Here is a 114,461-nt window from a genome sequence, read left to right on the forward strand (position 1 = left end):
ACGGGTAGACGAACCCCGTCACGCCGCTGACACTCATATAAGTCGGAATTACGTGACGGACACCCCTGGGGAATTACGTGACGGTCGACAGTGAGAACTGGCCAAGGTTCTCGAGACCCTGCAGCAGCGGAATTCGCTCTCGTTCGGTGGTACCGGATGCGGTCGCGCTGCGTCCAGCCGTCATATGGATCCGGTACGGCCGGGACCATTGACGTCGGCGCCCAAGCCGGGCAAGGTGGGTTGGGATTTCAAACTTACCGAGGGTTCGACGAGGAGAACACACGATGACCGATCTGACCCGCGAGGCGGCGAGCGCCTTCGTCGTCGCAGCCGGACTGGAACTCGACGAAGTGTCGGGAACGAAGGTGGTCGGCCACATCGACCTGTCCGCCGACCATCACACGCCGTGGGGAGTCGTGCACGGCGGCGTCTACACGACGGCGGTCGAATCGGCCGCGAGCATCGGCGCGAGCACGGCCGTCGCCGACCGCGGTCAGTTCGCGGTGGGCGTGCACAACGGCACCGACTTCCTGCGGGCCCGCACCGAGGGGCGGGTCGACGTGGTCGCGGTGCCCATCCAGCAGGGCCGCGTGCAGCAGTTGTGGTCGGTGGTGATCACGGCGTCCGACACCGGCAAGGAGGTGGCTCGCGGTCAGGTCCGCCTGCAGAACGTGCCGATGCCGGGATCGGAACAGCCCGGTTCTCAGGCAGATTCGCGCCGGGTGTTGAACAGCACGCCGACCAGTCCGAGGCCGTAGAACGCCCCACCCGCCAGCACCAGTGCGAGTGATCGGCCGTCGGGGGTGATCACGAGGGACGCGGCGGCGATCGACCCGATGAACGCGACGTTGAACACGGTGTCCTGAAGTGCGAACACCTGTCCCCTGCGGTCGTCCTCGATCTCGATCTGCATCGCCGCGTCACCGCTGAGTTTGATGGACTGCCCGGCGAATCCGAGCAGCAGTGCGCCGCACAGCAGCGACGCCTGCGTGAGGGTCGCGACGAACGTGCACTGCACGACGAGCGCGAGGATCAGGCCGCCGACGATGGTGCGGGACCGTCCGATGCGCGGAATGAGGAATGGTGTCGAGATCGCTGCCAGCAGCATGCCCGTGGCGGTGGCGCCGAGCGCGACACCGAAACCGGCGAGGCCGCCTGGCAGGGCGCTGACGGTGGCGGTGTCGCGCAGCACCAGAACCATGATCAACGTGTTGACGCCGAACACGATCCGGTGCGTGCCGATCCCGATCATGGCGGTCGTGACGCCCGGAGAATGCCACACGGCGAGTGCCCCGTTGCGCAGTCCGGCGGCGACGGCGCGGACCGCCCCGTATTCGGGCTTCTCGTCGGCGTGCGGACCGAGAAGTCGATGGTGGAAGCGCGACGCCGCGAACGCGGCCACCGCGGAACCGCAGGCGGCGGCCGCCACGGCGATTCCGGAGCCGCGGTCACCGGCGCCCACGAACGAGATGATGGCGACGGACGTCGCGGCCCCCAGCGCGGCGACGACGGAACCGGTGGTGGTGAGCACCGAATTGGTGGCCACGAGCCAGGAACGGTGCACCACGCGCGGCAGCGCCGCCGAGACTCCCGCGAGAACGAACCGGCTCACACCGATGGCGGCGAGGGCGAGCACGAGGAGCGCGGATTCGCCGGTCCCGGTCTCCAGCAGCGCGGCGGTCACCAGAATCAGCAGTCCGCGCAGCACATTCGCCCACAGCAGCACGCTGCGGCGGTCCCAGCGGTCCAGGAGTGCGCCCGCGTACGGTCCGATCACCGAGTACGGCAGCAGCAGCACCGCGAAGCCGGCGGCGATCGCGACGGGATCCGTCTCTCGCTCGGGGTTGAACAAAATCGCGCCACCGAGAGCGGCCTGGAACATGCCGTCGCCGAGTTGGCTGGCGAATCGCACGGTGGCGAGACGGGCCAGTCCGGGCGACCGCCGGAGCGTGTACGCCGTTCTGCGCCACGCCTCGCGCCGGTCTCCGAGCTGTTTCGCCATTCACAGGACCCTATCCGGCGGCCGCGACCGACCTGTCCTGCCACCACCGGACGGTCTCCTCGGCAGCCCGGTCGAGTGGTGTCGGGGCCAGTCCGAGGCGGGCCTCGCTCTCGGACGAGTCCATCACGAACGGCTCCTCGAACTGGTACAGCATCTCCGCGAGTTCGCGGGTCCCCTGGTGGACGAGCCCGCCGCCGCGGATCACCCAGCCGGGCAGGGTGCCCACCTTCGGGGCGGGAACCCCGGCGGCCTTCGCATAGGCCTCGACCATCTGCCGCTGGGTGACGGCCGGCGCGGTCGGTGCGTGCAGCACCGAGTTCCACAGCGCCGGGTCGTGGGCGGCGGCGATCATCGCGGCCGCGAAGTCGTGGATGTACGTGAACGAGTGGGGCAGGTCGGCGGAACCGAGGACGCGCATCGTCTTGCCCGCGAGGACGACGGGCACCATGCGCTCGCCGGCGTGCGCGTTCAGCACCCGCGGTCCGAAGAAGTCGGACGCGACGACGCTGACGGTGGGCGTCGAGGACTCGGCGCGGGCCTTCAGCAACCGGGTCCGGATGCCGCGCTTACCGGAGTCGGCCGACCGCGGCGTGTGCTCGGTCATCGGCTGCCGAGACGCGTCGTAGGAGTAGAGGCTCTCGGGAAAGACGACGACCGCGCCGACGCGTCCGGCGGCCTCGAGGACCGTCTGCTCGGCGGCGGGGAGTTCGCGCTCCCAGGCGTCGGCGTTGTAGGCGGCGTGGATGCAGTGGTAGACGGCGGTCGCTCCGTCGAATGCCTCCTGCAGCGCGGCGGCGTCGGAGACGTCGACCTTCCGCCGCTCGATCAGGGGATGATCCGGGCCGCTGCCCGAGCGGGTGAGGACCCGCACCCGTCGGCCCTGTTCGGCGAGCTGCCGGGCGACGGTCCAGCCGACGGGTCCTGCTCCGGTGACGATCTCGAGGTTCGACATTTCTGCTCCCGCTGGTTGAGTCGATTTCGGTGATTCGAGAGCACTGCTCTCTGTTATTCGAGAATGCTCCCTCCGGCCTGCAATGTCAAGAGCAGTGCTCTCTTTTGTTGACACTGCTCTCTGAAATTGCGACGCTGGTCCCATGGCAGGAACACCACGCGAACGCGCCCGCGAGCAGACGTTGCAGGACATCATGAGGATCGGTCGCGAACAGCTGGCCTCGGTCGGGGGTGCGGCCCTGTCGCTGCGGGCCGTCGCGAGGGACCTCGGCGTGGTGTCGTCTGCCGTCTACCGGTACGTCAAGAGCCGCGACGAACTGCTGACGCTGCTCGTCGTCGACGGATACAACGAACTCGGCGACGCCGTGGAGGCCGCGGTGGCGTCCGCGGCCGGACCGCGGGAGCAGTTCCTGGCGCTCGGACGTGCGGTGCGGGAGTGGGCGCTGCGCGAGCCCGCCCGCTACGGATTGCTGTTCGGCAGCCCGGTTCCCGGTTACGACGCGCCCGGGGAGCAGACGACGACTCCGGGAACGCGGGTGATCTACGCGCTCGTCGGGATCTTCGACAACGCGTTCCGGGCGGGCAAGCTCGAGGCGGACGCGGCGGCGCCCATCGACGACCGGCTCGCCGCCGACCTCGACCGCGTGCGCGCCGAACTCGGCCTCACTACACCCGACCATCTGCTCGCCCGCGGCGTGCTGGTGTGGTCGGCACTGTTCGGGGCCGTGAACTTCGAGGTGTTCGGGCAGTACGGCGCCGACACGTTCACCACACCGGGCGCACTGTTCGAGCACCACCTCGCTGTTCTTGCCGAGACGGCGGGGCTGCCCGCGGCGTAAAGCGGCGAACCGGACGCAGGTCGCGTCCTCCGTCACATCGCGTTCGCCGCGGTGGGATGATGTTCAGGTGGCGCACGCAGAAGAACCCGAAGATCGAACGGCGTCGACGGAACCGGTGGTCCGGCCCGGCAGCCTGTTGGTCTCGTCCACAGATCTCGTCGAACCCGCATTCCGTCGCACCGTGATCTATGTGATCGAGCACAACGAGGCCGGAAGCCTCGGTGTGGTCATCAACCGTCCCAGCGAAACCGCCGTCCACGACGTGCTGCCACAGTGGGCGCCGCTCACCGCGCGCCCGTCCGCGCTGTACGTCGGCGGTCCCGTCAAACGGGACGCCGCACTGTGCCTGGCGACGCTGCGCACCGGCGCGCAGGCCGACGGTGTCCCCGGTCTGCGCCGGGTCCACGGCCGTGTGGTGATGGTCGATCTCGACTCCGACCCCGAGGTCGTCGCCCCGCTGGTGGAGGGTGTCCGGATCTTCGCCGGCTACTCGGGCTGGACATACGGTCAGCTCGACTCGGAACTCCAGCGCGACGACTGGATCGTCATCTCGGCGCTCGCGTCGGACGTCGTCGTCCCCGCCCGGGTCGACGTGTGGGCGCAGGTGCTGCGCAGGCAGCCGCTCCCCCTCGCCCTGCTCGCCACCCACCCGATCGACGTCGAGCGGAACTAGCCGACACACCCGGCGCACGTCCCTGGGCTGTCGGGGACGGGTGGTATCAACGGAGGTGGGGAACGAGAAGTGAGGAGGACAGCACACGTGATCGACACCTGTCACGGCACATTGATCGTGCACACGCTCTGCGGAGCCGAATGCACCGACGAGTCGTGCGTCGAGTTGTCCGAGGTCCGGCACGCACTGATCATCGACTGCGACGAATTCGGTGACTGCGGGTGCTCGGCGGAGTTCGCCGAGCAGTTGCGTCACGCCTCCTGAGAATCCACCTCGAGCGTCACCCCGACCTCCGACAGTCGCCGGCTCAGCTTCGGGAGATGGCTGCCCGGCCAGTACAGCTGCGCACAGTCCCGGCACCGGCTGAACTGGTGTTCGTTGCGCGCGACCCCCGGCGGTGCCTCGGCGAGCGCGTCGTCGCGGGGAATCGGCGCGAGTAGCCCGTTGCATCGCGCGCACCGCGTGAACGGCGTGATCCGCGACCGAAGATCGAAGCGGTCCAACACTTCCCGCAGCTGCCGGCGTGGGTCCGTTTCGTGCAGGAACGCCCCGTGGGTGACCGCCGACCGCTTGAGCAGTCCCGTGTCCCGGGTCAGGACGATGCGATGCTCGGCGAGGGAGATGTCCACCAGTTCCGTGTCGTCGAAGTCGTTGCGGTAGCGGGTGTCGAAGCCGAGCAGGCGGAGGTAGCGGGCGAGGCGGCCGAGGTGCACGTCGAGCACGAATGTCGGGTCCCGCAACGGCCGCGGGCGCAGTGTCGTCACCCCGGTCAGGTCGAAACGCTCGAACACGGGATACACCGCGACGCGTTCGCCGCCGTGCAGGAGATGCGCGAAATCGACCGACACCTCGTCGACGAGGATCAGATCCACCTCGGTGTGCGGGACGCCCAGCGCCTCGATGCGGTCCTTCACCGACGGTGTGCCGTCGAATCGGTGCTCGAACGTGCGCTTGCGCTGCACCGGCGGCAGAAAGTCGTTCAGCTCCTCGTAGAAGCGGAACTCGCAGTGGCGAAGCGGTTCGGGCATCGGCGTTTCACGTCCTCAGGCCACAGTACTGGCCGCCTCGGCCCGGTCCCCACCCTTCGTGCGGACGCCCAGCACGGCGACGACGCCGCACAGGACGGCGCCGATGATCGCGAGTTCGAGGACGGCCACGTGCATGCCCTGGACGGTGATGGCGATGCCCGCGCAGATGGACGGCACCGCGAGACCGACGTAGCCGACGGTGAAGAACGCGGCGAGTGTGCCGCCCTGGGAGTCGGGGGCATGCTCGGCGGCCGCGGCGCCCACCGCGCGCATCGCACCGGCGAACGAGAGTCCGTGTCCCACACCGACGACGACCGTCACGGCGCACAGCAGGGCGAGGGACGGCGCGAAGTCGACGACGAGCAGACCCACCATGCCGACGCCGACGGCGCCGATGCCCAGAGTTCGGCAGAGCACCGTTCCGAGCCGGTTGGCGACGAGTTGCGCCGACACCGAGCACACCATGACCAGCGCGGCGGCACCGCCGGCGACCACCAGGTTGCTCACGTCGAGCAGGTCGATGATCCACGTCGGGACCACCGACTGGAACAGGCCGACGGCGCCCCACGCCAGCGCCACTCCGAGGGAGGACAGCCAGAACACCCGGCGGAGCGGCGCGGGGACGTGCGGCACCTGGAACAACTGCGTGGGGCGTGACTGTCCGCCGGTGGGTGCGGGGAGCAGCAGCACCAGGATCAGCGCGGGCAGGAGCGCCAGCGTGAACAGCACGTACGGCAAGACCAGGGCGTGCGGAAGGTACTGCGCGACGGCGCCGCCGAAGAGCGGTCCGAGCGCCGCACCGAGGGCGGTGGTGAGGGTGGCCGCGAGACCGGCGCGGCGCAGGTTCCGGGCGGGTTCGTGCTCGATCAGGGCGGCGGAACCGGCGGCCGAGCACGCGCCGACGGCGATCCCCTGGGAGATCCGGCCGAGGAACAGCCAGACGGTCGAGTCGGCGAAGGCGAGGAGCACGGCGCCCAGCACGCTGAAGAAGATCGCGGCCAGCAACACGAAGCGGCGTCCGAGCGCGTCCGACAGCGGGCCGAAGAACAGCAGCGAGGGAAGCAGACCGGCGACGTAGACGGCGAAGATCAGCGTCTGGATCAGCGGGGTGAAACCGAATTCGTGGCGGTACAGCGAGTACAGCGCCGTGGGCATGTTGGAGCCGAGGAGCAGGACGACGAGGAGATAGTTCAGACCGTGGAAGTGGCGGCCGGTGGTGCGGGCGGTGGCGGTCGGGAGGGTGTCGGCGCGAGCGGTTGACGTGGACGTGTGGGGTCGCCTCCTCGGGCTGTCCGAATATGTGAAGCTGTCCAAATACATGGGACGTCCTACGTAGTGTAGGCGGGCCGGTCGGGACGAGCGAGCCGGCGAGGTGTGAGGATGAGTACATGACGGTGGTTCGGCGCGAGTCCGCGTATCAGCAGTCCCTGGACTGGATGCGCGGCAGGATCGCCGACGGCGACTGGAAGGTGGGCGGGCGGATCCCCACCGAACCCGAGCTGATGACGCTGCTCGGGGTCGGGCGTAACACCGTGCGCGAGGCCATCAAGACCCTGACGTCCACGGGCATCCTCGAGATCCGGCGGGGATCGGGGACGTTCGTGCGGGCGCGCACCGACATCGGCGGGCTGCTCGGGCGGCAGGTCGCGGTCGCCGAGATGCTGAACGTCTTCGAGGTCCGGCGGGCCCTCGAGACGGAGGCCGTCCGGCTGGCGTGCGGGCGGCGCACCGACGACGACCTGCGGTCGCTGTCCGCTCTACTCGACGAACGTCAGCGCACCGCCGACGAGGCGTCCCGCTTCGCGGACGCCGACCTCGCGTTCCACCTCGGGGTGGTGGAGGCCGCGCACAATCCCGTGCTGTCCGACCTGTTCGCCGGGATCCTCGAACCCACCCGTGCCACGTACGACTTCACCGAGGGCGTCCACCCGCCGTCGCTGACCACCGACGACCACCACGCCGTCGTCGACGCGATCGCCGCCCGCGACGAGGACGCCGCCGTCCGGGCGGCCCTCGGCTACCTCGACCGCGTGCTCGACGCGGTGCACCAGGCCTCCCGCCCGTGAGTGGTTAGCGAGTCCCTGCACTCCCTACGCACTCACGGGCGGCGGAGCCGCCCGTCGGCGAACGCGTTGAGTGCGCCGGCCATCTCCTCGGCCCGCGCGCTGGTGACGGTCAGGCGGTCGCCGCACGCGGTCGTGACGATCACGGCGGGGCCGGTCCTCGTCACGACGCCGTAGTTGCGCCTGCCCTTCACCTTGAGCCCCCAGCCGCCGAAGTCGTCGAACGGCCTGATCACGTCGACGCGGGCGCCCTCGATCTCCTCGATCCTGTACTGCAGCGCGGTCATGCCCATGTTCACCACCCGGATGCCGGTCCGGTCGACGATCACCCGGAACCGGAGCAGGCTCACGATCAGCAGTCCCACCGGAACGAACACCGCGAGCGGCCACCATCCGTCGACGAGCAGGCAAACCGCGAGCGCGGGCGCGACCCCGAGAATCAGGAGCAGCACCAGCGACCCGACCGTGCCGAACCCGACCGTGTCCGCGACGGTCGCGGGGTCGTCGGCGCGCGGCAACCGTGGGTCGGGAGTCCCGGTCGCGGCGACCCGGGGCCGGTAGTCGCGGAGCAGGGCGGCGCCGATCAGACCGACGACGGCGCCGATCACGACACCGAGGCCGAGCGACCACAGCGGGAGTTCGGTGTCCGCGGGGTCGGTGACGTCGAGCTGGACGGAGAGCAGCACCACCTGCACCGTGAGGATCATGCCGACCACGGACAGTCCGACGACGAGCATCGTGCGGCGCATCATCAGCATCGCCTGGGCGAGGGCGGCGATCGCGGCGCATCCGCCGCCGAACAGGACCGTCACCAGGGCGAACGTCCAGGCGCTGGACATCGGGGTGGAGAAGCCGTCCGGCGAGGTGGTGGTCCAGTGCGTCGCGATCTGCGCCGGGAGCCGCGGTTCCCAGACCGTCGTGAGGATCACCCCGGACAGCGCGGCGATCACCGGGAGCAGCAGACCGAAGACTGCGCCTGCGGGGTCGACGACGCGCGAGGAGTTCACCGGACGGGCCGTCGCCTGCCGGTCAGGACGGCTGGCAGGCGCCCTTCAGGGTGCACGCGCCGCAGGAACTGCCGCATCCACCGGTGTCGGCGGCGGGTACCGACGCGGCGGCACGGGCACCGAGCGATCCGCCCGTCGCCGCGGTGAGCGCGGCGGCCACGACGCTGACGAGGACGGCGCCGATTCCGAAGACGCCGCCGATCAGGATTCCGGCGATTCCGCCGATGACGAGGAGCCCGGCCGCGGCGAGCAGGGTGGGCCCTGCGACCTTGTTGGCCAGCGCAAACGTCTGATCGTCCCGCATCGTCTCGGGGGTGCGGACACCCGCCCACCGGTTGCGCGGGAGGCGCTCGGCGAGGCCTGCAACGGCGACACCGGAGACGGCGACGGCGAGCACGAACAGCACGACGGAGGCAATCAACACGCGACCAGGATACGGCGGACCCGGACGCGCAGGTGAGCCCGGGTGGGGTGAGGCTCTACCCTGGTTGTCGGTATCCCCCTGATCCAGAATGTCAGCCAAGTAGATAGCGACCACAGTGACCGAGCACGTGCAGCCCGCCAACCCGTCCGACGCGACCCCGCAGCACCGCTACACCGCGGAGCTCGCCGGCCAGATCGAGCAGCGCTGGCAGGACCGGTGGAGCGAGGAGGGCACGTTCGACGCGCCCAACCCGGTCGGCCCCCTCGCCGGCGATGTGCCCGCGGACAAGTTGTTCGTGCAGGACATGTTCCCGTACCCGTCGGGGTCGGGTCTGCACGTGGGCCACCCGCTGGGCTACATCGCCACCGACGTGTTCGCCCGCTATCACCGCATGCAGGGCCACAACGTGCTGCACACCCTCGGCTACGACGCGTTCGGTCTGCCGGCCGAGCAGTACGCGGTGCAGACGGGCACGCACCCGCGGACCACCACCGAGGCCAACATCGGCAACATGAAGCGGCAGCTGCGCCGTCTGGGCCTCGGGCACGACGAGCGCCGCACGTTCGCGACCACCGACGTCGACTTCTACCACTGGACGCAGTGGATCTTCCTGCAGATCCACGACGCGTGGTTCGACAAGGAGGCCGGCAGGGCCCGCCGCATCTCCGAGCTCGAGGCCGAGTTCGTGTCGGGTGCGCGCGCCCTGGAGGACGGACGGGACTGGGCGTCGCTGTCCGTGACCGAGAAGGAGGCGGTCCTCGATTCCTACCGCCTCGTGTACCACTCCGATTCGATGGTCAACTGGTGCCCCGGTCTGGGCACCGTGCTGGCCAACGAGGAGGTCACCGCCGACGGTCGCAGCGACCGCGGCAACTTCCCCGTGTTCCGTAAGCACCTGCAGCAGTGGATGATGCGAATCACTGCGTACTCCGACCGTCTGGTGGACGACCTGGAGTACCTGGATTGGCCGGAGAAGGTCAAGACCATGCAGCGCAACTGGATCGGGCGCTCGCACGGTGCGCAGGTGAAGTTCCAGGCAGTGGTCGAGCGAAGCGAGGGTGAATCCTCTGCTCACGACATCGAGGTGTTTACGACGCGGCCGGACACGCTGTTCGGTGCGACGTACGTGACGCTGGCGCCGGAGCACGAACTGGTCGACGAGATCGTCGCGGCCGCGTGGCCCGAGGGTGTGGATTCGCGCTGGACCGGCGGTGCCGCAACGCCCGCCGAAGCGGTTGCGGCGTACCGGAAGTCGATTGCGGCCAAGTCGGACCTGGAGCGGCAGGAATACAAGGAGAAGACGGGCGTCTTCCTCGGCACATACGCGCTGAACCCCGTCAACGGGCACAAGTTGCCGGTGTTCATCGCCGACTACGTCCTCACCGGATACGGCACGGGCGCCATCATGGCCGTGCCGGGCCACGACCACCGCGACTACGAGTTCGCGACCGAGTTCGGTCTCGACATCGTCGAGGTGATCTCCGGCGGCGACCTCTCCAAGGACGCGTACACCGGCGACGGCACGATCGTGAACTCCGACTTCCTGAACGGCATGTCCGTCGCCGACGCGAAGAAGGCCATCACCGAGCGGCTCGAGGCGGACGGCACCGGCAAGGGCACCATCCAGTACAAGCTGCGCGACTGGCTGTTCGCGCGGCAGCGGTACTGGGGTGAGCCGTTCCCGATCGTGTACGACGCCGAAGGCAACGCCCACGCTCTTCCGGAATCGGCTCTGCCCGTGGAGCTCCCGGAGGTCGAGGACTACGCACCCGTGTCGTTCGATCCCGACGACGCGTCCTCGGAGCCCTCTCCCCCGCTGGCGAAGGCCGTCGACTGGGTCAACGTCGAACTCGACCTCGGCGACGGACTGCAGACGTACCGCCGCGACACCAACGTGATGCCGCAGTGGGCGGGCAGCTCGTGGTATCAGCTGCGCTACATCGATCCCACCAACCCGGACGTGTTCTGCGACAAGGAGAACGAGCGGTACTGGACGGGTCCGCGTCCGGAGATCCACGGGCCGAACGACCCCGGCGGCGTCGACCTGTACGTCGGTGGTGTCGAGCACGCGGTGCTGCACCTGCTGTACTCGCGGTTCTGGCACAAGGTGCTGTTCGACCTCGGGTACGTCAGCTCGAGCGAGCCGTACCGCCGCCTGTACAACCAGGGCTACATTCAGGCCTACGCGTACACCGATGCGCGCGGTGTGTACGTGCCCGCCGACGAGGTGGAGGAGAAGGACGGCACGTTCTTCCACCAGGGCATCGAGGTCAACCGCGAATACGGGAAGATGGGCAAGAGCCTCAAGAACTCCGTGTCGCCGGACGACATCTGCGAGGAGTACGGCGCCGACACGTTGCGCGTGTACGAGATGTCGATGGGGCCGCTGGACACGTCCCGTCCGTGGGCGACCAAGGACGTCGTCGGTGCGCAGCGTTTCCTGCAGCGTGCCTGGCGTGTGGTGGTCGACGAGGACTCCGGCGCCGTGCGTGTCACCGGCGACGCCCCGACCGAGGACACGTTGCGCGCGCTGAACAAGGCGATCGCCGGGGTCAGCGAGGACTACACCGCACTGCGCGACAACACGGCCGCGGCCAAGCTGATCGAGTACACCAACCACCTCACCAAGGCGTACCCGGCCGGTGCTCCCCGCTCGGCGGTGGAACCGCTGGTGCTCATGCTCGCGCCGCTGGCGCCGCACCTCGCGGAGGAACTGTGGTCGCGGCTCGGCCACGAGAAGTCGCTGGCGCACGGACCCTTCCCGGTCGCCGAGGAGAAGTGGCTTGTCGAAGACACCGTCGAGTACCCGATCCAGGTCAACGGCAAGGTCCGCAGCCGCGTGACCGTCGCCGCCGACGCGCCGCGTGAGGAGATCGAGAAGATCGCGCTCGCCGACGACAAGATCGTCGCCCTGCTCGACGGCAAGGATCCTCGCAAGGTCATCGTCGTGCCGGGGAAGATGGTCAACATCGTCCTCTGACGCGTACTGCGCTCAGAAGTCTTACAGTCGAAAGCCCATCGCCGTCACGGAAGGTCGTGACGGCGATGGGCTTTCGTGGCTGACGGCGCCGTGTTTGCGCCCCGCGGTGAGTCATTCGTTCCGCCCCGCCTCCTTCGCGGCGCGTGCGGCGGTAGCGAACTCCGCCATGGTGGGGAATTCGAGGGCGTAGGTGTAGTCGTCGGAGGGTTCTGGCGTGGCGCCCCAGCCCGGTCGGTCGTGGCGGCGGTTGATCCACACCGAAGGCAGACCGTGGCGTTTGGCGGGCACGTGGTCGTGAAAGAGGCTCTGCGCCACATGCAGAAGACGCTCGCGGGGAACTCCGAGTTCTTCGAGTGCGCCGTCGAGAGCCTCGAAGTGGTTCGGCGCAGGCTTGTAGGCCTTGACGTCCTCGGCGGTGATGATCTTGTCGAACACGACTCCCAGACGTGCGTTGCTGCCGGCGAAGCCCGCACGGTGGACGTTGGACAGGATGATCAGCTTGTAGTCCTGCGCCAGGGAGGCGAGTGCGTCGGCGGAGTCGGGGAACGCCGGCCAGTCGGGGACCGAAGCGCCGAGCCTGGCTGCCCATTCGTCGCTGACGTTCTTGCCGAGCGTCTCCCCGGTGCGGCGGAAGGCATCGGCGAGGATCGCCGAGTACAGCGCGTCGGGGGTCTCGCGTTCGGCCCGGGCCTCGTTGTCCGCATACGCGAGGAGCAGTTCCTCGTCGGTCGACGCCAACCCGACTTCCTTCGCCCAGGGCGCGAGAACCGCGGCGATGCCGGCTTCCCAGTCGATCAGGGTCCCGTAGCAGTCGAAGCTCAAGGCGTCGTAGTCGGCCAGATTCATGGTGGTTCTCCTTGCGGTGTCGTCGCAGTGCCCCGATCAGGCGATCAACTCGGTATTACTGTTATACAGTACAACAGAGAGCGCGGGAGTGGTAGGCGGTATAGCAGATATACTGCGCCCGGAGGAGGACGGTATGAGTCCAGTGCTGCAAACCCAGACCACCCGCGACGCGCTGGTGGCGGAGATCCGTGCCCAGATCCTCGGGGGTGCCCTCGCGCCCGGCACCCCGCTCACCGAGACGGGCCTGGCGGCCATGTTCGACGTCGCTCGCCCCACGGTGCGGTCGGCGCTGCAGGTGTTGACGAGTCGCCATCTCGCCCAGCAATCCCAGGGGCGGTCGCTCATCGTTCCGGTTCTCGATCACGAGGACGTCCGCGACTTGTACTTCGTGCGGATTCCACTCGAACTCGAAGGCGTCCGGGTCATCGTCGAGAACGACATCCCCCTCGGCGAGGCGGAGCGGCATCTCGACAAGATGGAGCAGATGCCGGCCGACGCCAGTTGGGCGGACCGAGTCGAAGTCCACTCGGCGTTCCACGTCGCCATCATCGACGCGGTCGGCAGCAACCGACTGAGCCGAATCTATTCGGCACTGCAAGACGAAATGCAATTGTGCCTGGCGCAGATCCAGAAGTCGTACCCGAATCCCCGAGATCTCGCGACGGAGCATCGAAAACTTTTGGACGAGTTACGATCCGGCGACCTCGATCGCGCACAGGCCGAGATGCGCAGGCACCTCGAGCAGGCGGTGGAGAACTACGAGAGCACCTGATCGTCACGCCTGTCTGTCGGCGAGGTGCTGGTGCAGTTTGAGTGCGATGTGCAGGGACGTGGCGCGCCAACCGTCGTCGAGGGCCTGATCGCCGAGTAGTTCGCGTATTCGGTTGAGCCGGTAGTACAGGGTGGCGCGGTGGATCGAGAGGGCTTCGCAGGTGGCGTCGACGCGACGCCCGGCATCGAGGTAGGCGACGACTGTTTTCCAATGCTCGATACTGCCGTTGCGAAGGAGGCGGTCGGCGTCGGCGCTGAGGTTTCGCACCGTGTCCTGTCGTAGCGGTCTGCCGTAGAGCAGGCGCCAGGATCCGAGGTCCTCCCACTGCTGGAAGTGCGTCGAGCCGGTGTGCGGGGAGGAGAGTTCGGCGGCGAACTGCGCTCGGTGAGTGGACTCTTCGAGGTCGTCGGCGGTGTCTGCGGCGGCGGTGCCGGTTCCGACTACCTCGTATCCGGCGGCGCGCACGGCGCGGGTCAGGGTCGATTCGACCTCTCGAATCTCCCCTTTGGTGGTGTTCATGGAGACGGTGACCAGTCGGTCGTCCGCATACCGGGCCAGGAAGGGTCGGGCGAGCCGGCGGCGGGCCAGCTCGTGTTCCAGGTCTCGGTTGTCCTGGTTCGCCGGTTTCCCTCGGCGGCGCCGGCGGACTTCGGCCACGTGCACGCACAGGTCTCCACGCGGCGGTAGGCGACCGCTCTCCAACGCCTCTCGGACCGCGGCGGATGCGGTCTGCCGTGTGGTCGCGGCCGTGAGAAGGCGGGCGAGTTCGTCTGCACGCTGACGGATTTCGATGTCGTCGGACGCGAGGAGCGGAGCCAGCGCGGAGACGGTGCTGCCGGCGTCGGACATCTCGTGTTCGGTGACCGGGGGTTCGTCGAACAACCACAGGTAGCCGAGCAGCGCCCCTTCCCGTCGGATGGGGAAGCAGACCCGCGGGAGCATGCCGTAATCCTCGTTCCGGGGGAGCCGCACCGGTTCGGTGGAGGTGGCGACCCCGAGGCTGAGCATCCAGGGCAACGGAGGTTTCGGGGGCGCGCGGTCGATGATCGCGGTGACCCGGATCTGGTCGATCGGCCCGGTCTGGGCGCTCGCGCACAGCAGCTCGAAGCGGGGATTGTCGACGGCAACCGAGCGGTGCAGCGAGTCGGCCAGGTCGTCGACGAGCGCCTGCATCTCGCTGAGGCGGCTCGGTCCGTTTCCGTCGACCTTAGACATATGTCGAAGGTACTCGAGATGGGTGGCTAGAGACAACGCACTGGTCAGAGCGCCACGATGGAACTCACTGGAACTGCGACCCGGGTCACATCGGGAGTAGCCGGGTAAACGTGGAAGACGAGGAGACACATCGTGGATCAGAGCATTTTCGCGCCACTGAAGGCCGCCGGCCTGACGTCGCTGAAGTTGCAGTACGACTGGAGGACCGATCGGCACCGCCTGTATGCGGCGAAGGAGTGGGATGCCGATCTGGACTTCGCGCAGTACAACCACAGCTTCCATGTGGAGAGTCTGCTGACCTCGGACGCGGTCTACCTGGGTCACGAGCAGGTCCTCGCCCTCTACGCCGAGCACGGCCTCGCCGACTACCTCGACGAGGTCCTCGAGCTGCTGCGCGGCGGCAAGCACTTCGGCATCGAGGTCTACTACCACCAGGGCCGCGACATCCGGTTCATGTGCCACCAGCACAGTCGCCGGCAGGGCCTGATGAACAAGCGCCACGCCACCCTGGCCGGCGGGATCCGCCGCCATCCGCTCGAAGAGCGCGAGTTGGACGTGATCATCGACGGCCTGAACCTCGGCCGTGCGATGAGCTTCAAGAACATCGCCGCAGACCTCGATTTCGGGGGCTGCAAGACCACCGTGCAGATGGACCCGCTGAACCTCGACGACCTCGAAGCGCTGGGCTTCCTGTCGTTCGCGCTCGATCACTGCCGCACCATGACCGGCCCGGACATGAACTTCCCCACCGCGATGTCCGACGTCATCAACGCGCACTTCTCGAAGTCGTTCACCAGCGGCCCCGCGTCACCGCTGGGCGAGACCGGCAAGCCCACCGCATACGGCACCTACCTCGCGCTGAAGGAAGCAATCCGGTTCGAGGAAGGCACCGACACGCTGACCGGCAAGACCGTGGCCGTCATGGGCCTCGGTGCGGTCGGCTGGTCGATGGCCGAATACCTGCTCGACGGCGGCGCCCGCGTCGTCGTATCCGACATCGACGAGGCCCGTGCCGCGGACTTCCTCGCCGGCCACCCCGGGCGGGCGGTCGAGTCGGTGCCCGTCGGGGCGATCATGGACATCGAAGCAGATGTGTTCTGCCCCTGTGCGATCGGCGGAATCCTCGACGAGGACACCATCCGGCGAATCCAGTTCCGCTACGTCTTCGGACCGGCGAACAACCAGCTGAAGGCCACCACCCAGGACGAGGAGATCCGGCTGGCCGACCTGTTGGCCGAACGCGGAATCCTCTTCCAGACCGAGTGGTGGCACAACACCGCCGGCGTGATGTGCGGCGCCGAGGAATACCTGCACGGAGCCGACGCGAACACCGCCGACCTGATGGCCAAGGTCGAACGCATCGTCCCCGCCAAGACCCGGGCCAACCTCACGCAGGCGAAGGAACTCGGCATCACGCCCACCGAGAACGCCTACCGCACCTGCGTCGACACCATCTACCAGCGATAAGAGCGAGCACACCATGGACGAACCGACAACGCCCGCCCCCGCGCAGATGCAGCGCGGACTCCAGAACCGTCACATCCGGATGATCGGCCTCGGGTCGGCGATCGGCACCGGGTTGTTTCTCGTCTCCGGGTCCACCATCCACACCGCCGGACCCGCCGTCCTACTGGCCTACGTGGTCGCCGGGGCGGTGATCTTCCTGATCATGCGGATGCTCGGCGAGATGGCCGTCGCCCGCCCGGTCTCCGGCTCCTTCAGCGAGTACGCCCGCGAGCACTGCGGCCCGATCGTCGGGTTCGTCGCGGGCTGGAACTGGTGGATGACGTGCATCGTCGTCAGCATGCTCGAGCTGACTGCGGTGGGCACGTTCATGAATTTCTGGTTCCCGGGCCTGCCGCACTGGATGACCGCCGCCGTCGCCCTCGTCCTGATCACCGGCGTCAACCTCATTCATGTCAGTGCCTTCGGGGAGTTCGAATTCTGGTTCACCCTGATCAAGGTCGCCGCCGTGGTCGCCATGATCGTCTTCGGTGTCGCCATCGTCTTCGGGGCGGGGCACTACGACTCCGCGGCGTTGAGCAACCTGTGGGACAGTGGCGGATTCGCCCCGCACGGGGTGACCGGGATTCTGCTGTCCCTGGTAGCGGTCACGTTCACCTTCGGTGGCATCGAGTCGCTCGGCACCACCGCCGGTGAGGCCAAGGATCCTGCCCGCAGCATCCCCAAAGCCGTCAACGGCGTCATCGTCCGCATCCTGGTGTTCTACGTCGGCGCGATCGGGGTCATGCTGATGATCTGGCCCTGGGCCCGGGTCGGGGTGGACGGCAGCCCGTTCGTACTGATGCTCGACGGGCTCGGCGTCGGTGGCGCTGCAACCCTGCTCAACATCGTGGTACTCGTGGCGGCCCTGTCGGTCTTCAACACCATGGTCTACAGCAACGCCCGGGTTCTGCACGGTATGGCCGCGAAGAAGCAGGCACCGGCCCTGCTCGCCCGAACCAATCACCGCGGAGTGCCGGTCACCGGCATCGTGATCAACTCCGCGATCACCGCGATCGTGGTGCTGCTCAACTACCTGTTCCCCGGCCAGCTTCTGATGATCCTGGTGGCGATCATCCTCTCCGCCGAAATCATCACGTGGAGCACCATCGCGATCAGCCACCTGCGATTCCGGCGCACCTCCGGTGCCGGCGCCTTCCGGTCGCCGCTGTTCCCCTACGCCAACTACCTGGTGCTGGCCTACCTCGCCGGCGTGGTCGCCCTGATGACTCAGCTACCGGATTTCCGCGCCGGCGCCATCGCCCTCCCACTCTGGCTCGCGGGCCTGCTGCTCGCTGCTCTCGTCTACCGAAAGATTCGCCGCAGCCGCGGGTACACCGACACCGAGTCAGCCGAGACCGGGCGGCCCCTGATCGACCACACCCCCATCTGACACCGGCACACGCAAAGACACTGCCGCCAAGAGTTTTTCACCCCGTACAGAATCGGAGAACACCCATGCCCCACAACACGCTCACCGCCCAGGAGACCGAGGCCGAGCTCGATCTCGAGCAGCTCCAGCAGCTCGTCGGCCTGGTCGACTACGACGCGAGCACCGACCCGTTCCCGGTCAGCGGCTGGGACGCCATCGTTTTCGTCGTCGGAAACGCCACGCAGACCGCGCACTACTACCAATCCGTTTGGGGCATGGAGCTCGTCGGCTACTCCGGACCGGAGAACGGCAACCGCGACCACAAGGCATTCGTCCTCAAATCCGGCTCGATCCGCTTCGTCGTCAAGGGCGCCGTCGCCCCCGACAGCCCCCTCGTCACCCACCATGCCACCCACGGCGACGGCGTCGTCGACATCGCCCTGGAAGTACCCGACGTCGACAAGTGCATCGCCCAGGCCGAGCGGGCAGGCGCCACCGTTCTCGACGAGCCCCACAACGTGGCCGACGAGCACGGGAAGGTCCGCATCGCCGCGATCGCCACGTACGGGCAGACCCGGCACACCCTCGTTCAGCGCGTGATCGACGGCCGCCGCTACGAAGGGGCGTATCTGCCCGGCTACACCGCGGCGCAGAGCACCTACGTCAAACGCGAAGGCGCACCCAAGCGACTGTTCCAGGCCCTCGACCACATCGTCGGGAACGTCGAACTCGGCAAGATGGACGAATGGGTCGGCTTCTACAACCGGGTCATGGGCTTTGTGAACATGGCCGAATTCATCGGCGACGACATCGCCACCGACTACTCCGCACTCATGTCGAAGGTCGTCGCCAACGGCAACCACCGCGTGAAGTTCCCGCTCAACGAGCCGGCGATCGCCAAGAAGCGCTCGCAGATCGACGAATACCTCGACTTCTACCAGGGGCCAGGTGCCCAGCATCTGGCCCTGGCCACGGGCGACATCCTCCGCACCGTCGACGAACTACGCAAGGAAGGGGTCGAGTTCCTCTCCACCCCCGACGCCTACTACGAGGACCCCGAGTTGCGCGCCCGCATCGGCCAGGTCCGCGTTCCCGTCGAGGAACTGCAGAAGCGGGGCATCCTCGTCGACCGCGACGAGGACGGCTATCTGCTGCAGATCTTCACTCGTCCCCTCGGCGACCGGCCGACGGTGTTCTTCGAGATCATCGAACGCCACGGCTCCCTCGGCTTCGGCAAGGGCAACTTCAAGGCCCTGTTCGAATCGATCGAGCGTGAGCAGGACAAACGCGGGAATCTCTGACACGCCTCCATTGGTTCCCGATCGGTCTCCACGCGCGGACGGTCGAGGGATCGTCGGCCGCCTTCTTCAATGCTGACGCTTGTCCGGTGGTTCGGAGAGAGAATCATCGGGCGTCGGCAGGCGCGGACCCGTTGGCGTGACGGCGATTCCGTAGGTCCGGATGGCGCGGTAGAGGGTGGTGCGGCTGATTTCCAGCTGCTTCGCGGCGGCCTTCTTGTTTCCGCCGGCGTCCTTGAGCGCCTTGACGATGGTGTCGCGCTCGGCCTGCTCGAGTGCGGTGAGCGGACGGGTCATCCGGCCGCGCCACTGCTCGGGGAGGTCGCCGACCGTGATGTCGCCCGCGCTGCGGGTGTCGCTGGCAGTCTTCACCGCGGTGTGCAGTTCGCGGAGGTTTCCGGGCCATTGCTGACCGGCGAGCGCTTCGAGCGCGGCCGGTGTGAACCGTACCTGGGAGGCCGCGCCGAGGTCGTCGAGCATCCTGTTCACCAACGCGGGGATGTCGGGGCGACGGTGCCGCAGCGCCGCGAGTTCGATCCGCTCGGTGCAATGCGCGACCAGCGTCGCGTGTTCCGGTCGCAGATCCTCGACCGGTGCACTGGTGAGGACGACCCGGGCGCGCGCCGTGCGGAGGTCGTCGGCTGTGCGACGCGCCAGGGCAGCCGGGAGCAGATCCACGGCTTCGATTACGACACAGCCAGGTTCGGCGAGCTTGCGCCGTACCTGTTCCGCCCACGTCCGCTCGCCCACCTCGACGACCTCGGCGGCGTCGAACCAGGTGCTCGGCTCGCCGGCCGCGGCGCGAGCCGCCGTCGTGCGGCCGGTACCCGCCTCACCGGTGACCAGGACGGACCCGGTCGCCGCGGCGGGACCGGGCGGCAGCACCATCGATCGCCTCGTGAGCTCTTCGTCGAACGTGAACAGAGCGGCGCCGCTTCCGGGGATCCGGAGCACCGATGCCGACAGGCACTGTCCCGTCGACAGACGGATGTCGCGGTTCGCCTCACGATCCATCGGCGCCTCGACCGCCAAGGCACGCAGCAGCGCGTGATCCGCCGGTTCGAGGATCTGCACCGCCGCGGTGTTCGCGAGCAGGATGTCGTCGCCGATGGCGATCACGGGGCGGGTGCGGGCACGGGCCGTCGCGTCCTGAAAGCTGCGGAAGATCCGTTGCTCGGCCTGACGTGATTCCTCGAGTAGCCGCTCCCCGATCTGCCGTGCCGAACGAATCACGAACGGCGCCAACAGGGGGCTGTCGTCCTCGCTCAGGCAAGTGATGTCGAGGACACCCTCGATCCGCCGGGTCACCGGGTTGAGGACGGGCTGGCCGTAGCAGCTGAATTTCTTCAGCGCCTCGATGTAGTGTTCCTCGCCGCGGACCGCCAGGCCCCGGCGCAACTCGAACGCCGTGGCGATGGAGTTCGTGCCCGTGGTCTCCTCGAGGAATCGGCGGCCCTCCACGGTGCCGACCCTCTCCAGTTTCGGTTGCAGCTGCCGCTCGCCGTAGCGGAGATCGACCAACCGTGCGTTGCGGTCGGCGAGGATGACGGCGAAACCGGTTCCGTCCAGCTCACCGGCCATCTCGTCGAGCACCGGCGCCGCGGCGACCATGAGCCGACTGCGGCGGTCGACTTCCTCGATCGCCGCGTCGTCGACGGATGCTTCCGGGTACAGCCCGCTCATCGCCACGCGCTGCCAGGACTGCGCGATGAGTGGTCGCGACGAATTGTCGAGTTCGGTCATGTCCCGACATTCCCTTCCACGGCTGATGCCCGTTTTTCGAGTCTACGTCCGGGCCGGTCCGGACCGATCCGGGTCGCCCCGGTGCGGTCCGACCCGGATGCGACGTCAGCCCAGGTAGACGGACTTGAGTTCCTGGTAATTGGCGAGTGCCTCGGGCCCGAGTTCCCGGCCGATGCCGCTGGCCTTGACGCCGCCGAACGGTGCCGTCGGTTCGGGCAGATAGGTGTTGACGCCGATGGTGCCGGTCTGCACCCGCTTCGCGACCGCGAGCCCGCGTTCGGGGTCGTTCGTCCACACGGTGCCGCCGAGTCCGTAGTCCGAATCGTTGGCGAGGCGGACGGCGTCGTCCTCGTCGGCGTAGGGGATCAGCGACAGCACCGGGCCGAAGATCTCTTCCTGGGCGATGGTGTGATTGTTGTCGACGTCGGCGAAGACGGTCGGTTCGACGAACCACCCACGGTCCCGGTCGGCGGGCCGCCCGCCACCGATCGTGACGCGCGCACCGTCGCCGCGACCCTTGGCGATGTACCGTTCCACCCGCTCCCGTTGCGCCGCCGTGGCCATCGGGCCTATCTGGGTGGTGTCGTCGAGTGCGTCGCCCACCTTCAGTGCGCCGGCGAAATCGGTGAACAGGTCCACGATTTCGGTGTAACGCGCCCGCGGTGCGAGTACGCGGGTGCCGAGGAAGCACGTCTGCCCGTTGTTGAGAAGCGTTGCGGTGAACAGCTTCTCCGCGACGTTCTGCAGGTCCAGGCTGGCGTCGTCGAGGATGATCGCGGCGGACTTGCCACCCAGTTCCAGCGTCACCGGGCGCAGCAGCCTGCCGCATACCTCGCCGATGGACCGGCCGGCGGCGGTGGAGCCGGTGAAGCTGATCTTGTCGACGTCCGGGTGGGCGACCAGGTGGGCACCGACCTCGCGGCCGCCCGGAACGATGTTGACCACACCCGCCGGGATGCCGGACTCGGCGACGGCCTCCGCGAAGGTGTAACTGTCGAGCACCGTTTCCGGGGACGGCTTGATCACCAGGGTGCAGCCCGCCGCCAGCGCGGGGGCGTATTTGAACGCCGCCAGGGTCTGCGGGAAGTTCCACGGCACGATCGCACCCACCACGCCGAGGGGTTCGCGGCGCACCAGGGTGTTGCCGCCGAACAGGCCCGGGCGGGTTTCTTCGGTGGCCGTCTCCCGGGCGAGGCCGGCGTAGTAGCGGAGCAGGACCACCGGGAACGCGCCCTCGAGCTGGCGGGCCACGGCCACGGGCATGCCGTTCTGCGCACTGACGCGCTGGACGACGTCTTCCGCACGGCGTTCGAGGACGTCGGCGAGGCGTTCCATGGCGGCGGCGCGGTCGGCCGGGGCCCACTGCGCCCACCCGGCCGGATCGTCGAATGCGCGGCGGGCGGCCGCCACCGCCGCGTCGACGTCGGCCTCCTGCGCCTCGGGCACCGAGCCGATCGGCTGTTCGGTGCTGGCCGAGACGACGGTGATCCGCTCACTCGACGTGGGCCGAACCCAGTCGCCGCCGATGAACAGAGAGTCGTAGTGCAGATCCATGAGAAGTCCCCTGGGAGTGTCGTCGAGAATGATCAGACGGTGCTGTCGGCGCCGAGATTGCGGCTGTGGCGCAAGCGCGTTGTGACGATCATGACAGCTCGGCAAGGGGCAGTCGTGTTCCATTTCTGGACACGCCGCGGAGCACGACACGAGCGGTGTTCTCGACGAGGAGTCAGCGCCCGGGGTCGCCGCCCGCCCGCGTCAGGGCCGTTTTCATGATGCTGCGGAACCATTCCGTTCCGGGGTCCGGGAGCACGCGTTTGTAGGTGTACAGCGAGATTTCCACGGCCGGCACCGGGAAGGGGAGTTCGAAGGTCTTCACGCCAGCCATGCGACAGAACTGCTCCGAGACGGAGGCCGGGATGATCGACAGGTAGGGGGTCGTCTCGAGCAGCGGGGGAAGGGCGGCGAAGTGGCTGATGCGCAGCGCAACGTCCCGGGTGTGGCCGAGCAGCGACAGTGACCGGTCGACGTCGGTGTGGCCGGCGGAGACGTCGACGGCGATGTGGCGTTCGCCCAGAAATTCCTCGAGCGTGGGTGTGGGGCCGATCCGTGGATGTGCGTCGCTACAGATCCCGCAGTAGTGGTCCTCGAAGAGCACGTCGCGTTCGAAGTCGTCGGCAGCGATCCGTGGGGTGCAGATCACGGCATCGGTCTGGCCCTGCCGGAGTTCGGTTTCGACGACGGAGAAGTTGAGCGGCGTGATGTGCAGATCGACGCCCGGTGCGGCCTCCGCGATGCGTGCGAGCACGGGCGGTAGCAGATTCACCTCCCCGAGGTCGGTCGCGTGCAGGCGAAAGGTCCGATGCGACGTCGCCGGATCGAATTGCCCGACGCCGCTGACCGTGCTGTCGATGACCTCGATCGCCTGACGGAGGGTCGGATACATCGCTGTAGCCAGTTCGGTGGGTTGGAGGCCCCCCGTGGATCGGCTGAAAAGGCTGTCGTTGAACTGTTTTCGCATCCGGCCGAGCGCGTGACTGACCGACGGTTGGGTGAGTGACAGGCGTTCGGCGGTACGCGTGACGCTCCGGGTTTCGTAGAGCAGCAGAAACGTGCGGACGAGGTTCAAGTCGTAGTCGGCCACAGCCAAAAATAGACGCCATCAATGGGGGTATGTCAAACATTCATTGGATACATTCGTTCGGGAGCGATAGCGTGACGACGACCACAGCGAAGGCCGCACCCGGATTCCGTGAGACCGAACGACCGAGAGAAATCCACGTTCGAGACGGCTCGAGAATTGCGAGCCACTCACAGTCGACCGGCGCCTCGCCCTCAGTCTTCATCGAGAGAGAAGTCACCATGAGTGCTCACCCAAGTTCAGGCACCCGCGACAACACCGGCACGTCGGCACGCGTCGTGCTCCTGCTGTGCCTGCTGGCGGTCGTCTTCGAAGGCTACGACATGGTCGCCTACGGAACGACCCTGCCCGCGATGCTCGCCGATCCCGCCTGGAATCTCACACCCGCGCAGGCCGGAGTGATCGGAAGTTACGCACTCGTCGGCATGCTGGCCGGATCGATTCTGGTCGGCGCCGTTGCCGACCGACTCGGCCGCCGGGCCCTGATGATCTCCGCGACCGGGTGGTTCTCCGCGTGGATGGGCGTGTGCGCCATCGCGCCCGACGCCACCCTGTTCGGTGTCGCACGGTTCTTCGTCGGTGTCGGCGTCGGTGCCCTCATTCCGCTCGCGGCTGCCATGGCCGTCGAATTCGCTCCGAAAGGCAAGCGCCACACCTACAGTGCAATCGTCTGGGCGGGCTTCCCCGGCGGTGGCGTTCTCGCGGCACTGCTCGGACTTGTCGTAGTCGATGCCTTCGGCGTCCGGGCGATGTTCTGGATCGGACTTCTGCCACTGCTGGTCTTCGTTCCTGTCATGCTGAAGTATCTGCCCGAGTCGCCGAGCTTCCTGCTCGCCCGTGGCCGTGTCGCCGATGCGAACCACGTCGCCGAGTGCGCCGGCATCGATCGACCCGAGCCCCCGCGGGTCGGCGAGAAGATCGGGCCGCGCGCACTGTTCACCCGGGAGCTCCGTCGCGCGACGTTGTTGTTCGGGTTGCTGAGCGCGTGTGGCCTGCTGTTGACCTATGCGCTCAATACCTGGCTACCGAAGCTGATGCAGTCGTCCGGCTTCGGCAGCAGCTCGGCACTGACGTTCCTGCTGGTACTCAATGCCGGCGCGATCATCGTGCCGCTGTTCGCGTCGCGGCTGTCCGACCGGGTCGGACCGCAGGCCGTCACGGCGGCATCGCTTGCCGGTGCCGCCGTCGCCATCCTCGTGCTGAGCACCGATGTCTCCTCCTGGCTCCTGTTCGTGCTCGCTTTCGTCGCCGGTGCCGGAACGATCGGTGCACAAGTCCTCATCTACGGTTTCGCCGCCTCGTACTTTCCCGCGTCGAGTCGTGCGGCAGGAACGGCGTGGGTGGCGTCCGTGGGCAGAATCGGTGGCGTGACCGGACCGACGCTGACCGGCCTGGTGATCGCGAACGGAGCGAGCGTCGCCCCCGCCTTCTACCTTTTCGCCGTGATCGCCGTCATCGGCGCAATCGCCGCCCTGCTGGTGCCACGTCAGCGCGACACCAGTTCAGCCGCAAAGACGTCGGCGGCAGGAATCGCACAGCAATCGGCCCTCTCATAGCCGGCCGGGTGCTCCGAGAGAAAGGTGACACGTCGATGGTGACGTCGCGACAATTCCCCAGCTGGTCGGGTGTGAAGCCGTTCCTCCGGTTCGACCGACCGAACCCGAACCGCGTGCAGGCCGCGCTCGAAAGGGCTTGCACCATCTCGGATCTGCGATCGATCGCTCGCAAGCGTGTGCCGAAGATGGTGTTCGACTACGTCGACGGGGCGGCGGAGCAGGAGATCGGAATCGAGCGTGCGCGGGGCACCTTCCAGGACGTCGAATTCCAACCGAGCATCCTGCGTGACGTCACCGTCACCAGTACATCGACCACCGTCGGCGGCAACGTCAGCGAATTGCCGTTCGGAATCGCGCCGACCGGGTTCACCCGACTGATGCACACCGAGGGCGAAATTGCCGGAGTGCGTGCGGCACACGCGCACGGAATCCCCTTCGCGCTCTCCACGATGGGCACGGTGGCGCTCGAGGACGTCGCCGCGGCGGCCCCGAACGCGGACCGCTGGTTTCAGCTCTACCTGTGGCGTGAACGGGACAGGTCGATGGCCCTCGTCGACCGCGCCCGCAACGCCGGCTTCGGGACCCTCGTCGTCACGGTCGACACTCCGGTGGGAGGTGCCCGACTGAGAGACGTGCGGAACGGAATGACCGTTCCCCCGACTCTCGGTGCGCGCACTGTCGTCGACATCGTCCGTCACCCTCGGTGGTGGGTCGACGTCGTGACCACGGAGCCGCTCAGCTTCGCGTCACTGGATTCGTATCCGGGATCGGTTGCCCAGCTGATCAACGAAATGTTCGACCCCTCATTGACGTTCAGTGACCTCGACTGGCTCCGACGCGAATGGCGCGGCCGACTCGTCGTCAAGGGCGTCCAGACGGTCGACGATGCCCGCACGTGTGTCGAACACGGCGTGGATGCGATCGTGCTGTCGAACCACGGTGGCCGCCAACTCGACCGTGCCCCGGTACCGCTGCGCCTGCTCCCCCGCGTGCGGGAAGCGCTCGCGGGCAACGGCGCCGAGGTGTACCTCGACACCGGAATCCTCTCCGGCGGCGACATCGTCGCCGCGCTCGCACTCGGGGCCGATTTCACCTTCATCGGACGCGCCTACCTGTACGGATTGATGGCCGGCGGGCGACGGGGGGTCGACCGCGCCATCGAGATCCTGTCCGCCGAAGTCGTCCGCACGATGCAACTGATGGGCGTGCGCACCGTCGCCGAACTGACCCCGGAACATGTCCGCTTCGCCGGTGACGTCGGTCGCCGATCGCTCCAGTTCTCCGGTACGGACGCACTTTGACATCGACAGCATCTATGTCGCTATGAAAAACATTCATTGGAACTATCGAACGTCGAGACCTAGCGTTGAGACAGGCGCCGATAGGTGCCGCCGATCACAAGGAGAACCATGGCAACGGTGAGCGAAGTGACGTATGACCTGTTGCGGGCCCGCGGCCTCACCACCGTATTCGGCAATCCGGGATCGAACGAACTGCCGTTCCTGTCCGGGATGCCCGACGACTTCCGGTACATTCTCGGCCTGCACGAGGGCGCCGTACTGTCGATGGCCGACGGCTACTCCCTCGTCACGGGCGAGGCGGCATTCGTCAATCTGCACGCCGCGTCCGGATCCGGTAATGCCATGGGCGCGTTGACCAACTCGGTGTACTCGCACAGCCCGCTCATCGTCACCGCCGGGCAGCAGGTGCGGTCGACGATCGGTCAGGAAGTCATGCTGTCCAACGTCGATGCCGGAACGCTGATGAGACCACTGGTCAAATGGAGCAGCGAGCCGACCTGCGCCGAAGACGTGCCGCGCACCATGAGCCAAGCCATCCACACTGCACTGCAGCCCGGCCGCGGCCCGGTCTACGTGTCGGTGCCGTACGACGACTGGGCGGCGGAGGCACCCGCCGAAGCCGCTCGCCTCCTCGATCGTGAGGTGCACGGCGCGGCCGCACTGTCGGGCGGACAGATCGGCGACCTGATCGACCTGCTCGAGGGCGCGGCGAACCCGGCACTCGTCCTCGGACCCGCCGTCGACGCCGATCACGCCAACGCGCACGCTGTCCATCTCGCCGAGAGGTTGCGCGCCCCGGTATGGATCGCGCCCTCACCGTCGCGGTGCCCGTTCCCGACCCGCCACCCGAGCTTCCGGGGCGTCCTCCCCGCCGGTGTCGCGGACCTGTCGCAGACGCTGGCCGGGCACGACCTGATCCTCGTTGTCGGGGCACCGGTATTCCGTTATCACCAATACGTTCCGGGCAAGTACCTGCCCGACGGCGCGCGCTTGATCCACATCACCGACGATCCCGGGGAGGCAGCACGGGCCCCGTTCGGGGACGCCTACGTCGCCCCGATCGCCAACACCCTCGACGTCCTCGCCACGATGGTCACCGCGAGCGACCGCGCACCGCTCGCTCCGCCGGCCGATTTCCCCGAGACGGGCTCGGCAGGGTCCGGTCTCGATCCGGCGCACCTGTTCGCCCTGCTGCGGGGCGCCGCCCCGCACGACGCCATCTATGTCAACGAGTCCACCTCGACCGGGGACGCGTTCTGGGCGCAGATGGACCTCTCGCAGCAGGGTAGCTACTACTTTCCCGCGTCCGGTGGGCTCGGTTTCGGGCTCCCCGCCGCGGTCGGTGCGCAACTCGCCGACCCGCACCGCCAAGTGATCGGACTGATCGGAGACGGGTCGGCGAATTACGGGATCACCGCATTGTGGACCGCAGCCCGGTACAAGATTCCGGTGATCATCGTCATTCTCAAGAACGGGACCTACGGTGCGCTGCGCGGCTTTTCGAAGATCCTGGAGACCGGTGAGACCCCCGGACTGGATGTTCCCGGTATCGACTTCGTCCAGATCGCCGAGGGGTACGGGGTGCGCGGCAGCGCGGTCGGCACGGCCGAAGACTTCACCACCGCCTTCAAAGCCGCCCTCGCGGCGGGAGAGCCGACCCTGATCGAGGTCCGCACGACCTTCGGTCAGTCGTGACGATCGACCACGGAGGGAACATGAACCACCTCGAGCAACTGACAGAGGCCGTCCCCGCGGACATCGTCGTCACCGATCCCGATCTGATGGAGGGCTACCGCCGCGACAGCGCGGATCTGGTGCCCGCAGGCAAGCCGGTGGCGGTCCTGCGGCCCCGGTGCACTGCGCATGTCTCCGCGATCATGTCGTGGGCGACCCGGACCGGCACGGTCGTCGTGCCGCGCGGCGCAGGCACCGGGTTGTCCGGCGGCGCCACGGCACTGGACGGCTGCGTCGTGGTGAGCATGGAGCACATGACCGCCATTCGAGACTTCGACCCGGCGAATCAGACCGTGGTCGTCGAAGCCGGAGTCGTCAATGCGGACGTCGGCCGGGCAGTCGCGGAAGCCGGGTTGTTCTACCCACCCGATCCGGGCAGCTTCGAGGTGTCGACCATCGGCGGCAACCTCGCCACCAATGCCGGGGGTATGCGGTGCGTCAAGTACGGGGTCACCCGCAACTCCGTGCTCGGACTCGAAGTCGTCCTCGCCGACGGCCGCGTGCTACACACCGGCGGCCGGACGGTCAAGAACGTCGCGGGCCTGGACCTGACCCAGCTGTTCATCGGATCCGAAGGTGCGCTGGGCATCATCACCTCCGCGACGTTGCGGCTTCGCCCGACTCCCGCCGCCACGGCGACGTTCGTGGCGACCTTCCCCACCCTCGAGGCCGGGGGGAGGGCGTTGAACGCGATCTTCGCCAGTGGTGTCACCCCGAGCATGCTCGAATTGATGGACAACGCCACGATCAACGCGGTCGAGGACTACCGGCGGATGGACCTCGACCGCGAGGCGGCGCTGCTCCTGATCGGCCAGGCCGACGGAACCGACGCCCTCACTCAGGTCGAACGGATGGCCACATGTTGCGACGAGGCGGGCGCCGACCTGTCCGTCGCCACCGCCGATCCCACCGAGTCCGACATGTTCCTCCAAGCGCGCCGGCTCGCCGGGTGGGCCACGATGGAGCAGTTCCCCACCGTCGTCGAAGATGTCGGTGTGCCACGGACCCGGCTCGCCGAACTCCTCGCGACGATCGCGGAGATCTCCCGGGACACCGGAGTCCGCATCGCGACGGTCGGTCACGCCGGCGACGGCAACGTGCACCCGATGCTGCTGTTGCCCGACCGCGGTGAGGACGCCCGCCGCCGGGCGATGGAGACCGCCGACCGCATCTGCGCCGCAGCCATCGCACTGGGCGGAACCATCACCGGTGAGCACGGCGTCGGGGAACTCAAACGTGAAGGGCTCACCCACCAACTCGACGAGATCTCACTCGACGTGCAGGCCCGCATCAAACGGGCCCTCGACCCGGCCCTGCTGCTCAATCCCGGTCGCGGATTCTGAGCCCGCTGACGACGGCGACCTGTCCGGTGAAATCGATTGTCATGATCCGGCTTTCCGGTCGGCGGGCATGGGCGCGGGGGTGTTGACGACTGAATCGCCCGCAGTGCGCCGCGGTACGAGTGCGGTCAGTGCTGCGCCGACGACGGCCGGGGCGGCGAAGGCCAGCAACTGCCAGGTGGCGCCCGCTCCGATGGCGACGAAGAAGCCGCCGTACGTCGGTCCGATGATCGCCCCGATGCGTCCGACTCCGAGAGCCATTCCGATGCCGGTGGTCCGGCACGCCGCGGGATAGTGGCCGCCGATGAACGTGTTGAGCAGGATCTGGGTTCCGGTGGTGCCGACTCCGGCGAGCAGCACCAGCAGGTAGACGACTGCGGTGGGCGGGCCGGTGGCGATGAGGATCAGTGAGACTGCGGCGCAGAGGAATCCGAGCGCGGTGACGGGTTTGATTCCGTACCGGTCGGCGAGTGCGGCGCCCCCGAGGGCTCCGGCTGCGCCGCCGACGTTCAGGGTCAGCAGGAAGGACAGCGCGGCTCCCAGCGGATATCCGGCCGACTTCATCAGGGCGGGCAGCCACGTCGCGACACCGAAGAGCACCAGCAGACACACCAGGGTCATGCCCCAGAACAGCAGTGTCGCGGTCGTCCGCTCGCTGCCGAACAGTGCACGCAGTCGGCGTTCGGGGTGCGGACCGGTCGAGGTGGCGGGCTCGGGTTCGAGCCCGTACCGTGCGGCGATCGCCGTGGCCGCGGTGGTGCGGCCGCGCGCGGTCAGGTAGGCGGGCGATTCGGGGAGATACCGGAGCATCAGGGGCAGGAACAGCAGTGCCGGAACCAGTCCGGCCACGAACATCGCCCGGAATCCGAACGTGGGCACGAGCCACAGCGACAGCACGCCGGCGAGAATTCCACCGATGCTGGTGCCGACGAATCCCGTTGCGACCGAGCGTGCCCGGGTTCGGGTGTGGGAGAACTCGATCAAGGTGGCGGCGGCGGTCGGCATGAGGACGCCGGCGCCGATTCCGACCGCCATCCGGCCGACACCGAATACCGCCGGGGTGGGCGCGAGTGCGCAGACACCCATCGCCGCGGAGAACACCACGACCGCGGCGAGGAGGGTGCGGCGGCGGCCCCAGCGGTCGGCGACGCCGGCGGCGACCAGTGCACCGATGAGCATCCCCACACCGGTGAGGGAGCCGAGCATGCCGACGTCGGTGGCGTCGAGTTGCCAGGGCGCGTAGGCGAGGAGGGAGGGAACGACCGTGCCGTACATCAACAGGTCGTACCCTTCGAGCACCAGCGCCATCAGGCAGAGCCCGATGACGGGGGCGGTGGTGGGGCGGGCAGTCATGTGTACTCCGCTCGACCGGGCACCCGACGACCGCGGCGCGGTATCGGGTGCCCGGATATAAAGGGGGTCAGGAGAATCGGTCGGACAGCCAGGAGCCGATGTCGGCCGCGGCGAGGGCGGCCCCGGTGGGTGCGCCCTCGGCGATGGGTCCGCCGAAGTGGGTGCCGGCGACCCGGACGTGGGTCTTGTCCGTGGGCCCGAGGGCATCGCACATGGTTTTGGCGTCGTCGGGGAAGCAGGCCTGGTCGCCGGTGAGTTCGACGAACAGGGCGGGGGCGGTCACGGCGGGCGCGCAGCGCAGGAAGTCGGCGTTGGTGCTGAGCCCGGACCACGTCGACAGCCAGGCGTCGGGGGTGGCGAAGCGGCCGAAGCCGACGAGTCCGTAGTTGGTCAGATCCGGCCGCCGGCCGAACAGCGATCCGTAGGGGCGCTCGTTGGGGCTCAGGGACAGGTCGGTGAACCGCAGGTCCGCGTCGGTGCGGTAGACGGTGAGGACGCGGGGCACGAGCGCGGCGCGCCGATCGGCCGGTTCGGCGGTGCCCTTGTACCGGCGACGCGCGTCGGCGGCCTCGTCGACACGCTGCCGGGCGATGGCGTCGAGGCGCGCGACGCGGTCGTGTTGCGCTGCCCGGTAGCGGGTGACGAACTCGGGTGCATACGCCGAACTGTGTGGGGGTTCGGCGAATCCGTTGGCCGGATCGAACGGATTCAGCTCGGGATCGGCCGTCAACGGGTCGGATTCGTCGACGACGGACGGGTCGATCAACCGGAGCAGCAGGGCGCCCTGCCCGGGGTGCGGGGCCATGAACACCGCGCCGTCGGGCAGCGGCATCTGCGCCCCGGCCAGGTCGATGGGCCGTCCGGCGGGCGTATGGGTCAACCGCTCCGACGCGGGCAGACCGGCCTGCTGGTGATAGAACGCGAACAGGGTGCCGCCGCCCGAGTGACCCAGGGTGACGACGTGCTCGAAACCCCTCTCTCGCAGGAAGACTTGACCGGCCGCCGCATCGAGCAGAGCCTGCTCGTGCACCAGGGCGACGTCGTTGTTGACCGAGCGGGTGCCCTGCGTCCACACCGCGTAGCCGCGGGCGAGCAGTTCGGGCACCAGCACATGATGCGTCAGGTCCTGGCGGGGGTGCATGAGTGCGACGACGGTGCGGGCGCCCGGGACGACGCGCAGCACACCGGTGACCTTCGCCCCGTCCGCGGTCGAGAGTTCGTGCACCGACGTGACGGTGCTGTCCGGCGCCTGCGCGGCGTCGATGTACCGGCCGGCGCCGAGCCGCCGGGTGTCCGCGCTCATCGCGGCTCGATCCGCATGGCGTCCTTGTCCCACTGGGTGATCCGGGACTGCGCCAGTCCGGCGACGCTGCTGTACCAGACGGCGTGACGGCAGCCGGTGGCCCGTCGGTCGATGACGATGTCGGAGTCGGACACGATCCGGAAGTAGGGGCCGACGTGGTCGACGGTGACCGCCGGATCGCGGCCCGCGACCTCCGCGACCGCGGTGTTCTCGGGGACGTCGAGGACGAACAGGGTGGTCATCGGGTCGCCATCTCCTTCGATTCCTGTTGCTGCTGCCAGGCGGCCGCGCGTTCGGTGATCAGTTCGGCCTTGCGGGTCAGCAGGGCGTCCATGCTGGGGTCGGGCCCGGTCACCACGTCGACGAGGGCGTCGATGGTGAGGTTGGCGTCGAGGTCTTCCTGCGGGGTGACCGGGCGCAGGGCCCGGGTGATCTCGATCATGTAGCCGTTGGGGTCGTGGGTGTAGATCGACTCGATCGTCTCGTGCTGGATCTGCATCTCCACCGGCCACGCGCTGCCGTCGAGGCGGCGGCGGTATTCCATCAGGTCGTCCTCGCTGTCGACGTGGATGGCGAGGTGCCGGGAGCGGATGAAGAAGATCGGCACGTCCTCGGCGAAGCGGGAGTACGAATCACCCTGCGGTCCGCCGTCGAAGGGTTCGAGACCGAAGTAGTAGAAGAAGGCCAGCCGGTCGTCGTTGCCGATGTCGAAGAAGAAGTGGATGAAGTCGGGGTGCTTCTCCGGACCCCACCCGGCCGCGCAGATCGAGTGCACGACCGGGAATCCGAGCACGTCGCGGTAGAACTTGACGGTGCCGGCCGGATCGAAGGTCGGATAGGCGACATGATCGACGCCTTTGACGGTGTGCTGCAGTTCGGACATGGTGAACTCCAAGGGGTTCGGGGTTACTGACGGGCGGCGGCCGGTGCGTCGGCGCGGAGCAGACTGCCGGCGCCGGGAATGTCGACGGGAAGGTCGAGGGCGCGCAGCAGGCTGTAGGCGCCGGCGGTGGCGGCGGAGAGGACGGGCAACCCGAACTCGTCCTCGGCGGCCTGCACCAGGGGTAGCGAGGGCATCTGCACGCAGGCGGAGATCACGAGTGCGTCCACACCCTGCAGGTCGAGGGATCGGGCGGCGTCCATCACCCGCTCGCCGGGGATGCATCCGACCTCGGTGTTGTCGGCGACCTCGAGTGCGCGCCAGTCGTGGACCTGGATGCCTTCGGCCTCGATGTACGCGACGACCTGCTCGGCGAGGGGGCGCAGGTACGGGGTGACGAGGGCGATGCGCCGGGCCCCGATGGCCCGGAGCGCTTCGATCAGCGCGCCGGCGCTCGAACGGACAGCCGCCTCGGATCCGCCGGTGGCGAGTTGTTCGGCGACCAGCCCTTCGACGCGCTGATGCTCACCCGGTCCGACCGACATCAGCGCGACCAGGCAGGCGTAGAGGACGGCGTCGACTCCGGCATCGCCGAGTTCGAGAATGCACCGCTCACGCTGGGCGTTCATCGCCCGCAGTTGCTCGGGCGAGACGGCCTGCATGCGCATCCGGCTCGAATGGAACGAGAACTGTGCGTCGGCGTGCTGACCGAGCAGCGCCGGCATCTCCGTCTCGACGGTCACATTGGAACTCGGGACGACGAGTCCGATGCGATGAATGCCCATGGTGTGCCCTTCTGAAGTCGAATTGTCGCGAGGCGGGGGAGCGAGCACCCCGGCATGCGTTGATTTACGCTTATGACGAGTATTCGACGTCTGCGACAATTCGTCAAGCCCCACGTCCGGGTCCGCAGAAGCACCCAGGACGTGACTGCTCTCACAATCCGCTCTTGACATGTCATCAAGCACGTCGAATACTCGACATTGACGTAAGACGGTGTTGGAGGACGACCTCGCACCGGTCGGGAACTTCCACCTCATTTCGAAGGAGCGCAGACGTAATGGCATATGTGATCGGAGTGGACGTCGGTGGCACGTTCACGGATGCGGTATTGGACGACAATGCCGGCACAGTTCTCGCCGCGAAGGCTCCCTCGACCCCGCCGGACTATTCGCAGGGCGTGATCGACGTCCTCGACGTGCTCGCCGAGCAACTGGGGTGTCCGGTCGAGGAGATGCTGGCGAACACACACCACATCGCGCACGGAACCACGTCCTCGCTCAACGCCCTGGTCATGGGGAACGTGCCGCCGGTCGGGTTCCTCACCACCAAGGGGCACCGCGACTCGATCTACATCATGAACGTCGAGGGACGGTACCTGGGCAGCTCCCCGGAGCAGCTGCAGAACGTGATGGGGCAGAGCAAGTCTCACGGTCTGGTACCGAAGAAGCATGCCCTGGAAGTGACGGAGCGCCTGGACCGCGACGGCAACGTCGTCGTGGCACTGGACGAGGATTCGGCCCGCGAGGCGATTCACGCCCTCGTCGCCGACGGGGTGTCGGGGATCGCCGTCTCGCTGCTCTGGTCGTTCCGCAACCCGGCGCACGAGCAGCGGATCCGCGAACTCGTCCACGAGATCGACCCGACGATGTTCGTGTCCCTGTCGAGTGAGGTGAGCCCGCGTATCCGCGAGTTCGCCCGCAACGCGACCACCATCATGAGCACCCAGATCGGCCCCGGACTGCGGGACTACCTCGGCGAACTGGAGTCGAAGCTGCGTGACCGCCAACTCGCCGGACCGCTGCTGGTGATGCAGAGCAACGGCGGCGCCGTCGCCGCCGCCGAGGCGCCGAAGAACGCGATCAGCACCGTCGGATCGGTGCTCACCGGCGGCGTCGTCGGAGCGGTGTCGCTCGGCACCCAGCTCGGGCACCGCAACATCATCGCCACCGACGTCGGCGGCACCACCTTCCTCGTCGGACTCGTCGTCGACGGTGAGCCCGTGCGCGCGTCCAGCACGATCATCAACCCCCACCCGATCAACGTCCCCACCCTCGAGGTGCACGCCATCGGATCCGGCGGCGGCGCGATCGCCTGGGTCGACCAGGGTGGCAACCTGCAGATCGGCCCGCACAGCGCGCAGGCCGTGCCCGGGCCCGCCTGCTACGGGCAGGGCGGCACCGAACCCACCAACGCCGACGCGAATCTCGTGCTCGGGATCCTGCCCGAACGCGGCCTTCTCGGCGGCCGCAAGCCACTCGACAAGGAACTCGCACGGGAAGCGATCCGCACCAGGATCGCCGAACCCCTGGGACTGTCGATCGAGGACGCCGCCGCCGCGATCTACGCGGTGCAGAACGCCCAGACCGGTGACCTGCTCCGCAAGACCGTGGTCGAGGCCGGGCACGATCCTCGCGACTTCGTGCTCTACGCATTCGGCGGTGCCGGCCCAGCGCACTGCGCCGCCTACGCCCGCGAGGTCGGGGTCCGCGAGGTCGTCGTCCCCCTCGGCCAGGTGGCCTCCGCGTTCTCCGCCTACGGTCTGGCGTCGTCCAACATCGTGCTCGCCGCCGAGCTGTCGGACCCGGCCGCGATGCCACTCGATCCCGCCCGGGCCGAACGCAACTTCGACCAGCTCGAGCAACAGGTCCGGGCAGCACTCGACCGGCAGGGGCTGAAGTTCACCGGCGTCGAGGTCGAACGGGAGATCGACATGCGCTACACCATGCAGCTGGCGGAGGTGGCGACACCGGTCCCGGCCGGAAGCCTCGACGCCGCGGGAGTCGCCCGGGCGTCGGACCTGTTCGAGCAGCGCTACGCCGAACTCTACGGACAGGACAGTGGATTCCGGGAGGCCGGAATCCAGGCGATCACCTACCGGGTGCGCGTCACCGGTGTCCTGCCCTTCTCCCCCACCCTGCCCGAACTGAAATCCGCGGACTCGGCCGACGCGTCCGCCGCGAAGATCGGCACCCGCAAGGTGTGCCTGGACGGGCGGATCGGTTACACCGACACCGACGTCTACGACTACAGCAAACTGCTCGCCGGACACGTCCTCCAGGGTCCCGCGATCGTCGAGGTCCCCACCACGACGGTCGTCGTCCCGCACGAGACCACCGGCACCGTCGACCGCCTCGGCAACCTCAACATCGTCGCCCAGTAGGAGCACCCCAAGATGACCATGCAAATCCCCGGCGCCGAAATTTTCTCGAGCCGACCGATCGACCCCGACGAACTCTCGCGCTCACTGCCGCCGTCGCTACCCGTCCACAGCGTCACCCAGGAGCAGATCGACGAACTCGACCCGCTGACCTACGAGGTCATCCGGCACCGGCTGTGGTCGGTCACGGACGAGATGGGCGAGGCCCTCAAACGGATGTCCGGCTCCCCCATCGTCACCGACGCGAACGACTTCGACTTCGCGATCAGCGACGAGATCGGCCAGGAAGTCCAGGTCGGCCTGTACAACACGATGCTCGTCGGCGCCGTCGACCTCGCCATCTACTGGACCCTCCAGCACCGTGCCACCAACCCGGGTATCACCGAGGGTGACATGTTCCTGTGCAACGACCCCTGGGTCGGGGGCGGCCTGCACCAGAGCGACGTGATCGTCTACCAGCCGGTCTTCTACGACGGCAAGCTGTTCGGGTGGACCAGCGCCATCTGCCACGAACCCGACCTCGGCGGGTCCGGGCTCGGCTCGTTCGACCCGTCGGCGAAGGACGTCTTCTCCGAGTCGTTGCCCACTCCGCCGATCAAGGTGGTCCGCGACTACGAACTGCAGCGCGACGTCGCCGACGCCTGGGTGCGGCGGTCGCGGGTGCCGATGCTCGTCGGGCTCGACCTGCGCGCGAAGATCGGTGCCAACACCGTCGGCCGCAACCGTCTGCTCGCGGTGATCGAGCAGTACGGCGCCGACACCGTCAAGGCCGTGATGAAGCGGATGATGGCGGACGCCGAGGGGCGCCTGCGCGGAAAGCTCGGGTCGTTGCCGGACGGCACGTGGAAGGCCACCGGCTACCAGGACCAGTCCCACACCGGCGACCGCGGAATCCACAAGATCACCGTGGCGATGACGAAGACCGCGGACCATCTCACCTTCGATTTCACCGGCACCGATCCGCAGACCGGTGTCATCAACTGCACGTACGCCGGCATGCGCGGCGGCGTGATGCTCGCCCTCCTGCCGATCCTCGCGGGTGACATCCCGTGGTCCGCCGGCGGGCTGATGCGCTGCTTCGATCTGGTCTCCGAGGAGGGCACGATCAACAACGCCACTTTCCCCGCCGCGGTCAGCCGCGGACCGATCGGACCGGCCTGGCTGACCGGGACGCTGATCGCCGAATGCCTGTCCCAGATGCTCGACCGTTCAGTCGATCTCGGCAAGAGCGTTCAGGCCGCGTGCTGCGGCACGTGGGACACCGCGGTGATCGCCGGTCTCGATGAGCGGCCCGAGCAGTCCGTGCCGTTCCTGAACATCATGATGGAACCCATGTCCGGTGGATACGGCGCCCGCCCGACCGCCGACGGCATGGACACCGGTGGCCTGTTCTGTATCCCGATGGGTCGGATCCCGGACACCGAGATGACCGAATTCCTCTACCCGCTGCTGACGCTGTGGCGACGGGAGGAACCCGACTCCGGCGGGCCGGGACGCCAGCGCGGTGGTGTGAGTGCTTCGATCGCCGTGACCCCGTACGGCACCAGCCTGCCGATGGGATTGGTCCTGGCGTCCGCGGGCAAGGCCGTCGCCCAGAACAACGGACTCGCAGGCGGTTACCCCGGCAACACCGGGGTGGAAGTCCTCGCCCGCGACACCGGCGTGGTCGAGCAGCTCGCTTCCGGCCGCATCCCGGGCTCGCTGGACGACCTCGACGGCGGTCGCGAATTCGGTGCCTGCTACGCCGAAAGCTATGTCGCCCCAGGCGAAGTGCTCTACATGCACTGGCAGGGCGGCGGCGGATACGGTGACCCCCTGCTGCGCGATCCGGCCGCGGTGGCCGCCGACGTCCGCGAGGGCAAGGTCACCGAGCACAGTGCCGAGACCGTCTACGGTGTCGTCCTCGCCGACGGCGACGCCGATGAGATCCGGACCTCGGATCGGCGGGACGCGATGCGCACGGAGCGCCGGGATCGCTCCGGAGGAACCCTGGCCGACGCCCCCGTGGTCGAGCTCGCCGGGGCGCGCAGGCTCGACGACAACCTGGCCGAGGTCACCGTCGGAGACACCCGGGTGATCGCATGCGCGCAGTGCGGACGCCTCCTCGGCGACGAGAAGAACAGCACCTCCCTCGATCTGGCCCGGTTCGAGGGTCCGTCGTCGACGGCGGGGCCGCAGGTCACGTCCGATCCGGCGGAGTACGTGGACACCCCCGTCGTCTTCCGGCAGTTGTGCTGCCCCGGTTGCTGGACTGCCGTCTACTCCGGCATCGTGCCCGCCGATCACCCCGATCACGCCCTCGATGTGGCCCGGCTCCTGCCCGCAGTGGCGGAGCGGTGACAGTCCGGGTACTCGCACAATGGAGGGAAGGAGGACAGCGGTGACATTCTCGGACTGGGGCGGACGCCTCGTCACGTTCCCCGACGACCGGGCCGCCCGCTATCGCGACAGCGGGGCGTGGAGCGACGACCCCACCGGGCGGCGGCTGCATCAGGTCGCCATCCGGTTCCCGGATCGGCCGGCGGTGATCAGCGCGGAGGGCTCGATGAGCTTCGCCGAGCTGGACAGGCGCACCGACGAGATCGCGGCCGGACTGATCGGGCTCGGACTCCGCCGACTGGATCCGGTGATCTTTCAGCTGACCAATCGGCTCGAGACGGTCCTCGCGTGGTACGGATGCATCAAGGCCGGGCTGGTCCCGGTGGCCACTCTGGCCGCGCACCGCATGCACGAGATCGGGCACGTCAGCCGCACGGTCGGCGCCGTCGCCCACCTCGTCGAGGCCGGACTGCCCACGTTCGACCTCGTCGAATTCGCCCGCGAGCACGCCGACGGCCACCCCAGCATCCGGCACGTCATCACCGTCGGAGACGGGGCGGGCACCGGCGGGCCGGACATGATTCGACTCGAGGATCTCGGGGCCGGCACGGATCCCGATGCGGCCCGGGCCGCCGTCGAGGAGATCGAGACGCAGATCGATCCGCTCGACGTCGCCGCGTTCCAGCTGTCCGGCGGCACCACCGGTGTCCCCAAGGTCATTCCACGGATCCACGCCGAGTACTGGAACAACGCCCGGATGTACGCGCAGCGCCTCGGGTGGGACCAGGACAGCCGGGTGGCGCACCTGATTCCGATCATCCACAACGCCGGAATCTCGTGTGGGCTGCACGCGGCGCACTCGGTCGGCGCATGCCTGGTGCTGGCCACCGCCGATGCGCCGACGGCCTTCGAGCTGATGGCGAAGGCGCAGGCGACCGAAGTCCTCATCGGGCACGGCCACTACCAGGCGGTGCTGGGCCCCGGCTTCGACAAGGCGCGGGAGACGCTGCGTCGCGTCGTGCTGTCCGGCGCCAAGGTTCCCGCCGAATTGTTCGACCGCGTCGACGACGGTGCCGGCCACTGGGCGGGGCAGCTGTTCGGGATGTCCGAGGGATTGTTCACGGTGACCCCGCTCGACTCGCCCGCGCGGGCCCGCCTGACCACGGTGGGCACACCGATCGCCTCCGACGACGAAATTCGCATCCTCGAACCCGGCGGCGAGCGCGAACTCGCCGACGGGGAGGTGGGTGAATTGTGTTGCCGTGGGCCGTACACCATTCCCGGTTATTTCGACGCGGCCGACCACAACGCGGCCGCCTTCACCCCTGGCGGGTTCTACCGCACCGGAGACCTCGCCGCGATCACCGTCATCGACGGCGGGCGCTATCTGTCGATCGAGGGCCGCATCAAGGACCTCATCAACCGGGGCGGTGAGAAGGTCAACGCCGAGGAAGTGGAACTACTCCTTCTCGAGCATTCCGGCATCGCGGATGCCGCGGTCGTCGCCATGCCCGATCCCCGCCTCGGGGAGAAGACGTGTGCGTATCTGATCGCGAGGGACGGGAAAGATCTGCCGCTCAGCGAGATTCAGGAGCACCTCGCGAAACTCGGCGTCGCCAAATTCAAGTGGCCGGAACGACTCGAGTGGGTACCCTCCCTGCCCCACACGAACGTGAACAAGATCGACAAGAAGCGGTTGCGTGCCGAGATCGCGGCGAAACTCCTCGCCGAAGCGGACGTGCCCCGCGCGGTCGTGTAGGGCCCGCAGCGCGAATCGACTGCGGATCACCACTTTCGGGGCATGCCTGCACAGGTGTGCCCCGAAAGTCGTTCACGCCCTTTCGCCCTGCCGGATTGACCAATCGACATATACGTAGAATAATCAACGCAAACGTCACACAGACTGGAGTCAGCCCATGAACCTCGAGCGAGTCGCAGTGATCGGCGGCGGCCCCGGCGGTCTCTACGCCGCAAGACTGCTCAACCGAAGTCACCCGGACGCCGAGGTGACCGTCTACGAACAGAGTTCCCCGGACACGACATTCGGATTCGGCGTCGGTCTGGCCTCCCGAACCCAGCGCAACCTCCGCGACGCCGACGCCGCGTCGCTGGACGCGATCGTGGCCGCCGCTCACCCGCACGAGATGTCGATGCAGGTCGGGAGCGAGGTCGCCCGGCTCGCGCACGGCGATCTCCTCGCGATCGCACGCACGACGTTGCTCGCGGTGCTGCAACAGCACGCCCAGGACGCCGGCGTGCACCTGCGCTTCGGCGAACGGTGCGAGGCCGCGGACCTCGACGCCGACCTCGTCATCGCGGCGGACGGAATCAACAGCGCCACCCGCACGCAGCTCGCCGACGAGTTCGAACCGCGAATCGACACCGGTGCCGGACTGTATCTGTGGTGCGGAACCGACTTCGCACTCCCCAGCGCCATCTTCGTGCCGGTCACCACCGAACACGGCACGTTCGTCGCCCACGCCTACCCGTACGCGCCGGACCGCAGCACCTTCCTCATCGAAACCGATGAAGCCACCTGGCGGCGAGCCGGATTCGACGCCTCCACCGATCGCACCGCACCCCAGGACAGCGACGAGGTCTCACTGCAGTACCTCCAGGACGTGTTCGCGGAAACCCTGCAGCACCATCGGCTCATCGGAAACCGCACGAAGTGGATGCGGTTCCGCACAGTCGGCTGCCGACGCTGGCACAGCGGCAACGTCGTCCTCCTCGGCGACGCCGCCCATACCGCGCACTACTCGATCGGATCCGGCACCAAACTCGCGATGGAGGACGCCATCGCGCTCGACCACGCCCTGACGAGCGCGGCGAACCTCGACGATGCCCTCACCGAATACGAGCGGATCCGCCGCCCCGCGGTCGAACACCTTCAGCAGATCGCCCACCGCAGCGAACTCTGGTGGGAATCGTTCCCGCAGCGCATGGACCTGCCCGTCGATCAGCTGATGATCGCGTACATGACCCGGGCGGGGAAGGTCGGTCTGGACCGGTTCGCCGAGTCGGCGCCGACCGTCGTGTCCCAGGGCCTCGCGAGTTACGCGAGCCGGCCCGCCGACACCGTATCCCCCGCCGACATCACGGACTGGATCCTCGCGCAACCACTGGCCCACCACGGTGCAAACTTCGCCAACCGGATCGCGCCGGCAGACCTGCGCGACACACCCACGACGGCGAAGATCGACGTCGTATCGACCTCCGCCTGGGACGCAGCGGCCGACGCCGTCGTCGAGAACGCACCGCCGGCGGAGACACTGTGGCTCACCGGACCGGACACCCGCGCCGCCGTACTGAACCGCCTCGACCTCGCCGAACGTCTACTCCGGGCCACCTCGGCGACCGTCGTCGTCGAGGCCCCCGCGACACACCGGGCCGACGTCGCGGCCGGTCTGGCGAGCGCACGAGCGCACCTCGCGTTCTTCACCGAACCGGCGTCCGCGGAACCCGAACCGGTCATGTCCGGCACCCGGGCACCGGCATGACTACGCGGACCGCATCCGGCTCGCACTATCCTTCGGGCATGACACGTGAGCAGGCCACGCCCAGTCGGCGAGGCCGCGGCAAGGCAACGGCCGGCCCGGCAGCGCAGCCCTCCGAGGACAGCGCTGCCGGTCGCAATCCTCGCCGCGAGCTGGTCGAGAAGCAGATCATGGAGCAAGCCACCCGGTTGTTCGCCGAGCGGGGATTCGCCAGCACCACCCTGCAGGACATCGCCGACGCCACCGGTCTGACCCGGCCCGCCCTCTATCACTACGTGGCCAACAAGGACGAACTGCTCTCGCGGCTCGTCAGCGAGAGCACCGAGACTCCCGCCGCCCTGCTGCACGAGATCAACGAGCGCACCGAACTCGGCCCCACCGAGAAGCTGCGCGAAATGGCGGTCGCCATCGCCATGCACCAAGGTGAGAACCCCGACCGCTTCAGGCTGATCATCCGATCCGAAGCGGAACTTCCGGACGACATCGCGCGCAGGTACCAGCAGAGCCGCCGGCACGTGCTGAAGGAATTCATCACCGTCATCGAAGACGGCATCAAAGCCGGCGAGATGCGTCCGGTCGATCCGCGGACTTCGGCACTCGGCATCATCGGCATGCTCAACTGGATCGCCTGGTGGCACCAGCCAGGGAAAGAGGACGACGACCGCGCCGTCGCCGCTCAACTCGCGGACATGGCACTGCGCGCCGTCGTTCACGAAGAGTCCACCCCGACCGGGCTCGAAGGACCCGCGCGGGCGATCGCACTCCTGCGGCAGGACCTCAACTACCTCGAACGACTACTCGAGAACACCCCGAGCCACGACGCGGACGGCTGAGCGGCGACCCGCCCGGCAGAGCGGTGCGCCCTCGAGGGTTGCGGTCAGGCCGAGCGCCGGCTTCACGCCAGGCCGACGCTCGGACACTCAGATGCGGGCGAGGCCTTCGGTGGCGGCCTGGGTGGCTACCACGGCGGTCTCGGCCCACCACCGGTCGCTGAGGACTTCGACCTCCACGAGTCCCCGATAACCGGCGCGCTCGCATTCGGCGACGAATCCGGTCATGTCGATGCAGCCCTCGCCGGGCATGCCGCGGCTGCTCAACTCACCGTGGATCGGGGTCACCCAGTCGGCGAGCTGGACGGAGAACAGCTTGTCGCCGGCCCGGGCGATCTGGTCCGGCAGCGCCGCGTCCCACCACACGTGATACGAGTCGATCCCGATCCCCACCAGGTCGGAGTCGATGGACTCGACCAGATCGTTCGCCTCCTGCAGCGACGTGATGACGGATCGGCTCGACGCCATCATCGGGTGCATCGGTTCGACGGCGAGCCGCACCCCCGCCGCTCGCGCGTAGGGCTCGAGTTCGGCGATGCCGTCGCGGACCTGTCTGCGGGCGCCGGCGAGGTCGCCGTACGCGGCGCCGCACACGAGGTAGAGGCATTCCGCGTCCAGGGCGTGCGCCTGATCCACGGCGACCCGGTTGTCGTCCATGGTCTTTCGCCGCAGCGTGGCGGTCGGTTGCGGGAACATCCCGCCGCGGCAGACGCTGCTGACCCGCAGGCCCGACTGCCGCAGCCGGGTGGCCGCCGGGGTCAGGTCCAGGCCCTCGAGCACGTCCCGCCACAGGCCGACGCCGCCGAACCCCCACTTCTCGGCGAGGTCGGCCACCTGCGTGAATCCCGATCCCTTGACGGTGACGGAGTTCAGGCTGCACCGCGCGAGGTCCATGTCAGCGGATCCCGTGCACCGCGAAGTACGCCGAGGCGCGTGCGGCGGTGAAGTCCGGATCGGTGAACAGGCCGATCGCGTCGCCGGCGCGGACCAGTTCGGCGAGATGGGTCAGGCTGCGGCCGGTTTCGAAGCCGCCGATCATCCGGAAATGGTCCTGCTTGCCGCCCAGGTACGCCAGCCACGCCACGCCGACCTTGTAGTACTGCGTCGGTGCGGCGAACAGCAGCCGGCTCAGGGTTTCGGTGGGGCCGAGGATGTTCCGGAAGCCCTGCTCGTCGCCGTCGTCGAGGCGGGCGAACGCGGCGGACGCGAACGGGCCGAGCGCGGCGAACGCCCCCAGGAGGGCGTCGCTGGTGTGGGTGCCGTCGCCGGCGATCAGGTCGACGTAGTTGTAGTCGTCGCCGGTGAACACCCGGACACCGTCGGGCATCCGCCGCCGCAGGGCGATCTCGAGCGCCGGGTCGAGCAGCGACACCTTGATGCCGCGCACCCGTTCGCGGTGGGCGGTGATGATCTGCAGGACGGTGTCCATCGCCGCCGACGGGTCGGAGAATCCCCAGTAGCCGTCGAGTGCGGGATCGAACACCGAACCGAGCCAATGCAGTACGACCGGCCGGGTGGCCGCCGCCAGCACCGCGTCGTAGACGGAGAGGTAGTCGGCGGGGCCGCCGGCCGCCCGGGCGAGGTGCCTGCTGGCCATGAGCACCACCTCGCCGCCGGCGGATTCGATCGTCTCGACCTGCTCGAGGTAGGCGTCGCGGATCTCCTCAAGCGAGGGCGAATCCGTCTTCAGCTGATCGGTGGCGACACCGACGACTACCCGGCCGCCGACCGACTTCGCCTCGGTGAGGGTGCGGACGGCGAGTTCGCGCGCGCCGGCCCAGTCGAGCCCCATGCCTCGCTGCGCGGTGTCCATCGACTCGGCCACCCCGAGCCCCAGCGACCACAGGTCGTGGCGCAGTTGCAGGGTGGCGTCCCAGTCGATCTGGTCCGCGGCGTTCTCGGCGGACGCGCGCAGCGGATCGGCGACCACGTGCGAGGCCGCGTACACCGCCCTGCTGGTCGGCGCCGTGGACCGGGTGTCCAGCCGGGCGGGCGCACCGAGCACGAGCGTGCCGGTCGAACGATCGAGGTCGGGAAGAACAATCGAGGCCATGAAATCTCCTGAAATCGCTTTCTTGCTGAACTAGGGATCACGATATACTGTGATGAACAGCAAGGTCTAGACCGTATTGGGTCTCAGTTCACTCACTGAAAGCATTTTCCGGCGCGACTGGGTCAGGATTGTTCGCCGTCGCCGCGCCACCCGAAGGGAGCCACACCGTGGGCGCATCAACACAGGTCACCGAACTGAAGGGCAAGGCCGCCATCGTCACCGGAGCGGCCGGAGGAATCGGATCCGCTATCGCCCGGGCGCTCGCGGCGCACGGCGTCGTGGTGGTGGGAGTCGACGCCGACCCGAAGATCACCGAGGTCATGGACGGGATCGGCGGGCACGGGCTGTGCGGGGATCTCACCGATCCAGCCTTCAGCGCATCCGCCGTCGACCGCGCCCAGCAGGTGGCCGGAAGCCTCGACATCCTGATCAACGCGGCAGGCATCCAGCTGCGGACCCCCGCGATCGATGTGGAGGAGGACGGCTGGCAGCGGTTGGTCGACGTGAACCTCTCGGCCGTGTACCGGCTGACCCGGCAGGCGATGAAAGCGCTGATCGCGTCGGGCGGCAGTGTCGTCAACATCGCCTCGCTGTCCGCCGACCGCGCGGTGCCCGGCATCGTGCCCTACGGTGCGACCAAGGCCGCTCTCACCCAACTCGGCAAGGGCCTGGCGGTCGAACTCGGGCCGCAGGGCGTGCGCCTGAACACGATCGCGCCGGGCTACATCGAGACCCCGATGACCGCCGAAGTTCTCGGCCAGGAGGAGTTCCGCGCCCAGAAGCTGAGCCGGATTCCGTTGCAGCGGTTCGCCGACGGTGACGACGTCGCCGATGTCGTGCTCTTCCTCGTCTCCGACGCCGCCCGCTACGTCACCGGCGTCGTGCTGCCCGTCGACGGCGGGTACTCGATCACATGACCGAGGCAACGACGATTCCGTCGGTCACCCTGAGCAACGGGGTTGTGATGCCCGCCATCGGATTCGGGGTGTTTCAGATTCCCGACGACACCATGGGAGCCACCGTCCGGCACGCACTGGCGGCCGGGTACCGGGCCTTCGACACCGCTCCGATGTACGGCAACGAACGCTCCCTCGGCCGCGCGCTGACCGATTCCGGTGTGGCCCGCGAGGAACTGTTCGTGACCACGAAGGTCTCCAACGAGGACCAGGGTTACCGGTCGACCCTCGACGCCGTCGAGAGCAGCGTTGCCCGCCTCGGCCTGGACTACGTGGACCTGTGCCTGATCCACTGGCCCGCCCCCGCTCGTGGCGCGTACCTCGACACGTGGCGGGCACTCGAACAACTCCACGCCGCCGGGCGGATCCGGGCGATCGGAGTCTCGAACTTCCAGGCCGATCACCTCGACCGGCTGCTCGACGTCGCCGCCGTGCGGCCGGTGGTGAACCAGATCGAAATACATCCCTTGCTGCCTCAGCAGCCTATGGTGGAACTCCATCGGAGCCTGGGCATCCACACCCAGGCGTGGGCACCGCTCGCCCGTGGCCGGCTGCAGGAGAATCCGGTCCTCACCGAACTCGCACGCCGGCACGACGTGTCCCTCGCTCAGCTCGTGCTGCGGTGGCATCTGCAGCGCGACATCGTGCCTCTGCCGAAATCGTCTTCACCGGAACGGATGCGCGCGAACATCGACGTGTTCGACTTCGCGCTCGACGCCGACGAGATCGCGCAGATCACGGCACTGGACCGGAACGAGCGAACAGGACCCCACCCCGACGACGTCCACTGAACCAGGAAGTCGGCCCACCCGTGGCGGATTCGGTCGTGGAGCCCGGAGGTGTCGCGGTCAACTGTCTTGCAGCTCGCCGACCTTGACGGGGTGCGCCCGGTCGGGCAGGTCCGCGTACGTGGTTCGCAGCGGGGCCTTGTTGATCTTCATTCCCGCGGTCCGAGGCAGTGGGTCGGCGAGGAATTCGACGTAACGTGGCGTCTTGTAGCGTGCGAGGCGTGTCCGGCAGTGGTTGACCACATCCTCTGCCGTCAACGCCCCGCTGGCACGTAGCAGCACGGCCGGTGTTTCACCGAACTCCTCGTCGGCCACGCCGATCACGGCCACCTCGAGTACGTTCTCGAGCTCCATGATCACCCGTTCCAGTTCTGCCGCATAGATGTTGATGCCGCCGGAGATGATCACGTCCTTGATCCGGCCCACCACGCGGAAGCGTCCGGCTTCGTCGCGTACCGCCACATCCCCGGTGCGGAGCCAGCCGTCCACGAAGTTGGCTCGCGTCTGCGCTTCGTCGCGCCAGTAGCCGCCGGCCAGTCCGGGACCCCGGATCCAGATCTCGCCGGGTTCGTCGGGAGCGCAGTCTTTTTCGTCGGCATTCTTGAGCACGAACTGGTTGAGAACCCCGCCCAGCCCGACGCTGTCCGGGTGATTGATCGCCATCTCGACGGTCGGGATCGACGCGTTCGACAGTGATTCGGTCAGACCGTACACCTGCCGGAGCCCGATGCCTTTCGCCGACCACGCCTCGATCAGTTCGACGGTGACCGGGTTACCCCCGGTGAACGCCACGGTCAGCGAGGACAGGTCGGCGTCGGCGAACTCGGGGTCGGCGGCCATCTGCTCGTAGAAGATCGTCGTGGCGCCCAGATGCGAGATCTTGCGGTCCCGAATGATCCCGAGCGCGACCTTCGGATCCCACTCCGGCAGGAACACCACGCTGCCACCCAGGACCAACGGTCCCAGGAACCCGTTGAGAAGGCCGGCGCCGAATGCCATGGAGCTGACGTTGAGGGAGCGGACCCGCATGAATCCGGGCTCCTGGAGGCACCACTCGAAGAACGCGCTCAACAGGGAATTATGGGTGAAGACAACACCCTTCGGTGACCCCGTCGATCCGGACGTCGACAGGATGGCCACGGGGTCGTCGCCCTCGGCTTCGAGCACTCGCGGGACGTCGGGTACGGGTGCGGTTGCCTGGGCGAACACGTCGAGATCGACCACCGGTTGGCCGGCGCCGAGATGCTCGATCGCGGGATCGAGTGCGGCCCGGAATTTGTCCGCCGCCACAACCAGTTTCGGCTCGAGCTGCGTCAACGCCTGTGTGATCTCGTGCTGCCCGTTGCGTTCGTTCAGCGGGCACAGGACGGCGCCGGCCTTGATCACGGCGAGCGCGACGATCGCCCAGTTGCACGACGGCCGTCCGACGATGGTGACGCGGTCTCCGGGGTTGACGTCGTGGGCGATGAGACCGTTGACCACCCGGTTCGAGGCGGCGTCGAGTTCGGCTCGTGTGAGTACCTCACCGCCGCATTCCACGACGGGTTCGTCGGGTTGGCGGACAGGCCAGGCGGAGACGGGGCCCAGGATGTTGCTGTCCATGGCAGTGTTCCTTCTGTCGAGGGGTTCTTGGTTGGGGCTCTCAGCTGCTGGGGATTGTCTTTCGGACGAGATCGGACTCGAATACGATGTCGGTCCGGTCGTGCTGGAACGCGGCCGACCGCAGGGTCTCCACCAGCAGGACATCTGTCTGCTCGACGACCGCCTCGACGATGCCGTCCTCGCGGTCCCACAGCAGCGGCAGTGCGGCGCCGACGATCCCGCGGAGTGCGGTCTCGTCCTCCGCGTCCGGCACGGACGGTCCGAGGACCACGAGCCGGGTGGCTCCGCCACGATCCTGCAGTGCGAAGAAGCCCGCGACGTCCCCGGTCTCCCGGTGAGTCGCTGCATACAGCGCGCGTGGGGTGTCACCGTCGACGAGCCGCCACGCCACCTGCTGCCGCTCACCTCCGACGGCGTTGCCGGTAGGGACGGCGCGGAAATGCACTGAGCCGGAGGGTAACCGGGACCGCAGATTGTCGTCCTTCGACGGAAGCACCAGAACGTCGCGAACGGCGCTCACCTGTGCTCCGAATCGGTTCGCCGTTCGCAGTGCGGCAGGGTGCGAGCCGTACGCACACGCCGCGACGGACCGACCTCCGGCGCCGAGTTGCTCGGGAGGGGACTGCCCGAGGGTCTCGAAGGCCGCGGTGATGACCCCGGTCGACCGGAAGTCGGGGTCCACCACCGCGTCGATGACGATCGGGCCGCGCTCGGATGGCGAGGTCAGGGTGATCACGGCGGCCAGGGCCGGGCCCTTCGCGCGGGGTGCGTTCCACCGCCGCAACCGGGTGTACACCTGCGCGGTCAGGAACGCACGCTCGTAGCTGGGATGGCGCAGGTCGGGGCCGAAGCTCATCTCCGCATCCGCCCGGGCCGCGCGGGCGATCAGGTCGAGTGCCTGCCCATCCGGGCCGCCGTCGTTCCAGTGCAGGGTGACGAGTTCCGGGTCCTCGAGCTCCCGGCCGTGCAGGCTCATCGTCATCCTCCCGCTCCGGCTCCACCGATCAGGCGGTTCACGACCCGGCGGAACAGGTGACTCGAAAGCTCGTTGCGGCCCAGGAGCATCGTGCCCGCGTCCAGGCTCGCGAGCGCTGCCTGTGAACTGTCGAGGATCGGGAAGTCCTCGTCGTGCAGGATCGCGATGAGGATGCTCCAGTTCTTGGCCCAGCGCTTGCGCCAGTGCTCGGGTTCGAGGCCGCTGTCTTCGACGCTCGGTGCGAGAATGCGCATCTCCATGAGCGACTGGTCGGGATCGGCACCGATGGGCCGGAACGTGAGCAACTCGAAGTGGGTCGCGTGCTTGAGCAGCATGGCGTTGGGGGCGAGGAAGCAACTCTCGATCGTGTGCGCCTCCATGTCCCTGGTCCATTCGACCTCTTGGCCGATGAACTGGTCGACGCTCTTGCGGCCGGTCAGGAACCAGAAGGATTTACCGAAGTCCTCCAGCGTGACTGCGTTCGTGTGCAGCATCTTTCCCGCGGTGTTCGGGTGCGCGTACTTGACGTGATAGTTGTCGAGGAAGCCGTCCTGCATGATCTTCCAGTTGACCGGCCGCTCGTACGGGTGCGGGTCGATGCTGACCAGCTTGTCGAGTTCGTATTCGGCCATGATGGCGTCCATGTCCGGACCCAGCCAGGCCGCGACGTCGATCTCCCGTTTCGCGTTGTCGATTGCCCAGATGAACCCGTGCCGCTCCTCGACGGGGATCTCGACGAGTCCGAACTTCGAGCGGTCGAAGTCGCCGAAGGTGTGGTCGAGGCTCACGGTCCGGAGCGCACCGTCGGGGCTGTACGACCACCGGTGGTAGGGGCAGGAAAAGAGACGGCACGTGCCCGATCCCTCGGTGACCAGTTGCGCGCCGCGGTGCCGGCAGGCGTTGACGAACGCCTTGACGCCACCGTCACGCTGACGGATCACCACCACCTTGTTGCGTGGCAGGTCCACGGTGACGAAGTCGTTTCGTTTCGCGAGTTCGGAGGAGTGCGCGACGATGAACGGCACCTCGCCGAAGATGCGATCACGCTCGAGTTCGGCCCGCAGGGGGTCGTGGTAGTCGACGGCCTCGAATCGCTCGATCTCCGCGAATTGATCCGTGACCTTGTCGTCGAGGTGATGGAGCAGCGCCCGGAGTGCGCGTGTGCGGCGGGACTGGATGTTGCGAGTCTGATTCTCGTCTACGAGGACCATGATTCCTCCTGTTCAGAGCGGGACTGATGGGTGCGCGCCGATGGCGGGTCGCGCTGTGAAAGGTGGCTGTGGCTCGAGTCACCCCGAAAACTAGTACCATTAGGCTAATCGGTCAAGAGTCGTGAAAAACCAACCAGCGAACCGCACCTGGCCGGTGGTGCGGCCGCCCTCGCGGATTCCCAGGGCTTCGCAAGGGCTCCCCGAGTTGTGGGGACCGTGACCGGAATCCGAGCCGGCGACCGTCGAACCTTGTGGAGCCATGTGGGATTCGAGCGGCGCAAGGGTGGCGGATACCGTCACGCACCGTGTCCGAACAGTCTTGACGCGAATTACTAACGGTGCTAGTTTTCGGGCAGGGAAGGCCGTCGGAGGAAGGGACGTGATCTCGACCCTGTCCGAATCGGGCGTAGTCGAATGCTGATCACCGGAATGAGGAGTACTCGTGGGCCGCAGGCCAATGATTCAGCGTGATACCGCAGTTCGGGCCGCGCTGGACATTGTCGACGCCGACGGCCCGGGCGCATTGAGCCTGGAGAAGATGGCTGCGAAACTCGGCATTCGAGCGCCCTCGCTGTACAACCACTTCAGCGACAAGGCGGAGATTCTCTCCGAGGTCGCCCGGTCGATCGTCCTGGAGACGTCGCGTGAACCGGACCCCGGCGCGGACGACGACTGGAAGCAGTGGCTGGTGGAGGCCTGCGTGCTGGTCCGCCAAGCGCTGCTCGCTCACCAGCGCGCCGTGCCGATCGTCGTGGAGTACTTTCCCCGCGGGCTGCTGGAGAAGTTGTATGCGGAGCACTGCCGCGTCCTGGGCGCGCACGGTGTGCCCGTCAACTTCCAGATGTTCATCCTCGAGTCGATCCACCGGATGACGATCGGCTCGGCCATGTGCGTGGCCACCGGCCGACCGGCGATGGCCCCCTTCGCGAAGCCGGAGCAATTCGACGCCGACCTGGCGAGCACGATGCAGAACAACTCGTGGTCCGACGAGCGGCTGTTCGTCGAGATGCTGAGGGTCTTCCTCGAGGGCGTCGAGACCGAGATCGCGCAGAGCGCATAGCTGGCGCGCGGCGGAGGGGCCTGGTCCTGTTCATCGTTACCATCGTCGAGAGCGCAGGAGGATCCGAATGAGTCAGTTGCTGAGAGTCCAGAACTTCAACGTTTCGCGTGACGGGTTCGGTGCCGGTGACGGCCAGAGCTTCGAGAGGCCGTTCGGTCACGCCGACCCTGGTGTCCTGTTCGCGTGGGCGGGTGCCACGGCGAGTTGGCACATGCGCACCGGCCCCGGCGGGAGCCGCGGCCTCGACGACTACTTGATCCGCGACTACGACCGCAATATCGGTGCCGAGATCATGGGCCGCAACAAGTTCAGTCCGCATCGCGGGCCGTGGGCGGATTACGAGTGGCGCGGCTGGTGGGGCGACGAACCCCCGTTCCACACCCCGGTATTCGTGCTGACCCACCACGTCCGTCCGTCGTTCACGCTCTCCGACACCACGTTCCACTTCGTCGACGCCGATCCGGCCACGGTCCTCGAGCAGGCGCGGGAGGCGGCGCAGGGTAAGGACGTCCGGCTCGGCGGCGGGGCCACCACAATCCGGGAGTTCCTCGACGCCGACCTCGTCGACACCCTGCACGTGGTGGTGTCACCGATCGAACTTGGGTCCGGGGCGCGACTGTGGGAATCTCCCGACGAGTTGCTCGACCGGTTCCACTGCGACGTCGTGCCCAGTCCGAGCGGCGTGACCCACCACCTGTTCTGGCGGAAGTGACACAGCCGTAGTTCGATGTGGCCGCGGGATGAGGGCCCTACTCGCGCCCTGCTGTCGCCGGCCGGCTGATTCCAGCGCCGACCTCACCGACCGGTACTTCGATCCCCTGCCTCGGTGAGCGCTCGTGTGATGCTCAGTGCGGTGGTGTGCACGGCGGGCCCGACGCGCCGGATGTCGACCTTGCCGATCCACCCGGACGCCGAGACGGCGGCCACCGGCGGACCGTCGTCGACGCGGACGGCGCTGGCGACGCACGCGACGCCGGGCGCCGACTCCTCGTGCTCGTACGCGATGCCGGTCGACGCGATCCGCCGCAACTGACGTACCAGCGCTCCGGGCGCGGTGATGGTGCGCGGACCCACCCGCGACAGCCCGGCGGCGACCACGGCCTCGAATGCCGCGGGCGGTGATCCCGCGAGCAGAGCCTTGCCCACCCCCGTCGCGTGTGCGGGGAGACGCCCACCCACGCCGGACGGCAGCCACGGCGCATCCCGCCCCGGGAGGATCTCGACGTACACCACCTCGGCCCCGTCGAGGATCGCCAGGTGCACCGTCTGCCGTGTCGCTTCCCGCAGGTCGGCGAGGAACGGCAGCGCCACCTCACGGACCGAACGTCGCCGCGACGCCCGTTCCCCGAGCTCGAACAGCCGCAGTCCGAGCCCTACCTTGACGCCGCTGCGCTCGAGAAACCCGACGCCCTCCATCTCCTTCACCAACCGCGACACCGTCGCCTTCGGGATCCCGGTGCGCCGGGTCAACTCGTTGACGCCCAGCGTCGTGTCGGTGGGACCGAACGCCGCGAGCAGATCCGATATCCGCCGGACCACCGACGTCGGCTCGTCACCCGCCGAAGAAGTGTTCCGTTCTACGGGACTCATTCGTTGAGTATCACCATCCAGCCCAGCACAGTACAAGCAGCAACGCGCGCAACGTCCCACTCGAACCAGCCCACAGCGAGGTCATCGATGCCCACCACTACCTCTACGGCCCTCCCGAATTCGTCGATCCAGGCCGCCGCGGAGCGGCTCACGGCCGCGACCGCACGACCCTGTGCGCCGGTGCGGGACCTGCTCGGGACCACCGACATCGGTGCGGCGTATGCCGTGCAGCAACTGCTGACCGACCGGCGTCTCGCCGCCGGGGGGACGGTCACCGGCCGCAAGATCGGGTTGACCTCGCCGGCCGTGCAGCAGCAGTTGGGGGTGGACCAACCGGACTTCGGGGTGCTGTTCGCGGACATGGACGTCACCGCCCTGTCCGAGGTGCCCAGCGGCCGGTTGCTGCAACCGAAGGCCGAGGCCGAGATCGCGTTCGTGCTCGGTGCCGACCTGATCGACGGCGACCTCGACGACGCCCAGATCCGCGGCGCCGTCGCCCGCGCCGCCGCCGCGCTGGAGATCGTCGACTCCCGCATCGCGGACTGGGACATCACCATCACCGACACCGTCGCCGACAACGGCTCCTCCGGGTTGTACGTCCTCGGCGAGAACTGGCTCACCCTGGACGAATTCGAACCCCGCGACGTCGTGATGCAGCTGTACTCGGGCGACGCACTCGTCTCCGAGGGCACCGGCGCCGCCTGCCTCGGCGACCCCCTACAGGCCCTGGCCTGGCTCGCCCGCACCGCCCGCGACTACGGGCAGCCGCTGCGCGCCGGGCAGGTCATCCTCTCCGGCGCCCTCGGCCCGATGGTCCCCACCCCACCCGGCACCACCGTCCGCGCCGAACTGTCCACCCTCGGCACCGTCACCGCCACCTTCTCGAAGGGTACCCACTCATGAGCGACACCCCCACGGTCACGGTCGCGATCATCGGCTCCGGCAACATCGGCACCGACCTGATGATCAAGGTCCTGCGCAACTCCGACATCCTCGAGATGGGCGCGATGGTAGGCATCGACCCGAACTCCGACGGCCTCGCCCGCGCCGCCCGCCTGAACGTCCCGACCACCGCCGACGGCGTCCAGGGTCTGATCGCCCTCGACACCTTCGCCGACATCGACATCGTCTTCGACGCCACCTCCGCCGGGGCCCACCGGGACAACGCCGCCGCCCTCGCCCCCTACGGGAAGAAGCTGGTCGACCTCACCCCAGCCGCGATCGGCCCGTACGTGGTGCCGCCGGTCAACCTCGAGCAGCACCTCGACGGGGACGTCGACAACGTCAACATGGTCACCTGCGGCGGGCAGGCCACCATCCCCATCGTCGCCGCCATCTCCGCCGTCACCCCGGTCGCCTACGCCGAGATCGTCGCGTCCATCGCGTCGAAGTCCGCAGGCCCCGGCACCCGGGCGAACATCGACGAGTTCACCGAAACCACGTCGCACGCCATCGAACAGGTCGGCGGCGCCGCCCGCGGTAAGGCGATCATCGTCCTCAATCCCGCCGAACCACCCCTGCTGATGCGCGACACCGTCCTCGCCCTCATCGGCGACGCCGACCACGACGCCATCCGCGCCTCGATCACCGAGATGGCCGCCCGCGTCGCCGAGTATGTGCCCGGGTACCGGCTCAAGCAGGACGTCCAGTTCACCCCGATCCCCGACGGCGAACCCGTCCACACCCTGCTCCCCGACGGCGCCGGACCGGTCACCACCAAGGTGTCGGTGTTCCTCGAGGTCGAGGGCGCCGCACACTACCTGCCCGCCTACGCCGGCAACCTCGACATCATGACCTCCGCCGCCCTGCGCACCGCGGAATCCATCGCCCGACGCATCCAGAACACGATCCCCGCGGAGGTCGCACCATGACCAAGCTCTACATCCAGGACGTCACCCTGCGTGACGGCATGCACGCCGTCCGGCACCGCATCACCCCCGACGACGTCGGCCGCATCGTCGCCGCCCTCGACGCCGCCGGGGTCGACGCCATCGAGGTCGCGCACGGCGACGGTCTCGCCGGCGGCTCCCTCAACTACGGGCCCGGCAGCCACACCGACTGGGAGTGGATCGAGGCCGCCGCCGACAACCTCACCCACGCCACCCTGACGACCCTGCTGCTGCCCGGTATCGGCACCATCGCCGAACTCGAACAGGCCCACAAGCTCGGGGTCCGCTCCATCCGGATCGCCACCCACTGCACCGAGGCCGACGTCGCCGCCCAGCACATCACCAAGGCCCGCGAACTCGGCATGGACGTCTCCGGGTTCCTGATGATGAGCCACATGACCCCCGCCGACAACCTCGCCAAGCAGGCGAAGTTGATGGAATCGTATGGGGCGCACTGCGTGTACGTCACCGACTCCGGCGGCCGGCTCACCATGAACGGTGTCCGCGACCGGGTCCGCGCCTACCGGAACATCCTCGACCCCGGCACCCAGATCGGGATCCACGCCCACGAAAACCTGTCGCTGTCCGTCGCGAACAGTGTCGTCGCCGTCGAAGAAGGCGTCACCCGCGTCGACGCCTCCCTCGCCGGGCACGGCGCCGGCGCAGGCAACTGCCCGATCGAAGCGTTCATCGCCGTCGCGAACCTCCACGACTGGCAGCACGGGTCCGACCTGTTCGCGCTGCAGGACGCCGCCGACGACCTCGTCCGGCCCCTCCAGGACCGGCCCGTGCGCGTGGACCGGGAAACCCTCACCCTCGGCTACGCCGGCGTCTACTCCAGCTTCCTCCGGCACGCCGAAACCGCGTCGAAGAACTACGGCATCGACGTCCGCACCCTCCTCCAGGAAGTCGGCAAACGCGGACTCGTCGGCGGACAGGAAGACATGATCACCGACATCGCCCTCGATGTGCTTCGCACCCGTGAGTACTTGTTAACCACGGGCGGTTAATAAGTACTCACGGGCGCGGAGCGCACGGCTGCGGAAGAGGTTCCCGGGCTGTTCGAAGTAGTTGTCGTCGTCTGCCCGATAGTCGAACCGGTCGGCGACTGCTCCCACCCCGAGCGGCGGGTCGGCGTAGCTGGGCTGGTCGGCAAACCGGCCGTGGGAGTTGGGTTCGATACTCGGGATGCCGCCCTGGTTGCCGTCCACTCGCATGGCGCCGTCGCGGTGGAAGGAATTGACGTGCGTCGCGCCTCTCGGGCTGTTGACCGGGATCTGGTGGTGGTTGACGCCGAGGCGGTAGCGGGCGGCGTCGCCGTACGAGAACAGTCGGCCTTGGAGCATGCGGTCCGGGGAGAATCCGATGCCGGGAACGATGTTCGCCGGGGAGAACGCCGCCTGTTCGACGTCGGCGTGGTAGTTCTCCGGGTTGCGGTTCAGTTCGAGTTCACCGACTTCGATGAGGGGGTAGTCCTTCTTCGACCACACCTTGGTGAGGTCGAAGGGATGGTAGCGGTAGGACTCGGCGTCGGCTTCGGGCATGATCTGGACGGAGAGTGTCCACTTCGGGAAGTTGCCCTCCTCGATTGCGTTGAAGAGGTCGCGCTGCGCCGACTCGCGGTCGCCGGCGACGACGACGGCGGCTTCTTCGTCGGTGAGGTTCTTGATGCCCTGCTGGGTGCGGAAGTGGAATTTCACCCACGAGCGTTCTCCGGCGTCGTTGACGAACGAGTAAGTGTGTGAGCCGAATCCGTGCATGTGCCGGTAACCGTCGGGGATGCCGCGGTCGGACATCACGATGGTGATCTGGTGCAGGGCCTCGGGGAGATTGGTCCAGAAGTCCCAGTTGTTCTGCGCCGAGCGAAGGTTGGACTTCGGGTCGCGCTTGACCGCGTGGTTGAGATCGGGGAACTTGAGGGGGTCGCGGAAGAAGAAGACGGGGGTGTTGTTGCCGACGACGTCCCAGTTGCCCTGTCCGGTGTAGAAGCGGACGGCGAATCCGCGGATGTCGCGTTCGGCGTCGGCGGCGCCGCGCTCGCCTGCGACGGTGGAGAATCGCAGGAAGATCTCGGTCTGTTTGCCGACTTCGGAGAAGACGTCGGCATTGGTGTGCGTGGTGATGTCGTGGGTGACGCGGAAGGTGCCGAAAGCGGCGGACCCCTTGGCGTGCATCCGGCGTTCGGGGATGACTTCGCGGTCGAAGTGCGCGAGTTTCTCGAGGAACCAGACGTCCTGTAAGAGCATCGGACCGCGCGCGCCGGCGGTGAGACTGTTCTGGTTGTCGGGTACCGGTGCACCGGCGACGGTGGTGAGTCCGTTGGGGTTGGTCATCGACTTCTCCTGTCTGTCACCCGGGGCTGGTCGGGTGAATGCGGTTCGGCGAGAGCATCCCTCAGAGCAGAGCGCGATGGTGTCTCAATTTGATAACCCGCGGCCGTTGAAAGTCACGTTCACCGGATCTTTCCGGACGGTCTGACCAGGTGGCGCAAACTCGTGTTCCGCAACCCCTCGGATGGGGGCTTCGCCCCCGTGAGTACTTGTTAACCACGGGCGGTTAAGTAATAAGTACTCACGGGCGCGGAGCGCACCGCCTGGATGTGACAGTCGTCTCACACTGAGACGGTCGAGACCTGGGTCACGCGGTTCAATCAATCGCACAACGTCCCCGCAGCCGGCACCCGGCCGGCTCTTGATCCAGGAGGCGCACATTGAGTAGGCAAAGCCTGACAAAGGCCCACGCGAAGATCACCGAACTGTCCTGGGATCCGACATTCGCAACCCCGGCCACCCGGTTCGGCACCGACTACACCTTCGAGAAGGCTCCGAAGAAGGACCCTCTCAAGCAGATCATGCGGTCCTACTTCCCGATGGAGGAGGAGAAGGACAACCGCGTGTACGGTGCCATGGACGGCGCCATCCGCGGCAACATGTTCCGCCAGGTGCAGCAACGGTGGCTCGAATGGCAGAAGCTGTTCCTGTCGATCATTCCGTTCCCCGAGATCTCGGCCGCCCGAGCGATGCCGATGGCCATCGACGCCGTGCCCAACCCGGAGATCCACAACGGTCTCGCGGTGCAGATGATCGACGAGGTTCGTCACTCGACGATTCAGATGAACCTCAAGAAGCTGTACATGAACAACTACATCGACCCGGCCGGGTTCGACATGACGGAGAAGGCGTTCGCGAACAACTACGCGGGCACCATCGGCCGGCAGTTCGGCGAAGGATTCATCACGGGTGACGCGATCACCTCGGCCAACATCTACCTGACAGTGGTCGCCGAGACCGCGTTCACGAACACCCTGTTCGTCGCCATGCCCGACGAGGCCGCCGCCAACGGTGACTACCTGCTGCCGACCGTCTTCCACTCGGTGCAGTCCGACGAGTCGCGGCACATCTCCAACGGTTACTCGATCCTGCTGATGGCCCTCGCCGACGAGCGGAATCGCCCACTGCTCGAACGCGACCTGCGGTACGCGTGGTGGAACAACCACTGCGTCGTCGACGCCGCAATCGGCACGTTCATCGAATACGGCACCAAGGACCGCCGCAAGGACCGGGAGAGCTACGCGGAGATGTGGCGTCGCTGGATCTACGACGACTACTACCGCAGCTACCTCATCCCGCTCGAGAAGTACGGCCTGACGATTCCGCACGACCTGGTCGAAGAGGCGTGGAAGCGCATCACGGACAAGGGCTACGTCCACGAGGTGGCCCGGTTCTTCGCCACCGGTTGGCCGGTCAACTACTGGCGTATCGATGCCATGACCGACAAGGACTTCGAGTGGTTCGAGCACAAGTACCCGGGCTGGTACTCGAAGTACGGCAAGTGGTGGGAGGAGTACAACCGGCTCGCCTACCCCGGTCGCAACAAGCCGATCGCATTCGAAGAGGTCGGGTACCAGTACCCGCACCGGTGCTGGACCTGCATGGTGCCCGCGCTCATCCGCGAAGACATGGTGGTCGAGAAGGTGGACGACCAGTGGCGGACCTACTGCTCGGAGACCTGCTACTGGACCGACGCCGTCGCGTTCCGTGAGGAATACCAGGGTAAGCCGACCCCGAACATGGGACGGCTCACCGGGTTCCGTGAATGGGAGACCCTGCACCACGGCAAGGACCTCGCCGACATCGTCTCCGATCTCGGGTACGTCCGCGACGACGGCAAGACCCTGGTCGGTCAGCCGCACCTCGATCTGGACAACCCGAAGAAGCTGTGGACCCTCGACGACGTGCGGGGCAACACCTTCCAGAGCCCGAACGTGCTGTTGAACCAGATGTCCGACGCCGAACGCGACGCTCACATCGCCGCATACCGCGCAGGCAGCACCGTTCCTGCCTGATCCAGGCTCGGTGGGTGGCGCCGCGGCCACTTCCGGCGCCACCCACCGCTTCACCATTCACTTCACAAGCCCAGGAGAATCCCCCGTGGCCGACAAGCACCGTATCAACTTCGAGCCCGTCGACATCGAGATGGAAGTCGGCGAAGACGAGTACATCCTCGACGCCGCATTCCGGCAAGGCATCCACCTGATGCACGGCTGCCGCGAGGGGCGGTGCTCGGCCTGCAAGTCGTTCGTCCTGGACGGCGACATTCAGATGGAGAACTACTCGACATTTGCGTGCAACGAATCCGAGGTCGACGAAGGGATGGTATTACTCTGCCGCTCAACCGCATACAGCGACTGCACGATCGAGCTGCTCAACTTCGATGAGGACGAACTCCTCGGCGGTGTCCCCATCCAGGATGTCCGCACCCGGGTGATCGGGATCGAGTCGATGACCAAGGACATCGTCTCGCTCCGATTGCAGCCCGTCGAACCCGCCGCCTACGAGTTCAGGCCCGGCCAGTACGCGGACCTGAAGATCCCGGGGACCGAGGAACATCGGTCCTTCTCGATGGCAACGACACAGTCGACACCCGGCCACATCGAATTCCTCATCAAGAAGTATCCGGGCGGAAAGTTCGCCGGACTGTTGGACAATGCCATCTCGGTCGGCGACGAGATCAGCTTGACCGGTCCCTACGGGTCGTTCACCCTCAAGGAAGGTCACGTCCTGCCGATCGTGTTGATCGGCGGCGGAGCCGGAATGGCCCCCGTCCTCTCACTCCTGCGGCACATGAGCGAGACGGGTAATACCCGCCCGGTGCACTTCTACTACGGTGCCCGGACGCCCGCCGACCTGTTCTACGTCGACGAGATTCTCCGACTCGGAAGCGGACTCACGGATTTCACGTTCGTGGCCTGCCTGTCGGAATCGATGGTCCCACAGCCGGCAGGGTCGATCGTCGTCGAAGAAGGCAATGTCACCGACGTCGTGAGCCGCCGCGAACCGGACATCGGCAAGACCGAGGTCTATCTCTGCGGACCACCACCGATGGTCGACGCGGCGCTCGCCCTGCTCGAGGCCACCGGCACCCCGAGCGATCAGATCTTCTACGACAAGTTCACCAGCCCCGCCTTCGAGTAGCCCACCAGGAATTCACAGCCCTCTTTCCCCGACAGAACTGAGAAACGAGATGACCGCAACCTCCGAGCCCAAGCAGCGGAGCTTTCCGAAGATCGAGTTCACCGACTCCGAAGCCGGTGCGCTGGAGTTCCCCAGCTCCCGCAGCCGTACTTTCAACTACTACACGCCGGCCAAGAAGCGGTCGACGATGTACGAGGACGTGACCGTCGACGTCCAACCCGACCCGGACCGCCACCTCTCCCAGGGGTGGATCTACGGATTCGGCAATGGACCGGGCGGATATCCGCAGGACTGGACCGTCGCGAAGTCGTCGAACTGGCATGCCTTCCTCGACCCGAACGAGGAGTGGGACCAGACGATCTTTCGCAACAACTCCAAGGTCGTCCACCAGGTCGAATTGTGCCTCTCCAACGCCAAGCGCGCCCGCGTCTACGACGCCTGGAACACCCCCTGGTTGACGTTCATCTCCCGCAATCTCGGTGCGTGGATGCATGCCGAGAACGGATTGGCGTTGCATGTCTTCACGTCCATCCAGCGGTCCGGGCCGACCAACATGATCAACACGGCCGTCGCGGTGAACGCCGCCCACAAGATGCGCTTCGCCCAGGACCTGGCGTTGTTCAACCTGGACCTGTCCGAGGCCACCGAGGATTTCGACGGCGACGCGCACAAGGCCGTCTGGCAGTCGGCGCCCGAGTGGCAGCCGACCAGGGAGGTCGTCGAGCGGCTCACCGCCGTTCCGGATTGGTGTGAGCTGCTGTTCGGCTCCAACATCGTCTTCGAACAGCTGGTCGGTTCGCTGTTCCGCACGGAACTGGTCATGCAGATCGCCGCAGGCAACGGCGACTACATCACCCCCACGATCGTGGGCACCGGTGAGCACGACTACGACCGCGACCTCGCGTACACCCGCAACCTGTTCCGGTTGCTCACCCGCGACGCCGAGCACGGTGAGTCGAACAAGGAACTGTTCGGCACGTGGCTGGCCACCTGGGTGCCCCGCTGCCTCGACGCCGCCCGCGCGCTGCAACCGATCTGGTCGCAGCCCGCCGACAAGGCCGTCACCTTCGCCGACAGCCTCGACGCCGCCACGGCGAAGTTCCGTTCCCTGCTCGAGGAGATCGGGCTCGACATTCCCAAGGAGTTGGACCAGTGAGCATGCAATTCGGATCGTCCACCGAGTTCTCCAACATGTGCGGCGTCACGTTGATGAACACCCCGATCGGCCGGGTCGTCGCGGAGGTGATGGGCGCGAAGGACGGTGTGGAACTGACCGAGTACCCGTCGATGATCCGCGTCGACGGCCAGAAGTTGCTCGACTTCGACTACGAGGAACTGACCGACGCCCTGGGGCAGGATTTCGACGGCTCGATCTTCGAGGAGATCAGCTCCACCCACTACGGGCGCATGGTCCACCTCGACGAGAAGACCCTGCTGTTCGCCAGCCCCGAGGATGCCGCCGAGTACATCGGATTCGACCTCACGGAGCACTAGCCCGCAGCTGTCCGGGGCCGCAGAGGTGGCCCCGGACACCCCCAGCCCACCCGGAACCAGGACCAAGCGAGGACGCGATGTATCAGAAGGACGGTCAGAAGTACTTCATCGTCGATGGGCACGTGCACATCTGGGACGGCCGCGAGTCGAACCAGAAGAACGTGCACGGCAAGCAGTTCATCGACTGCTTCTACGACTACCACAAGAACCTCAGCCCCGAAGAGGTCGTGTGGGACTACGACACCTACACGTACTACGGCAGCGAACGTTTCGAGCGCGACCTCTTCGTGGACGGATACGTCGACCACGCGATCTTCCAGGCCACCCTGCTGAGCGACTTCTACCACAACGGATTCGGGCAGACGGACGAAGCGCTGGCCCTGGTCGCCAAGAATCCCGGCAAGCTCACCTACAACCACGCCTACGACCCGCGTCACGAGGAAGCCGGTCTCGAACAGCTCCGCAGGGACGCGGACCGGATGCACCTGCAGGGCGTCAAGCTCTACACCGCCGAATGGCACGGCGACTCCCGCGGCTACAAACTCGACGATCCGTGGTCGCGGCGCTACCTCGAAGAGTGCATAACGCTGGGGATCAAGAACATTCACGTGCACAAGGGTCCGACGATCCGACCGCTGGACCGTGACGCGTTCGACGTCTCCGACGTCGACAAGGTCGCCACCGACTACCTGGACCTGCGATTCGTCGTCGAGCACGTGGGTCTGCCGCGGCTCGAGGACTTCTGCTGGATCGCCACCCAGGAGTCGAATGTGTACGGCGGTCTGGCAGTGGCGTTGCCGTTCATCCACACCCGGCCCCGCTATTTCGCCCAGATCATCGGCGAACTGCTCTACTGGATCGGCGAGGACAAGATCCTCTTCGGCAGCGACTACGCGCTGTGGACCCCGAAGTGGCTGATCGAGAGGTTCGTCGACTTCCAGATCCCCGAGGACATGCAGAGCGAGTACGCCCCGATCACCGTCCAGCAGAAGCAGAAGATTCTCGGCCTCAACGCGGCAGCGCTGTACGACATCGACGTTCCCGCCGACCTGCAACTGGCCGAACCGGCCGGGCAGGAAGGTGCAGAGGTCGCAGCCGGGGCGCGAGAGCCGGAATCCGTGCCGTCATGACCGCCGCCGTCGTCTGCACCGAACAGGACGTCCTGATGGCCCTGTCGACGGTCACCGACCCGGAACTGGACGAACCCATCACCGATCTCGGGTTCGTCCGGTCGGTCACCCTCGACGACGACGGGGTCACCGTGCACCTGCGGTTGCCCACCGCGTTCTGCTCGCCGAACTTCGCCTACCTCATGGCCTCCGATTCCCTCGACGCGCTGCGTCTGATCGAGGACATCGGTGAGGTGCGGGTGCTGCTCGACGACCATCACGACAGCGACAAGATCAACGCCGGCCTCGCCGCCGACGCCGGATACGTCGGGACGTTCGGTTCCGAGGCGGAGGACAGTCTGCACGAGTTGCGTCGAACGTTCCGGTCCAAGGCGCACGCCGCCGCGATGGAACGCTGCGTGGAGGCGCACCTGAAGACCACCGATCTGGGTGTGAACGAGATCTCCCGGCTCACCCTCAGCGACCTCGCTTCGGGAAAGTCCAAGGCCGCGCTGCTGCGCCGCCGGATCGGCATCGGGTTGAGCATCTGCCCGGCCAGCCGGGTGTTCGTCGACGACGACGGCAAGTGCATCCCCCCGGAGTCGGTGCCGCTGCGGCTGCGCTTCGCCAAGTCGGTGCGCATCTCGATGGAGGGCAACGCCCACTTCTGCCGCGGCCTGCTCGCCACCCGCTACGCCGACACCGAATCTGTCGGCGCTACACCGCGAATCACCAACCTCAGAACCAGGAGCCCGCGATGAAGGCCGTGCAAGTGGTGGGATACCACACCAAACTGCAGCTCACCGACATTCCCGAACCCACGGTCGAGGGCCCCCTCGACGTCGTCGTGCGCATCGGCGGCGCAGGCGTGTGCCGCACCGACCTGCACATCCTCGAGGGCCAGTGGGAGGAGAAATCCGGTGTCGCGCTGCCGTACACGATCGGCCACGAAAACGCCGGCTGGGTCCACGCCGTCGGCGATGCCGTCACCAATGTCGCGGTCGGCGACAAGGTGATCCTGCACCCCCTGATCACGTGCGGGCTGTGCCGGGCATGCCGATTCGGTGACGACGTCCACTGCGAGAACAGCCAGTTCCCCGGTATCGACGTCAACGGTGGCTACGCCGAGTACCTGCGCACCACCGCCCGCAGCGTCGTGAAGATCGACGACACGCTCGAACCGGCGGACGTCGCCGCACTCGCCGACGCCGGCCTGACCGCGTACCACGCGGTTGCCAAGGCCGCGAACACGACCCGGCCCGGGGACGTCTGCGTGGTGATCGGGGCCGGCGGCCTCGGCCACATCGGCATCCAGGTCCTCAAAGCCATCTCCGGCCTCACCGTCGTGGTGCTCGACCGCAACCCCGAAGCCGTCGAACTGGCCGTGAAGATCGGCGCCGACCACGGCATCGTCGCCGACGGCACCCACATCCAGCAGGTACTCGACCTGACCGGCGGGCATGGCGCCGAGGCTGTGGTCGACTTCGTCGGCGAAGGCGGCGCCACCCGGGAAGGCATCGCGATGCTGCGCCGCGCCGGGAACTATTACGTCGTCGGATACGGCGAGAACATCGACGTCCCGACCATCGATGTGATCTCCACCGAGATCAACTTCATCGGAAACCTCGTCGGCTCCTACAACGACCTCCAGGAGCTCATGACCCTTGCCGCCCAGGGCAAGGTCACGTTGCACACAACCCGGTACCGGCTCGAGGACTTCCAGCAAGCCCTCGACGATCTCGATGCCGGGCGGGTGCGCGGCCGGGCGATTCTCGTCCCATAGCACGCCGCATTCTCCGCACAAGAAAAGTAGGAAAGGACCATCAGCCATGGCAAAAGAGCTGCGGTACAACACGGACGCCCGAGCCCGACTCGAACACGGCGTCAACGCCCTCGCCGACGCGGTCAAGGTCACCCTCGGCCCCAAGGGGCGCAACGCGGTGCTCGAGAAACTCACCGGGCCGCCGACCATCACCAACGACGGCGTGACCATCGCGCGCGAGATCCAGCTCCGCGAACCGTTCGCGAACATGGGCGCCCAGCTGGTGAAGGAGGTGGCGATGAAGACCAACGGTGTCGTCGGCGACGGCACCACCACCGCAACCGTGCTCGCCCAGGCCATGGTCCGTGAGGGGCTGCGCTCCGTCGAGGCCGGAGCCAACCCCATGCGGGTCCGACGCGGCATCGAACGAGCCGTGTCCGTCGTCGTCGACTCCCTCCGCGAGCAGGCCTCGCAGATCGGGGGCCAGAGCGATCTGCAACGCATCGCGACGCTCGCCGCCAGCGACGACGACGTGATCGGACACGCCATCTCGAAGGCCGTCGACTACGTCGGCAAGTCCGGGGTCGTCACCACCGAGGAAAGCGACACCCTCGGGTTGTCGGTCGACATCGTCGACGGCATCGAGTTCGACCACGGTTACACCTCGGGATACATGGTCACCGACCCGGAGCGGATGGAAGCGGTCCACGCCGATCCGCTGATCCTGCTGACCAACAAGAAGATCACCCAGGTCCAGGAGATCATGCCGGCCGTCGAGGTCGCCAAGCGCGCCGACCGGCCGCTGGTGGTGCTCGCCGAGGAGGTCGACGGGCCGGCCCTGCAACTGCTCGTCGGCGGCAACATGCACAAGACGATGCAGTCGGTGGTCGTCCGGGCCCCCGGTTTCGGGCACCGTCGGGTCGCCGAACTCGAAGACCTCGCGGTGGCGCTCGGTGGGCACGTGATCGCCAAGGACACCGGGATCGAACTGTCCGAGGTCAGCGTCGAGCATCTCGGTTCGTGTGACCGGATCACGGTGACCGAGAACGAGACCACGATCGTCGGTGGCCACGGTGACCAGCGCCTACTCGACGCCCGCGTCGCCCAACTGGAGTCCCAGCTCGAGCGCGCCAAGATCGAGGCAGATCAGGAAAGCCTCGAACTGCGCATCGCCCGGCTCACCGGGCGGGTCGCCGTCATCCGCGTCGGCGGCGCGACCAGTGTCGAACTCAAGGAGCGGATGCTGCGCGTCGAGGATGCCCTGGCCGCCACCCGCGCGGCGGTGGAGGCGGGCATCGTCTCCGGCGGTGGCACCGCGCTGGCACAGTCACACCGGGCACTGGCCGACCTCGACCTGTCCGGAGACGAGGCCATCGGGTGCGACGTCGTACGGCGCGCCCTCGCCGAACCGCTGCGCTGGATCGCGATCAACGCCGGATTCGACGGCGACGACGTCGTCGAGGTGGTCGCCGGTCTCCCGCTCGGGCACGGATTCAACGCGCTCACCGGTGAATACGGAGACATGTTCGACGACGGGGTGATCGACCCGTTCAAGGTCACCCGCGCCGCACTCGAAAGTGCGGCCTCGATCGCGGCACTGCTGATCACCACCGAAACCGCTGTGGTGGAGGAGACCATCGGCAATCCCGGCGCCATCATGGCACCCGGCTTCGGCGATCTCGCCGAAGGCATGGTCCGCCCGTCGAACATCTACTGACGCAGCCGAGTGGGTCGCCGCCACGACCGTCTGACGAGGCGGTGACCCGCTCTCCCTGCTCGCGCAAAACCCACCCCTCCGGCGCCCGCATGCCCGAAAGAAAGTGAAGCATCGTGATTTTCATCGTGGTGAAATTCAAGGTCCTCGACAAGCATCAGAACGACTGGCTGCTCGTCACCAAGGAGTTCACCGACGCGACCCGATCCGAACCGGGCAATCTGTGGTTCGAGTGGCACCGCAGCGCCGACGACCCCGCCGAATTCATACTGATCGAGGCGTTCCGGGACGGGCAGGCCGGTTCCGACCACGTCGCCGCCGACCACTTCCGGAAGGGACTGGACGCGATGCGTCCCGCGCTGAGTGAGACACCGCGCATCATCCACACGGAGATACCGGGGGAGGACTGGTCGCGGATGGGAGAGCTGGAAGTCACGCAGGCCAAGGCATGACGGTCGTGACGGGCGGTCCCGTCGCGGATCTGGTCGCGGAATTGGGCGACGCCGTGATGACCGACGGCGACACCATGATCTCCTACACCCGCGATCAGGCGTTGCTCTGCCCGTCCGGGCTTCCGCTCGCCGTCGTCCGCGCCCGGACCGTCGACCATGTCGTCGCGACTCTGAAAACAGCGCACCGACATGGTATTCCGGTCGTGACGAGAGGTGCGGGCACCGGGCTGGCCGGCGGAGCCAACGCGATCGACGGCTGCATCGTGCTGAGTACCGAGAAACTCGACCGCATCCTCGCCGTCGACGAACAGTCCCGCACCGCCACGGTCGAGGCGGGAGTGATCAACGGTGACCTCGCGACCGCGGTGGGAGCGCGCGGACTGTGGTACGTCCCCGACCCCGGCAGTCGCGCCGTCTCCACGATCGGCGGGAACCTCGCAACCGACGCCGGCGGCGCCTGCTGTGCAAAATACGGGGTCACCGGCGACCACGTCGCCCGGATCAAGGCGGTCCTCGCCGATGGCCGGATCATCCACACCGGCGCCGTCACCCGCAAGAATGTGGCCGGTTTGAACCTGACTCGACTACTGGTCGGGTCCGAGGGGACCCTGGCGGTGATCGTCGAGGCGACCGTGCGGCTGCGCCGGACGCCGGTGCACACGGCCACCGTCGTCGCCGCCTTCCCCGATACCGTGCAAGCGGTCGACGCGGTGCTGGCGATTCAGGCGGTGGCCGACCCGAGCCTGGTCGAACTCATGGACCGCACCACCATCGCGGCCGTCAACGACATGACCCGCATGGGTCTCGACGAGACGGCCGGCGCGCTGCTGCTGATCCAGTGCGACGGTGACGCCGCCGAGGCGGAAGCCCAGCGCAGCGCGGACGCCTGCCGCGCCGCCGCGGCCACCGAGTTGTACGTGAGCACCGACGCCGCCGAAGGTGACGCCCTCATGCAGGCGCGCCGTGTGGCGCTGACCGCCCTGGAACGCCGCGGCAGCACCCTGCTCGACGACCTGGCCGTGCCGGTCCCCCGGCTACCGCACATGCTCGACGCCATCAGCCGGATCGCCGACCGCCACCGCCTGCTCATCGGCACGTTCGGGCACGCCGCCGACGGGAACCTCCACCCCACGATCGTGTTCGACGCGGCCGACCCCGACGCCGCCGACCGGGCCCATCGGGCCTTCGACGAGATGGTGACGCGATGTCTGGCGCTGGGCGGATCGATCACGGGTGAGCACGGCGTCGGCAGCCTCAAACGCCGCTACCTCGAACCCATGATCGGCTCGGTCGAGAGATCCCTCATGACAGGGATCAAGGCGGCCTTCGACCCGACCGGAATTCTGAACCCGGGCCGCGCGATATGACGACCACAACCCTGCGTGCCCGGTCGACGCGGGACGACGATCTCGTCCTGGAATTCGGCACACGGTGGGCGGTGTTCGGAGGGGGCAGCGCCGAAGACATCTTCGTGACCTTCGGGTGGACCGAGGCGCGGTACTTCCAACGACTGCAAGTCCTGGCCGGGCGCCGGTTCTCACCCCTCGACGCCTCACTCCGGCACGGTCTTCTCGCCGTCTGCGCCGAGCGGCTACAGCAGATCGATCATCCGCCCCACCTTGCGATGAAAGGCCCCGACCATGACAGCGCACCCCGGACGGCGGCGCGGCCGTCCCCGCACTGAACCCGGCGCTCCTCCGGTTCCGGGCACCCTCACATCGGCCGACCTCGCCAGCGTCCTCGAAGTACTGACCGGTACCCGGGCGGCGGTCGAACACCCCCCGTCGGACCTCACCAACCCCGTCTCATATTGAGACGCGTCTCACATCGAGACGACGTACGCTCAGGTTCATAGACCTGTGGAGAAACGGGGCGTAAACACGGCATGACCACCAAGGACCTGCAGAAGGCGCGGGAGCTGTTTCTCGCCGACAACGATCTCGACAGCTCCGTTCGTCAACCCATCTCGTACTCCTGGCAACGATCGAAGTCGCTCAAGGTGAGCCCTGATCAACTCGACCTCCCGTTCGTCCGGGAGCCGAATCTGGACTGTCCTCTCGTCGCGGCTGCCGAACCCGTGTTGCGACAGCTCGCGGACGGCCTGGTCGACGAACCGGTCAGCGTGATCCTGACGTCGGCTGACGGAGTGATCCTGACCAGGATCACCGCCAGCCGGCAACTCAATCGCACCCTCGACGACGTCCAACTGATACCCGGGTACAGCTACTCGGAAGAGTTCGCCGGCACCAACGGCATCGGCACGACCCTGGAAACCCGCCAGCCCACCCTCGTGACGGGCGCCGAACACTATGCCGACTGTCTCGGGCAACTGGCCTGCGCGGGTGTCCCGATCACCCATCCGATGTCCGGCACTCTCGTGGGGGCACTCGATCTCACCGGCTGGGTAGAGGACGGGGGCCCGCTGCTGGCCACCCTTGCCAAATCGGCCACGGCTCAGATCGAAGGCCGGCTGCTGGCGCAGGCCAGCGCCGACCAGACGTCGTTGCTCAACGCGTATCTCAAGGCGTGTCGCCGGTCGCCGCAGACCGGGGTGCTGGCGCTCGGAGACGACGTCGTCCTCGTCAACCGGCGACTTCGCGTGGCGCTGGACGCCCAGGATCAGGCCGCGTTACTCGAACACGCCGTCGACCTGAGCAGCGTGAATGCCACCTATCGGCATATCGTCGCCCTGCCCAGCGGCCAGACGGCCAGGTTGTCCTCGATCGAGGACTTCGGGCTCGGAGCCCGCAGGCCGATGGCCTTGTTCTATGTGCATCTCCACGATGTCCCCACGTCATCTCTAGCCCCTGAGCCGGCGAGCACCGCAGTGTTCCCCGGCATCACCGGCACGAGCGCGTCCTGGCGCCGCAGTTGCCAGCAGATCGCTCGATGCGCACGCGAGCAACAGTGGGTGGTCGTGTCGGGCGAGGCCGGAAGTGGCCGCGGAGCCGCTCTCAAAGCTGTTGCTGTCGAACATATTTCCATTCGAACCCGGATTTTCACGGCCGCCGAACTGTCCGACGACAGCGCCGTGCTGCCGGCCCTCGAACAGGAGCTCGACCAGGAACGATTCAGTGTCATCCTGCGTGACATCGACCTGCTCGGTGAGCCACAGCAGCGGGTGGTCGCCGACCTGATCCAGGGGCGCGAACACGCCGGATGGATCGGCGCGACCATCGGCGGAACCGGTCACAACACCGATCTCGATGCCCTGCTGCTGCCCCACTTCAGTCACACCGTCACGATGCCGGCCCTGCGCCATCGCATCGACGATCTGCACAGTCTGGTGCCGCATCTGCTACGACAACTCGGTCGCGGCGCGGAGCTGTCCCTGTCGCCTGCGGCAATGCGCCAACTCTGCAAATACAGCTGGCCCGGAAACGTCACCGAACTCCGGCAGGTCCTGCACGAGGTCGTCCAACGGCAGCGCTCCGGTGTCGTCGAAGTCGAGCAGCTGCCCCCGATGTGCCGTGCCCTGAGCCGGCACACCCTCACCCAGATCGAAGCCCTCGAACGCGACGCCATCGTGCGCAGCCTCGAAGAGAACCACGGCAACAAGAAAGCCGCAGCCACAGCTCTCGGCATCTCGCGTGCCACGATCTACCGCAAGATCAAGGAATTCGGCATCGACATCTGACGCGCCCTGCGTCGTCCCCCTTTCGTGTCAGGAAATGAGACACCCGCCGCGCCGCAGTCGGCGGAGCATGAGGTCAGACAGAAATTCCCACGCGGATCTCGACTCGTCGAGGAGCAACCCCTTTCGGGTACGGATCCGCGACCGGAGTGGACTAGGACGACCCATGAACACGAATCCGATTGGCGCAGTGACTCGCTCGGAACCGCACTGCAAGACCGCTCGCGTGTGGCTGGTCGCCGGGCTGGCGCACACGTCCGAACCCGTCGACCGTCCCGCCGTACGTGACGATCTCATGCGAACATGGGTTCCGGAGCCGGGCAGCGGTTACCGCACTCCCGACGGCAGGCGTCGCACGACGTGGGCGCAGCTGCACTCCCGGTTCGATCTCGTCGAGGTGACGCCATGACAACCTCCTGTGAGATCCGGCCGACCGCACACCATCCCCACGCGACACTGAGTGATCAACTCGCGTGGGAGGACGCCGCCGAGGACGCGCAGCGCTTGTCCCCGGACGACCGCACGACGTGTCCGTTGCACCGACGGTGGATCCACCAATGCGTCGCCTCGCCGGTCCACGTCAACGCAATCACCCGGCACCGGTGGTGCCGTCGATGCGCCGTGCCACTCACGGTGACCGTGGATGAGGTGGCACGGACGGTCACGATGGTCTGCCCCGCCTGCGGTGACGGTGGCAGCCCCGCCACCGCGCGTCTGGTGGTCGCCTGCCGTGCCAGTTTGGGCTTCGCCCCCGTGAGTACTTATTAACCACGGGCGGTTAATAAGTACTCACGGGCGCGAAGCGCACAGGGTCACCAGGTGCGCGGCGCGACGAGTTCGTCGTGGACGAACTGCACGAGTACCTCTTTCATCGCGGCGACGGTCATGTTCGGTGCGCCGGTGAGGACCTGGATGGCGGTCCCGTCGGTGAGTGCGGTCAGCCGCTGCGCGATCGTCTCCGGGTCGACGTCGGTGCGGAAGATTTCCTGCCGCTGTCCGCGCCGGACGATCTTGACGACGGTCTCGTGCCAGCGCGCGTAGTACGTGTTGTGGAAGGGGCGGAGTTCGGGCCGGAGCGTGGCCTCGGCCCAGAACTGCAACCAGATGGACCACTCGTCGCGCAGCGGCCCGACTCGGGGCAACTGCATGTCGATCAGGCGGAGCAGTCGTTCGTGGGCGTTGTCGATCGCCTTGAGTTCACGGCTCTGCCGGTCGAAGGCGTTGTCGATGGCGTGGCGGAGGGCCGCGGTCAGGACGTCGCTCTTGCCGGGGAAGTAGTAGTGCACCGCCCCGGTGCTGGTACCGACGACCTGGGCGATGTCGGAGATGCGGACCGAGTGGTATCCGCGCTCGGCGATCAGTTGAGCCGCAGCATCGAGTATCGCCGTTCGGCGCGCGTCCTCGGTGAGTTGAGCGGTCACTGTCCCTCCTTCGATTGTCATCTGACTGATCCATCAAATCATACGCCGCAAACTGACGCATCAGTCAGACGGTTGAATCCAGACCCAGAAATCGCCAGCGGCCGACCTGAATCCGCATAACTGCAGTTCAAGGCAAGCACCCACGCTGTATTCACATCTGAGCGTCGGATCAGTTTTGACGAAACCCTTGACATCTGTGGGCTGGATCACGGTATAACTGATGCATCAGTCAGACCCCGTGGTCGGAACGGTAGCGACGAGAGGCGAACGCTCGATGGAATGTGAGAACCCAGGTGGAGGCGCCGGGCAGGTGCTGCGCCCCGACGTCCATCGCGGGCGGGTGGCACTGATCACCGGTGGAGGCACCGGGATAGGACGCGCGATTGCACTGGACATGGCGCGGTGTGGAGCCGACGTCGTGATCAGCGGCCGCAGGCCCGAGCCCCTCGAGAAGACCGTCGCCGAGATCGAGGCACTGGGCGGACGGGCGCTCGCCGTGCCCGCGGACATTCGCGAAGAAGAGCAGGTGACCGCCCTGGTCGATCGGGCCCTGGAGCGGTTCGGACGCATCGACATTCTGGTCAACAACGCCGGCGGCCAGTTCGCGGCGCCGGCCGAGGACATCACGAGCAAGGGGTGGCGCGCCGTTCACCGTCTCGCCGTCGACGCCACGTGGGCGGTCACCCGGGAGGTCGCCGTCCGCGCGATGATTCCGCAGCGGTCGGGATGCATCTTCTTCATGGCGTTCTCCCCGCGCCGGGGGATCGCATCGATGGTCCACGCGACGTCGGCCCGCGCGGCCCTCGAAAACCTCGCCTCCGGACTGTCGCTGGAGTGGAGCCGGTACGGAATCCGGTCGATCTGCATCGCCCCCGGCACCATCGCGACGGAGGGCATGGAGGAGAACTACACGGAAGAGGCCCGCGCGCAGTGGACGTCCGCTGTGCCGCTCGGCCGCCTGGGCACGGCCGAGGACGTGTCCGGGGTCGTCACGTTCCTCGCCTCGCCCGCAGGCAGTTACGTCACCGGGACCACGCTGGTGATCGACGGCGGCGCCGACGCCTGGGGCACCGGCCACCCCGCTCCGAAGGTCGAGGAGACCCGATGAGCACGATTACGGGCCGCGACCTCACGACACTGTTCGACCCGCGGTCGGTCGCCGTCCTCGGTGCCAGCAACGACGAGACCAAGTACGGCAACTGGATCAGTGTCCAGGCGCTCCGGATGACGGGCCACCGGTCGGTCCACCTCGTCAACCGGCGCGGCGAGCGCATCCTCGGGCAGCCGTCGCTCCGGAGCCTGTCGGAACTCGACGAACGGGTCGACCTCGTCGTCATCACCGTTCCGGCACAGGGTTTCGAGGAGGCCGTCGACGACGCCCTCGCGGCGGGCGCCACCGCGATCGTCGGTGTCACCGCCGGCTTTGCCGAACTCGGCGCTGCCGGAAAGGCGGTGCAGGATCGGGTGGTGGCGCGGGTGCGGGCGGCCGGAGCGGTCCTGCTCGGGCCGAACTGCCTCGGTGTGCTGGATTCGAGCACCGCGCTGACGCTGGCGTCGAACCCGCTGCCCGCCGGGCGGGTCGCGCTGCTCTCGCAGAGCGGCAACATGGCACTCGAACTCAGCCAGTTCCTCGAGGCTCGCGGACACGGGTTCTCCCGGTTCGCCTCGCTGGGGAACCAGGCGGACCTCGGCGCCGCCGACCTCATCCGGTCGTGCGTCGAGCACGACGAGACCGACCTCATCGCCGTGTACTGCGAGGACTTCGGCGACGGGCGGGCGTTCGTCGATGCTGCCGCTCAGGCATCCCGCGCCGGAAAGCCGGTGCTGCTGCTGACGGTGGGCGGCAGCGAGGCCTCCATCCGCGGGGCGCAGTCCCACACGGGATCGCTGACGTCCGACAGCGCGGTCATCGACGCGGCCTGCCGCGCCGCCGGGGTGTACCGGGTGTCGAGCCCGCGGCAGCTGGCGGACGTCGCCGCGACACTCCTCGGGTACGGACCGGCGGCGGTGCGCCGGGTCGGTGTCGTCGCCGACGGCGGCGGGCACGCGGGTGTCGCGTCCGACGTGGTGGAGGCGGCCGGACTCACGGTTCCGGAATTCCCCGCCGACATCAGCGGCGCCCTGCGCGACCTGTTGCCGCCGTCCGCCGGAGTGACCAATCCGGTCGACCTCGCGGGCGCCGGGGAACAGGACATCACCTCGTTCGTCTCCGTCCTCGACACCATCCTGCAGAGCCCGGCGGTCGATTCCGTGCTTCTCACCGGATATTTCGGCGGCTACGGCAGTTACGGCGAGAACCTGGCGCGCAAGGAGATCGAGACCGCCCGTGCGATGGCGGAAACGGCCCGTGCCCACGGCAAACCGGTCGTCGTGCACACGATGCATCCCGACAGCGCCGCGGCGACGGTGCTCGCCGACAGCGGGGTCCCCGTCTTCCGCGCGGTGGAGGACGCCGCCGGGGCGCTCGGCGTCATCGCCGAAACCACTGCGCCGAAACATCAGTCGAGTACGGACAGCCCGCCGTCCGCGCCGGTGACCAGCGACGCGTACTGGGATTCGCGTGAACTGTTCCGCGGCGCCGGCGTCGAATTCCCCGCAGCACGTCTGGTGCGGAATTGCGCCGAGGCCGTCGCGGCGGCCGAGACCGTCGGATTCCCGGTGGTCCTGAAAGCGATGGGCCTGCTGCACAAGTCCGACTCCGGCGGGGTCGCCCTGGGTCTGGGATCGGCGGAACAACTCGCCGACGCGTTCACCCGCATGGACGCCTCCCTCGGAGCGTCCGCCTACTGCGTCGAGGCGATGGCCGACCTGAGTGAGGGCGTCGAACTCATCGTCGGGGTCCAGACGGACCCGCGGTTCGGTCCCGTCGCCATGGTGGGTCTCGGCGGCATCTTCACCGAGGTCCTCGCCGACGTGTCCTTCGCGCTGGCGCCGGTCGACGCGGAGACCGCCCGCGGTCTGCTCGACAACTTGCGGGCGTCCGCCCTGCTCCGAGGGGTGCGCGGCAGGCCGCCGATCGACATCGACGCCGCCGCGGACGCCATCGCCGCGATCACGGCCGTGGCCACCGCACACCCCGAGATCGCGGAACTCGAGATCAACCCCCTGCTCGTCACCCCGAAGCAAGCTCTCGGACTCGACGCGCGCATCGTCCTGAACTCATCGAACACCAACTGACACAAGGAAGTTCTGAACCATGGAATTCGCATACAGCCCCCGCCTCGCCGACCTCAAGGAGCGCGCCCGCGCCCTGACCGACACGATCATGCAGTTCGAGGACGAGTGCGAACGCAACAACGGAATCTCCGACGAATCCCACGCCACCATCAAGGCGGCCGTCCTCGCATCCGGACTGCAGGCGATCAACACCCCCGTCGAATACGGCGGAGCCGGACTGACGGTGCTCGAGCAGGCCGTCGTGCAGGACGAACTCGGCAAGCTCACCAATGCGCTGTGGGACACGGTGTGGCGGCCGGCGAACCCGCTGACCCACGCGACCCCCGAACAGCGGGAGCGCTACCTGATCCCCGGTGCCCGCGGCGACCGCCGCGACGCCGTCGCCATCTCCGAGGCCAACGCCGGTTCGGACTTCTCCGCGGCGAGCACCACCGCGACCCCCGACGGCAACGGCGGCTACATCATCAACGGCGAGAAGTGGTTCGTCACGGTCGGTGACGTCGCCGACTACCTCATCGTGCTGGCCAACGTCGAACCCGATCACGCCGCGACGATCTTCCTGATCGACGTCGACACTCCGGGCGTGAAGATCAAGCACATCCCCCGCTACACGCACACATTCGTCTACGAGCACCCCGAGTTCACGTTCGAGAACGTGCGCGTCGGCGCGGACGCCGTGCTCGGCGGCATCGGGCAGGGCCACGACCTCACCCGTGACTGGTTCACGGAGGAGCGGCTGATGATCGGCGCACGCACGATCGGTGCGGCCGAGCGGGCGCTGACCCTGGCCGTCGACTGGGCGCGGGAGCGGGTGCAGGGCGGCGAGCCGCTGATCAACCGTCAGCTGATCCAGGGCATGATCGCCGATTCCGTCGTGGACATCACCACCAACCGGGCGCTCACCCACCAGGTGGCGTGGGAGTTCGACCAGGCCGACCCGAACGATGCCGATCTGCGAAAGACCTTGCACGCCAAGGCTGCGACCGTGAAGCTCGCCGCATCCGAGGCATCCAACCGGGTGGTCGACCGCGCCGTCCAGATCTTCGGCGGCCGCGGCTACATCCGCGACTACCCCGTCGAGCGGCTGTGGCGCGAACTGCGCGTCGACCGCATCTGGGAGGGCACGTCGGAGATCCAGCGCCTGGTCATCGCGAACGAGGCCAACAAGCGGGGTCTCGAGAACCTGCTGTCCTTCCGCTACGAGGCCGGGGAGAAGTAACACGATGCCGACCGAGAACACCGGAACCGTCGACGTGCGCCGGGACGGCGACGTCGCCGTCGTCACCCTGCGGCGCGAACAGAAGCGGAACGCGCTGTCCACGCACATGGAAGCCGCACTGCTCGCCGCGCTGGGCTCACCCGAGGTGAAGTCCAGTCGGGCCGTGGTCGTCACCGGGGGCGACTCGGTGTTCTCGGCCGGCGCGGACGTCACCGAACTGCGGGAGATGACGCCGGAGGCGATCGCCGAGTACTACCGGACCTCCGGGTCGGTGTACGAGGCGCTCGCGGCGCTCCCCCAGCCCACGGTGTCCGCGATCACCGGCTACTGCCTCGGCGGCGGCCTCGAACTGGCCCTCGCCACCGACATCCGGGTCGCCGATCCGGCCGCGGTCTTCGGGTTCCCGGAGATCGGCATCGGGATCCTCCCCAGCTCCGGCGGCGTCACCCGCATCACCCGCATCGTCGGTGCCGGCCGTGCCCGCGACCTCGTCCTGCGCGGTCGGCGCTTCGATCACGCGGACGCCGAACGCTGGGGCGTCGTCAGCGAGATCGCCCCTCCCGCGGAGCACGTGAAGCAGGCATTGAGCATCGCGCACGAACTCGCGGCGTATTCGCCTCTGGCGCTGAGCATCACCAAGCAGGTGCTGGACGTCAGCGCGGACGCCCCGCACCACGCGTCGCTGCTGCTCGAGCAGCTCGCCTACTCGGCGCTGAACAAGACAACCCCTTAGCGGTACCGGCCGAGTGCGGCCGACTCGACCGCCACCCCGAGGGTGACGGCACCAATCTACGTAGTGGAGACGACATGAGTTCCTTCGACGTGATGGACAGACCCGCCAAACGCGGGTTCCACACCAAGCTCCTGATCGCGTGCTGTGGCGGACCATTCCTGGACGGGTACGTCATGAGCATCATCGGCGTGGCCCTGCTCGGCGTGCACGAGCAGCTACACCCGACGACGGCCGAGGCAGGGTTGATCGGTGCGGCCTCGCTGATCGGTATCTTCTTCGGCGCCACCGTGTTCGGCTTCCTCACCGACCGGGTCGGCAGGGAGAAGATGTACGCCCTCGACCTGGTGGTGCTGGTCGTCGCGTGCGTGCTGTCGGTGTTCGTCCAGTTGCCGTGGCAGCTGATCGTGCTGCGGTTCGTCATCGGCGCGGCCATCGGTGCCGACTACCCCATCGCCACCTCGCTCCTCACCGAGTTCACCCCCACCAGGAAACGCGGCGCGATGGTCGGGATGTCTGCCGTCGCATGGTCGGCGGGCGCCGTGGCCGCCTACGTGGTCGGGGCGCTCGTCGTCGGGATCTCCGGCGGCAACGACCACTGGCGTCTGCTGCTCGCGTCGAGTGCGGTCCTCGGTCTGATCGTGATCCTCGTGCGGCGCGGAATCCCGGAGTCGCCGCGGTGGCTCCTGAAGAACGGCCGGGTCGCGGACGCCGAGGCCGTGGTCGAGCAGATCTACGGCGAAAAGCTGGATCTGAGCACCGTCACCGTCGAAGACACCGCCGACAAGCCGAAGGCGGACATCAAGATCTACTTCCGGGGCCAGTACCTCGCCCGGCTGATCATGTGCAGTGCACTGTATCTGGCGGTCGTCACCCCGCTGTACGCGCTGCTGACGTTCCTGCCCACGATCCTGTCCGGGTTCTCGATCTCCGGTGACGGTTCCGCGGGACTGATCGTCGAGACCGTCATCATCGGTCTCATCGTCGCCGGATCCATTCCCGCGCTGTTCCTGGTCGAGAAGTGGGGCAGGCGCCCGATCGCGGTGATTCCGTTGGCGCTGATGGTGATTCCGCTCGCCGGGTTGTGGTTGTGGGCGGACGGGCCGCTCTGGTTCATCGTCGCCGCGTTCTGCGCGTACGCGTTCATCTCCGGCGGCCCGAGCATCCTGGTGTGGATCTACCCGAACGAACTCTTCCCCACGGAGTTCCGGGCCACGGCCGTGGGCATCGCCACCGCCGTCAGCCGGTTCGGCGCCGCGACCGGCACCTACCTGTTGCCGCTGAGCATCGCCTCGCTGGGCACCGGCACCACGATGCTGTTCGGGGCGGTCCTGACGGCGGTCGCGTTCGTGATCTGCTTCTTCATGTCGCCCGAAACCAAGGGCAAGTCGCTGGAGGAGGTGTCGTCCGTGTCCGCGGCGCCGGTGACGGGGACGAGCGCTCCGCGGCTGGAGAAGCTGGAGGAGGCGTCCGCGCCGAGAACCTGAGAGATCGCCTTCCTCCGCCCCTGCCGACCTTCGCTCCCGTCGGCAGGGGCGGACCCCTGTGCGGCCACGTCCCGCTGCCTGGGAGAAGGGGCTCCCCACCGACGCAGTGCTGCGTTACTCTCTCGGCTAGAACACGTTCTATTCGACTGAGGAGTCGCATCATGGCACCGTCCGCAGAAGACATCCGCAAGACCGTCGAGAGGTACATCGAGGCGGTGGCCACAGGGACCGCCGCCGACGTCGTCGCGTTGTACGCCGAGGGCGCCACCGTGGAGGACCCGGTGGGCACCGAGCCGCGGACCTCGGCGGAATCGCTGCGCGAGTTCTACGGGGTGATCGAACCGCTGAAGCAGACCGGCGAACTCCTGACGCTGAAGATCGCCGGCAACTCGGCGGCGTTCCACTTCTCCCTCGTCACCGACCTCGGTGAGCAGAAGCTCGAGATCGCGCCGATCGACGTCATGACCTTCGACGACGACGGCAAGATCACGTCGATGCGGGCGTTCTGGTCGCAGGAGGACATGATCACCAGCTGACCGACGGCCGGGCCGGCAACCACACCGCAATACGGCCCGGCCGATCCGCAACTGTGCCTACGATGGCGGGGTGGCCACCGACGACGCCGGGCCGGCTGCACGGCGTGCCCGACGCAGACGAGTCGTTCGAGCCGGTACGCGCCCCGGGCGCGCACCGCGTAGCTGGCTGGCGGTGCTCGGAGCCCTGACCGCGGCGGTGACCGTGGCATGCTCCTCCGGTTCCGGGGGCAACCCCGAGCCGATCGACCTCGATCGGGCCACCGACCAGGGACAACTTCCGTGGACCGAGGTGCTGCTCCCGCCGCAGACGCCGACGACGGTCCCGTTCGGCCCGCCCGGAACCGACCTGCCGGCCGAGCCCCGGGCCGCCGGTATCCGGGTGATCGGTGACCGCGCCGGACTCTACGGCGGAAGCCCCGACCGGGTGCTCTGCGACCGGCAGCGTCTCGTCGACGACCTGGAGGGGGATCCGGCGAGGTTGGAGGCCTGGTCGAGTGTGTTCCAGGTCGATGACGTGCGCAATTACGTCCGGACCCTCACCCCCGTCCTGCTCCGTGCGGACACCCGCGTCACCAATCACGGCTTCGACGACGGCCACGCGACGGCATTCCAGTCGGTGCTCCAGGCCGGGACCATCGTGCTGATCGACGACCACGGCGTTCCCCGTGTCCGGTGCATGCGCGGCAGCCCGCTGCTGTCCCCGGTGGTGAACCAGGACGCGAAACTCGAGGGCGATCCGTGGCCGACGTTCCAGCAGGACCGGCTGTACGTCGTGCAGCCCTCCAACCTGGCGATGACCGAAGTGGCCGTGGTCGACCTGATGACCGGCGGATTGTCGTCGGTGCCGATCGGCTCCGGTCCGCAGCAGCCCGCGGAGCGCCCGAATCCGGTAGCCCCCGTGGAAGCCCAGGCGCCGGTGGTCGATTCGCCGCCCGCCGTGGTGCAGCAGGCCGCTCCCCGGCCCGCGCCGGTCCCCTCCCCGGAACCCGCGCCGCCGCCTCCGCCGCCACCACCTCCCCCGCCGCCGGAGCCCGTCGCCGTGCCGCCGCCCGCACCCGAGCCGCCGGTGTACAACCCGCCGCCTGCTCCCGCGCCGGTGCCCGTTCCGCCGCAACAGATTCAGGTGCAGATACCGGGTCTGCCGCCGATCGTCATCCCGATTCCGAACTGACGAGTTCGCCTACAGGGTGACGAGCGCGGCGTTGATCACGATCGCCGGGGTGAAGAGCGTCCAGTCGTTGATGATGTGCGCGCCGGTCGACACCCACAGATTCTTGGTGCGGATGTACGCGAGCGTGAGGATCAGTCGAGCGCCGCCGATGACGATGAACGCCTGAGCGACGTTCCAGTCGTAGGTTTGCAGATGGGCGGCGCCGAACCAGACCGCGCTGATCAGCCAGGCGAGGACGATCGCGGTCGTGCGGGACAGCTTCGCCTTGGCGTACAGGAAATCAGCAACGCGAGGAACGGGACGATGGTGAAGACTTCCTCGCCCACCAATTGGATCCCGGTTCCCACGTAGAACGCGGCCGTGTCGAGCACGCCATCCTTGCCCGCATCCTCGACGGCCTTGTTGGACGCCACCCCGAACAGGGCCTGCACGACCAGCGCCAGTGCGAACGTGACCGCCAGGTTCAGCAGCGCGAACCCGATCATCGTCAGGACGTCGCGGCCGCGCACCCTGCGGAACAGCGCGGTCCAGTGCTCCCGCGTCACCATCGCCAGCACGACGAGCGGGATGCCGACGAACAGGATCCGCGGAATCAGCGCCACCAGATTGCCGGGTTGCGGGATGAGGACCAGGGCCGCGAAACCGACGGCGACGGACACCCACAGCAGGATCCACTGCCGCGCCGACAGCGTGGTGGGCGTCCCGTTGTAGAACGGGAAGTCGGCGTCGTCGCGGCGCTCGATCTGGGGGCCGAAGCGGTCGCCGGGCGACGCCGGTTCGTAGACGGGGACGGAACTGGATCCGGAAGCACCACTCATAGATTCGCCCCTCTGCGGTGGGTGGACGCGAGAGGCAATTTTCTCAGCAACCGCCCGCCGGTGCCACCCGGCGCGCCCGCACCGACCCGCAACGGACGGTGAACGATCGGAAACTTATCTATACCTGTGGTGAATTCGAACCACTTGTATTGACAAGTTGAGCGCCCAGGGGCCAAGGTGGAATTCATGACACAAAAACGACGCTACGACGTGGTGGTGGTCGGCGCCGGAATCCTCGGTCTCGCGCACGCCTACCACGCGCTCGACCGCGGCCTGTCGGTAGCGGTGATCGATCATGCCGACCGAGTCGCGGGCGCATCCGTCCAGAACTTCGGCCACGTCTGCATCACCGCCCAGTCGGGTGTCGCCCGCGAGTACGCGCTGGCCGGCCGGGAGCACTGGCTCGATCTGTCGCGCAAGGCGGGGTTCTGGATCTCCGAGTCCGGAACGTATTGTGTGGCAAGGCGCGACGACGAAATGGCCGTCATGACCGAGTTCGCGGACAGGCGCGGACCTGTCGAGGTGGAACTGCTGCCGCGCGAGCGGACCCTTGCCGCGCTCCCCGTCTCCGGCGATCGCGTCGTCGGCGGCATGTATCTGGCCGGCGACCTCCAGGTGGACCCGCGGGAAGCGGCCCCCGCCGTCGCGCGGTGGCTCGCGGCGTCCGGCGTCGACTTCTTCTGGCGCACCGCCGCAGCGGGATTCGGCCCCGAGGTGGTCCACACCTCGCGGGGCGATCTGCATGCGGGGACGGTCTTCGTCACCGTCAACCACGACATCGACCGCCTGTTCCCGGAGCAGGCCGAGCGCCGGGGGCTCCTGCGGTGCCGGCTCCACATGCTGCGCGCAAGGATGCCGTTGCCCGCACCGTTGCCCGGGCCCCTGTTCACCGGCTGGTCGCTCGTGCGGTACAGCGGTTTCGCGGGCCTGCCCGCGACGGCGGCACTCGCGGCGCGGTTGCGCGACGAGCACCCCGACTACGCCGACCTCGACCTCCACCAGATGTACACCCCGCAGCCCGACGGCTCGATCCTGCTGGGAGACACCCACAACCGTGATGTCTCGGCGGAGTCGTTCCAGTCGGAGCAGGGGTTCGAGGTGCTGATCCGCGAGGCCGCCGCCCTGTTCGGCGTCCCGGACGTCACCGTCACCGAGCGCTGGCAGGGCGTGTACAGCTCGGCCCCCGACGCGGAGTTCCTGATCGAGGAGCCCCTCGACGGGGTGCACCTCGTCACCGTCACCACCGGCATCGGCATGACGACCGGCATGGGTCTGGCGAAGGACCGGATCGACCACGTCTTCGGCCGCGAAGCCGAATCAGCGCACTGAACACGTTATCCCACAAACACATTCATCGAAACCCGAGAGGAACACGACAATGGGAACACAGCACCGTGACATCAGCCTCGTCGTCTTCGACATGGCGGGCACCACCGTGGAGGACAGCGGGCTGGTGCAGCAGTCCTTCCTCGCCGCGGACGCGCACGCCGGGCTGTCGAAGACGGACGACGACCGGCAGCGGATGCTCGAGTACGTCTCCGACACCATGGGCCAGTCCAAGATCGTCGTCTTCCGCCACCTCAGCGGAGGAAACGAGGAGCAGGCGCAGGCCGCGAACAAGGAATTCGAACGCTGCTACGCGCAACTCGTCGACGACGGCCGGTGCAGCGCCGTTCCCGGCGCCGAGGAACTCCTCGGCTCGCTGCGGGAGCAGGGCATCAAGACGGCGCTCACCACCGGGTTCGCCCACGAGACGCAGATGTCGATCATCCGCGCGCTCGGCTGGGAGGACGTCGCCGACGTCGTGCTCTGCCCCGGTGACGGCGTCCGCGGCCGCCCCTTCCCCGACATGCCGCTGACCGCGCTGATGCGCGCCGGCGCCCCGTCCGTGCAGTCCATGGTGGTGCTCGGCGACACCACGTCGGACATCACCACCGGCCTGCGCGCCGGAGCCCGCGCCTCCGTCGGCGTGCTCACCGGCGCCCACGACGCCACCCAGCTGTCCGAGGCCGGGGCCACCCACGTCCTCGACAGCGTCGCGGACCTGCCCGGTCTGCTCGACCGGCTGCGCAGCGCCTGATCCTCCCCTGATCCACCCCGCTTCCACCCCGCTTCCACCCCGCTTCCGCGACGAACGGGACGCTCGTTGCGTCAGATCGAACGAGCGTCCCGTTCGTCGCACGGGAATCGCATGTCGGGGCCGACGATCAGGAGCCGTTACCGTCGCCCGGCGGGACCCGCGGGTCGACGGTCCGAGCGTTCACGATGCTGAAGGCGACGAGGTCGGGCCGGTACCGGTCGTCGGCGTACTCGAAGATGTCGCCGTGCTGATCCCGCGAGGTCCGGCGTTCCCGCAGCAAGGGGCTGCCGGGGGCGATGCCGAGATGTTCGGCCTCGGCCTCGGCGGCGGCGACGGCGTCGAGCACGTGCTCCATCGATTCGAACCGGACGCCGCGGGAGGTGAGGTAGTCGGTGATCGACCCGGAGTCGATGTCGAACTCGAACAGCAGGGAGCCGACGCGGTCGGTGAACGTGCTCCGCTCGAGCATCGTCGGTTCGCCGTCGAGCAGTCGGACGCGGAGAACCTCGACGACGAAGTCGTCCGGCCCCGCTCCCAACGCGGCGGCGGCGGGCTCGGACACCCGGCGGCGGGCGATCTCGAGCGTGCGGCTCCCCGCGGTGCGTCCGGTGCGGTGCGCCCACTGGGTAAACGGCGTGAACGTGTCCAGCGTCTGTGTGATGTCGTGGCTGCGGACCACGGCCGGCTTGCCCTGGGACAGCTGGATGAGCCCCTCGTTCTTCAACGTCGCGAGGGCCTGGCGCACCGGGCCGCGCGACACCTCGAATTCTGCGCACAGCATGCTCTCGCTCGGCAGAGACTCTCCCACCGCGTACTGCCGCTGCATGATGCGCTGCCGGAGTTGGACCGCGACGAACTCATGGCGGGAGCGTGCCTCCACCATTGCGCATCACTCCACTTCCCCGGTCGGTCGACGGTTACCACTGCGAATCAAGTGCATTCTAGTGGCGTCGCCGTTACGGTACACTGCGAGAACGCGTTCCAGCCGGTGGAGGGATTCGGAGCATGGCGACGTCGACGGAGCGATCGGTCACGGTCGACGGATTCCGTTGGCAGATCAGCGAACTGGGTGACGGTCCGCCCGTGATCCTGTGCCACGGGTTCCCGGGCCTCGGCTGCAGCTTTCGGCACCAGATGCTGGCCCTCGCGGCGTCCGGGTACCGCGCGATCGCCCCGGACATGCCCGGCTACGGCGGCACCGACGTGCCCCGCGACATCGACGACTACACCAACGAGCGGGTGTCGGACGCACTGATCGGCCTGATCGATGCCCTCGGACTCGACCGTGCCGTGTTCGTCGGCCACGACTTCGGCGCTCCGGTGGCCTGGACCGTCGCGCTGCGTCACCGCGAACGCGTGTCCGGGCTGGTGCTGCTGTCCGTTCCCTACATGCCCGATCGGTTCCCACTCCGACCTTCGGAACTCTATGCGTCGCTGGCGCGCAAGCACTTCCTGCACATCCACTACTTCCAGGAACCCGGTGTCGCCGACCGCGAACTCGACGGCGACCCCCGCGGCTTCCTGCAGCGACTGTTCTACGCATTGTCGGGCGACTACCGCTACCTGGACATCTGGCAGCACCCGTCGGAAGGCAACGGGTACCTGGACGTGCTGCCCGACGCCCCACCCCTGCCGTGGTCGTGGCTGACGGAGGACGAGTTCGAGCACTACGTGGAGGTCTTCACCCGGACGGGATTCACCGGCGGCCTGAACTGGTACCGGGCGTACGACGCCAACTGGGAACGTGCCGCGAGAGTCGGGGTGGCCCAGATCGAGGTGCCGACGTTGTTCGTGGCCGGTGCGAACGATCCCGTCGTCGCGATGAGCGGTGCGCAGGCACTCGACCGGATGCGCGACACCGTACCCGACCTGCGCGGCGTGCACCTCCTCGACGGCGCCGGCCACTTCGTCCAGCTGGAACGGGCCGAAGAGGTGAACGAGCTGCTGCTCACTTTCGTCGCAGGCTGAACAGGCGCCGCCGCGTCCGTGCGGGCAGTTCGCCGGACTCCCCGAACCCACCGGACCGCTTGCGCAGCAACGCCTTCGATGCGGCGTCGAGTGCGTCGCGGTCGAATCCCTCGGGCGGTTCCCCCGACGCGACGAGAGCCCGCACCAGCGCCGCCTGCCGATCGGCCAGCCCTGTCACGGCCAGCTCCATTCGGCGCCCCGGGTGATCCGCTCGAAACCGGCCGCGTCCGCTATCGCATCCAGTTCGCCGAACAACTCCGAGGCGGGCGGATAGTTCCCGTCGCGCTCGAGCATCATCGCGGGGGCGCCCCCGGATGCCCACTCCCGGACCAGGTCCAGCACCTCGACGGGCACCGGGTCGGTGTGGGTGTCGTGGTACGCGCCGTCCCGTTCGGATCCGCCTGCGACGTGGCAGTAGGCCACACGTTCGAGGGGGAGCCGCCGGAGTTCCTCGGCGGCGTCGCGCCCGCGGTTGCGGGCGTTCGCGTAGACGTTCGCGACGTCCAGCAGCAGGTGGACCCCGGTGCGTTCGACCAGTTCGGCGAGGAACTCGCCCTCGGAGTACTCGTCGTCCGGCCAGTCGAACAGGGCCGCGATGTTCTCCACCGCCAGGGGCACCGGCACACACTCCTGCGTGCGCCGGACGTTGCGCACCAACACGTCCAGGGCCTCCGCCGAGCGCGGCACCGGCAGCAGATGCCCGGCCTCGAGACCGCCCGCCCGCACGAACGCGACGTGCTCGCTGACGAGCGGCGCACCGAGCGCGTCGGCGCACCGAGCAAGGTGCTCGATCCGGTGCTGCTGGACGGGCTCGGCGCCACCCAGCGACAGTGAAATGCCGTGCGGGACGACGGGAACCCCCAGCGATCGCAGCTCGTCCGGAACGCGGACCCTGCGTCGGCGAGCGGGCAGCGATTCGGCGATCACCTCGCAGAACCGCAGGCCGTCCAGTCGGTCGATGATCCCGCAGATCTCCGGTCGCCAGCCGATGCCGAGGCCCGGCTCGATCAGGGCGGTCATCCCCCGCACCCGCCTCCGCCGCCGCAGCCACCGCCACCGCCGCAGGAGGAGGAGGAGCTGTCGCCGCCGCCACTGTCGCCGCCGCTGCTGCTGCTGTCGGAGATGCCGGCCGCGCTCGCGAACCCCGGTGAGAACAGGGCGACGGCACCCATCCCGAACAGTGCCGTCGACAACGCGATCGGCGTCGGACCGTATGCGGTCGGGGACGGGCGCATCCGCGGCGACAGGTACGAGTGTTCGCGGCGCAGTCGCTGCAATTCCGCCGTTCCCTGGCGTGTCCTGCGACCGGTCCGTCGAACCAGCTCACGTGAGGCCGAGAGCAGCACCACCGCGACCAGTAGGAATCCGATCGGCTTGCCCGCGGCGAACCCGGCGACGAGGCGTGCGACGCCGATGGCCGCGACGACGAGGATCGGGATGGTCGCCCGGCGGTTCCACGCCTTCTGCTCGGCTCCGGTGAGGAGTCCCTGCGCGACGAGGGTGGTCCGCAACTCGTCGAGTGGGGCCCGCAACCGGCCTGGGAGCCGAAGGTTGCCGAGGGCGCCGCGCCCGGAGGCGAGTTCGTCGTAGACGGCGCGCGTGAACCACCCGAGGGCGTTGTCGGGGACTCCCCACGCCCGCAGGATCGTGCCGTCGTCGGAGATGATGCCGACTCCCCGCAACAGCGTCAGGGATGCGGCGATGGCGCGATCGTCGCTGGTCAGCATGCCAGTCTGCACTGGGTCGAGGCGAAAACCGGCGGTCGGGGCGGGAGGGTTGCCGTGGGAACGGAGGAACAGAGCCAGCCCGACCGAGAGCACGGCGGCGGCGATGTAGATCACCAGGAAGGTCTCGCTCGGTATCCCCCACGTAGCGGATTCGTTGTACATCACACACCACCTTTCAACCACGTTGTCCGACAGTCGATCTCAGTATCAGTACGATTGTCCCACATGCACCCGCCGGAAGCCGATCGTCATCGTTCCGTTATCGGGATCCTGGGAATTCGCCGTGGTCGAGTTGTGGGAGCATCGTCTGCATGACGTCACCGGGTGCCGCACTGTCGTATGCCGAACTGCTCGATGCTGTTGCCGAATCGCACCGGACGGTGGAGGCCGAGCTGGCGGGGTTGACCGACGATCAGGCGCGGGGACCGTCGCTGCTGCCGGGGTGGAGCCGGGGGCACGTCGTCACGCACCTCGCGAGGAACGCCGATGCGCTCAACCGATTCGCCGTGGGGGTGCTCAGCGGGGAGGCCGCGCCCGAGATGTACCCCGGCGGTCCGGCCGCGCGGGCCGCGGCGATCGAGGAGGGGGCCGGGCGTCCGGCGGAATTGCTGGTGGCCGATTTCCGCTTCGCGGGACGGCGGGTGATCGAGTCGCTGCGCGGGATCACGGAAGATCTGTACGAGACGCCGGTGAACTGGCGTCAGCGGGTGCCGGCGCGTCAGGTGCCGGTGCTGCGATGGCGTGAACTCGAGATCCACCACGTGGACCTCGGCCTCGACTACACGGCGGCCGACTGGCCGGAACTTTTCGTGGAGCACACCTTGGAATCGGAGCTGCCCGAGCTGGCCGTCCGATATCCGGAGGTCCGGGCGCCGGAACTTCCGCGCACCGAACTGCTGGCGTGGGTCGTCGGACGCCCCACGCGGGAGGGCCTGCCGCCCGTCCCCGCGTGGCCGTTCTGACCGTCAGGCGTATTCGACGCTCTCGAACGTGTCGACGTCGTCGAGCGCGTCCCAGATGATCGCGTAGCGCTTGTGGGTCATCTCGTCGGCATCGACGAGGAGCGCGTCGAACAGGGACTTCGGGTTCTCCTGCCACTGCTGCACCAGGGCCGCGACCGCCTGCGGCGTGAACAGACCGGACCGCGCTGCCGCCTCGATCCACTCGTCGAAGTCGCCGCCGTGAATCCGCTCGACCGCGTCGCGATCGACCTCGCCGTCACCGAGATCGAGAGTGAACATCGTCGCGAAGACGTCGCCGTCGACCGCGACGACGGTGTCGCTGTGCATACGCTGTTCGGTGTTCATCGTGGGGATACCTCCTGGGAGTCAGCTCGCGGGAGCCGACTCGCGTTTGCGATCTCTGCTGATGAGAAGAACTGTAGGGCGACTGATTGTGAGCAGCTTAAAGCCTTTCTGTGAGATCAATCTGTGATGTATCTCACGCAGGTTTCTCCGCTGTCAGCGCACCCGCAGCACGACTTCTGTGGGGTGCGCGTCACGCGGCGTCTCCACCGCGGTACGCACGGCTTTTGCGACGGTCGACGGCTGCAGGTACTTCTCCGGCCGGTACTCGTCGCCCTCGCCGGCCACGATGGCACGCTGCATATCGGTGTCGATCCGGCCGGGGTGAACAGATGTGACGCGCAGTAACGGCTCCTCGAGCCGCAGCGCGTCCCCGAACGCGCGGAGAGCGAATTTGCTCGCCGCATACGACGCCCAGCCGGCGTTCGCGCGGATGCCGGCACCCGAGTTGATCAGCACCACGTGGCCGGCTGCGGCGCGCAGCGCGGGCAGCAGTAGTCGCGTCAGTTCGGCCACCGCGATCACGTTCGCCTCGAGCGTGTGCCGCCACTGTTCGACGGTCGACTCCGCGACGGTCGCGAGGTCGGCGACACCGGCGTTGTGGACGAGGACGTCGAGCCGGTCGATCGGTGCGCACGCCGCCGCCACCGCGTCGTAGTCGGTCAGCTCGACCGGCCAGGGGGTGGCGCCCGGAAATTCTGCGAGGATGCCGGTCAGCGACCCGGCCGACCGGGCGCCGAGCAGGAGGTCGTGGGTCGGTGCGAGTTCGCGGGCGATGGCGGCTCCGAGGCCACGGCTGGCGCCGGTGATCAGGGCTGTGGGCATGCGCACGAGGCTATCGCCCGGTGAGTACTTCTTAACCGCCGGCGGTTAACAAGTACTCACAGGGCGGACCAGTGATGCCACCTCAGGTCGTGGATCGCGATCACCGGTCCGTCCGGGCGGCGGTCGACGTATTGCGGATACTTCGCGGCCAGGACGTCGAGCGCGGCGGTGCCCTCGTCGGAGTCCGGGTCGAGGATCCGGGCCCGGCCGTCGACCCGCACCCACCACAGGTGGTCCCAGTTCTCGTCGTAGTGATCCACCAGCAGCGTGACGGCGGGATTGGCCGAGATGTTCTTCAGGCGCCGCAAGGCCGTGGTGCGTTTGGGTTTGTGATCGACGCAGGAATAGATGGCGTCGGAGTCGAGCGCGAAGACGAGCGGGACGAGGTGCGGCACCCCGTCCGCCCCGACCGTGGCGAGCCGGGCGACGCGGGCGGCCGCGAATCGTGCGACGGCGTCCATCACGGTTCCATCAGGTAGTCGCCGCTCACCGGTTCGGGGAGCGCGGGGATGCCCAGCGGGCGCTTGAAGTACGCCCACGGGAACCACAGCGTCCCGACCTTCTGCCAGCCGTCGGCCTCGAGCTTCTCGCGGCCGACCAGCGCCGACGCCCGGGTGTGCTCCCACTGTTCGTCGGATTTGCGGACGGTGTGGAACAGGGTGCCGAATCCGATGGAGTGCCAGCCGTACGAGCCGGCGCGGTTGAGGATGCGCATCTCGTTGAACGCGGTCAGTGGGGTGAGCCGGCGGGTGCGGTCGTCCGGGTCCGGGTCGGGGGCGTCGCCGATCCGTTTGCCGAAGCGTTGTTGCGCCGCCTGCCGCGACATGCCGAGGGCGGCGCCGATTGTGTCCCAGCTGTGGCCGGCGGAGCGTGCGGCGGAGATCGCGGAGACCAGCAGTTCGTCGACCGACTCCCGCGCCTGCGACGTGAGCCGGACGAGGGCCAGGTAGGCGGCGGGGTCGTGGTCGAGCCCCCGGTCGATCTGGGGGTCTGCCCTGGCGATCGCGTCCGACAGCAGCTGGGTGAGCGTGGCATCCGACATCTGTCAAGTATTGGTTGACGAGATATGCACTGTCAACAAAATGTTGACTAGCCGGTGACGAGGGTGATGCCGAGGGCGAGCATCAGCGCGGCGATTCCGGCGTCGAGCACCCGCCACGCGTTCGGGCGGGCGAACACGCGATGCAGGAACTGGGCGCCGTAGCCGAGTGCGAGGAACCAGGTGACGCTCGCGGTGGCGGCGCCGAGACCGAACAGCCACCGCCCCGAATCGCCCTGGTTGTTGGCCACCGAGCCGAGCATCAGCACCGTGTCGAGGTAGACGTGCGGGTTGAGCCACGTGAGCGCGAGGCAGGTGAGGATCGACGTCGCGAGGGTCGCCGATCCGACTTCCTTCGTGGCGTCCAGCGTTCCGGGGCGCAGAGCGCGACGGGCGGCGAGCACGGCATAGGAGACGAGGAATGCCGCTCCCGCCCAGCGGATCACGGTGATGGCGGCGGGAGCGTGTGCGAGTACGGCCCCGATTCCGCTGATCCCGACGGCGATGAGCGCGACGTCGGACACCGCGCACAGCACGACCACCGGCAGAACGTGCCTGCGGACGATCCCCTGTCGCAGGACGAACGCATTCTGCGCGCCGATCGCGACGATCAGCGACAGGCCGGTGCCGAAGCCGGCCGCCGCCGTGAGCAGGGCAGGGGTGAGGTGCATGGGAACCACGCTACGAACCCCACCGTCATCAATCCAGCTAATTATCCTTCATTGCCATTAGTATCGCTTCATATGGATCTGGACCTGTCCGCCCTGCGCACCTTCGCCGCCGTGATCGACGAAGGCACCTTCGACGCCGCGGCCCGGGTACTGCACATCACGCCGTCCGCGGTGAGCCAGCGGATCAAGGCGCTAGAGCAGCAGGTGGGACGCGTCCTGGTGCAGCGGGCCAAGCCGGTCCGGGCCACCGACTCCGGACACGTCGTGCTCACGCTCGCCCGCCAGATGGCGCACCTCGAGCGTGAGGCCATGTCTTCCCTCAATCCCGACGAGGCGGCGACGAGCACGCTGCCGCTCGTCGTCAACGCGGATTCGCTGTCCACGTGGATGATTCCGGCTCTCGCCCGGCTGGCGCCGGAGTACCGGGCGCTGTTCCACCTGCACCGGGAGGACGAATTCCACTCGACCACCCTGCTGCGGGACGGCACGGTGATGGCCGCGGTGACGTCCGTCCCGGAGGCGGTGCAGGGATGCACCGTAGAGAAGCTGGGGTCGATGCGGTACCGCGCGCTGTGCAGCCGCGACTACGCCGACCGCTGGCTTCCCGACGGCCCGACCGCGGACGCCCTCGCGGTGGCACCGATGCTCGACTTCGATCGCAAGGACGAACTGCAGGCCCGGTTCCTGCGCGGATTCACCCGGCGCCGGTTGCAGCCGCCGCGGCATTTCGTGCCCGGGTCCTCGGCGTTCTCCGACGCCGTCCGCTTCGGACTGGGCTGGGGACTGCTGCCGGAGTTGCACACCGGCGACGACCACGGTCTCGTGGAGCTCGACCCGTCCCGTCCGATCGACGTTCCGCTGTACTGGCAGCGGTGGAAGCTGGATTCGCCCATCCTCGCGGCGCTCACGACCGCGGTTCGGGACGGGGCGCGCGAAGCGTTGCGGTGACGTCCGGGTGGGCGCAACACTGGAGTTATGGACGCCGACAGCCCGATGGACCCGGTGCAGGCCCTGCGAGAGACAGCGTTCTGGCTCGAACGGTCGCGGGCGGAGACGCACCGCGTGAAGGCGTACCGGCGGGCGGCCGACGTGGTCGCCGAACTGTCCGACGAGCAGCGGGACGTCCGCGGGCGTACCGACAGCTGGAAGGACCTGCCGGGCATCGGACCGAAGACGGCGACGGTGATCCGGGAGGCGCTCGACGGGGTGCCCGTCTATCTGGCGGAACTGCGGGAGAATGCGGAGCCGATCGGCGGCGGCGCGCTGCGTCAGGCGCTCAAGGGCGATCTGCACACCCATTCGGACTGGTCCGACGGCGGCAGCCCGATCGACGAGATGATGCGCAGCGCGGCCCTCATCGGCCACGAATACTGCGCTCTGACAGACCATTCCCCACGGCTGACCGTCGCGAACGGGCTGTCGGCGGAGCGGCTGCGGTCTCAGCTGGAGGTGATCGCCGAGCTGAACGAGGAACTCGCGCCGTTCCGCATCCTCACCGGCATCGAGGTCGACATCCTCGAGGACGGGTCGCTCGATCAGGATCCGGACCTGCTCGACGAACTCGACATCGTCGTCGCCAGCGTGCACTCCAAGTTGCGGGCGGAGCGCGGGGCGATGACCCGGAGGATGGTCAGAGCCGTCGAGAATCCGCTGGTGGACGTGCTGGGTCACTGCACGGGCCGGCTCGTCGAGGGCGGGCGCGGGACCAGGCCGGAGTCGACGTTCGACGCCGAGCAGGTGTTCACGGCCTGCCGCGACCACGGCACCGCCGTCGAGATCAACAGCCGTCCCGAGCGCCGCGACCCCCCGAGCCGGCTCATCGATCTGGCCATGGACCTGGGGTGCCTGTTCTCCATCGACACCGACGCGCACGCCCCGGGCCAACTCGCCTGGCAGGGTTACGGATGCGAGCGCGCGATGCGGTGCGGGGTCGACGCCGACCGCGTCGTGAACACGTGGTCCGCCGACGACCTGCTGGAGTGGGCCAAGTGACGCCTGTGAGTGGTTAACGAGTGCAGGGACTCGTCAACCACGCACGGGCCGAAGGCCCATCGTGAGCATCCCGCTCCCTGCCCCCGCGATTTCGCCTGCGGCGGGTGCCAATTCGGCTCGGGCGCGTTCGATCAGCCGAGCGTCGCCGACGGCGGCCGCGGCGTGTTCGATCAACGACCACAGCGCCTCGACGAGCAGATCTCGTGGCGGATCGGGGATCCGGCGCAGCGCGGCCGCCGCGTCGTCCGGGCGACCGTCCGCCAGCAGGAGGTGGGGCCGCGCCCACGGCTCGTACGGCCCCCACTCGGTGCCGGCGTCGAACGTCGCCGGCAGGCCCCGCGACACCCGCAGGCACAGCAGCGCCAGCGGCAGGATCCCGTGCTCGAGGCCGGGCATCCCGCTGTCGTCGAGGAGCTTCGCCGCCGCCCGGTAGCCGGACTCGGCGTCCGCGTCGGACGCACCCGTCGCCGCCGCGCGCATCGCCCGGTACCACGTCGTGAACACGGCGACGAGCGGTCGCTCGTGCCGCTCGGCGAGGTCGTCGGCGGCGGCGGCGTGCTCGTCGGCGCCTGCGAAGTCGCCGAGCGCCCCGAGCGCCTGTAGCCGAACGAGATGCCCGAGTACCTCGAAGTTCACGAACCCGTGTCGCACCGACAGCGTGATCAGTTCCCGGCCGATCGCGTCCCGCTCGGGGGCGAGGCCCGAGCGGTGGAACGTGTGCATGAAGACGCCGTTGAGCGCGGACGCGAGCAGCGCCGGGTCGTCGAGTGCGCGGGCGATCGCCTCGGACTCCCGGGCGGCCCGCAACCCGCGGTCGCCCGCTGTCCCGCGGGACTCCAGGGCGATCGTGGCCAGCAACCGAGCACGGGCGGTGTCGTGGTCACCGGGCGACAGCCGTGCGAGCGTGCGTTCGGCTGCGGCGACGATCAGCGCCGCCTGCCCCGGGTCGTCGGAGCGCGTCCAGATGGCGGGGACGTCGTAGGCCCCGATCACGCGGGCGGTGAGTTCGGGGTCGCCCAGTCGTTCGGCGGCGACGATCGTCGCGAGCCGTTGCTCCCGGGCCGCCGCGAGACCGCTGCCGCCGGCCACGGCGAGGCTGCGCAGCAGCCCGACCGTCGATTCAAGTCGCGCCCGGGCACCGGACGCCACCGTGCGGTCGTAGGCGGCGGCCGCGCGCTCCCACATCCGGTCGGGGTCGAGTTCGAGGCGGTCGTCGCGGCGCAGGATGTCGGTCTCGAGGGACGTCAGCTGCGGGCTCGGGTCGATTCCCAGCTCCTCGGCGAGCAGCTCCCGCGCCCGGCGCAACACGGCCAGTGCCTCACCCTGGCGGCCGGAGCGGTAGAGGGCGAGGGCCAGCAGCCGCCACGCCCTTTCCCGCCAAGGGTGTTCGGCCACAAAGGCATCGAGGTCCGGTACGGCCTCGGCTGCGAGCCCGGCGGCCAGCCGGGCCTCCGCCCGCCGCTCCACCGCGGACAGTCGCAACTCCTCGAGCCGCGTCCTGTCGGCGTGGGCCCACGACTCTCCGGCGAACTCCGCGTACGACGGGCCGCGCCACCACCCCAGCGCTTCCTCCAACAGTTCGAGGGCCCGCCCCGGTGCGGCGGTCGCGGCCTCGGCGACCGCGTGCTCGAACCGCCACGCGTCCACGGACTCCGGGCCGGCCCGGAGCGCGTACCCGGGACCGTCGGTGACGAGCAGCCTCGCGGCGGTGCGGGCCGCGCGCTGCGGCTCGAGGGCGCGTCGCAGTGCGGAGACGAACGTGCGGACCGCGCCCTTCGCTCCGGCGGGCGGGTCGACCCAGAGGTCGTCGACGATGACGCCGACCGGGACGACCCGTCCGCGGGCGACGATCAGGCGGGCGAGCACCGCCCGGTGACGTGGTCCCTTCAGCTCGACGGGGCCGCCCGTCTCGTCCCACGCGACCACCGGCCCGAGCACACCGAACGTAGGAGTCACTCCGCCACGGTATAGCGCTCATCGAATGCTCATCGACCGCCCCGAGACTGGACGAGAACCACCCCGAGCACGGAAGGCCACCACCCATGACCCCTGTCATCCCCGGATTCGACTACCAGCGCGTGACCGTCGCCGACGACGTGGACCTGCACGTCGCGGTCGGCGGTTCCGGCAGCCCGATCGTCCTGCTGCACGGTTTCCCCCCAGACGCACCTGATGTGGCGGCACGTCGCCACCGACCTGGCCGCCGAGCACACCGTCATCTGCCCGGACCTGCGCGGCTACGGCGCCAGCGGCAAACCCGCCGAGACGGACGGCACCGTCTACTCGAAGCGGACGATGGCCGCCGACGTCGTCGCGCTCGCGAAGGAACTGGGCCACGACCGGTTCGCGCTGGCCGGGCACGACCGCGGCGCGCTGGTCGCCATCCGCGCCGGACTCGACCACCCCGATGCGATCAGCCATCTCGCATCGCTCGACGTGCTGCCCACGTTGGACATGTGGGACATCCTGCACGGCGCGGACGCCGCGGTCGCGTTCCACCTGTACCTGATGGCGCAGCCGCCCGGACTGCCGGAGCAGATGATCGGCGCGAGCGCCGACGCGTTCTTCGGCCACTTCCTCGACGCCTGGACCGCTGATCCCGACGCGATGCCCGCCGACGTGCGCGCGGAGTACCTGCGGGCGTCCCGCGACGCCGTGCCGTCGATCGTCGCCGACTACCGGGCGTCTGCGGGCATCGACGTCGAGCACGACCGGGCGGACCGGGCTGCCGGGAACCACTTGCGGATGCCCGTCACCGTCGTCCAGCAGGACTGGGGCAGCGTGCTCGGCTACGACGCCGCGGGCCTCTGGCGGGCCTGGGCACCCGACCTGGTGCACGACACCCTCGCCGCGGGTCACTTCATGGCGGAGGAAGCGCCCGGGGACATCGTCGACGCGCTGCGTGCGCTTCTGAAGAGGTAGCCCCCGAAACGGGTTGTGCGGCAGCATTATAGATGCAGTGAGCGTGGCGGCGTAGAATCGCCGGGGAGCCTGGTCGGTCGTCATGTCCGACACTTCGGCACGATCGGGAGGTATTCATGCGCACCGACGGTGATTCCTGGGACATTGTCAGCAGCGTGGGGCTCACGGCCCTGGGGGTGGCGACGTTCCGGGCGCTGGAAACCGTTCGTCCCGATGCCCTGATCCGCGACGACTACGCGTCGTGGTTCGTGGAGGCCGCGGGCGAACCGCATTTCACCGGGCTGCTGGCCGACCCGTCCTCGCTGGGAGACACACCGTTCTCCGGGTTCATGGGGTTCCGGACGCGGTTCTTCGACGAATTCTTCCTCACGGCCGCGGCGGACGGAGTGTCGCAGGCGGTGATCCTCGCAGCCGGGTTGGATGCGCGGGCGTATCGCCTCGACTGGCCGGCGGGTACGACGGTGTTCGAGGTCGATCAGCCGAAGGTGCTGGAGTTCAAGGGGGAAGTGCTGTCCGAGCACGATGCGCGGCCGAAGGCCGATCGCCGCGCGGTGCCGGTCGATCTCCGGGACGATTGGCCGGCCGCCCTCGACGCCGCAGGCCTCGACCGCGGCAAGCCCACCGCGTGGTCGGCCGAGGGACTGTTGGCGTACCTGCCGGGCGCGGCACACGACGCCTTGTTCGAGCGGATCGACGAACTGTCGAGCCCGGGCAGCCACATCGCTGTGGACAACTTCGCGCCGGGCGCCGACGCGAAGCGTTTCGACGAGATCAGGAAGAAGTATTTCGACAAGGACCCGTTCGGCGACCTCGACATCACCCAGTTGTTCTACGGCGACGAGCGCGCCGACCCGGAGCACTGGTTGACCGAGCACGGCTGGTCGGTGCGGAGTTATTCTCCGTTCGCGCTGGCCGAGTCGTACGGTCGGCCCGCCCCCGAACTCCCGGAGGAACTCGCGGACCTGGCCGACCGCGCGACCTACCTGACGGCGGTGAAGACCGGCGGCTGAGTCAGCCCCGCTCCGCGGCGAGTTCCTCGAACAGCGTCGGGTCGTGGGCGGAGAAGACCCGGACCCGCGGGGCCACCTGATTGTTCAGTTCCCGGAGCCGGCGGTGATTGGCGCGGATCTTCGAACGGTCCACCGCGATCAGCTCTTCCATCACCCGCAGCGCGCGACCGGCGGTTCCCGGCGACACCTGCCCGCGGGCGGCGACGGTGCTGCGGTGGTAGAACGCGTCGCCCGCGTGCAGCAGCCAGCCGCGGTCGCCGGTGTCGACGGCCACCGCTGCATGACCGCGGGTGTGCCCGGGCATCGGGACGAGCACGATGCGGTCGCCGACCCCGTCGATCGGGTGGGCGCCGGAGAAGCCGAGCACGGATTCGCCCGGCCCCGAATAGGTGTGCGTCCTCGGCCGCGGGGTGAGCTGGGCGGGACGGTACCGCACCTTCTCGCGGAACGACGAACGTTCCTCCGACGCAGCCTCTTCCGCGGCGGTGGTGTGCAGGGTGGCATTCGGGAAGTCGGCGACCCCGCCGATGTGGTCGAAGTCGAGGTGCGTCGCGACGATGTGAGTCACGTCCGAGGGATCCAGCCCCAGCTTGCCGAGTTGGCGGATCGCCGTCTCCGACTCGCGGAACCGGGCGCCGGTCAGCTTCGCGTACTTGCCGACGCGACCGGTGGGGTCGGCGACATCCGCCAGTCCGAAACCGGAGTCGACGAGCACGATGCCCGCGTCGGTCTCGCATGCCAGCACATGGCACACCAACCGCCCGATGAGCGCCGAGGAGAACGAGCCGCAATTGAGGTGGTGTACCCGCATGGGCGTTCACGCTAGCCGAGTCGGCGTTCGCGGGCGCCCGATTACACCGCGACCGGGGACGACGCCTGCGCCCAGAACCGTTTCGGTATCCGCCCGGCGGTCCGGGCGCGGCGTCCGGCCGTGACCGCCCCGGCCATCGCCGCCGCCATCAGCGGCGGGTCCGACGCCCGCGTCACCGCGGAGGCGAGCAGGATGGCGTCGCAGCCGAGTTCCATCGCCAGCGCCGCATCGCTCGCGGTGCCGATCCCGGCGTCGAGAATGACCGGGATGTCCGTGCGCGCGACGATCATCTCGATGTTGCGGGGATTGGAGATGCCGAGCCCGGTGCCGATCGGCGACCCGAGGGGCATCACGGCGGCGCACCCGGCGTCGACCAGGCGCTGCGCGAGCACCGGGTCGTCGTTGGTGTACGGCAGCACGACGAAGCCGTCGTCGACGAGTTGTTCTGCTGCCGAGACGAGTTCGACCCCGTCGGGCAGGAGCGTGCGCTCGTCGGCGATCACCTCGAGCTTGATCCAGTTGGTGCCCAGTGCCTCCCGGGCCAACTGCGCCGTCAGCACCGCCTCCGCGGCGCCGCGGCAGCCGGCGGTGTTCGGTAACAATGCGATGCCCAGCCGATCCAGCAGTTCGAGCAGACCGGTTCTCCCCACGGCATCCACCCGGCGCATCGCGACCGTGGTCAGTTCGGTGCCGGAGGCGATCAGCGCCTCTTCGAGAACGGCCAGGTTGGCCGCACCCCCGGTACCCATCACCAGCCGCGACGAGAAGTCCCGGCCCGCGATCGTGAGTGCGTCGGTGTGATTGCGCATAGGTACCTCTCCGATCGGGTTGAGTACCCGAACCCTACGGTCGAACCGTCTCCGACGTCAGAGCCACTTGTGTGCTGCGTCATAGGTCCAGATTGGACCCCTGCGCCGCCGTTCTTCTGGATCTTCTGGACCCGTACCAGATGCCGCAGAGTTGTCGGTCAGATGAGCTGAGCGGCACACGCCGCGACGTCACGATCGGAGCAGACATGAACACGATGGTCGCCGGCAGGAACCGCACCGCGAGGTCGAGGGAGGAGCAGCGCCTGGCCGCGGAACTGGAGGATGCCCGGCGCCGCATCATCGAACTCATGGCGCAGCTCGCCGAAACAGTCCGCAGCCGTGACGCTTTGAGTGACCGGATGCAGGTGATGGCGTGGAATGCCCGGTGGGGTCGCGAACCCGTCGGATTCGGCGGGCTCTGATCCGGGGCGCTACAGCCACGTGGTCGGGCGGATCAGATTCGCGAGATCCACCAGCGTGTACCGGTGCCTGCGCTCGGGCGCCTTGCGGGCGAGCGCCCGGAGCGCCGCCTCCGCCCCGGTGCGCAGACCGCGCTCGGTGAACGGCACCCCGAGGATCCTGGTCGCCTCGGGGACACCGCCGGCATGTAGCCAGTCGACGGCCACGCCGAGAACGAGCACGCGAGTCTGGAGTGCGCGTCGCTCGTCGTGGGCGAGCAGTTCGACTCTTCGGGCCGCCTCCTGCAGATCCCGTTCGCTCACCTCCGCGAGGGGTCGATCGTGGACGAGCATCAGCACACTCGTCAACCGCGCCTCGGCGTAGTGCCGGGACGTCGGCGGCACCTCGTCGAGCGCCTGCACCGCGTTGACCCGGTCGTCGCGGTGCTCGAGTTGCCGTGCCAGCCCGAACGCGGCACTGACGGCGCCGTGATCGGTGCGCCACACCGTGCGGTAGTACTTCTCGGCGGTCCCGCGCCACCGCCCGAGGTTCTCGGCGGCGCGGTATTCGCACCACATCTCGGACGTCGCCGCGAGCGCGAGTTTCGGGGCCTCCTCGCCCGGTAGCGCCGTCAGGACCGAATCGAAGCGAGTGAACGCCTCCTCGAAGTCGCCGCCCACGAGAGCGCACAGCCCGGTGTGCCAGTCGACGCGCCACGTGTCCTCGAGTTCGTGGTCGAGGGATTCGAGGATGGTGGCGGCATCACGCGGCTGCCCGAGGTCGAGGTGCGCGCGCACCTCGGCGAGCGGGATCTCGATGCTCGTGGACTCCACGCCCTCCTTCGCCGCCACCTCCTTGGCCCGGTGCAGCGAATCGAGGAGTTCCCGCGGCCTGCTGTGCACGACGGACAGCAGCGGGGCCGCCGGATCGTCCGGATCCACCAACGGAATCGGCAGTGCCCGAACGATGCTCATCGCGCTGATGCGTTCGTCCCGGCGATGCCCGTCGACGTACACGTCGGTACGGCTGATCGTGAGGTCGGTCCCGAACGTCGTGCGCTGGGGGCTGAAACGGTGGGACAGTCCCGGCTGCGGGTTTCCGGTCCGCTGTGCCCGTGCCTCCCGCAGCACACCCTCGAGCTGCGTCGACATCTCGTCGGCCGACGCGAAACGCTTGGCCGGGTCGGGGTGGATGGCCCGCAGCAGCAGCCGCTGGTAGAACTCGTATTCCGCCAGCAGCGGCGCCGCCTCCGGAGTCGGCAGGCCGTCGACGTAACAGCCCCCGGCAGTAGGCATGTCGAGGGTCAGCACGGCGAGCGTGCGCCCCACGGTGTAGATGTCCGACGCGACGGTGGGTCCCGTGGAGGCGATCTCGGGGGCTTGGTAACCCTGTGTGCCGTAGATGTATCCGTGATCGCCGATCCTGGCGACCGCGCCCATGTCGATGAGCTTGAGCTGGTCGTAGTCGTCGCCGATCATGATGTTCTCGGGCTTGAGGTCGTTGTACACCAACCCCATCGAGTGCAGGTATCCGAGCGCAGGCGTGACCTCGAGGAGGTAGCGGATGGCATGCTCCACCGGCAGCCTCGGCTTCGGGTCGTCGGGCGCCGCCTCCTCCTTCAGTTCGGTGAGCACGTCCCGCAGGGTCCGGCCCCGGACGTACTCCATGACGATGTAGCCGACGGGATTGCCGTCCACCCCGGGGTGTTCCACGAAGTTGTAGATCTTGACGATGCTCGGGTGCGTCACCTCGGCGAGGAACCGGCGCTCGGCGAGCGCCACTTCCTGGGCCTGCGGGTCGCCGGAGTGCAGCAGGCCCTTGAGGACGACCCAGCGGTCGCTGACGTTGTGGTCGAGCGCGAGGTAGATCCAGCCGACGCCGCCGTGGGCGAGGCACCCGAGGACCTCGTACTGGCCCGCCACCAACTCGCCCGCCTCGAGTTGCGGGGCGAACGAGAACACGGTCCCGCAGTGCGTGCACACCCCCTCCGTGTCACCCGGCCGCGCCGCGGTGGACCGTCCGACGGGCCGCTTGCACCGGTCGCAGAACCGTTTGTGCTCGGCGAGAACGGGATTGGTCAGGAGCATCGACAGATCGGAGGTGTGGGCGGCGTCCGGCTCGGTGCGGGACGAGGGGACCTCGTCCTCGTCGTCGTCCGCGAACGGGTCGAACCGCACTCCGCGTGTGGATTCCGGTTCGTCCATCGGCGTTCGCCTGGTCTCGTCGCTCACGGTCGGTGACACCTCAGTCCCGGTAGGTGGCGGTCGGCGGTCCGGTGACGGGCCCGAGCACCGTCAGCCAGCTGTCGTAGAGCCTCATCCACGTTCCGTCTGCGCGCATCCGATCCAGCGTCCCGTTCACGAAGCGCACCAGATCCTCGTTGCCCTTGTTGACCCCGATACCGTACGGCTCCGACTGCAGCGGCGGGCCGACGATCTCCAGATTCGGATCCTGCTCGGCGAGCCCGGCCAGGATGGAGTCGTCGGTGCTCGCGGCGTCGGCCCGACGCTGCTGCAGCGTCACGAGGCAGTCGTCCCAGTCGGGCACCGTCACGATCGTGGCCGCGGGCTGCACCCGGCGAACCGTGTCCAGTGAGGTGGTGTCGGCGACGGTGCAGACGCGCTTGCCCGCCAGATCCTCCGGGCCGGAGATGCCGGAGACCTTCGGCACCAGCAGTCGCTGGTACGCCTGGAAGTACACGGTGGAGAAGGCGACGCGCTCGGACCGTTCGCACGTGATCGTCGTGCTCTTGACCACGAGATCCACGGCCTTCTTCTCGAGGGCGTCGAAACGGTCGCCGGACGTGAGCAGGCGGTATTCGATCCTGCTGGGGTCGCCGAACAGGTCCCGCGCCATCTCACCCGCGACGTCGACGTCGAATCCCATCAGCATGCCGGTGGTCGGGTCCCGGAAACTGAACAGGTTGGTGTTCTGGTCGATCCCGACGACGAGCCTGCCGCGTGCGGTGATCTCGGCCAGCGCGCTTCCCGGAGCCCGGACGTCCGGCGCGGTGACCGGGCGGAGGCTCGCGAGCGCGCCGCAGGAGTCGGGTGCGGGTGGTTCCGCGGGCACGTCGCCGGTGGGCGGATGGATCTGGAGCCCGTTCGTCAACGGCTGTTCGGAGTAGTCGCCGCTGGCGATGGGAGTGAGGGGTTGCGGGGCTGCGCAGCCGGCCGCGAGAACGGTGGCCGCGGCAGCTGACAGGACGAGGGCGCGCGGGCACGTCCGCCGTCTCGGTCGCCTCACCCGCGTCATCAGTGGTACTCGTTCAGTCTGGGCCAGATCCCCCCACCGACGGCGAACCCGCAGAGCACGCCGATCACCATGCTACCCACCGCGAGCAGCGACAACGAGCGAAAGGACTCGGTCATTCCGTCGAGTTCCTCGCCGCGGAAGCTGTCGATACCGTGCTGCAGCGCCTCGTCGAGGGCCGCGAACGTCGCGGGAGACGCGGAGTCCGCGGGGCCGATCGCGACGGCCGTCGCCCCCGGGTAGTCCCCCACCTCCAGCCTCTGCTCCAGCATCTCGTGCGCGTGCCGCCAGTCGCCGAGTGCCGTCACCGCCTCGTCGATCGGCTGCGTGGCTCCCGGTTCGTGAGAGCCGCCCTGCAGCCCCGCGAGCACGTCGGCCAGCGCGGCGGAGCGGCGGGCGTAGTCGATCTCGGACTGTTCGTCCGAGCCGCGCTGCAGCAGCGCGAGGGTCTCGTCCGCCCGGGCCTGCTGAGCGAGGATCCTCGCCTGGGTGATCGTCGCGAGTGGTTGCGCCCCTTCGGTTCTCGCCCGATCGGTGGCCGCGGTGGAGACCAGGGTGGCGCCGGCCAGCCAGACCAGGAGGGTGGCGGCGAGCAGGGACGCGACGACGAGGCCGGGGTTGATGCGGCGTTTGCTCTTGCGCGCCAGGTACACCTGCGCGAGGAGGAGCGCGACGAGTAGGGCGACGGTGGCGGCGAACGCGACTCTGGGGAGCCGCCCGGTGAGGACCTGGGTGTCGGCGACGGCTCTCGACTGCTCCGAGTACAGACGCTCGGCGGCGGGCAGGATCGTGTCCTGCATCATCGAGGACGCGTCGCTGAGGTAGGCGACGCCGACCGGGTTGCCCGAGCGATTGTTGGCGCGGGCCGTCGCGACCAGCGTCGTGTACGCGGCGAGGTTCCGGGACACCTCGGACAACTGGGCGAGGGCGGCGGCGTCGGTCGAGTCGACCCCGTTCGACGCGGTGACCAGCGCATTCGACGCGTCCCCGATCGCCTGGTTGTACCGATTGCGGACGGCGATCGGCTCGACGCCGCCCGAGATGAACGACGTGGCCGCCGCGGCGTCGGCGATGGACAGCGAACTGTAGAGCCGTTCGGCCGCGTACGTGAGGGGTTCGGTGTGCGTCCGCAGCGTCTCGATGCGTTGTTGCCGGGCGCCGATCGCCGCCGACGTGACCGCCCCGGTCGCCAGCGCCACGGTGACGAGCACGATTCCCAGCACGGACAGTCGTCCCGGGGTCGAGACGAGGAATTCCCGCCACGGCCGGCGCCGGGAGTCGGGCTCGACGAGCAGCGACTCGTCGAGCGAGTGTTCTTCGGTGACGACGTCGTCTCCGCGGTGGAACACGGTGTCCTCCTCCGCCGAGGTCTTCTGCAAGTGTGCCCCGATTCGCGGCGGGTCGTGCCGGAAAAAGCCGATGTGGCATCGGGGGCACAAAAGAGGGGCAGGGACCGCCGGTGCGGTCCCTGCCCCTCTTCGACAAGGCGTGTGTCAGTATTGTTCGCGCGTCACGACTCCGACGAGTTGTTCCGCTTCGGCACCCGTGGCAGCCGATTCCGCGGGCGGGGTGACGGTGTCGAGGCGTTCGGCGCTGGTGCGGCTGCGCCGGCGGAACTCGTAGCCGATCAGGATGAAGGCCAGAGTCACCACACTCAGCCAGAACTGCGAACGGGTGGTCGGGAGCACGGCCATGGCGGCGATGACGGTCCCCATCAGCGCGATGGTCGCGTAGCTGAGCCAGGGGAACAGCCACATCTTCAGGGTGAGGGACCCGGGATCCTGCGCCTCCAGCTTCCGGCGGAGCGCGACCTGGGAGATCGCGATCATGAGGTAGACGAACAGCGCCACGGCGCCGTACGAGTTGACCAGGAACGAGAACACGAGATCCGGGGAGACGAACGCCGCGATCACCGAGGCGTATCCGATCACCGTCCCGGCGAGGATGGCGCGCCGGGGCACACCGCCACCCGACAGGCGGGTGAACATGTGCGGGGCGTCGCCGTTGCGGGTGAGGGCGAAGAGCATCCGCGAGGACGTGTACAGGGCGGAGTTCAGGCAGGACAGCACCGCGGTGAGGATGACGACGTTCATGATCGTGGCCACGCCGGGAATGTGCAGGGCGGACAGGGCCGCCGCGTAGGGGCTGACTCCGACGGCTTCGGCGCTCCACGGCACCACGGCGACGACCACGAAGATGGACCCGACGTAGAACGTGATGATCCGGACCACGATGGAGCGCATCGCCCGGGCGACGGCCTTCTTGGGTTCCGCGGACTCGGCGGCCGCGATGGTCACGATCTCGGCGCCGGTGAAGAACGCGACGCAGGGAACGACCGCGGCGAGCACCGCGCCCCAGCCGAGCGGAGCGAATCCGCCGTGATCGACGAGGTTCGCCACCCCGGGGGTCGAGTCCGGCCACAGTCCGGTGATCCACAGGGCACCCAGACCGAGGAAGAGGACGATCGCGAGCACCTTGATCGACGAGAACCAGTACTCGAACTCACCGAACGACCGTGCCGACACCAGATTGGTACAGGTCAGGATGACGAGCAGGCCGAGGCTGAGGATCCACAGCGGTGCGGACGGCAGGTAGAGCTGGAGTATTCGGCCACCGGCGATGGCCTCGACGGCGACGACGATGACGAAGAAGTACCAGTACATCCAGCCGACGGAGAATCCGGCGCGATTGCCGAGCGCTTCCCTGGCGTACACGTAGAACGATCCGACCACCGGCTTGGCCACGGCCATCTCCGCCAGCATCCGCATGATCAGGAGCGTGATGACCCCCGCGATGAGAAACGACACGATCGCCGCCGGGCCCGCGCTCTCGATGACGACACCGCTGCCGACGAACAATCCGGCACCGATCACGCCGCCCAGGGCGATGAGGTTCATGTGCCGTTTCTTCAGGCCCTTCCCGAGTCCGGACTCCTGGCCCTTTCCTTGGTCGGAGTCCTGGGATTGGGCCGGGGGTGGTGTTGCAGTCACGTTTTCCTCCACTGTGCGCTGACCGGAAACGTCAGGTCGCCATCGCGATCCGGGTCGGATCACCGGCGGTTGGAACGGAGAACAGTGCCGGCGGAGATGAGGGGAGACGATCCACCGCGAACTGAACTGTTGATGTGATGCACAACACTGTATGGAGGGTGCGGTGGGGTGCACAGTGCCAGTTCCGGAGCGCCTCTGAGGTCCAGATTGTGAGGTTTGACGGTTGCTGCCGTTATCCCAGTTCGTAGACGTGGCCGAGCACGCCCGTGACCAGGGTGAACGAGCCGCCGTCGGCGACGAACGGCAGCCCCCGCAGCGCCAGTTCGATCTGCTCAAGAAACTTGTCGTCGAAACCCTGCCGGAAGTCGCCGGTCGTGGTGGGGTGTCAGGGTGTCCACCACCGCCGTGCCGATGCGGCCGGTGCCTCCGACGACGAGAACCTTCACGAGGTGACCTCCTGTCCGTGCACGGCGGCGACCGGTGTCGCCCGGTGAGCCGGTGTGCGGGTGGGTGCGGCGGGTTCGACCGCTGATCCGGAGTCGGCGAGCGCGGCGTCGAGTTGTTCGGTGTGAAACCCGCTGCGGACGGCCCACACGTAACTGACCAGGGCCAGCGCGATCACGACCGGCAGGTCCCAGGAGTCGGCGAGCGGCGGCTCGTCGAGGGGACCGAATTCGCCGTAGTAGGACACCAGCAGCGTCGCGAGGAGGGTGGCGATCAGCCAGACACCGGCGTCGAGGTGACGGCGGCCGGCCGGGGTGCTCACCACGCGCAGCGCGAGCACGAAGGCCAGCAGTGCCGCGGTCATCGCCGCGAAGTAGACGGGGAACGACCAGCTGCCTGCCCGCTGCACCTCGGTGGTGTTCATGAACCATCCGCCGCGGGAACTGATGTAGATCCACACGACCAGGAACACCGCCGAGATGGACCACCCGGCGGGCCTGCGCACCCAGCCGTGGTTCACCGCCGTGTAGGCGCCGTAGATGCTCACCCCGGCGAACGCGATGACCAGGAGCTGCGCGAGGGACGCGAAGCCGGCGGCGTAGACGATGAACAGGCCTGCCGCGTAGCCGGCGGGCGCCCAGAACCCCATGGCGGGCAGCCGCCAGGTGCGGTCCGCGTGGGGTGCGGTCCTGCGGAGCGCCGGTGCGATCGCGCTGCCCATCAGGTAGCTCAGCACCAGGCAGACCGACACCACCGACACCAGCTGGTACCAGCTCGGGAACGGGAGCATGAAGAGCGCGCTGACCACGATCGCGACCACGAGCGACACCCACGGGATGCCGTACCGGTTCACCTTGGCGAGGCCCTTCGGGGCGTACTTGTCGATGCCGAACGCGAACGACGCCCGCGCGGCGCTGCCGAGGGTGACCCAGCCGTTGCCCGCCGGGGAGATGGCGGCGTCGATCAGCAGGACGGTGGCGAAGGCGCCGAATCCGGCCGCACCGAGGGCCTGGAACAGCGGGGCCGACGCCCAGTCGCTGGTCCGCAGACCCGCCCAGTCACCGACGGAGATCCCGGCGTCGGACCAGTCGAGTGCGCCGAGGAAGCCGATCTGCAGGCCGATGTACACGACCATCGGGATGAGGATGGAGAGCACGATCGCCAAGGGGATGTCGCGCTTGGGGTTTCGCGCTTCCCCGCCGTAGTCGAGCACCTGCCGGGAGCCGAGGTACCCGAACGCGATCCCGCCGATCGCGAGAGCGTGCACGATGCCGCCCGCCCCCGTGGGCAGGAAGCCGCCGCCGACGGTGAGGTTGCTCGAGTTGAACGCGAAGAACAGCAGGATGAACGTCAGGCACGGGACGACGAGCTTCCAGATCGTCACATACGTGTTGACCTTCGCCAGCAGCTTCACGCCGAACAGGTTGAGTACGAAGAAGATTGCGAGAATGCCGATGCCGCAGAGTATTCCGTTCGGCCAGGCGAGGATGGTGGTGCCCTGCTCCACCTTCACCAGACCGAGATGGGGGAAGCGGCCACCGAGATAGGTCAGGACGGCCTGCGCTTCGATGGCGGGCAGGCAGACGGTGCCGATCCAGTATCCCCAGCCGGTGATCCACCCGGCGAACGCACCGTGGGCGAGCGCCGGATAGCGCACGATCCCACCCGATCTCGGGAACATGGTGCCCAGTTCGATCCAGGTCAGCGACACGACGATGAACAGGCCCGCGCCGAGGACCCACGACAGGATGGCGGCCGGGCCTGCGACCGACGCCGACGACAGCACCGCGAACAACCAGCCGGAGCCGATCTGCGTGCTCACCCCCAGCAACGTCAGCTGCCAGAGCCCGAGGCTTCTCTTCAGTTTGTGATCGGGCGCGTCCGGGGACCCGGGCGCCGAAGGTGAATCCGGTGATGTGCTCATGTGAATCCTCCTTGGGGATTCAGGTGCCCGCTCTCATGTGTGAGGTTTCGGCGGGCGCCGGGGACCATCGTGTCCGGGGGTCGACCTCCTCGGCAGAAGAGATCGACCCCGCCCCGGTGGGTTGCTGAAAAGTGTTCGGGGTCAGTGTCCGCCGAAGATGAGGTCGTGCCAGCCCTTGTGCGCCTCTCCGGTGATGTCGGACATGACGTGCTTGACGTTGGTGTACTCGTCGAACGAGTAGGTGGACATGTCCTTGCCGAATCCGGAGGCCTTGTAGCCGCCGTGCGGCATCTCGCTGATGATCGGGATGTGGTCGTTGACCCACACACACCCGGCCTGGATTTCCCGGGTGGCCCGCTGCGCCCGGTACACGTTCTGCGTCCAGGCGGATGCGGCGAGGCCGTAGGGGGTGTCGTTGGCGAGGGCGATGGCCTCGTCGTCGGTGTCGAACGGCAGTACGACCAGGACGGGGCCGAAGATCTCCTGCTGGACGATCTCGGAGTCCTGCGCCGCGTCGACGATCAGCGTCGGCTCGTAGTACGCGCCCGTGTCCGGGGTGTGCTCCGGGATACGGCCGCCGCGAACCACTTTCGCGCCGGCGTCGCGGGCCCGGTCGACCATCGCGGCGACCTGGTCGCGCTGCTTCAGCGAGATCAGCGAACCCATGTCGGTGTCGGTGTCGTCGGCGGGGCCGACCTTCACCTCGTCCATCAGTTCGGCGACCCGCCGGACGAAGTTCTCGTAGAGCGGACGCTGGACGTAGGCGCGGGTGGCGGCGGTGCAGTCCTGGCCCGCGTTGATCAGCGAACCGGCGACGGCGCCGCGGGCGGCCGCCTCGAGGTCCGCGTCGTCGAACACCACGAACGGTGCCTTGCCGCCGAGCTCGAGATGGACCCGTTTGACGCTCCCTGCCGCGGCCGCGGCGACCTGCTTGCCGACCGGCGTCGACCCGGTGAACGAGACCATGTCCACGTCGGGATGCTCGATCAGAGCCTGTCCGGCGATCCGCCCGGCCCCGGTGAGGATGTTGACGACGCCGTCCGGCACGCCGGCCTCCTTCGCGGTCTCGGCGAAGAGCAACGACGTCAGCGGGGTGAGCTCGGAGGGCTTGAGGACGATGGTGTTGCCGGCGGCGACCGCGGGCAGGATCTTCCAGGCCGCCATCTGCAGCGGGTAGTTCCACGGCGAGATCGACCCGACGACGCCGATCGCCTCACGGCGGATCGACGAGGTGTGATCGCCGGAGTACTCCCCGCTCGCCTTGCCCTCCAGATTGCGGGCGGTGGTGGCGAAGAACGTGACGTTGTCGATCACCCCGGGGATGTCGAAACCGTCGGCCAGCTTGATCGCCTTGCCGCCGTTGCGGCTCTCCAGGGCGGTCAGCTCCGTGCTGCGGGACCGCAGGACCTCGGCCCAGCGCAGCATGATGTCCGAGCGTTCGGCGGGCGTGGTGCGGGACCAGCCCGGGAACGCGGCGCGAGCGGCCGCGACGGCGGCGTCGACGTCCCCGGTGGTCGCGGCCAGGCCGGTGGTGATCGGCTCACCGGTGGACGGGTCGATGATCGTCAGCTCCGTGTCGGAGCTGCCGTGCCGGCGTTCCCCGGCGATGAACTGCAGCTTCTCGTGGGTGGTCATCAATTCTCCAGATCGAGTTGGTCGAGTAGTTGCCGGGCGTTCTCGCCCTCGGACTCCGGGCCCCACAGGTCGCCCAGGGTGTAGCCGCGCGGGAACGGGTCGTCCGCGTCGAGAACGTACTGGTTGAACCCGGTGATCCAGCCGCGGCCGCTGACCGACGGCAGCACCGCCCGGTGCGGTCCGACGTCGGTGATGTCGGTGAGTGTGCCGGTGAATGTGGTGCCGAGCAGGCTCTCGTGGACGAACTGCTCCCCGAGCGCCAGTTCGCCGCGCGCGTGCTTGGCGGCCATCCGACCGCACGTGCCGGTGCCGCACGGCGACCGGTCCAGCGCGCCGGTCCACGTACTCGGGTCGTCGAGGTCGACGGTGCCGTTGGGCAGGACGACGGTGTTGCGCCCGGAGACCCCCGGGGTCGGGGACGGGCCGTGGATCATCGTCAATGCGACGTGGTCGATGTCCGGGTTGAACGGGTGCCGGACCGCGACATCGCGTTGCGCGACGGTGCGCAGCACGGCCCCGGCGCGGGCCAGGTCCTTCGCGGCGCCGGGCACCAGTTCGACACCGAGGTCGGCGGCCTTGGCCTGGACGAAGAACTGCCCGCCGAAGACGATGTCGACCGGGACGGTGCCGTATTCGGGCAGCTCGAGCGGATGGTCGATGGCGACGGCGAACGCGGGGACGTTGTCGAAGGTGACCCGCACGACCCTGCCGCCGGCGATGTCGGCGCGCACGTGGACGACACCGACGGCGGTGTCGACCTTCAGCTTCGTCACCGGCTCCTGCACCGGCAGGGTGCTGGTCTCCAGGAGCGCGGTGACGGCGCAGATGAGGTTGCTCCCGGACATCGGCCGGAATCCCCCTTGTTCGAGCACCACCATGCCGAAGTCGCTGTCCGGGTTGACCGGGGGCAGCACCAGGACGGCGCACAGTCCGGGATAGCCGCGCGGCTCGTGCAGCATCAGCAACCTCAGATCGTCGAGGTGCTCACGGCAGTACTGCAGCCGGTCGGCCATGGTGGCGCCTTTGACGTGCAGGTGGCTGCCGATGAGCACCCGTCCGGGCTCGCCGGCGGCGTGGACGTCGACGGCGTTGATGGTCTGCCTGGGGATCACGGTCTCGTCCTTCGGTTCTAGTTCTCGACGACGCTGACGCCGGCCGCGACGAGGAGGCGGCGGAACTCGTCCCGGAACTCCGGTGCCAACGGCAGCACCGGGCGGCGGGTCGGGCCCGCGTCCTGGCCGACGAGCTCGAGGCCGGTCTTGATAGCGCAAGCGTAGTTGTGCGATTCGAGGAATTCGCAGATCGGGAAGATCTTCGTCCACAGTTCCCGGGCGGCAACCAGATCGCCGCGGACGGCGAGGGCGTCGTAGAAGTCCGCGCACAGCTGCGGGATGACGCTCGCGGTCCCCCACACCGACGCCTTCGCGCCTGCGGCGAGACCGGCGAACGAGAGAGTGTCCCAGCCGTTGAGGGCGGTGATGTCCGCGGCGTGATGGTTCAGCACGGACGCGAACTTCGCCGCGTCTCCGCCGGTGTCCTTGTAGGAGTTGACGCGGGTCTTGCGTGCCAGTTCGGCGAACTGCGCCGGCGCCAGGTCCACCCCGGTGGCGGACGGGAGGTTGTAGTACATGATGTCGATGTCGACCGCGTCGGACACCGCGCTGTAGTGGGTCAGCAGTTCGTCCCAGGACGGGGTGTCGTAGAACGGCGGGACGATCATCACCGCGGCCGCGCCGGCGTCGGCGGCGTGCTTGCTCAGCTCGACGGTCTCGGCGGTGCTCAGTGCGCCGGTGCCGGCGACGACGGGGACCCGGCCCGCCGCGGCCTCGATGTACAGCTCGGTCGCCTGCTTGCGTTCGGCGGTGGACAGGGTCGTGAACTCACCGGTGCTACCGCCGGGGACGAGGCCGTTGATGCCGCCGCCGATGATGTGCTCGGCCTGACGCTTGATGCCGTCGGGGTCGACGGCCGATCCGTCGGCGGTCAACGGGGTGACGACCGCGGCGAGGATTCCGCTGAACTGCGTGCTCATGAATTGTCTCCTTGTGTGTCAGGGGTGGTCGGAGTCGCCGATGATCGAGACGACTTCTTCTGCGCTGCTTCGGATGTGCCGGGTCACTTCGGCCCGGATGATGTCGGGGTCCCCCAGCTCGATGACGTCGACCAGCCGGGCGTGCATGGCGAGGTCGCGGTCGGGGTCGTAACGGGTGGCCTGGTCGACCGTCATGGCCATGCGGATCTGCGCCGCCACGAGAGGCCAGATCTTGATCAGCATCTCGTTGCCCGACGCCAGCCACAGCGTGCGGTGGAACTCGAGGTGCGTCAGGTCGGACGCCACGACGTCGCCGGAGGCGATCGCCGTCCGGTGGTCGTCGAGGGCCTGCCGCAGGGTGTCGAGTCCGCCGCGGGTGGGGTCGGCGGCCAGCCGTTGCGCCGCCGTGGTCTCCAGCGAGACACGGACCTCGGCGAGATCGAGCAACGCGTGCGGGCTGGTCTGCGCCACTCGAATCCCCTTGTACGGCTCCTGGATCAGGGTTCCCTCGTGGATCAGTACATGTACTGCTTCCCGCAGGGTGGGCCTGCTGACGCCGAGGACGGCGGCGAGTTCGACTTCCTTGATCCGCTGGCCGGGTTGCAGCTCCCCCGTCAGGAGGGCCCGGCGGATCGAGTCGGCCACTTCTTCCCGGCGCGTGCCGCTGCTGATCGGCTGCAGACCGTGGACGACGCCGGTGGCCGGTTGTGCGATCGTCATGGCGTGAGTTTCTTTCTCGGAAGGCGCCTGCCGAGACGGCCGATCAGGCGCGGCGCAGGGCGCGCCGGGACAGGAAGCGGTTGGGCGAAATCGAGGTGGCGATCTCCGGAACACGGTGATTGACAATGGTTTCGGTGATGATCTCGGCGGTGCCCGGCGCCAGGGTCAGGCCCAGCATGCCGTGCCCGGAAGCGATGTAGGCGTTGTCGAGGTTCCCGAACTTGCCGACGATCGGCAGGCCGTCCGGGGTCATCGGACGCAGTCCCGCCCACGGCGCCGCCGCTCCGGGCGGGTTGTCCCAGCCGTCGAAGTTCTCGGCGGCCGCACGCTGGATGGCGGCGACGCGGGTCTGGTTCACGCTCTCCTCGAAGCCGCCGAACTCCATGGTTCCGGCGAGCCGGATCATGCCGTCGAGCGGGGTGACCGCCACGCGGGCGTCCTCGAGCGTCAGGGAGGTGTTCAGCGTGATCGGCGCCGGACTGTAATCGACGCTGTAGCCCTTGCCCGGACGGATCGGCATCGGGGCGCCGAGTTCCTTCGACAGCGGACCGCTCCACACGCCCGCCGCCAGCAGCAGCGCGTCGCCGTCGATCTGCTCGCCCGTGTCGGTGACGACACCGGTCACGGTGGATCCCCGGCGCAGGAACCGTCCGACCTTGGTGTTCTCCCGGATCTGCACCCCGAGTTCCTCACAGCGCTTGACCAGCGCACGGGTGAGGGAGTCGGGTTCGAGCTGGCGGTCGTCGGCGAAGAACAGGCCGTGCTTGATCCGGTGGTTCAGCGCCGGCTCGGTTTCCTGGACGCCGTCGCTGTCGAGGTGGGTCGGGTGCATGCCGAAGCCCTCGAAGATCTGCAGGGATCCGCAGTGCTCCTCGTAGCGCTCCCGGGTCTCGAACGCCAGCAGCACACCGGCCTTGTGCATCTCGAATTCGATGCCGTCCTTGGTGTATTCGTCGAGCAGGTCGTTCGCATCGGACGCGAGCCGCAAGTGTGTCTCCAGCCCGAAACGGAAGTCCCGGGCGTTACAGTGCCGCGCCATCGTCAGCATGAACTTGAGGAAATCCGGTGCCACGGAGGGCTTCACATAGAGCGGACTGTCGGGCTTGAGCATCCACCGCAGCCCCTGCAGGATCACGCCCGGCGCCGGGACCGGCCCGCTCTCGGCAAGCGCGATCTTCGCGGCATTCCCGTGCGTGGCCGCCGACCCCGCGGTCCGGGCTTCCAGTACGACGACCTCGCAACCCGCCTTGGCGAGACGGTACGCACTCGCCAATGCGACGACACCACCTCCGACAACAACGATTCGCATGATGTCTTCAGCCTCCTGACAGCGCCGACCGGCGCTTCGATGCAACCGGTGGGTCGCGAAAAGTGTGAGATGCAGTTTGTCAGACAATCTGCGCTTGTGATGGGCAACACTAAGCACTCCGCCGACCCGCTGTCAACGGCTGGGGAAAATTGGCGTCCGTCCCGTGATCGAACGGGGCTTCCCTGCATCCATATGGGTCCCAGGTCCGGGATTGTCAGGCAATATGCATAATGGGTTTCAAGGAAGTCCTCACTCGACAAGGCGGATCATGGCGAAGTCACAGGCCACGGCTGACGGCACGGCGGCAGTCGCACCGAGCACTGCCTCGGCGCTGCTGCCGGTCGCCTCGACCACCCGCCGCGACGGCGTCATCGCCGAGATCAAGCGCGCGATCGTGCTCGGCGCCCTGCAGCCCGGCGAGAAGCTCACCGAGGCCCAGCTGTCGTCTTCGCTGAGCGTGAGCAGGCCCACCGTCCGTGAAGCCCTCAACCAGCTGGCCCAGGAGGGGCTGCTCGTGCAGGAGCCGTACCGCGGCCTGCGGGTGGCGTCTCTCGACGCCAAGGCCCTTCTCGACATCGCCGAGGCGCGCGTCGCGATCGACATGCAGGCGATGACGGCGATCCTCGCCGACGGCTCCGGCCGCCGCCTCGAGATGGTGATGGACAGCTGGCGCGAGTACGCGCGCCTCGCCTTCGACCCCGACCCGCTCGTCCAGCACGACGCCCACCTGCGATTCCACCGCAGCATCTGGGCAGCGTCGGAGAACTACCTGCTGCTGAAGCTGTGGCCGGTCACCGAGGCTCACATCACGATCGCGCTTGCGCAGGACCAGTTCACCCGGTCGGACCCCCAGCGTGCCTTCGAGGTCCACGAGCGGCTGGTCGACGCCATTCGCACGCGCAACCTCGACAAGATCCGGGCGGCTTTCGTCGCGCACACCATCGACAGCGCCGAAGAACTCGTCGCACTGATGGCGGCCGCCGAGGGCTCGGACTGAGCTTCGGGGCCCTTCGGAAGGCTGCGGCCGCCGAGATAACCCGAAATTTACACACCGCCGCCTGACGCGCACCGGCGCAGGCACGACCGGACAATCCCCAGCTCAGCAGCCCGCGGGCCCCTCTGCGCGCGACGGTTTTGTTTCGTCCGGGTGACGCCGAGTGGCCGAAGTCTCGAAAACCTTCTTCGACCTCTTGCGCTCCGTCTGATTGTTTGACAATCTTACGTAGAAGGAAATGCGGCGTGGATCACACTTTCGCCGACTTCCGCACCAGCCGAGCGATGGAGACACACGCGCTTCACTCGAATCGCCTCCCCGAACTCGGAATTCGGACAGTGCCGCCGCACCCCACGGCGCCTGCACCCTGCACACGAAGAGGGCAGTCATGCAAAAAAGCACCAAGAGAGTTCTCGGCGTCGCCGGCATCTGCGTCGTCGCCGCGGCATCCGGCTACGTCGGGGCCGGCCTGAGCAGCGGATCGGAGTCCGGCGGTGTCGGAGGTCCGCAGGGTTCGTTCATCGACGACATCAAGGATCGGGGGGAACTGCGGGTAGGTGTGGCAATCGCCGCGCCGATGACCGTCCAGGGCGCCGACGGAACGCTCGGGGGACCGAACCTCATCCCACTGCGGGCGCTGGCGGACCAACTCGG

General features: G+C 68.1%; 103 protein-coding genes and 3 pseudogenes (1 of these 106 running past the window's edge). 58 read left to right on the forward strand and 48 right to left on the reverse strand.

The features are described 5' to 3' along the window. Positions 1–284 precede the first annotated feature (284 nt). Positions 285–686: pseudogene (locus P3H15_RS16345) on the forward strand (PaaI family thioesterase); the annotation flags it as partial. 17 nt (positions 687–703) lie between these two features. On the opposite strand, the gene P3H15_RS16350 reads toward P3H15_RS16345, so the two are convergent. Continuing rightward, complete coding sequence (locus tag P3H15_RS16350) at positions 704–2,002, reverse strand: MFS transporter (RefSeq protein WP_276138202.1); 1,299 nt, start codon at positions 2,000–2,002, stop codon at positions 704–706. A gap of 10 nt (positions 2,003–2,012) precedes the next feature. Further along, the gene (locus P3H15_RS16355; RefSeq protein WP_206014142.1) at positions 2,013–2,954 is read right to left on the reverse strand and encodes an NAD-dependent epimerase/dehydratase family protein; all 942 of its coding nucleotides are present in this window, start codon (positions 2,952–2,954) and stop codon (positions 2,013–2,015) included. Between the two features lie 142 nt (positions 2,955–3,096). On the opposite strand from P3H15_RS16355, the gene P3H15_RS16360 reads away from it, so the two are divergent. The 3 genes from P3H15_RS16360 (at position 3,097) to P3H15_RS16370 (ending at position 4,729) form a co-directional block, all read left to right on the forward strand. Then, positions 3,097–3,792: a TetR/AcrR family transcriptional regulator gene (locus P3H15_RS16360; protein WP_276138203.1), complete on the forward strand. Its 696-nt coding sequence runs from the start codon at positions 3,097–3,099 to the stop codon at positions 3,790–3,792. A 67-nt stretch (positions 3,793–3,859) separates the two neighbouring features. Beyond that, a complete protein-coding gene (locus P3H15_RS16365; RefSeq protein ID WP_276138204.1) occupies positions 3,860–4,465 on the forward strand; it encodes a YqgE/AlgH family protein in 606 nt (201 codons plus the stop codon). Positions 4,466–4,552: 87 nt separating this feature from the next. Further along, positions 4,553–4,729: a hypothetical protein gene (locus tag P3H15_RS16370; protein ID WP_276138205.1), complete on the forward strand. Its 177-nt coding sequence runs from the start codon at positions 4,553–4,555 to the stop codon at positions 4,727–4,729. Here P3H15_RS16370 and P3H15_RS16375 read toward each other — a convergent pair. Next, the gene (locus P3H15_RS16375; RefSeq protein WP_276138206.1) at positions 4,717–5,493 is read right to left on the reverse strand and encodes a Mut7-C RNAse domain-containing protein; all 777 of its coding nucleotides are present in this window, start codon (positions 5,491–5,493) and stop codon (positions 4,717–4,719) included. The genes P3H15_RS16370 and P3H15_RS16375 overlap by 13 nt on opposite strands. A gap of 15 nt (positions 5,494–5,508) precedes the next feature. Next, a complete protein-coding gene (locus tag P3H15_RS16380) occupies positions 5,509–6,813 on the reverse strand; it encodes an MFS transporter (protein ID WP_276138207.1) in 1,305 nt (434 codons plus the stop codon). 68 nt (positions 6,814–6,881) lie between these two features. Here P3H15_RS16380 and P3H15_RS16385 point away from each other — a divergent pair, with 68 nt between their 5' ends. After that, positions 6,882–7,559, forward strand: coding sequence for a FadR/GntR family transcriptional regulator (locus tag P3H15_RS16385; RefSeq protein ID WP_276138208.1), 678 nt, complete (start codon positions 6,882–6,884; stop codon positions 7,557–7,559). A gap of 32 nt (positions 7,560–7,591) precedes the next feature. On the opposite strand, the gene P3H15_RS16390 is transcribed toward P3H15_RS16385, so the two are convergent. Together P3H15_RS16390 and P3H15_RS16395 are read right to left on the reverse strand one after the other, a co-directional pair. Beyond that, positions 7,592–8,563: a DUF1648 domain-containing protein gene (locus P3H15_RS16390; RefSeq protein ID WP_276138209.1), complete on the reverse strand. Its 972-nt coding sequence runs from the start codon at positions 8,561–8,563 to the stop codon at positions 7,592–7,594. 22 nt (positions 8,564–8,585) lie between these two features. Then, positions 8,586–8,987 carry an SdpI family protein gene (locus P3H15_RS16395; protein WP_012690639.1) on the reverse strand — a complete coding sequence of 134 codons (402 nt, stop codon included), beginning with the start codon at positions 8,985–8,987 and terminating at the stop codon, positions 8,586–8,588. 115 nt (positions 8,988–9,102) lie between these two features. Here P3H15_RS16395 and leuS point away from each other — a divergent pair, with 115 nt between their 5' ends. Further along, entirely contained in the window at positions 9,103–11,967 is a 2,865-nt protein-coding gene (leuS, locus tag P3H15_RS16400; protein ID WP_276138211.1) for a leucine--tRNA ligase, read from the forward strand. A 111-nt stretch (positions 11,968–12,078) separates the two neighbouring features. On the opposite strand, the gene P3H15_RS16405 is transcribed toward leuS, so the two are convergent. Next, positions 12,079–12,813 carry a haloacid dehalogenase type II gene (locus tag P3H15_RS16405; protein ID WP_276138212.1) on the reverse strand — a complete coding sequence of 245 codons (735 nt, stop codon included), beginning with the start codon at positions 12,811–12,813 and terminating at the stop codon, positions 12,079–12,081. Positions 12,814–12,946: 133 nt separating this feature from the next. Here P3H15_RS16405 and P3H15_RS16410 point away from each other — a divergent pair, with 133 nt between their 5' ends. Beyond that, positions 12,947–13,585 carry a GntR family transcriptional regulator gene (locus tag P3H15_RS16410; RefSeq protein ID WP_276138213.1) on the forward strand — a complete coding sequence of 213 codons (639 nt, stop codon included), beginning with the start codon at positions 12,947–12,949 and terminating at the stop codon, positions 13,583–13,585. Positions 13,586–13,588: 3 nt separating this feature from the next. On the opposite strand, the gene P3H15_RS16415 is transcribed toward P3H15_RS16410, so the two are convergent. After that, on the reverse strand, positions 13,589–14,800 hold the full coding sequence (locus P3H15_RS16415; RefSeq protein ID WP_276138214.1) for a CdaR family transcriptional regulator: 1,212 nt from the start codon (positions 14,798–14,800) through the stop codon (positions 13,589–13,591). A 132-nt stretch (positions 14,801–14,932) separates the two neighbouring features. Here P3H15_RS16415 and P3H15_RS16420 point away from each other — a divergent pair, with 132 nt between their 5' ends. From P3H15_RS16420 to hppD, 3 genes are all read left to right on the forward strand, one after another. Beyond that, positions 14,933–16,267 carry a Glu/Leu/Phe/Val dehydrogenase family protein gene (locus tag P3H15_RS16420; RefSeq protein WP_276138215.1) on the forward strand — a complete coding sequence of 445 codons (1,335 nt, stop codon included), beginning with the start codon at positions 14,933–14,935 and terminating at the stop codon, positions 16,265–16,267. A gap of 13 nt (positions 16,268–16,280) precedes the next feature. Continuing rightward, positions 16,281–17,696 carry an amino acid permease gene (locus P3H15_RS16425; protein ID WP_276138216.1) on the forward strand — a complete coding sequence of 472 codons (1,416 nt, stop codon included), beginning with the start codon at positions 16,281–16,283 and terminating at the stop codon, positions 17,694–17,696. Between the two features lie 65 nt (positions 17,697–17,761). Next, positions 17,762–18,976: a 4-hydroxyphenylpyruvate dioxygenase gene (gene hppD, locus P3H15_RS16430; protein WP_276138217.1), complete on the forward strand. Its 1,215-nt coding sequence runs from the start codon at positions 17,762–17,764 to the stop codon at positions 18,974–18,976. A gap of 66 nt (positions 18,977–19,042) precedes the next feature. Here the strand turns inward: hppD and P3H15_RS16435 are convergent, their stop codons facing one another. From P3H15_RS16435 to P3H15_RS16445, 3 genes are all read right to left on the reverse strand, one after another. Continuing rightward, on the reverse strand, positions 19,043–20,716 hold the full coding sequence (locus P3H15_RS16435) for a sigma-54-dependent Fis family transcriptional regulator (RefSeq protein WP_276138218.1): 1,674 nt from the start codon (positions 20,714–20,716) through the stop codon (positions 19,043–19,045). A gap of 105 nt (positions 20,717–20,821) precedes the next feature. Next, complete coding sequence (locus tag P3H15_RS16440; RefSeq protein ID WP_276138219.1) at positions 20,822–22,270, reverse strand: aldehyde dehydrogenase; 1,449 nt, start codon at positions 22,268–22,270, stop codon at positions 20,822–20,824. 172 nt (positions 22,271–22,442) lie between these two features. Then, on the reverse strand, positions 22,443–23,357 hold the full coding sequence (locus P3H15_RS16445) for a LysR family transcriptional regulator (RefSeq protein ID WP_276138220.1): 915 nt from the start codon (positions 23,355–23,357) through the stop codon (positions 22,443–22,445). A gap of 218 nt (positions 23,358–23,575) precedes the next feature. Between P3H15_RS16445 and P3H15_RS16450 the strand changes: the two genes are divergently transcribed. The 4 genes from P3H15_RS16450 (at position 23,576) to P3H15_RS16465 (ending at position 29,288) form a co-directional block, all read left to right on the forward strand. Further along, positions 23,576–24,910, forward strand: coding sequence for an aromatic acid/H+ symport family MFS transporter (locus P3H15_RS16450; protein ID WP_276138221.1), 1,335 nt, complete (start codon positions 23,576–23,578; stop codon positions 24,908–24,910). A gap of 35 nt (positions 24,911–24,945) precedes the next feature. Beyond that, a complete protein-coding gene (locus P3H15_RS16455) occupies positions 24,946–26,211 on the forward strand; it encodes an alpha-hydroxy acid oxidase (RefSeq protein ID WP_276138222.1) in 1,266 nt (421 codons plus the stop codon). Between the two features lie 108 nt (positions 26,212–26,319). Next, entirely contained in the window at positions 26,320–27,906 is a 1,587-nt protein-coding gene (mdlC, locus tag P3H15_RS16460; protein ID WP_276138223.1) for a benzoylformate decarboxylase, read from the forward strand. A 20-nt stretch (positions 27,907–27,926) separates the two neighbouring features. After that, entirely contained in the window at positions 27,927–29,288 is a 1,362-nt protein-coding gene (locus P3H15_RS16465; RefSeq protein WP_276138224.1) for an FAD-binding oxidoreductase, read from the forward strand. Positions 29,289–29,327: 39 nt separating this feature from the next. Here the strand turns inward: P3H15_RS16465 and P3H15_RS16470 are convergent, their stop codons facing one another. The 5 genes from P3H15_RS16470 to P3H15_RS16490 all read right to left on the reverse strand — a co-directional run bounded on the left by P3H15_RS16470 (position 29,328) and on the right by P3H15_RS16490 (position 33,606). Beyond that, positions 29,328–30,638 (reverse strand): MFS transporter, encoded by a 1,311-nt coding sequence (locus P3H15_RS16470; RefSeq protein ID WP_276138225.1) that lies wholly within the window; start codon positions 30,636–30,638, stop codon positions 29,328–29,330. A 67-nt stretch (positions 30,639–30,705) separates the two neighbouring features. Continuing rightward, a complete protein-coding gene (locus P3H15_RS16475) occupies positions 30,706–31,941 on the reverse strand; it encodes an alpha/beta hydrolase (RefSeq protein ID WP_276138226.1) in 1,236 nt (411 codons plus the stop codon). After that, complete coding sequence (locus tag P3H15_RS16480; RefSeq protein ID WP_219455359.1) at positions 31,938–32,183, reverse strand: hypothetical protein; 246 nt, start codon at positions 32,181–32,183, stop codon at positions 31,938–31,940. The genes P3H15_RS16475 and P3H15_RS16480 overlap by 4 nt, the downstream gene beginning before the upstream one ends. Then, positions 32,180–32,824 (reverse strand): VOC family protein, encoded by a 645-nt coding sequence (locus P3H15_RS16485; RefSeq protein ID WP_276138227.1) that lies wholly within the window; start codon positions 32,822–32,824, stop codon positions 32,180–32,182. Before P3H15_RS16485 ends, P3H15_RS16480 begins: the two co-directional genes overlap by 4 nt. A 23-nt stretch (positions 32,825–32,847) precedes the next feature. Next, positions 32,848–33,606, reverse strand: coding sequence for a maleate cis-trans isomerase (locus tag P3H15_RS16490; protein ID WP_276138228.1), 759 nt, complete (start codon positions 33,604–33,606; stop codon positions 32,848–32,850). A 275-nt stretch (positions 33,607–33,881) separates the two neighbouring features. On the opposite strand from P3H15_RS16490, the gene P3H15_RS16495 reads away from it, so the two are divergent. The 5 genes from P3H15_RS16495 to P3H15_RS16515 all read left to right on the forward strand — a co-directional run bounded on the left by P3H15_RS16495 (position 33,882) and on the right by P3H15_RS16515 (position 42,630). Continuing rightward, positions 33,882–35,984, forward strand: a complete 2,103-nt coding sequence (locus P3H15_RS16495) for a hydantoinase/oxoprolinase family protein (protein ID WP_276138229.1) — start codon at positions 33,882–33,884, stop codon at positions 35,982–35,984. 12 nt (positions 35,985–35,996) lie between these two features. Next, complete coding sequence (locus P3H15_RS16500; protein ID WP_276138230.1) at positions 35,997–38,321, forward strand: hydantoinase B/oxoprolinase family protein; 2,325 nt, start codon at positions 35,997–35,999, stop codon at positions 38,319–38,321. A gap of 40 nt (positions 38,322–38,361) precedes the next feature. Further along, on the forward strand, positions 38,362–40,059 hold the full coding sequence (locus tag P3H15_RS16505; RefSeq protein ID WP_276138231.1) for a (2,3-dihydroxybenzoyl)adenylate synthase: 1,698 nt from the start codon (positions 38,362–38,364) through the stop codon (positions 40,057–40,059). Between the two features lie 157 nt (positions 40,060–40,216). Then, a complete protein-coding gene (locus P3H15_RS16510) occupies positions 40,217–41,800 on the forward strand; it encodes an FAD-dependent monooxygenase (RefSeq protein ID WP_276138232.1) in 1,584 nt (527 codons plus the stop codon). 38 nt (positions 41,801–41,838) lie between these two features. After that, positions 41,839–42,630, forward strand: a complete 792-nt coding sequence (locus tag P3H15_RS16515) for a TetR/AcrR family transcriptional regulator (protein ID WP_276138233.1) — start codon at positions 41,839–41,841, stop codon at positions 42,628–42,630. A gap of 87 nt (positions 42,631–42,717) precedes the next feature. Here P3H15_RS16515 and P3H15_RS16520 read toward each other — a convergent pair whose 3' ends face one another. Both P3H15_RS16520 and P3H15_RS16525 read right to left on the reverse strand, forming a co-directional pair. Then, positions 42,718–43,521 carry a sugar phosphate isomerase/epimerase gene (locus P3H15_RS16520; RefSeq protein WP_276138234.1) on the reverse strand — a complete coding sequence of 268 codons (804 nt, stop codon included), beginning with the start codon at positions 43,519–43,521 and terminating at the stop codon, positions 42,718–42,720. A 1-nt stretch (position 43,522) separates the two neighbouring features. After that, a complete protein-coding gene (locus P3H15_RS16525; RefSeq protein ID WP_276138235.1) occupies positions 43,523–44,680 on the reverse strand; it encodes a dihydrodipicolinate synthase family protein in 1,158 nt (385 codons plus the stop codon). A 167-nt stretch (positions 44,681–44,847) separates the two neighbouring features. Between P3H15_RS16525 and P3H15_RS16530 the strand changes: the two genes are divergently transcribed. Both P3H15_RS16530 and P3H15_RS16535 read left to right on the forward strand, forming a co-directional pair. Further along, positions 44,848–45,597 (forward strand): SDR family NAD(P)-dependent oxidoreductase, encoded by a 750-nt coding sequence (locus P3H15_RS16530; RefSeq protein WP_276138236.1) that lies wholly within the window; start codon positions 44,848–44,850, stop codon positions 45,595–45,597. After that, positions 45,594–46,427, forward strand: a complete 834-nt coding sequence (locus P3H15_RS16535; RefSeq protein ID WP_276138237.1) for an aldo/keto reductase — start codon at positions 45,594–45,596, stop codon at positions 46,425–46,427. The genes P3H15_RS16530 and P3H15_RS16535 overlap by 4 nt, the downstream gene beginning before the upstream one ends. Positions 46,428–46,484: 57 nt before the next feature. On the opposite strand, the gene P3H15_RS16540 is transcribed toward P3H15_RS16535, so the two are convergent. Genes P3H15_RS16540 through P3H15_RS16550 form a run of 3 tightly spaced genes read right to left on the reverse strand, consistent with a single transcriptional unit; the run spans position 46,485 to position 50,213 of the window. Then, entirely contained in the window at positions 46,485–48,026 is a 1,542-nt protein-coding gene (locus P3H15_RS16540; RefSeq protein ID WP_276138238.1) for a class I adenylate-forming enzyme family protein, read from the reverse strand. A gap of 40 nt (positions 48,027–48,066) precedes the next feature. Continuing rightward, positions 48,067–49,002, reverse strand: coding sequence for a hypothetical protein (locus tag P3H15_RS16545; protein WP_276138239.1), 936 nt, complete (start codon positions 49,000–49,002; stop codon positions 48,067–48,069). A gap of 2 nt (positions 49,003–49,004) precedes the next feature. Further along, positions 49,005–50,213 carry an aromatic ring-hydroxylating dioxygenase subunit alpha gene (locus P3H15_RS16550; RefSeq protein WP_276138240.1) on the reverse strand — a complete coding sequence of 403 codons (1,209 nt, stop codon included), beginning with the start codon at positions 50,211–50,213 and terminating at the stop codon, positions 49,005–49,007. Between the two features lie 442 nt (positions 50,214–50,655). On the opposite strand from P3H15_RS16550, the gene P3H15_RS16555 reads away from it, so the two are divergent. Further along, on the forward strand, positions 50,656–51,273 hold the full coding sequence (locus tag P3H15_RS16555; RefSeq protein ID WP_276138241.1) for a TetR/AcrR family transcriptional regulator: 618 nt from the start codon (positions 50,656–50,658) through the stop codon (positions 51,271–51,273). A 67-nt stretch (positions 51,274–51,340) separates the two neighbouring features. Then, entirely contained in the window at positions 51,341–51,985 is a 645-nt protein-coding gene (locus P3H15_RS16560) for a dihydrofolate reductase family protein (RefSeq protein WP_276138242.1), read from the forward strand. A gap of 83 nt (positions 51,986–52,068) precedes the next feature. Here the strand turns inward: P3H15_RS16560 and P3H15_RS16565 are convergent, their stop codons facing one another. Further along, entirely contained in the window at positions 52,069–52,863 is a 795-nt protein-coding gene (locus P3H15_RS16565) for an IclR family transcriptional regulator (RefSeq protein WP_276138243.1), read from the reverse strand. Between the two features lie 87 nt (positions 52,864–52,950). On the opposite strand from P3H15_RS16565, the gene P3H15_RS16570 reads away from it, so the two are divergent. Genes P3H15_RS16570 through dmpG form a run of 3 tightly spaced genes read left to right on the forward strand, consistent with a single transcriptional unit; the run spans position 52,951 to position 55,762 of the window. After that, entirely contained in the window at positions 52,951–53,766 is an 816-nt protein-coding gene (locus P3H15_RS16570) for a 2-keto-4-pentenoate hydratase (protein WP_276138244.1), read from the forward strand. Next, on the forward strand, positions 53,763–54,734 hold the full coding sequence (locus tag P3H15_RS16575; RefSeq protein WP_276138245.1) for an acetaldehyde dehydrogenase (acetylating): 972 nt from the start codon (positions 53,763–53,765) through the stop codon (positions 54,732–54,734). The genes P3H15_RS16570 and P3H15_RS16575 overlap by 4 nt, the downstream gene beginning before the upstream one ends. Beyond that, positions 54,731–55,762, forward strand: coding sequence for a 4-hydroxy-2-oxovalerate aldolase (gene dmpG, locus P3H15_RS16580; protein WP_276138246.1), 1,032 nt, complete (start codon positions 54,731–54,733; stop codon positions 55,760–55,762). The genes P3H15_RS16575 and dmpG overlap by 4 nt, the downstream gene beginning before the upstream one ends. 33 nt (positions 55,763–55,795) lie before the next feature. Here dmpG and P3H15_RS16585 read toward each other — a convergent pair. Beyond that, positions 55,796–57,085 (reverse strand): annotated as a pseudogene (locus P3H15_RS16585) (catalase); the annotation flags it as partial. A gap of 377 nt (positions 57,086–57,462) precedes the next feature. On the opposite strand from P3H15_RS16585, the gene P3H15_RS16590 reads away from it, so the two are divergent. The 14 genes from P3H15_RS16590 (at position 57,463) to P3H15_RS16655 (ending at position 71,159) form a co-directional block, all read left to right on the forward strand. Next, entirely contained in the window at positions 57,463–59,097 is a 1,635-nt protein-coding gene (locus P3H15_RS16590) for a methane monooxygenase (protein ID WP_276138247.1), read from the forward strand. A gap of 85 nt (positions 59,098–59,182) precedes the next feature. After that, complete coding sequence (locus tag P3H15_RS16595; protein WP_276138248.1) at positions 59,183–60,226, forward strand: FAD-binding oxidoreductase; 1,044 nt, start codon at positions 59,183–59,185, stop codon at positions 60,224–60,226. A gap of 49 nt (positions 60,227–60,275) precedes the next feature. Continuing rightward, the gene (locus tag P3H15_RS16600; protein WP_276138249.1) at positions 60,276–61,382 is read left to right on the forward strand and encodes an aromatic/alkene monooxygenase hydroxylase subunit beta; all 1,107 of its coding nucleotides are present in this window, start codon (positions 60,276–60,278) and stop codon (positions 61,380–61,382) included. Next, positions 61,379–61,720 (forward strand): propane 2-monooxygenase effector subunit MimD, encoded by a 342-nt coding sequence (gene mimD, locus P3H15_RS16605; protein WP_072942597.1) that lies wholly within the window; start codon positions 61,379–61,381, stop codon positions 61,718–61,720. The genes P3H15_RS16600 and mimD overlap by 4 nt, the downstream gene beginning before the upstream one ends. 77 nt (positions 61,721–61,797) lie before the next feature. Beyond that, the gene (locus tag P3H15_RS16610) at positions 61,798–62,850 is read left to right on the forward strand and encodes an amidohydrolase family protein (RefSeq protein ID WP_276138250.1); all 1,053 of its coding nucleotides are present in this window, start codon (positions 61,798–61,800) and stop codon (positions 62,848–62,850) included. Continuing rightward, complete coding sequence (locus P3H15_RS16615) at positions 62,847–63,590, forward strand: iron-sulfur cluster assembly protein (RefSeq protein ID WP_276138251.1); 744 nt, start codon at positions 62,847–62,849, stop codon at positions 63,588–63,590. Before P3H15_RS16610 ends, P3H15_RS16615 begins: the two co-directional genes overlap by 4 nt. After that, the gene (locus tag P3H15_RS16620) at positions 63,587–64,612 is read left to right on the forward strand and encodes an NAD(P)-dependent alcohol dehydrogenase (protein WP_276138252.1); all 1,026 of its coding nucleotides are present in this window, start codon (positions 63,587–63,589) and stop codon (positions 64,610–64,612) included. The genes P3H15_RS16615 and P3H15_RS16620 overlap by 4 nt, the downstream gene beginning before the upstream one ends. 46 nt (positions 64,613–64,658) lie before the next feature. Continuing rightward, entirely contained in the window at positions 64,659–66,308 is a 1,650-nt protein-coding gene (gene groL, locus P3H15_RS16625; protein WP_276138253.1) for a chaperonin GroEL, read from the forward strand. Positions 66,309–66,421: 113 nt separating this feature from the next. After that, a complete protein-coding gene (locus tag P3H15_RS16630; RefSeq protein WP_276138254.1) occupies positions 66,422–66,757 on the forward strand; it encodes a putative quinol monooxygenase in 336 nt (111 codons plus the stop codon). Further along, complete coding sequence (locus P3H15_RS16635) at positions 66,754–68,124, forward strand: FAD-binding oxidoreductase (protein WP_276138255.1); 1,371 nt, start codon at positions 66,754–66,756, stop codon at positions 68,122–68,124. The genes P3H15_RS16630 and P3H15_RS16635 overlap by 4 nt, the downstream gene beginning before the upstream one ends. Then, positions 68,121–68,441, forward strand: coding sequence for a hypothetical protein (locus P3H15_RS16640; RefSeq protein WP_276138256.1), 321 nt, complete (start codon positions 68,121–68,123; stop codon positions 68,439–68,441). The genes P3H15_RS16635 and P3H15_RS16640 overlap by 4 nt, the downstream gene beginning before the upstream one ends. A gap of 201 nt (positions 68,442–68,642) precedes the next feature. Continuing rightward, positions 68,643–70,394: a sigma-54-dependent Fis family transcriptional regulator gene (locus P3H15_RS16645; protein WP_276138257.1), complete on the forward strand. Its 1,752-nt coding sequence runs from the start codon at positions 68,643–68,645 to the stop codon at positions 70,392–70,394. A 163-nt stretch (positions 70,395–70,557) separates the two neighbouring features. Continuing rightward, positions 70,558–70,800: a hypothetical protein gene (locus P3H15_RS16650; RefSeq protein WP_346348783.1), complete on the forward strand. Its 243-nt coding sequence runs from the start codon at positions 70,558–70,560 to the stop codon at positions 70,798–70,800. Then, positions 70,797–71,159 (forward strand): hypothetical protein, encoded by a 363-nt coding sequence (locus tag P3H15_RS16655; RefSeq protein WP_276138259.1) that lies wholly within the window; start codon positions 70,797–70,799, stop codon positions 71,157–71,159. The genes P3H15_RS16650 and P3H15_RS16655 overlap by 4 nt, the downstream gene beginning before the upstream one ends. Before the next feature lie 44 nt (positions 71,160–71,203). Here P3H15_RS16655 and P3H15_RS16660 read toward each other — a convergent pair whose 3' ends face one another. Beyond that, on the reverse strand, positions 71,204–71,833 hold the full coding sequence (locus P3H15_RS16660; protein WP_005249163.1) for a TetR/AcrR family transcriptional regulator: 630 nt from the start codon (positions 71,831–71,833) through the stop codon (positions 71,204–71,206). Between the two features lie 253 nt (positions 71,834–72,086). Between P3H15_RS16660 and P3H15_RS16665 the strand changes: the two genes are divergently transcribed. From P3H15_RS16665 to P3H15_RS16695, 7 genes are all read left to right on the forward strand, one after another. Then, on the forward strand, positions 72,087–72,920 hold the full coding sequence (locus P3H15_RS16665) for an SDR family NAD(P)-dependent oxidoreductase (RefSeq protein ID WP_072942574.1): 834 nt from the start codon (positions 72,087–72,089) through the stop codon (positions 72,918–72,920). Continuing rightward, entirely contained in the window at positions 72,917–74,989 is a 2,073-nt protein-coding gene (locus P3H15_RS16670) for an acetate--CoA ligase family protein (RefSeq protein WP_276138261.1), read from the forward strand. Before P3H15_RS16665 ends, P3H15_RS16670 begins: the two co-directional genes overlap by 4 nt. Positions 74,990–75,008: 19 nt before the next feature. Then, positions 75,009–76,208, forward strand: a complete 1,200-nt coding sequence (locus P3H15_RS16675; protein ID WP_072942570.1) for an acyl-CoA dehydrogenase family protein — start codon at positions 75,009–75,011, stop codon at positions 76,206–76,208. Between the two features lie 4 nt (positions 76,209–76,212). Further along, complete coding sequence (locus P3H15_RS16680) at positions 76,213–76,941, forward strand: enoyl-CoA hydratase/isomerase family protein (RefSeq protein WP_276138262.1); 729 nt, start codon at positions 76,213–76,215, stop codon at positions 76,939–76,941. A gap of 74 nt (positions 76,942–77,015) precedes the next feature. After that, complete coding sequence (locus tag P3H15_RS16685; protein WP_276138263.1) at positions 77,016–78,425, forward strand: MFS transporter; 1,410 nt, start codon at positions 77,016–77,018, stop codon at positions 78,423–78,425. A gap of 161 nt (positions 78,426–78,586) precedes the next feature. After that, positions 78,587–78,961, forward strand: coding sequence for a nuclear transport factor 2 family protein (locus P3H15_RS16690; RefSeq protein WP_276138264.1), 375 nt, complete (start codon positions 78,587–78,589; stop codon positions 78,959–78,961). Positions 78,962–79,031: 70 nt separating this feature from the next. Beyond that, positions 79,032–80,132, forward strand: coding sequence for a DUF6777 domain-containing protein (locus P3H15_RS16695; protein WP_276138265.1), 1,101 nt, complete (start codon positions 79,032–79,034; stop codon positions 80,130–80,132). A gap of 9 nt (positions 80,133–80,141) precedes the next feature. Here P3H15_RS16695 and P3H15_RS16700 read toward each other — a convergent pair whose 3' ends face one another. Further along, the gene (locus tag P3H15_RS16700; RefSeq protein ID WP_276138316.1) at positions 80,142–80,462 is read right to left on the reverse strand and encodes a CPBP family intramembrane glutamic endopeptidase; all 321 of its coding nucleotides are present in this window, start codon (positions 80,460–80,462) and stop codon (positions 80,142–80,144) included. Beyond that, positions 80,354–80,950: a hypothetical protein gene (locus P3H15_RS16705; protein WP_276138319.1), complete on the reverse strand. Its 597-nt coding sequence runs from the start codon at positions 80,948–80,950 to the stop codon at positions 80,354–80,356. Before P3H15_RS16705 ends, P3H15_RS16700 begins: the two co-directional genes overlap by 109 nt. A gap of 186 nt (positions 80,951–81,136) precedes the next feature. Here P3H15_RS16705 and P3H15_RS16710 point away from each other — a divergent pair, with 186 nt between their 5' ends. Together P3H15_RS16710 and P3H15_RS16715 are read left to right on the forward strand one after the other, a co-directional pair. Next, the gene (locus tag P3H15_RS16710) at positions 81,137–82,279 is read left to right on the forward strand and encodes a TIGR03364 family FAD-dependent oxidoreductase (RefSeq protein ID WP_276138266.1); all 1,143 of its coding nucleotides are present in this window, start codon (positions 81,137–81,139) and stop codon (positions 82,277–82,279) included. A gap of 49 nt (positions 82,280–82,328) precedes the next feature. Continuing rightward, positions 82,329–83,030, forward strand: a complete 702-nt coding sequence (locus tag P3H15_RS16715; protein WP_276138267.1) for a phosphonatase-like hydrolase — start codon at positions 82,329–82,331, stop codon at positions 83,028–83,030. Between the two features lie 127 nt (positions 83,031–83,157). Here the strand turns inward: P3H15_RS16715 and P3H15_RS16720 are convergent, their stop codons facing one another. Further along, a complete protein-coding gene (locus P3H15_RS16720; protein WP_276138268.1) occupies positions 83,158–83,913 on the reverse strand; it encodes a GntR family transcriptional regulator in 756 nt (251 codons plus the stop codon). 122 nt (positions 83,914–84,035) lie between these two features. Here P3H15_RS16720 and P3H15_RS16725 point away from each other — a divergent pair, with 122 nt between their 5' ends. Continuing rightward, a complete protein-coding gene (locus P3H15_RS16725; RefSeq protein WP_276138269.1) occupies positions 84,036–84,998 on the forward strand; it encodes an alpha/beta fold hydrolase in 963 nt (320 codons plus the stop codon). Here the strand turns inward: P3H15_RS16725 and P3H15_RS16730 are convergent. The 3 genes from P3H15_RS16730 to P3H15_RS16740 are packed head-to-tail and all read right to left on the reverse strand — an operon-like array spanning position 84,979 to position 86,887. Further along, on the reverse strand, positions 84,979–85,176 hold the full coding sequence (locus tag P3H15_RS16730) for a hypothetical protein (protein WP_276138270.1): 198 nt from the start codon (positions 85,174–85,176) through the stop codon (positions 84,979–84,981). The two genes, P3H15_RS16725 and P3H15_RS16730, sit on opposite strands and share 20 nt — an antisense overlap. Beyond that, positions 85,173–86,018, reverse strand: coding sequence for a DUF692 domain-containing protein (locus P3H15_RS16735; protein WP_276138271.1), 846 nt, complete (start codon positions 86,016–86,018; stop codon positions 85,173–85,175). Before P3H15_RS16735 ends, P3H15_RS16730 begins: the two co-directional genes overlap by 4 nt. Next, positions 86,015–86,887, reverse strand: coding sequence for a TIGR04222 domain-containing membrane protein (locus P3H15_RS16740; protein WP_276138272.1), 873 nt, complete (start codon positions 86,885–86,887; stop codon positions 86,015–86,017). The genes P3H15_RS16735 and P3H15_RS16740 overlap by 4 nt, the downstream gene beginning before the upstream one ends. Positions 86,888–87,036: 149 nt before the next feature. Here P3H15_RS16740 and P3H15_RS16745 point away from each other — a divergent pair, with 149 nt between their 5' ends. Next, positions 87,037–87,687, forward strand: coding sequence for a maleylpyruvate isomerase family mycothiol-dependent enzyme (locus tag P3H15_RS16745; RefSeq protein ID WP_276138273.1), 651 nt, complete (start codon positions 87,037–87,039; stop codon positions 87,685–87,687). 3 nt (positions 87,688–87,690) lie between these two features. Here P3H15_RS16745 and P3H15_RS16750 read toward each other — a convergent pair whose 3' ends face one another. The 5 genes from P3H15_RS16750 to P3H15_RS16770 form a co-directional block, all read right to left on the reverse strand. Continuing rightward, positions 87,691–88,032, reverse strand: a complete 342-nt coding sequence (locus P3H15_RS16750) for a hypothetical protein (RefSeq protein WP_072942546.1) — start codon at positions 88,030–88,032, stop codon at positions 87,691–87,693. Between the two features lie 153 nt (positions 88,033–88,185). Further along, complete coding sequence (locus P3H15_RS16755; protein ID WP_276138274.1) at positions 88,186–88,854, reverse strand: SDR family oxidoreductase; 669 nt, start codon at positions 88,852–88,854, stop codon at positions 88,186–88,188. 56 nt (positions 88,855–88,910) lie between these two features. Further along, on the reverse strand, positions 88,911–89,315 hold the full coding sequence (locus P3H15_RS16760) for a TIGR03668 family PPOX class F420-dependent oxidoreductase (protein WP_276138275.1): 405 nt from the start codon (positions 89,313–89,315) through the stop codon (positions 88,911–88,913). Next, positions 89,315–89,896: a hypothetical protein gene (locus tag P3H15_RS16765; protein ID WP_276138276.1), complete on the reverse strand. Its 582-nt coding sequence runs from the start codon at positions 89,894–89,896 to the stop codon at positions 89,315–89,317. The genes P3H15_RS16760 and P3H15_RS16765 overlap by 1 nt, the downstream gene beginning before the upstream one ends. A 47-nt stretch (positions 89,897–89,943) precedes the next feature. Further along, complete coding sequence (locus P3H15_RS16770) at positions 89,944–90,564, reverse strand: LysE/ArgO family amino acid transporter (RefSeq protein WP_276138277.1); 621 nt, start codon at positions 90,562–90,564, stop codon at positions 89,944–89,946. A 72-nt stretch (positions 90,565–90,636) separates the two neighbouring features. On the opposite strand from P3H15_RS16770, the gene P3H15_RS16775 reads away from it, so the two are divergent. Both P3H15_RS16775 and P3H15_RS16780 read left to right on the forward strand, forming a co-directional pair. Continuing rightward, entirely contained in the window at positions 90,637–91,512 is an 876-nt protein-coding gene (locus P3H15_RS16775; protein WP_276138278.1) for a LysR family transcriptional regulator ArgP, read from the forward strand. Between the two features lie 45 nt (positions 91,513–91,557). Next, positions 91,558–92,556, forward strand: coding sequence for a PHP domain-containing protein (locus tag P3H15_RS16780; RefSeq protein WP_072942652.1), 999 nt, complete (start codon positions 91,558–91,560; stop codon positions 92,554–92,556). 33 nt (positions 92,557–92,589) lie between these two features. Here the strand turns inward: P3H15_RS16780 and P3H15_RS16785 are convergent, their stop codons facing one another. Further along, complete coding sequence (locus P3H15_RS16785) at positions 92,590–94,512, reverse strand: BTAD domain-containing putative transcriptional regulator (RefSeq protein WP_276138279.1); 1,923 nt, start codon at positions 94,510–94,512, stop codon at positions 92,590–92,592. An 86-nt stretch (positions 94,513–94,598) separates the two neighbouring features. On the opposite strand from P3H15_RS16785, the pseudogene P3H15_RS16790 reads away from it, so the two are divergent. Beyond that, positions 94,599–95,478: pseudogene (locus tag P3H15_RS16790) on the forward strand (alpha/beta fold hydrolase). A 116-nt stretch (positions 95,479–95,594) separates the two neighbouring features. Then, positions 95,595–96,488: a class I SAM-dependent methyltransferase gene (locus tag P3H15_RS16795; protein ID WP_276138280.1), complete on the forward strand. Its 894-nt coding sequence runs from the start codon at positions 95,595–95,597 to the stop codon at positions 96,486–96,488. 1 nt (position 96,489) lies between these two features. Here the strand turns inward: P3H15_RS16795 and P3H15_RS16800 are convergent, their stop codons facing one another. Further along, positions 96,490–97,299: an MBL fold metallo-hydrolase gene (locus P3H15_RS16800; protein ID WP_276138281.1), complete on the reverse strand. Its 810-nt coding sequence runs from the start codon at positions 97,297–97,299 to the stop codon at positions 96,490–96,492. A 41-nt stretch (positions 97,300–97,340) separates the two neighbouring features. Beyond that, positions 97,341–98,108 (reverse strand): thiazole synthase, encoded by a 768-nt coding sequence (locus P3H15_RS16805; protein WP_276138282.1) that lies wholly within the window; start codon positions 98,106–98,108, stop codon positions 97,341–97,343. A 206-nt stretch (positions 98,109–98,314) separates the two neighbouring features. Here P3H15_RS16805 and P3H15_RS16810 point away from each other — a divergent pair, with 206 nt between their 5' ends. Next, the gene (locus tag P3H15_RS16810) at positions 98,315–98,530 is read left to right on the forward strand and encodes a hypothetical protein (protein ID WP_276138283.1); all 216 of its coding nucleotides are present in this window, start codon (positions 98,315–98,317) and stop codon (positions 98,528–98,530) included. Positions 98,531–98,539: 9 nt separating this feature from the next. Here the strand turns inward: P3H15_RS16810 and P3H15_RS16815 are convergent, their stop codons facing one another. From P3H15_RS16815 to P3H15_RS16860, 10 genes are all read right to left on the reverse strand, one after another. Continuing rightward, entirely contained in the window at positions 98,540–100,711 is a 2,172-nt protein-coding gene (locus P3H15_RS16815) for a serine/threonine-protein kinase (protein WP_276138317.1), read from the reverse strand. 40 nt (positions 100,712–100,751) lie between these two features. Further along, a complete protein-coding gene (locus P3H15_RS16820; protein WP_276138284.1) occupies positions 100,752–101,762 on the reverse strand; it encodes a glutamate ABC transporter substrate-binding protein in 1,011 nt (336 codons plus the stop codon). Then, positions 101,762–103,108, reverse strand: coding sequence for a hypothetical protein (locus P3H15_RS16825; RefSeq protein ID WP_276138285.1), 1,347 nt, complete (start codon positions 103,106–103,108; stop codon positions 101,762–101,764). The genes P3H15_RS16820 and P3H15_RS16825 overlap by 1 nt, the downstream gene beginning before the upstream one ends. Positions 103,109–103,252: 144 nt before the next feature. Further along, complete coding sequence (locus P3H15_RS16830; protein WP_276138318.1) at positions 103,253–104,656, reverse strand: amino acid permease; 1,404 nt, start codon at positions 104,654–104,656, stop codon at positions 103,253–103,255. 535 nt (positions 104,657–105,191) lie between these two features. Beyond that, positions 105,192–107,117: an APC family permease gene (locus tag P3H15_RS16835; RefSeq protein ID WP_276138286.1), complete on the reverse strand. Its 1,926-nt coding sequence runs from the start codon at positions 107,115–107,117 to the stop codon at positions 105,192–105,194. 141 nt (positions 107,118–107,258) lie between these two features. Then, a complete protein-coding gene (locus P3H15_RS16840) occupies positions 107,259–108,752 on the reverse strand; it encodes a gamma-aminobutyraldehyde dehydrogenase (RefSeq protein ID WP_276138287.1) in 1,494 nt (497 codons plus the stop codon). Next, a complete protein-coding gene (locus tag P3H15_RS16845) occupies positions 108,752–109,864 on the reverse strand; it encodes a proline racemase family protein (RefSeq protein ID WP_276138288.1) in 1,113 nt (370 codons plus the stop codon). Before P3H15_RS16845 ends, P3H15_RS16840 begins: the two co-directional genes overlap by 1 nt. 17 nt (positions 109,865–109,881) lie before the next feature. Beyond that, the gene (locus P3H15_RS16850; RefSeq protein WP_276138289.1) at positions 109,882–110,784 is read right to left on the reverse strand and encodes a dihydrodipicolinate synthase family protein; all 903 of its coding nucleotides are present in this window, start codon (positions 110,782–110,784) and stop codon (positions 109,882–109,884) included. Between the two features lie 18 nt (positions 110,785–110,802). Next, positions 110,803–111,504 (reverse strand): GntR family transcriptional regulator, encoded by a 702-nt coding sequence (locus P3H15_RS16855; protein ID WP_276138290.1) that lies wholly within the window; start codon positions 111,502–111,504, stop codon positions 110,803–110,805. A 43-nt stretch (positions 111,505–111,547) separates the two neighbouring features. After that, positions 111,548–112,813: an FAD-binding oxidoreductase gene (locus tag P3H15_RS16860; protein ID WP_276138291.1), complete on the reverse strand. Its 1,266-nt coding sequence runs from the start codon at positions 112,811–112,813 to the stop codon at positions 111,548–111,550. Positions 112,814–113,081: 268 nt separating this feature from the next. On the opposite strand from P3H15_RS16860, the gene P3H15_RS16865 reads away from it, so the two are divergent. Next, positions 113,082–113,810 carry a GntR family transcriptional regulator gene (locus tag P3H15_RS16865; RefSeq protein WP_276138292.1) on the forward strand — a complete coding sequence of 243 codons (729 nt, stop codon included), beginning with the start codon at positions 113,082–113,084 and terminating at the stop codon, positions 113,808–113,810. A 385-nt stretch (positions 113,811–114,195) separates the two neighbouring features. Next, on the forward strand, positions 114,196–114,461 hold the beginning of the coding sequence (locus P3H15_RS16870; RefSeq protein ID WP_276138293.1) for an ABC transporter substrate-binding protein. 583 nt of this gene lie beyond the right edge of the window; only the first 266 of its 849 coding nucleotides appear in the window; it begins with the start codon at positions 114,196–114,198; its stop codon lies off the right edge, out of view.

It is taken from the genome of Rhodococcus sp. T2V (assembly GCF_029269925.1).
Lineage (GTDB): Bacteria > Actinomycetota > Actinomycetes > Mycobacteriales > Mycobacteriaceae > Rhodococcus_F > Rhodococcus_F koreensis.

Bases quoted from the DNA above. Each gene is read 5' to 3' on its own strand.
- P3H15_RS16840 (WP_276138287.1), bottom strand. From the start codon at position 108,752: ATGACCACCCACGAGAAGCTGCAGTTCATCGCCGGGGAACGCCGGCAC.
- P3H15_RS16820 (WP_276138284.1), bottom strand. From the start codon at position 101,762: ATGACGCGGGTGAGGCGACCGAGACGGCGGACGTGCCCGCGCGCCCTC.
- P3H15_RS16415 (WP_276138214.1), bottom strand. From the start codon at position 14,800: ATGTCTAAGGTCGACGGAAACGGACCGAGCCGCCTCAGCGAGATGCAG.
- P3H15_RS16575 (WP_276138245.1), top strand. From the start codon at position 53,763: ATGAGCGACACCCCCACGGTCACGGTCGCGATCATCGGCTCCGGCAAC.
- P3H15_RS16355 (WP_206014142.1), bottom strand. From the start codon at position 2,954: ATGTCGAACCTCGAGATCGTCACCGGAGCAGGACCCGTCGGCTGGACC.
- P3H15_RS16725 (WP_276138269.1), top strand. From the start codon at position 84,036: ATGGCGACGTCGACGGAGCGATCGGTCACGGTCGACGGATTCCGTTGG.
- P3H15_RS16795 (WP_276138280.1), top strand. From the start codon at position 95,595: ATGCGCACCGACGGTGATTCCTGGGACATTGTCAGCAGCGTGGGGCTC.
- dmpG (WP_276138246.1), top strand. From the start codon at position 54,731: ATGACCAAGCTCTACATCCAGGACGTCACCCTGCGTGACGGCATGCAC.
- P3H15_RS16515 (WP_276138233.1), top strand. From the start codon at position 41,839: ATGACACGTGAGCAGGCCACGCCCAGTCGGCGAGGCCGCGGCAAGGCA.
- groL (WP_276138253.1), top strand. From the start codon at position 64,659: ATGGCAAAAGAGCTGCGGTACAACACGGACGCCCGAGCCCGACTCGAA.
- P3H15_RS16410 (WP_276138213.1), top strand. From the start codon at position 12,947: ATGAGTCCAGTGCTGCAAACCCAGACCACCCGCGACGCGCTGGTGGCG.
- P3H15_RS16770 (WP_276138277.1), bottom strand. From the start codon at position 90,564: ATGCACCTCACCCCTGCCCTGCTCACGGCGGCGGCCGGCTTCGGCACC.
- P3H15_RS16375 (WP_276138206.1), bottom strand. From the start codon at position 5,493: ATGCCCGAACCGCTTCGCCACTGCGAGTTCCGCTTCTACGAGGAGCTG.
- P3H15_RS16830 (WP_276138318.1), bottom strand. From the start codon at position 104,656: ATGAACCTCATCGCCCTGGGCGGCGTGATCGGTGCCGGATTGTTCGTC.
- P3H15_RS16850 (WP_276138289.1), bottom strand. From the start codon at position 110,784: ATGAGCACGCAGTTCAGCGGAATCCTCGCCGCGGTCGTCACCCCGTTG.
- P3H15_RS16675 (WP_072942570.1), top strand. From the start codon at position 75,009: ATGGAATTCGCATACAGCCCCCGCCTCGCCGACCTCAAGGAGCGCGCC.
- P3H15_RS16680 (WP_276138262.1), top strand. From the start codon at position 76,213: ATGCCGACCGAGAACACCGGAACCGTCGACGTGCGCCGGGACGGCGAC.
- P3H15_RS16765 (WP_276138276.1), bottom strand. From the start codon at position 89,896: ATGTCGGATGCCACGCTCACCCAGCTGCTGTCGGACGCGATCGCCAGG.
- P3H15_RS16775 (WP_276138278.1), top strand. From the start codon at position 90,637: ATGGATCTGGACCTGTCCGCCCTGCGCACCTTCGCCGCCGTGATCGAC.
- P3H15_RS16755 (WP_276138274.1), bottom strand. From the start codon at position 88,854: ATGCCCACAGCCCTGATCACCGGCGCCAGCCGTGGCCTCGGAGCCGCC.
- P3H15_RS16620 (WP_276138252.1), top strand. From the start codon at position 63,587: ATGAAGGCCGTGCAAGTGGTGGGATACCACACCAAACTGCAGCTCACC.
- P3H15_RS16635 (WP_276138255.1), top strand. From the start codon at position 66,754: ATGACGGTCGTGACGGGCGGTCCCGTCGCGGATCTGGTCGCGGAATTG.
- P3H15_RS16610 (WP_276138250.1), top strand. From the start codon at position 61,798: ATGTATCAGAAGGACGGTCAGAAGTACTTCATCGTCGATGGGCACGTG.
- P3H15_RS16565 (WP_276138243.1), bottom strand. From the start codon at position 52,863: ATGAGTCCCGTAGAACGGAACACTTCTTCGGCGGGTGACGAGCCGACG.
- P3H15_RS16475 (WP_276138226.1), bottom strand. From the start codon at position 31,941: ATGAGCGCGGACACCCGGCGGCTCGGCGCCGGCCGGTACATCGACGCC.
- P3H15_RS16645 (WP_276138257.1), top strand. From the start codon at position 68,643: ATGACCACCAAGGACCTGCAGAAGGCGCGGGAGCTGTTTCTCGCCGAC.
- P3H15_RS16710 (WP_276138266.1), top strand. From the start codon at position 81,137: ATGACACAAAAACGACGCTACGACGTGGTGGTGGTCGGCGCCGGAATC.
- P3H15_RS16665 (WP_072942574.1), top strand. From the start codon at position 72,087: ATGGAATGTGAGAACCCAGGTGGAGGCGCCGGGCAGGTGCTGCGCCCC.
- P3H15_RS16485 (WP_276138227.1), bottom strand. From the start codon at position 32,824: ATGTCCGAACTGCAGCACACCGTCAAAGGCGTCGATCATGTCGCCTAT.
- P3H15_RS16465 (WP_276138224.1), top strand. From the start codon at position 27,927: ATGAACCACCTCGAGCAACTGACAGAGGCCGTCCCCGCGGACATCGTC.
- P3H15_RS16780 (WP_072942652.1), top strand. From the start codon at position 91,558: ATGGACCCGGTGCAGGCCCTGCGAGAGACAGCGTTCTGGCTCGAACGG.
- P3H15_RS16835 (WP_276138286.1), bottom strand. From the start codon at position 107,117: ATGAGCACATCACCGGATTCACCTTCGGCGCCCGGGTCCCCGGACGCG.
- P3H15_RS16455 (WP_276138222.1), top strand. From the start codon at position 24,946: ATGGTGACGTCGCGACAATTCCCCAGCTGGTCGGGTGTGAAGCCGTTC.
- P3H15_RS16655 (WP_276138259.1), top strand. From the start codon at position 70,797: ATGACAACCTCCTGTGAGATCCGGCCGACCGCACACCATCCCCACGCG.
- P3H15_RS16715 (WP_276138267.1), top strand. From the start codon at position 82,329: ATGGGAACACAGCACCGTGACATCAGCCTCGTCGTCTTCGACATGGCG.
- P3H15_RS16705 (WP_276138319.1), bottom strand. From the start codon at position 80,950: ATGAGTGGTGCTTCCGGATCCAGTTCCGTCCCCGTCTACGAACCGGCG.
- P3H15_RS16450 (WP_276138221.1), top strand. From the start codon at position 23,576: ATGAGTGCTCACCCAAGTTCAGGCACCCGCGACAACACCGGCACGTCG.
- P3H15_RS16550 (WP_276138240.1), bottom strand. From the start codon at position 50,213: ATGGTCCTCGTAGACGAGAATCAGACTCGCAACATCCAGTCCCGCCGC.
- P3H15_RS16535 (WP_276138237.1), top strand. From the start codon at position 45,594: ATGACCGAGGCAACGACGATTCCGTCGGTCACCCTGAGCAACGGGGTT.
- P3H15_RS16570 (WP_276138244.1), top strand. From the start codon at position 52,951: ATGCCCACCACTACCTCTACGGCCCTCCCGAATTCGTCGATCCAGGCC.
- P3H15_RS16760 (WP_276138275.1), bottom strand. From the start codon at position 89,315: ATGGACGCCGTCGCACGATTCGCGGCCGCCCGCGTCGCCCGGCTCGCC.
- mdlC (WP_276138223.1), top strand. From the start codon at position 26,320: ATGGCAACGGTGAGCGAAGTGACGTATGACCTGTTGCGGGCCCGCGGC.
- P3H15_RS16540 (WP_276138238.1), bottom strand. From the start codon at position 48,026: ATGGACAGCAACATCCTGGGCCCCGTCTCCGCCTGGCCTGTCCGCCAA.
- hppD (WP_276138217.1), top strand. From the start codon at position 17,762: ATGCCCCACAACACGCTCACCGCCCAGGAGACCGAGGCCGAGCTCGAT.
- P3H15_RS16470 (WP_276138225.1), bottom strand. From the start codon at position 30,638: ATGACTGCCCGCCCCACCACCGCCCCCGTCATCGGGCTCTGCCTGATG.
- P3H15_RS16525 (WP_276138235.1), bottom strand. From the start codon at position 44,680: ATGGCCTCGATTGTTCTTCCCGACCTCGATCGTTCGACCGGCACGCTC.
- P3H15_RS16855 (WP_276138290.1), bottom strand. From the start codon at position 111,504: ATGACGATCGCACAACCGGCCACCGGCGTCGTCCACGGTCTGCAGCCG.
- P3H15_RS16860 (WP_276138291.1), bottom strand. From the start codon at position 112,813: ATGCGAATCGTTGTTGTCGGAGGTGGTGTCGTCGCATTGGCGAGTGCG.
- P3H15_RS16650 (WP_346348783.1), top strand. From the start codon at position 70,558: ATGAACACGAATCCGATTGGCGCAGTGACTCGCTCGGAACCGCACTGC.
- P3H15_RS16865 (WP_276138292.1), top strand. From the start codon at position 113,082: ATGGCGAAGTCACAGGCCACGGCTGACGGCACGGCGGCAGTCGCACCG.
- P3H15_RS16805 (WP_276138282.1), bottom strand. From the start codon at position 98,108: ATGCGCAATCACACCGACGCACTCACGATCGCGGGCCGGGACTTCTCG.
- P3H15_RS16670 (WP_276138261.1), top strand. From the start codon at position 72,917: ATGAGCACGATTACGGGCCGCGACCTCACGACACTGTTCGACCCGCGG.
- P3H15_RS16660 (WP_005249163.1), bottom strand. From the start codon at position 71,833: ATGACAATCGAAGGAGGGACAGTGACCGCTCAACTCACCGAGGACGCG.
- P3H15_RS16360 (WP_276138203.1), top strand. From the start codon at position 3,097: ATGGCAGGAACACCACGCGAACGCGCCCGCGAGCAGACGTTGCAGGAC.
- P3H15_RS16815 (WP_276138317.1), bottom strand. From the start codon at position 100,711: ATGGACGAACCGGAATCCACACGCGGAGTGCGGTTCGACCCGTTCGCG.
- P3H15_RS16810 (WP_276138283.1), top strand. From the start codon at position 98,315: ATGAACACGATGGTCGCCGGCAGGAACCGCACCGCGAGGTCGAGGGAG.
- P3H15_RS16690 (WP_276138264.1), top strand. From the start codon at position 78,587: ATGGCACCGTCCGCAGAAGACATCCGCAAGACCGTCGAGAGGTACATC.
- P3H15_RS16745 (WP_276138273.1), top strand. From the start codon at position 87,037: ATGACGTCACCGGGTGCCGCACTGTCGTATGCCGAACTGCTCGATGCT.
- P3H15_RS16490 (WP_276138228.1), bottom strand. From the start codon at position 33,606: ATGGGCATTCATCGCATCGGACTCGTCGTCCCGAGTTCCAATGTGACC.
- P3H15_RS16385 (WP_276138208.1), top strand. From the start codon at position 6,882: ATGACGGTGGTTCGGCGCGAGTCCGCGTATCAGCAGTCCCTGGACTGG.
- P3H15_RS16440 (WP_276138219.1), bottom strand. From the start codon at position 22,270: ATGGATCTGCACTACGACTCTCTGTTCATCGGCGGCGACTGGGTTCGG.
- P3H15_RS16640 (WP_276138256.1), top strand. From the start codon at position 68,121: ATGACGACCACAACCCTGCGTGCCCGGTCGACGCGGGACGACGATCTC.
- P3H15_RS16520 (WP_276138234.1), bottom strand. From the start codon at position 43,521: ATGGACCTCGCGCGGTGCAGCCTGAACTCCGTCACCGTCAAGGGATCG.
- P3H15_RS16350 (WP_276138202.1), bottom strand. From the start codon at position 2,002: ATGGCGAAACAGCTCGGAGACCGGCGCGAGGCGTGGCGCAGAACGGCG.
- P3H15_RS16495 (WP_276138229.1), top strand. From the start codon at position 33,882: ATGGCATATGTGATCGGAGTGGACGTCGGTGGCACGTTCACGGATGCG.
- P3H15_RS16720 (WP_276138268.1), bottom strand. From the start codon at position 83,913: ATGGTGGAGGCACGCTCCCGCCATGAGTTCGTCGCGGTCCAACTCCGG.
- P3H15_RS16685 (WP_276138263.1), top strand. From the start codon at position 77,016: ATGAGTTCCTTCGACGTGATGGACAGACCCGCCAAACGCGGGTTCCAC.
- P3H15_RS16405 (WP_276138212.1), bottom strand. From the start codon at position 12,813: ATGAATCTGGCCGACTACGACGCCTTGAGCTTCGACTGCTACGGGACC.
- P3H15_RS16480 (WP_219455359.1), bottom strand. From the start codon at position 32,183: ATGACCACCCTGTTCGTCCTCGACGTCCCCGAGAACACCGCGGTCGCG.
- P3H15_RS16615 (WP_276138251.1), top strand. From the start codon at position 62,847: ATGACCGCCGCCGTCGTCTGCACCGAACAGGACGTCCTGATGGCCCTG.
- P3H15_RS16560 (WP_276138242.1), top strand. From the start codon at position 51,341: ATGAGTCAGTTGCTGAGAGTCCAGAACTTCAACGTTTCGCGTGACGGG.
- P3H15_RS16545 (WP_276138239.1), bottom strand. From the start codon at position 49,002: ATGAGCCTGCACGGCCGGGAGCTCGAGGACCCGGAACTCGTCACCCTG.
- P3H15_RS16740 (WP_276138272.1), bottom strand. From the start codon at position 86,887: ATGTACAACGAATCCGCTACGTGGGGGATACCGAGCGAGACCTTCCTG.
- P3H15_RS16800 (WP_276138281.1), bottom strand. From the start codon at position 97,299: ATGCGGGTACACCACCTCAATTGCGGCTCGTTCTCCTCGGCGCTCATC.
- P3H15_RS16435 (WP_276138218.1), bottom strand. From the start codon at position 20,716: ATGACCGAACTCGACAATTCGTCGCGACCACTCATCGCGCAGTCCTGG.
- P3H15_RS16380 (WP_276138207.1), bottom strand. From the start codon at position 6,813: ATGTATTTGGACAGCTTCACATATTCGGACAGCCCGAGGAGGCGACCC.
- P3H15_RS16750 (WP_072942546.1), bottom strand. From the start codon at position 88,032: ATGAACACCGAACAGCGTATGCACAGCGACACCGTCGTCGCGGTCGAC.
- P3H15_RS16500 (WP_276138230.1), top strand. From the start codon at position 35,997: ATGACCATGCAAATCCCCGGCGCCGAAATTTTCTCGAGCCGACCGATC.
- P3H15_RS16510 (WP_276138232.1), top strand. From the start codon at position 40,217: ATGAACCTCGAGCGAGTCGCAGTGATCGGCGGCGGCCCCGGCGGTCTC.
- P3H15_RS16425 (WP_276138216.1), top strand. From the start codon at position 16,281: ATGGACGAACCGACAACGCCCGCCCCCGCGCAGATGCAGCGCGGACTC.
- P3H15_RS16735 (WP_276138271.1), bottom strand. From the start codon at position 86,018: ATGACCGCCCTGATCGAGCCGGGCCTCGGCATCGGCTGGCGACCGGAG.
- P3H15_RS16600 (WP_276138249.1), top strand. From the start codon at position 60,276: ATGACCGCAACCTCCGAGCCCAAGCAGCGGAGCTTTCCGAAGATCGAG.